Annotated in this window: 111 protein-coding genes and 1 riboswitch (1 of these 112 only partly in view); of the genes, 95 read left to right on the top strand and 16 right to left on the bottom strand. The window is 50.3% G+C overall.

Annotation, left to right across the window (positions count from 1 at the left end; genetic code table 11):
* The first annotated feature begins 11 nt into the window (after positions 1–11).
* Genes rnc through ilvA form a run of 4 tightly spaced genes read left to right on the top strand, consistent with a single transcriptional unit; the run spans position 12 to position 6,478 of the window.
* Entirely contained in the window at positions 12–716 is a 705-nt protein-coding gene (rnc, locus tag DFR60_RS13450; protein ID WP_002604199.1) for a ribonuclease III, read from the top strand.
* Between the two features lie 19 nt (positions 717–735).
* Positions 736–4,296: a chromosome segregation protein SMC gene (gene smc, locus DFR60_RS13445; protein WP_110323338.1), complete on the top strand. Its 3,561-nt coding sequence runs from the start codon at positions 736–738 to the stop codon at positions 4,294–4,296.
* A 13-nt stretch (positions 4,297–4,309) separates the two neighbouring features.
* Positions 4,310–5,251, top strand: coding sequence for a signal recognition particle-docking protein FtsY (gene ftsY / locus DFR60_RS30675; protein ID WP_207659532.1), 942 nt, complete (start codon positions 4,310–4,312; stop codon positions 5,249–5,251).
* A 3-nt stretch (positions 5,252–5,254) separates the two neighbouring features.
* Positions 5,255–6,478, top strand: coding sequence for a threonine ammonia-lyase (gene ilvA, locus DFR60_RS30670; RefSeq protein ID WP_207659531.1), 1,224 nt, complete (start codon positions 5,255–5,257; stop codon positions 6,476–6,478).
* A gap of 122 nt (positions 6,479–6,600) precedes the next feature.
* On the opposite strand, the gene DFR60_RS13435 is transcribed toward ilvA, so the two are convergent.
* Positions 6,601–7,500, bottom strand: coding sequence for a PfkB family carbohydrate kinase (locus DFR60_RS13435; RefSeq protein WP_110323458.1), 900 nt, complete (start codon positions 7,498–7,500; stop codon positions 6,601–6,603).
* A 173-nt stretch (positions 7,501–7,673) separates the two neighbouring features.
* On the opposite strand from DFR60_RS13435, the gene DFR60_RS30900 reads away from it, so the two are divergent.
* From DFR60_RS30900 to DFR60_RS13400, 8 genes are all read left to right on the top strand, one after another.
* A complete protein-coding gene (locus DFR60_RS30900) occupies positions 7,674–7,949 on the top strand; it encodes a helix-turn-helix domain-containing protein (protein ID WP_243005068.1) in 276 nt (91 codons plus the stop codon).
* On the top strand, positions 7,946–8,782 hold the full coding sequence (locus DFR60_RS13430; protein WP_243005067.1) for an RNA-guided endonuclease TnpB family protein: 837 nt from the start codon (positions 7,946–7,948) through the stop codon (positions 8,780–8,782). Before DFR60_RS30900 ends, DFR60_RS13430 begins: the two co-directional genes overlap by 4 nt.
* Before the next feature lie 302 nt (positions 8,783–9,084).
* A complete protein-coding gene (locus DFR60_RS13425; protein ID WP_110323337.1) occupies positions 9,085–10,416 on the top strand; it encodes an amidohydrolase in 1,332 nt (443 codons plus the stop codon).
* 32 nt (positions 10,417–10,448) lie between these two features.
* Entirely contained in the window at positions 10,449–11,198 is a 750-nt protein-coding gene (gene yaaA, locus DFR60_RS13420; protein WP_110323336.1) for a peroxide stress protein YaaA, read from the top strand.
* A gap of 2 nt (positions 11,199–11,200) precedes the next feature.
* Positions 11,201–12,634: a serine hydrolase gene (locus DFR60_RS13415; RefSeq protein WP_110323335.1), complete on the top strand. Its 1,434-nt coding sequence runs from the start codon at positions 11,201–11,203 to the stop codon at positions 12,632–12,634.
* 62 nt (positions 12,635–12,696) lie between these two features.
* Entirely contained in the window at positions 12,697–13,554 is an 858-nt protein-coding gene (locus DFR60_RS13410; RefSeq protein ID WP_110323334.1) for a nitroreductase family protein, read from the top strand.
* 155 nt (positions 13,555–13,709) lie between these two features.
* Positions 13,710–14,096, top strand: coding sequence for a BlaI/MecI/CopY family transcriptional regulator (locus DFR60_RS13405; protein WP_002604190.1), 387 nt, complete (start codon positions 13,710–13,712; stop codon positions 14,094–14,096).
* A complete protein-coding gene (locus DFR60_RS13400; RefSeq protein ID WP_110323333.1) occupies positions 14,096–16,093 on the top strand; it encodes a M56 family metallopeptidase in 1,998 nt (665 codons plus the stop codon). The genes DFR60_RS13405 and DFR60_RS13400 overlap by 1 nt, the downstream gene beginning before the upstream one ends.
* A gap of 128 nt (positions 16,094–16,221) precedes the next feature.
* Here the strand turns inward: DFR60_RS13400 and DFR60_RS13395 are convergent, their stop codons facing one another.
* On the bottom strand, positions 16,222–17,826 hold the full coding sequence (locus DFR60_RS13395) for a response regulator transcription factor (protein WP_110323332.1): 1,605 nt from the start codon (positions 17,824–17,826) through the stop codon (positions 16,222–16,224).
* Between the two features lie 28 nt (positions 17,827–17,854).
* Positions 17,855–19,660 carry a sensor histidine kinase gene (locus tag DFR60_RS13390; RefSeq protein ID WP_110323331.1) on the bottom strand — a complete coding sequence of 602 codons (1,806 nt, stop codon included), beginning with the start codon at positions 19,658–19,660 and terminating at the stop codon, positions 17,855–17,857.
* 256 nt (positions 19,661–19,916) lie between these two features.
* Here DFR60_RS13390 and DFR60_RS13385 point away from each other — a divergent pair, with 256 nt between their 5' ends.
* The 5 genes from DFR60_RS13385 (at position 19,917) to DFR60_RS13365 (ending at position 25,787) form a co-directional block, all read left to right on the top strand.
* Positions 19,917–21,284 carry an ABC transporter substrate-binding protein gene (locus DFR60_RS13385; RefSeq protein WP_110323330.1) on the top strand — a complete coding sequence of 456 codons (1,368 nt, stop codon included), beginning with the start codon at positions 19,917–19,919 and terminating at the stop codon, positions 21,282–21,284.
* 101 nt (positions 21,285–21,385) lie between these two features.
* Positions 21,386–22,306 carry a carbohydrate ABC transporter permease gene (locus tag DFR60_RS13380; protein ID WP_055652704.1) on the top strand — a complete coding sequence of 307 codons (921 nt, stop codon included), beginning with the start codon at positions 21,386–21,388 and terminating at the stop codon, positions 22,304–22,306.
* 14 nt (positions 22,307–22,320) lie between these two features.
* On the top strand, positions 22,321–23,148 hold the full coding sequence (locus tag DFR60_RS13375; protein ID WP_110323329.1) for a carbohydrate ABC transporter permease: 828 nt from the start codon (positions 22,321–22,323) through the stop codon (positions 23,146–23,148).
* A gap of 31 nt (positions 23,149–23,179) precedes the next feature.
* Positions 23,180–24,358 carry a glycoside hydrolase family 88 protein gene (locus DFR60_RS13370; protein WP_110323328.1) on the top strand — a complete coding sequence of 393 codons (1,179 nt, stop codon included), beginning with the start codon at positions 23,180–23,182 and terminating at the stop codon, positions 24,356–24,358.
* Between the two features lie 16 nt (positions 24,359–24,374).
* Positions 24,375–25,787, top strand: a complete 1,413-nt coding sequence (locus DFR60_RS13365; protein WP_110323327.1) for a sulfatase family protein — start codon at positions 24,375–24,377, stop codon at positions 25,785–25,787.
* A gap of 89 nt (positions 25,788–25,876) precedes the next feature.
* Here the strand turns inward: DFR60_RS13365 and DFR60_RS13360 are convergent, their stop codons facing one another.
* From DFR60_RS13360 to DFR60_RS13340, 5 genes are all read right to left on the bottom strand, one after another.
* Positions 25,877–26,755 (bottom strand): MBL fold metallo-hydrolase, encoded by an 879-nt coding sequence (locus tag DFR60_RS13360; protein ID WP_110323326.1) that lies wholly within the window; start codon positions 26,753–26,755, stop codon positions 25,877–25,879.
* Entirely contained in the window at positions 26,743–27,591 is an 849-nt protein-coding gene (locus tag DFR60_RS13355; RefSeq protein WP_110323325.1) for a prenyltransferase/squalene oxidase repeat-containing protein, read from the bottom strand. Before DFR60_RS13355 ends, DFR60_RS13360 begins: the two co-directional genes overlap by 13 nt.
* A gap of 113 nt (positions 27,592–27,704) precedes the next feature.
* Positions 27,705–28,619, bottom strand: a complete 915-nt coding sequence (locus DFR60_RS13350) for a helix-turn-helix transcriptional regulator (protein ID WP_243005073.1) — start codon at positions 28,617–28,619, stop codon at positions 27,705–27,707.
* Between the two features lie 208 nt (positions 28,620–28,827).
* Entirely contained in the window at positions 28,828–30,585 is a 1,758-nt protein-coding gene (locus tag DFR60_RS13345; protein WP_110323323.1) for an Rqc2 family fibronectin-binding protein, read from the bottom strand.
* Positions 30,586–30,652: 67 nt separating this feature from the next.
* Entirely contained in the window at positions 30,653–31,066 is a 414-nt protein-coding gene (locus DFR60_RS13340; RefSeq protein ID WP_055652710.1) for a PH domain-containing protein, read from the bottom strand.
* A 207-nt stretch (positions 31,067–31,273) separates the two neighbouring features.
* Between DFR60_RS13340 and DFR60_RS13335 the strand changes: the two genes are divergently transcribed.
* The 11 genes from DFR60_RS13335 to DFR60_RS30405 all read left to right on the top strand — a co-directional run bounded on the left by DFR60_RS13335 (position 31,274) and on the right by DFR60_RS30405 (position 39,840).
* A complete protein-coding gene (locus tag DFR60_RS13335) occupies positions 31,274–32,152 on the top strand; it encodes a YicC/YloC family endoribonuclease (RefSeq protein WP_055652711.1) in 879 nt (292 codons plus the stop codon).
* Between the two features lie 51 nt (positions 32,153–32,203).
* Entirely contained in the window at positions 32,204–32,824 is a 621-nt protein-coding gene (gene gmk, locus DFR60_RS13330) for a guanylate kinase (RefSeq protein WP_029466287.1), read from the top strand.
* Between the two features lie 23 nt (positions 32,825–32,847).
* Positions 32,848–33,099, top strand: coding sequence for a DNA-directed RNA polymerase subunit omega (rpoZ, locus tag DFR60_RS13325; RefSeq protein ID WP_110323322.1), 252 nt, complete (start codon positions 32,848–32,850; stop codon positions 33,097–33,099).
* 292 nt (positions 33,100–33,391) lie between these two features.
* Positions 33,392–34,732, top strand: coding sequence for a 30S ribosomal protein S12 methylthiotransferase RimO (gene rimO / locus DFR60_RS13320; protein ID WP_110323321.1), 1,341 nt, complete (start codon positions 33,392–33,394; stop codon positions 34,730–34,732).
* Positions 34,716–35,258, top strand: a complete 543-nt coding sequence (gene pgsA / locus DFR60_RS13315; protein ID WP_002604172.1) for a CDP-diacylglycerol--glycerol-3-phosphate 3-phosphatidyltransferase — start codon at positions 34,716–34,718, stop codon at positions 35,256–35,258. Before rimO ends, pgsA begins: the two co-directional genes overlap by 17 nt.
* Before the next feature lie 6 nt (positions 35,259–35,264).
* Entirely contained in the window at positions 35,265–36,512 is a 1,248-nt protein-coding gene (locus DFR60_RS13310) for a competence/damage-inducible protein A (protein WP_110323320.1), read from the top strand.
* A gap of 20 nt (positions 36,513–36,532) precedes the next feature.
* A complete protein-coding gene (locus DFR60_RS13305; RefSeq protein ID WP_243005066.1) occupies positions 36,533–37,873 on the top strand; it encodes a hypothetical protein in 1,341 nt (446 codons plus the stop codon).
* Positions 37,854–38,249: a hypothetical protein gene (locus DFR60_RS13300; protein WP_110323319.1), complete on the top strand. Its 396-nt coding sequence runs from the start codon at positions 37,854–37,856 to the stop codon at positions 38,247–38,249. Before DFR60_RS13305 ends, DFR60_RS13300 begins: the two co-directional genes overlap by 20 nt.
* 7 nt (positions 38,250–38,256) lie before the next feature.
* Positions 38,257–39,225 carry a DUF2953 domain-containing protein gene (locus DFR60_RS13295; RefSeq protein ID WP_110323318.1) on the top strand — a complete coding sequence of 323 codons (969 nt, stop codon included), beginning with the start codon at positions 38,257–38,259 and terminating at the stop codon, positions 39,223–39,225.
* 16 nt (positions 39,226–39,241) lie between these two features.
* Positions 39,242–39,646, top strand: coding sequence for a GerW family sporulation protein (locus DFR60_RS13290; RefSeq protein ID WP_110323317.1), 405 nt, complete (start codon positions 39,242–39,244; stop codon positions 39,644–39,646).
* Positions 39,647–39,702: 56 nt separating this feature from the next.
* Positions 39,703–39,840 carry a hypothetical protein gene (locus tag DFR60_RS30405; RefSeq protein ID WP_002604166.1) on the top strand — a complete coding sequence of 46 codons (138 nt, stop codon included), beginning with the start codon at positions 39,703–39,705 and terminating at the stop codon, positions 39,838–39,840.
* Positions 39,841–39,983: 143 nt separating this feature from the next.
* Here the strand turns inward: DFR60_RS30405 and rpmB are convergent, their stop codons facing one another.
* Positions 39,984–40,169 (bottom strand): 50S ribosomal protein L28, encoded by a 186-nt coding sequence (gene rpmB / locus DFR60_RS13285; RefSeq protein WP_002604165.1) that lies wholly within the window; start codon positions 40,167–40,169, stop codon positions 39,984–39,986.
* Positions 40,170–40,335: 166 nt separating this feature from the next.
* On the opposite strand from rpmB, the gene DFR60_RS13280 reads away from it, so the two are divergent.
* The 14 genes from DFR60_RS13280 to DFR60_RS13215 all read left to right on the top strand — a co-directional run bounded on the left by DFR60_RS13280 (position 40,336) and on the right by DFR60_RS13215 (position 52,046).
* Complete coding sequence (locus DFR60_RS13280) at positions 40,336–40,692, top strand: Asp23/Gls24 family envelope stress response protein (protein WP_002604164.1); 357 nt, start codon at positions 40,336–40,338, stop codon at positions 40,690–40,692.
* A gap of 14 nt (positions 40,693–40,706) precedes the next feature.
* A complete protein-coding gene (locus DFR60_RS13275) occupies positions 40,707–42,377 on the top strand; it encodes a DAK2 domain-containing protein (RefSeq protein WP_002604163.1) in 1,671 nt (556 codons plus the stop codon).
* A gap of 72 nt (positions 42,378–42,449) precedes the next feature.
* The gene (gene recG, locus DFR60_RS13270; protein WP_110323316.1) at positions 42,450–44,501 is read left to right on the top strand and encodes an ATP-dependent DNA helicase RecG; all 2,052 of its coding nucleotides are present in this window, start codon (positions 42,450–42,452) and stop codon (positions 44,499–44,501) included.
* Positions 44,502–44,617: 116 nt separating this feature from the next.
* On the top strand, positions 44,618–45,310 hold the full coding sequence (locus DFR60_RS13265) for a DUF975 family protein (RefSeq protein WP_110323315.1): 693 nt from the start codon (positions 44,618–44,620) through the stop codon (positions 45,308–45,310).
* Between the two features lie 127 nt (positions 45,311–45,437).
* Positions 45,438–46,376 (top strand): AAA family ATPase, encoded by a 939-nt coding sequence (locus DFR60_RS13260; RefSeq protein WP_110323314.1) that lies wholly within the window; start codon positions 45,438–45,440, stop codon positions 46,374–46,376.
* Positions 46,377–47,510, top strand: a complete 1,134-nt coding sequence (locus tag DFR60_RS13255) for a DUF58 domain-containing protein (protein WP_110323313.1) — start codon at positions 46,377–46,379, stop codon at positions 47,508–47,510.
* Entirely contained in the window at positions 47,497–48,441 is a 945-nt protein-coding gene (locus DFR60_RS13250; RefSeq protein WP_110323312.1) for a sodium:solute symporter, read from the top strand. Before DFR60_RS13255 ends, DFR60_RS13250 begins: the two co-directional genes overlap by 14 nt.
* A 33-nt stretch (positions 48,442–48,474) precedes the next feature.
* Positions 48,475–49,098 (top strand): uridine kinase, encoded by a 624-nt coding sequence (udk, locus tag DFR60_RS13245; RefSeq protein ID WP_110323311.1) that lies wholly within the window; start codon positions 48,475–48,477, stop codon positions 49,096–49,098.
* 13 nt (positions 49,099–49,111) lie between these two features.
* Positions 49,112–49,372 (top strand): hypothetical protein, encoded by a 261-nt coding sequence (locus DFR60_RS13240; protein ID WP_110323310.1) that lies wholly within the window; start codon positions 49,112–49,114, stop codon positions 49,370–49,372.
* A gap of 39 nt (positions 49,373–49,411) precedes the next feature.
* Complete coding sequence (locus DFR60_RS13235) at positions 49,412–49,903, top strand: GNAT family N-acetyltransferase (protein WP_110323309.1); 492 nt, start codon at positions 49,412–49,414, stop codon at positions 49,901–49,903.
* Positions 49,904–50,050: 147 nt separating this feature from the next.
* Positions 50,051–50,257, top strand: a complete 207-nt coding sequence (locus tag DFR60_RS13230) for an alpha/beta-type small acid-soluble spore protein (protein WP_002604153.1) — start codon at positions 50,051–50,053, stop codon at positions 50,255–50,257.
* 130 nt (positions 50,258–50,387) lie between these two features.
* Positions 50,388–50,951, top strand: a complete 564-nt coding sequence (rsmD, locus tag DFR60_RS13225) for a 16S rRNA (guanine(966)-N(2))-methyltransferase RsmD (RefSeq protein ID WP_110323308.1) — start codon at positions 50,388–50,390, stop codon at positions 50,949–50,951.
* A complete protein-coding gene (gene coaD, locus DFR60_RS13220) occupies positions 50,948–51,433 on the top strand; it encodes a pantetheine-phosphate adenylyltransferase (protein WP_002604151.1) in 486 nt (161 codons plus the stop codon). Before rsmD ends, coaD begins: the two co-directional genes overlap by 4 nt.
* Before the next feature lie 31 nt (positions 51,434–51,464).
* A complete protein-coding gene (locus tag DFR60_RS13215; RefSeq protein WP_002604150.1) occupies positions 51,465–52,046 on the top strand; it encodes a hypothetical protein in 582 nt (193 codons plus the stop codon).
* Here DFR60_RS13215 and DFR60_RS13210 read toward each other — a convergent pair.
* Positions 52,003–52,929: a nucleoside recognition protein gene (locus DFR60_RS13210; protein ID WP_110323307.1), complete on the bottom strand. Its 927-nt coding sequence runs from the start codon at positions 52,927–52,929 to the stop codon at positions 52,003–52,005. The two genes, DFR60_RS13215 and DFR60_RS13210, sit on opposite strands and share 44 nt — an antisense overlap.
* Positions 52,930–52,986: 57 nt before the next feature.
* Here DFR60_RS13210 and DFR60_RS13205 point away from each other — a divergent pair, with 57 nt between their 5' ends.
* The 19 genes from DFR60_RS13205 to DFR60_RS13115 all read left to right on the top strand — a co-directional run bounded on the left by DFR60_RS13205 (position 52,987) and on the right by DFR60_RS13115 (position 73,677).
* The gene (locus DFR60_RS13205; RefSeq protein WP_490393316.1) at positions 52,987–53,790 is read left to right on the top strand and encodes a M23 family metallopeptidase; all 804 of its coding nucleotides are present in this window, start codon (positions 52,987–52,989) and stop codon (positions 53,788–53,790) included.
* 79 nt (positions 53,791–53,869) lie between these two features.
* Entirely contained in the window at positions 53,870–55,216 is a 1,347-nt protein-coding gene (locus tag DFR60_RS13200) for an RsmF rRNA methyltransferase first C-terminal domain-containing protein (RefSeq protein WP_432764115.1), read from the top strand.
* Complete coding sequence (locus DFR60_RS13195; protein ID WP_110323304.1) at positions 55,216–55,953, top strand: pseudouridine synthase; 738 nt, start codon at positions 55,216–55,218, stop codon at positions 55,951–55,953. Before DFR60_RS13200 ends, DFR60_RS13195 begins: the two co-directional genes overlap by 1 nt.
* A gap of 2 nt (positions 55,954–55,955) precedes the next feature.
* Positions 55,956–56,624, top strand: a complete 669-nt coding sequence (locus DFR60_RS13190; protein ID WP_207659530.1) for an HAD family hydrolase — start codon at positions 55,956–55,958, stop codon at positions 56,622–56,624.
* Positions 56,621–58,594: a YgiQ family radical SAM protein gene (locus DFR60_RS13185; protein ID WP_110323303.1), complete on the top strand. Its 1,974-nt coding sequence runs from the start codon at positions 56,621–56,623 to the stop codon at positions 58,592–58,594. Before DFR60_RS13190 ends, DFR60_RS13185 begins: the two co-directional genes overlap by 4 nt.
* Positions 58,595–58,615: 21 nt before the next feature.
* Positions 58,616–59,374: an SDR family NAD(P)-dependent oxidoreductase gene (locus tag DFR60_RS13180; protein WP_110323302.1), complete on the top strand. Its 759-nt coding sequence runs from the start codon at positions 58,616–58,618 to the stop codon at positions 59,372–59,374.
* Between the two features lie 40 nt (positions 59,375–59,414).
* Positions 59,415–59,993, top strand: a complete 579-nt coding sequence (locus DFR60_RS13175; RefSeq protein ID WP_341457952.1) for an O-linked GlcNAc transferase-like protein — start codon at positions 59,415–59,417, stop codon at positions 59,991–59,993.
* Positions 59,994–60,006: 13 nt separating this feature from the next.
* Entirely contained in the window at positions 60,007–60,969 is a 963-nt protein-coding gene (locus DFR60_RS13170; protein ID WP_110323300.1) for an RluA family pseudouridine synthase, read from the top strand.
* A 3-nt stretch (positions 60,970–60,972) separates the two neighbouring features.
* On the top strand, positions 60,973–61,506 hold the full coding sequence (locus DFR60_RS13165) for a Holliday junction resolvase RecU (RefSeq protein ID WP_110323299.1): 534 nt from the start codon (positions 60,973–60,975) through the stop codon (positions 61,504–61,506).
* A 93-nt stretch (positions 61,507–61,599) separates the two neighbouring features.
* A complete protein-coding gene (gene hisZ / locus DFR60_RS13160; protein WP_110323298.1) occupies positions 61,600–62,862 on the top strand; it encodes an ATP phosphoribosyltransferase regulatory subunit in 1,263 nt (420 codons plus the stop codon).
* An 8-nt stretch (positions 62,863–62,870) separates the two neighbouring features.
* Positions 62,871–63,518, top strand: a complete 648-nt coding sequence (gene hisG, locus DFR60_RS13155) for an ATP phosphoribosyltransferase (protein WP_110323297.1) — start codon at positions 62,871–62,873, stop codon at positions 63,516–63,518.
* A 34-nt stretch (positions 63,519–63,552) separates the two neighbouring features.
* On the top strand, positions 63,553–64,845 hold the full coding sequence (hisD, locus tag DFR60_RS13150; RefSeq protein WP_110323296.1) for a histidinol dehydrogenase: 1,293 nt from the start codon (positions 63,553–63,555) through the stop codon (positions 64,843–64,845).
* Positions 64,846–64,879: 34 nt separating this feature from the next.
* Positions 64,880–65,467, top strand: a complete 588-nt coding sequence (gene hisB, locus DFR60_RS13145; RefSeq protein ID WP_110323295.1) for an imidazoleglycerol-phosphate dehydratase HisB — start codon at positions 64,880–64,882, stop codon at positions 65,465–65,467.
* 21 nt (positions 65,468–65,488) lie between these two features.
* Positions 65,489–66,205, top strand: coding sequence for a 1-(5-phosphoribosyl)-5-[(5-phosphoribosylamino)methylideneamino]imidazole-4-carboxamide isomerase (gene hisA / locus DFR60_RS13140; RefSeq protein WP_110323294.1), 717 nt, complete (start codon positions 65,489–65,491; stop codon positions 66,203–66,205).
* Positions 66,206–66,231: 26 nt separating this feature from the next.
* Complete coding sequence (hisIE, locus tag DFR60_RS13135; protein ID WP_110323455.1) at positions 66,232–67,521, top strand: bifunctional phosphoribosyl-AMP cyclohydrolase/phosphoribosyl-ATP diphosphatase HisIE; 1,290 nt, start codon at positions 66,232–66,234, stop codon at positions 67,519–67,521.
* Positions 67,522–67,834: 313 nt separating this feature from the next.
* The gene (locus tag DFR60_RS13130) at positions 67,835–69,133 is read left to right on the top strand and encodes a hypothetical protein (protein ID WP_110323293.1); all 1,299 of its coding nucleotides are present in this window, start codon (positions 67,835–67,837) and stop codon (positions 69,131–69,133) included.
* Between the two features lie 151 nt (positions 69,134–69,284).
* A complete protein-coding gene (gene pepT / locus DFR60_RS13125) occupies positions 69,285–70,511 on the top strand; it encodes a peptidase T (protein ID WP_110323292.1) in 1,227 nt (408 codons plus the stop codon).
* A 13-nt stretch (positions 70,512–70,524) separates the two neighbouring features.
* Positions 70,525–70,779: a TfoX/Sxy family protein gene (locus DFR60_RS13120; RefSeq protein ID WP_110323291.1), complete on the top strand. Its 255-nt coding sequence runs from the start codon at positions 70,525–70,527 to the stop codon at positions 70,777–70,779.
* Between the two features lie 200 nt (positions 70,780–70,979).
* A riboswitch (NiCo riboswitch) is annotated at positions 70,980–71,074 on the top strand.
* Between the two features lie 53 nt (positions 71,075–71,127).
* Complete coding sequence (locus tag DFR60_RS13115) at positions 71,128–73,677, top strand: cation-translocating P-type ATPase (RefSeq protein ID WP_110323290.1); 2,550 nt, start codon at positions 71,128–71,130, stop codon at positions 73,675–73,677.
* Between the two features lie 133 nt (positions 73,678–73,810).
* Here DFR60_RS13115 and DFR60_RS13110 read toward each other — a convergent pair whose 3' ends face one another.
* A complete protein-coding gene (locus DFR60_RS13110; protein WP_110323454.1) occupies positions 73,811–75,142 on the bottom strand; it encodes an MATE family efflux transporter in 1,332 nt (443 codons plus the stop codon).
* Positions 75,143–75,328: 186 nt separating this feature from the next.
* Here DFR60_RS13110 and DFR60_RS13105 point away from each other — a divergent pair, with 186 nt between their 5' ends.
* The 13 genes from DFR60_RS13105 to DFR60_RS13045 all read left to right on the top strand — a co-directional run bounded on the left by DFR60_RS13105 (position 75,329) and on the right by DFR60_RS13045 (position 86,805).
* Positions 75,329–75,787 carry an Lrp/AsnC family transcriptional regulator gene (locus DFR60_RS13105; protein ID WP_110323289.1) on the top strand — a complete coding sequence of 153 codons (459 nt, stop codon included), beginning with the start codon at positions 75,329–75,331 and terminating at the stop codon, positions 75,785–75,787.
* Between the two features lie 111 nt (positions 75,788–75,898).
* Entirely contained in the window at positions 75,899–76,498 is a 600-nt protein-coding gene (locus DFR60_RS13100) for a biotin transporter BioY (protein WP_002604127.1), read from the top strand.
* Positions 76,499–76,754: 256 nt separating this feature from the next.
* Positions 76,755–77,066: an AraC family transcriptional regulator gene (locus DFR60_RS13095; RefSeq protein ID WP_110323288.1), complete on the top strand. Its 312-nt coding sequence runs from the start codon at positions 76,755–76,757 to the stop codon at positions 77,064–77,066.
* Positions 77,067–77,216: 150 nt separating this feature from the next.
* Positions 77,217–78,200 carry a metal ABC transporter substrate-binding protein gene (locus DFR60_RS13090; protein ID WP_110323287.1) on the top strand — a complete coding sequence of 328 codons (984 nt, stop codon included), beginning with the start codon at positions 77,217–77,219 and terminating at the stop codon, positions 78,198–78,200.
* 47 nt (positions 78,201–78,247) lie between these two features.
* A complete protein-coding gene (locus DFR60_RS13085) occupies positions 78,248–78,955 on the top strand; it encodes a metal ABC transporter ATP-binding protein (RefSeq protein WP_110323286.1) in 708 nt (235 codons plus the stop codon).
* Complete coding sequence (locus DFR60_RS13080; protein WP_110323285.1) at positions 78,942–79,760, top strand: metal ABC transporter permease; 819 nt, start codon at positions 78,942–78,944, stop codon at positions 79,758–79,760. The genes DFR60_RS13085 and DFR60_RS13080 overlap by 14 nt, the downstream gene beginning before the upstream one ends.
* Positions 79,761–79,806: 46 nt before the next feature.
* Positions 79,807–80,784 carry a CobW family GTP-binding protein gene (locus DFR60_RS13075; RefSeq protein WP_110323284.1) on the top strand — a complete coding sequence of 326 codons (978 nt, stop codon included), beginning with the start codon at positions 79,807–79,809 and terminating at the stop codon, positions 80,782–80,784.
* A gap of 1 nt (position 80,785) precedes the next feature.
* Entirely contained in the window at positions 80,786–82,354 is a 1,569-nt protein-coding gene (locus DFR60_RS13070) for a permease (RefSeq protein WP_110323283.1), read from the top strand.
* Entirely contained in the window at positions 82,351–83,292 is a 942-nt protein-coding gene (locus tag DFR60_RS13065) for a TIGR03943 family putative permease subunit (RefSeq protein ID WP_110323282.1), read from the top strand. The genes DFR60_RS13070 and DFR60_RS13065 overlap by 4 nt, the downstream gene beginning before the upstream one ends.
* On the top strand, positions 83,273–83,779 hold the full coding sequence (locus DFR60_RS13060) for a hypothetical protein (RefSeq protein ID WP_110323281.1): 507 nt from the start codon (positions 83,273–83,275) through the stop codon (positions 83,777–83,779). Before DFR60_RS13065 ends, DFR60_RS13060 begins: the two co-directional genes overlap by 20 nt.
* Before the next feature lie 33 nt (positions 83,780–83,812).
* Positions 83,813–84,478, top strand: a complete 666-nt coding sequence (locus tag DFR60_RS13055; RefSeq protein WP_110323280.1) for a TetR/AcrR family transcriptional regulator — start codon at positions 83,813–83,815, stop codon at positions 84,476–84,478.
* 83 nt (positions 84,479–84,561) lie between these two features.
* Positions 84,562–85,467, top strand: a complete 906-nt coding sequence (locus DFR60_RS13050) for a DUF4097 family beta strand repeat-containing protein (RefSeq protein WP_167437591.1) — start codon at positions 84,562–84,564, stop codon at positions 85,465–85,467.
* Positions 85,468–85,506: 39 nt separating this feature from the next.
* Positions 85,507–86,805: a hypothetical protein gene (locus DFR60_RS13045; RefSeq protein WP_110323278.1), complete on the top strand. Its 1,299-nt coding sequence runs from the start codon at positions 85,507–85,509 to the stop codon at positions 86,803–86,805.
* 24 nt (positions 86,806–86,829) lie between these two features.
* Here the strand turns inward: DFR60_RS13045 and DFR60_RS13040 are convergent, their stop codons facing one another.
* Positions 86,830–88,230, bottom strand: a complete 1,401-nt coding sequence (locus DFR60_RS13040; RefSeq protein ID WP_243005065.1) for a hypothetical protein — start codon at positions 88,228–88,230, stop codon at positions 86,830–86,832.
* Positions 88,231–88,692: 462 nt separating this feature from the next.
* Here DFR60_RS13040 and DFR60_RS13035 point away from each other — a divergent pair, with 462 nt between their 5' ends.
* The 6 genes from DFR60_RS13035 (at position 88,693) to DFR60_RS13010 (ending at position 96,921) form a co-directional block, all read left to right on the top strand.
* Positions 88,693–89,874: an alpha/beta hydrolase family protein gene (locus DFR60_RS13035; RefSeq protein ID WP_146218599.1), complete on the top strand. Its 1,182-nt coding sequence runs from the start codon at positions 88,693–88,695 to the stop codon at positions 89,872–89,874.
* Between the two features lie 485 nt (positions 89,875–90,359).
* Complete coding sequence (locus tag DFR60_RS13030) at positions 90,360–92,225, top strand: TIGR03960 family B12-binding radical SAM protein (RefSeq protein ID WP_110323276.1); 1,866 nt, start codon at positions 90,360–90,362, stop codon at positions 92,223–92,225.
* Positions 92,209–92,919 (top strand): TIGR03936 family radical SAM-associated protein, encoded by a 711-nt coding sequence (locus DFR60_RS13025; protein WP_110323275.1) that lies wholly within the window; start codon positions 92,209–92,211, stop codon positions 92,917–92,919. The genes DFR60_RS13030 and DFR60_RS13025 overlap by 17 nt, the downstream gene beginning before the upstream one ends.
* Complete coding sequence (locus tag DFR60_RS13020) at positions 92,912–94,114, top strand: ribonuclease E/G (RefSeq protein ID WP_432764114.1); 1,203 nt, start codon at positions 92,912–92,914, stop codon at positions 94,112–94,114. Before DFR60_RS13025 ends, DFR60_RS13020 begins: the two co-directional genes overlap by 8 nt.
* On the top strand, positions 94,111–95,466 hold the full coding sequence (gene trkA / locus DFR60_RS13015) for a Trk system potassium transporter TrkA (protein WP_110323274.1): 1,356 nt from the start codon (positions 94,111–94,113) through the stop codon (positions 95,464–95,466). Before DFR60_RS13020 ends, trkA begins: the two co-directional genes overlap by 4 nt.
* 15 nt (positions 95,467–95,481) lie before the next feature.
* Positions 95,482–96,921, top strand: coding sequence for a TrkH family potassium uptake protein (locus DFR60_RS13010; protein WP_110323273.1), 1,440 nt, complete (start codon positions 95,482–95,484; stop codon positions 96,919–96,921).
* Positions 96,922–97,015: 94 nt separating this feature from the next.
* Here DFR60_RS13010 and DFR60_RS13005 read toward each other — a convergent pair whose 3' ends face one another.
* On the bottom strand, positions 97,016–98,188 hold the full coding sequence (locus DFR60_RS13005; protein ID WP_110323272.1) for an MFS transporter: 1,173 nt from the start codon (positions 98,186–98,188) through the stop codon (positions 97,016–97,018).
* Positions 98,189–98,415: 227 nt separating this feature from the next.
* Here DFR60_RS13005 and rplU point away from each other — a divergent pair, with 227 nt between their 5' ends.
* From rplU to rsfS, 8 genes are all read left to right on the top strand, one after another.
* Entirely contained in the window at positions 98,416–98,724 is a 309-nt protein-coding gene (rplU, locus tag DFR60_RS13000) for a 50S ribosomal protein L21 (RefSeq protein ID WP_002604079.1), read from the top strand.
* A gap of 14 nt (positions 98,725–98,738) precedes the next feature.
* Positions 98,739–99,068, top strand: coding sequence for a ribosomal-processing cysteine protease Prp (locus DFR60_RS12995; RefSeq protein ID WP_002604078.1), 330 nt, complete (start codon positions 98,739–98,741; stop codon positions 99,066–99,068).
* 3 nt (positions 99,069–99,071) lie between these two features.
* A complete protein-coding gene (gene rpmA, locus DFR60_RS12990) occupies positions 99,072–99,362 on the top strand; it encodes a 50S ribosomal protein L27 (protein WP_002604077.1) in 291 nt (96 codons plus the stop codon).
* A 74-nt stretch (positions 99,363–99,436) separates the two neighbouring features.
* On the top strand, positions 99,437–100,720 hold the full coding sequence (gene obgE / locus DFR60_RS12985; RefSeq protein WP_110323271.1) for a GTPase ObgE: 1,284 nt from the start codon (positions 99,437–99,439) through the stop codon (positions 100,718–100,720).
* Positions 100,721–100,759: 39 nt separating this feature from the next.
* Entirely contained in the window at positions 100,760–101,053 is a 294-nt protein-coding gene (yhbY, locus tag DFR60_RS12980) for a ribosome assembly RNA-binding protein YhbY (RefSeq protein ID WP_110323270.1), read from the top strand.
* Positions 101,054–101,086: 33 nt separating this feature from the next.
* The gene (gene nadD / locus DFR60_RS12975) at positions 101,087–101,725 is read left to right on the top strand and encodes a nicotinate-nucleotide adenylyltransferase (RefSeq protein WP_110323269.1); all 639 of its coding nucleotides are present in this window, start codon (positions 101,087–101,089) and stop codon (positions 101,723–101,725) included.
* Complete coding sequence (gene yqeK / locus DFR60_RS12970) at positions 101,701–102,291, top strand: bis(5'-nucleosyl)-tetraphosphatase (symmetrical) YqeK (RefSeq protein ID WP_110323268.1); 591 nt, start codon at positions 101,701–101,703, stop codon at positions 102,289–102,291. The genes nadD and yqeK overlap by 25 nt, the downstream gene beginning before the upstream one ends.
* Before the next feature lie 3 nt (positions 102,292–102,294).
* Positions 102,295–102,648 (top strand): ribosome silencing factor, encoded by a 354-nt coding sequence (gene rsfS / locus DFR60_RS12965; protein ID WP_002604072.1) that lies wholly within the window; start codon positions 102,295–102,297, stop codon positions 102,646–102,648.
* Positions 102,649–102,963: 315 nt separating this feature from the next.
* Here rsfS and lexA read toward each other — a convergent pair whose 3' ends face one another.
* Positions 102,964–103,584: a transcriptional repressor LexA gene (gene lexA, locus DFR60_RS12960; RefSeq protein ID WP_110323267.1), complete on the bottom strand. Its 621-nt coding sequence runs from the start codon at positions 103,582–103,584 to the stop codon at positions 102,964–102,966.
* Positions 103,585–103,767: 183 nt separating this feature from the next.
* On the opposite strand from lexA, the gene yneA reads away from it, so the two are divergent.
* The 7 genes from yneA to DFR60_RS12925 all read left to right on the top strand — a co-directional run bounded on the left by yneA (position 103,768) and on the right by DFR60_RS12925 (position 112,270).
* The gene (gene yneA / locus DFR60_RS12955) at positions 103,768–104,085 is read left to right on the top strand and encodes a cell division suppressor protein YneA (protein ID WP_002604070.1); all 318 of its coding nucleotides are present in this window, start codon (positions 103,768–103,770) and stop codon (positions 104,083–104,085) included.
* Between the two features lie 299 nt (positions 104,086–104,384).
* Positions 104,385–104,705 (top strand): PadR family transcriptional regulator, encoded by a 321-nt coding sequence (locus DFR60_RS12950; protein ID WP_110323266.1) that lies wholly within the window; start codon positions 104,385–104,387, stop codon positions 104,703–104,705.
* Positions 104,698–105,564 (top strand): DUF1700 domain-containing protein, encoded by an 867-nt coding sequence (locus DFR60_RS12945; RefSeq protein ID WP_110323265.1) that lies wholly within the window; start codon positions 104,698–104,700, stop codon positions 105,562–105,564. Before DFR60_RS12950 ends, DFR60_RS12945 begins: the two co-directional genes overlap by 8 nt.
* A complete protein-coding gene (locus DFR60_RS12940) occupies positions 105,557–106,084 on the top strand; it encodes a hypothetical protein (protein WP_110323264.1) in 528 nt (175 codons plus the stop codon). Before DFR60_RS12945 ends, DFR60_RS12940 begins: the two co-directional genes overlap by 8 nt.
* 65 nt (positions 106,085–106,149) lie before the next feature.
* A complete protein-coding gene (locus tag DFR60_RS12935) occupies positions 106,150–107,112 on the top strand; it encodes a tRNA dihydrouridine synthase (RefSeq protein ID WP_110323263.1) in 963 nt (320 codons plus the stop codon).
* Positions 107,109–111,200, top strand: a complete 4,092-nt coding sequence (locus tag DFR60_RS12930; RefSeq protein WP_110323262.1) for a leucine-rich repeat domain-containing protein — start codon at positions 107,109–107,111, stop codon at positions 111,198–111,200. Before DFR60_RS12935 ends, DFR60_RS12930 begins: the two co-directional genes overlap by 4 nt.
* Positions 111,197–112,270: an aldo/keto reductase gene (locus DFR60_RS12925; protein ID WP_110323261.1), complete on the top strand. Its 1,074-nt coding sequence runs from the start codon at positions 111,197–111,199 to the stop codon at positions 112,268–112,270. The genes DFR60_RS12930 and DFR60_RS12925 overlap by 4 nt, the downstream gene beginning before the upstream one ends.
* A 102-nt stretch (positions 112,271–112,372) precedes the next feature.
* Here the strand turns inward: DFR60_RS12925 and hflX are convergent, their stop codons facing one another.
* Together hflX and DFR60_RS12915 are read right to left on the bottom strand one after the other, a co-directional pair.
* The gene (gene hflX / locus DFR60_RS12920; protein WP_110323260.1) at positions 112,373–113,656 is read right to left on the bottom strand and encodes a GTPase HflX; all 1,284 of its coding nucleotides are present in this window, start codon (positions 113,654–113,656) and stop codon (positions 112,373–112,375) included.
* Positions 113,657–114,339: 683 nt separating this feature from the next.
* On the bottom strand, positions 114,340–115,343 hold the 3' portion of the coding sequence (locus tag DFR60_RS12915; protein ID WP_110323259.1) for a tyrosine-type recombinase/integrase. It continues 49 nt past the right edge of the window; 1,004 of the gene's 1,053 nt are visible here — the last part of the coding sequence; its start codon lies off the right edge, out of view; it ends in the stop codon at positions 114,340–114,342.

The following is a 115,343-nucleotide window of genomic DNA, read 5'->3' as shown; positions in this document are numbered from 1 at the left end:
AGAGGACCGCAATGAACAAAAAACTGAATGAGCTGGAAGGGCGGATTGGCTACCGTTTTTCGGACAGGCAGCTGCTGACAAGGGCCATGACCCACAGCTCCTACGCCAACGAACACCGTTTAAACAAGCTGGAATGCAATGAGCGGCTGGAATTTTTAGGTGATTCCGTGCTGGAGGTCGTTTCCAGCGATTTTTTATATCACAAATATCCGGATAAGCCGGAAGGGGATTTGACGAAGATCCGCGCCAGCATCGTATGCGAACCGACGCTCGCCTACTGCGCCGAGGACATTGAATTAGGAAATTACTTACTGCTGGGAAAGGGAGAAGAGGCGACCGGCGGACGCGGAAGGGCTTCAGTCGTATCGGACGCCATGGAAGCGCTTATCGGCGCCATATATCTGGACGGTGGTTTTGCTAATGCAAAAGAGTTTATCCTTCGATTTATCATGAACGACATCGAGCATAAACAGCTCTTTTTTGATAGCAAGACTATCTTGCAGGAGATCGTACAGAGTCAGACGGAAAAACCGCTTGCCTATGAACTGCTGCGGGAAGAAGGACCCGATCACAATAAGATCTTTGAGTCACGGGCTCTCATTGGAGAAGAAGAGATCGGGCGGGGGACCGGAAGGACGAAAAAGGCTGCGGAAGCAGTAGCCGCCTATCACGGAATTTTAAAGCTTAAGAAAATGGAAAAGGAAAGGCAGGCATAGACGCCTGCCAACATAAAGTATGTATTTAAAAAGCATTGAGATACAGGGCTTTAAATCATTTGCCAATAAGATCGTGTTCGAATTTCATAACGGAATTACCGGCATCGTGGGACCTAACGGCAGCGGAAAGAGCAATGTCGCCGACGCGGTTCGCTGGGTGCTGGGAGAGCAGAAGGTCAAACAGCTTCGAAGCTCCAGCATGCAGGACGTCATCTTCTCCGGCACGGAGACAAGGAAGCCTCAGGGCTTTGCCAGCGTAGCCATCACCCTGGACAACTCCGACCACCAGCTGGCCATCGATTACGATCAGGTGACGGTCACGAGACGTGTCTACCGTTCCGGTGAAAGCGAGTATATGATCAACGGCAGCACCTGCCGTCTGAAGGATATCAACGAGTTGTTCTACGATACCGGTATCGGCAAGGAAGGCTACTCCATCATTGGACAGGGCCAGATCGACAAGATATTAAGCGGTAAACCGGAGGAACGGCGGGAGCTCTTCGACGAGGCGGCCGGAATCGTAAAATTCAAGCGGAGAAAAGCCATCGCCCAGAAGAAGCTGGAGGATGAGAAACAGAATCTGGTCCGTGTAACCGATATTCTAACGGAGCTGGAGAAACAGGTCGGCCCTCTGGCAAAACAGTCCGAGGCTGCGAAGGAGTATCTGCGTTTAAAGGAAGACTTAAAGAAATACGATGTGAACCAGTTCCTGCTGGAAACCGCCGGAACGCGCAGCCAGTTAAAGGAGACGGAGGAAAAAGCAGCCATCGTATCGAAGGATTTGGAAGATACGAGGCAGGCTTCTGAACATATCCGTGTGGAATATGAGACCCTGGACGCCCTTTTATCCGGGCTGGAGGCAGCCGCAGGCGAGGCCAGAACGGCTCTTGGCGAGACCAACATGGAAAAGGGCACCCTCGAAGGCCGTGTAGGCGTGCTGAATGAGCAGATCAACACGGAAAAGATGAACGCGGAACACATTGGGAAGCGAATGACAGCGATCCATGGGGAAATCGCGGATAAGAAGACGAAGGTCTCCGCCTATGAAGAAGAACGAAGCGGCATTGCCGCCCAGGTTAAGGAATCCTTAGAGCGTCTGGCCGCGGCCGAAGAGGCGCTTAAGGAGAAGGATGAGGAGATCCGGGCGCTGGAAGAAGAGATTGAATCCGGCAAGGGCAGCATCATCGACACCTTAAACGAGAAGGCATCCATTAACGCCAGACAGCAGCGGTATGAAACCATGCTGGAACAGGTAAATGTCCGGCGTTCCGAGGTGTGTCAGAAGCTTTTAAAGTACAAAAGCGACGAATCGGAGCAGGATGGCCAGTTAGATGAATTAAACCGTCAGCTGGAAGAGATCGAGGCAGAGATCGCCAGTCTTGGAGACGCCCAGGCGGCGGCTGAGACGAGGACGGAGGAGCTGGAACACGAGGTCCGCCGTCTGAACAAGAATTTAAACGACAGGCAGCAGGAATACCACACCAGCTATACGAAGCTGGAATCACTGAAGAATATAGCGGAACGGTATGAGGGCTACGGCGGAAGCATCCGCCGCGTCATGGAGGTCAGAGACCGCATTCACGGCATCCACGGCGTTGTAGCCGATTTAATCACCGTTCCGAAGAAGTATGAGATCGCGGTGGAGACGGCGCTGGGCGGAAGCATCCAGAACATTGTGACGGATTCCGAGCAGACGGCAAAGCAGCTGATCGAATATCTGAAGAAAAACCGGTACGGAAGGGCGACCTTCTTACCGCTTACGAGTATCGGCAACAAAAACACCTTTAATCAGGACAAGGCGTTAAAGGAACCCGGTGTCTTAGGACTAGCCAACAGTCTGGTGGAGACAGACGGCCAGTATGAAGGGCTGATCCGGTATCTGCTGGGGCGGGTCGTGGTGGTGGATACCATCGACAACGCCATTGCACTGGCCAGGAAATTCCAGTATTCTCTGCGGATCGTTACCCTGGAAGGCGAGCTTTTAAGCGCGGGCGGTTCCATGACCGGCGGTGCGTTTAAGAACACCAGCAACCTGCTGGGCAGAAAGCGCGAGATTGAGGAGCTGGAAGGAGCCTGTACCAAGGCGCTGACCGATGTGGACCGGATCGAACAGGATCTGGTGATGAACGAAGCGCTCCTGGCCGAAAGCCGGGAAGAGCTGGAATCTTTGAAATCCAGGAAGCAGGAGAGCTATCTGCGCCAGAATACGGTTCGCATGAGCATTTCCAGGACCGAGGATAAAAAGGAAGAGATCCGGGAATCCTATGGCGATCTGGAACGCGAGAACAGCCAGCTGGAGGATCAGATCCGGGAGATCGGCAAGAGCCGGAACGAGCTGGCTGGCGAGGTCATCCGGCTGGAGAGTCAGAATCAGGATATCAACAGCCGTCTGGATTCCTGCCACGAGCGTCTTGACGCGGCCAAGGCAGAACGGGAGGACGCTTCCAAAGCGCTCTCCACCGTCCAGCTGGAGGCGTCCGGACTCAAGCAGAAGGATGACTTCGAACTGGAGAATATCCGGCGGGTCAGGGAAGACGTCCGCCGCCTGGAGGAAGAGCTTTCCGGTCTCTCCGGGGGCACCGATGACTCCAACCTGGTTATCGAAGAAAAACAGGCGGAAATCGCCGGATTAAAGGCACAGATTGAGAATACCGTTATACGTGCCGCCGGCCTTGAGGCCGTGATCGCGGAGAAGACGGCAGAGAGAGAGGAAAAGTCGAGACAGCAGAAGGAGCTTTTCCAGAAGCGAGAAGAACTTTCCGACCGAATGAGCCGTCTGGATAAGGATTTATTCCGTTTGCAGAGTCAGAAGGAGAAGCTGGAGGAGCGCCTGGAAACTTTAGCAAACTACATGTGGGATGAGTACGAGCTGACCTATTCCGCCGCACTGGAGCTTAAGGGCGGGGAGGAGGAATCTCTGCCGGAGATCCGAAAGCATATCGCCTCCTTGAAAGAAGAGATCAAAAAGCTTGGCAATGTCAATGTCAACGCCATCGAGGATTATAAGGAAGTATCGGAGCGGTATGTGTTCATGAAGACCCAGCACGACGATCTGGTCACGGCGGAAGAGACGCTGCTTAAGATCATCGAGGAGCTGGACACCGGCATGAGAAGGCAGTTTGAGGAGAAATTCAGGGAGATTCGCACCGAGTTCGACAAGGTGTTTAAGGAGCTCTTCGGCGGCGGCCGCGGCACTCTGGAGCTGGTGGAAGATGAGGATATCCTGGAAGCGGGCATTCAGATTATCTCCCAGCCGCCGGGCAAAAAACTGCAGAACATGATGCAGCTTTCCGGTGGAGAGAAGGCCCTGACAGCCATTGCGCTGCTGTTTGCAATTCAGAACTTAAAACCGTCTCCGTTCTGCCTGTTGGATGAGATCGAAGCGGCGTTAGATGACTCGAATGTGGACAGATACGCAAAATATTTACATAAACTGACGAAATATACACAGTTTATCGTTATCACCCACCGTCACGGAACGATGGTGGCTGCAGACCGTTTATACGGTATTACCATGCAGGAGAAAGGCGTTTCAACGCTTGTTTCGGTAAATCTGATAGAAGAAGATTTAGATAAGTAAAAGGAGGCCGTCTATGAGTGAGAAAAAGGGATTCTTTGGGAAACTGGTAGCAGGACTGCAAAAGACAAGGGACAATATTATATCGGGGATGGATTCCATTTTCAGCGGCTTTTCGGCCATCGATGATGAGTTTTATGAGGAGATCGAAGAGACTTTGATTATGGGAGATCTTGGAATTCAGACCACCATGTCGATTGTGGAGGATTTGAGAAAAAAGGTAAAGGAACAGGGAATAAAGGACCCGGCCGAATGCAAGGATCTTCTGATGGAAAGCATCCGGGATCAGATGGATTTAGGGGAAAATGCGTATGAATACGAAAACCGCCAGTCCGTTCTGCTGATCATCGGTGTCAACGGAGTGGGAAAGACCACCTCCGTCGGCAAGCTGGCCGGCCAGTTAAAGGACGACGGGAAAAAGGTGATTCTCGCGGCGGCAGACACCTTCCGCGCGGCGGCGATTGAGCAGCTGACGGAGTGGGCCAACCGGGCGGGTGTGGACATCATCGCCCAGCAGGAAGGCTCCGATCCGGCCGCTGTCGTCTATGATGCCGTGGCCGCAGCCAAATCACGCCATGCGGATATTCTGATCTGCGATACGGCGGGGCGGCTTCACAATAAGAAAAATCTGATGGAAGAGCTTAAGAAGATTAACCGGATCATCGACAAGGAGTTCCCGGAGGCATACCGGGAAACGCTGGTGGTGCTGGACGGAACGACCGGGCAGAATGCGCTTTCACAGGCCAGACAGTTTATGGAAGTGGCGGATATCACGGGAATCATCTTAACGAAGCTGGACGGAACCGCCAAGGGCGGAATCGCCGTGGCAATCCAGTCGGAACTGGGAATTCCAGTCAAATACGTGGGGGTTGGAGAGAAGATCGACGATCTGCAGAAATTTAACGCAGGGGAGTTTGTGAATGCATTATTCCATGTGGAAGAGAAAGAAGAGGCGTAAGTTATGTTGACATTGGAGAAATTTGAAGAGGCAACAGAGGTTGTAAGCAAGGTAACGCAGGAGACAAAGCTGGTGTACAGTGAGTATTTTTCCTCCCAGACCGGCAACAGGGTCTGGTTCAAGCCGGAAAACATGCAGTATACAGGCGCTTATAAGGTAAGAGGCGCTTACTATAAGATCAGCACCTTGAGCGAGGAAGAGAAGGCGAAGGGCTTAATTACCGCTTCCGCCGGCAATCACGCTCAGGGTGTGGCCTACGCCGCGAAGCTGGCCGGAATCTCCGCGACCATCGTGATGCCGACGACAACGCCTCTCATGAAGGTAAACCGGACGAAGGGATACGGAGCAGAAGTCGTTCTGGAAGGCGATGTATTCGATGAAGCCTGCAGTTACGCCTACCGGCTGGCAGAGGAAAAAGGCCTTACCTTTATCCATCCGTTTAACGATTTGGATGTAGCTACGGGCCAGGGAACCATTGCCATGGAGATCATCAAGGAACTCCCGACCGTGGATTACATACTCGTTCCCATCGGCGGAGGCGGACTCTGTACCGGCGTTGCCACACTGGCGAAGATGCTCAATCCGAAGATCAGGGTGATCGGTGTGGAACCGGCGGGCGCCAACTGTATGCAGGAATCCCTGCGCCAGGGCAAGGTAGTCTCCTTAAACGGTGTCAACACCATCGCGGACGGCACGGCGGTACAGTGCCCCGGCGATCTGCTTTTCCCCTACATCCAGGAGAATGTGGATGACATCATCACCATCGAAGATTCGGAACTGATCGTTTCTTTCCTCGACATGGTAGAGAATCACAAGATGATCGTGGAAAACTCCGGCCTTCTGACTGTAGCGGCCTTAAAGCATATGAAGGTGGAAAACAAGAAGATCGTCTCTATCTTAAGCGGCGGCAACATGGATGTCATCACCATGGCCTCCATCGTACAGCACGGCCTGATCCAGAGAGACAGAGTCTTCACCGTATCCGTCCTGCTTCCGGATAAGCCAGGCGAGCTGGCCAAGGTTTCCACACTTCTCGCCAAAGAGCAGGGCAACGTAATCCGTCTGGAACACAACCAGTTCATCAGCATTAACCGAAACTCGGCTGTGGAACTGCGCATCACACTGGAGGCTTACGGCACCGACCACAAGAACACCATCATGGCCGCGCTCACCGAGGCGGGATACCGTCCGAAGCTGGTGAAGTCCAAAGGAACTTACGCGGATTAAACCTATACGGATTAGAATTATGCAGATTAGAAGATTATAAAAAGGCATCAGAACTGCGGGGAATGACGATACCGCGGCTCTGATGTCTTTTTTTAGCGTCATGGAAAAGTCGGTCTTTTCTTTCAGCCTTCTCTAAACAAAAACGAATCCTCTGGAAGGATCGCCCCCTCCTGGCTCACCACGGCCGCCGCCACCCGATTGGCTGCCGCGATGGAATCGTACAGGCTTTTTCCTTTCTGCAGGCTGGCAAGGACCGCCCCGATATGGGCGTCGCCTGCTCCGATCGTGTCCACGACCTGTGAAGGGATACCCGGAACCAAATAGGAAACTTCTGCGCTTTCACGGCAGTAAGCGCCGCGTTCACCCAGGGTTACGATTACCGGACTTCCCGTGATCTGAAAGAGGGCGGCCGCAGAGTCTGCCACACTGTCCCGGCCTCCCAGTTCCAGCGCTTCCTGCTCATTGATATGGAGCACGGGCGAGAGTGCGAGGATTCGGTTCAACCGGTTTCCGGAAAGTCTGATTCCACGCGGGCCAGGCGCAAAAAAGAGCTGCGGGCCTGGCTCTTTCTCGAAATATTCCACCAGCGCCTCCCCCGTAGGTTCTTCCACCTCCAGTCCGCAGAGATAGGCCATGGCGTAATCTTCCATGCGGTAAGGCTCCATCCACTCTTTCTGAAAGGTGTATTCGACCCCGTGCAGAGAGAGAAACGTCCGCTCCCCGGAAGCCTCCACGAGGCAGTAACAGCAGCCATTTTCTTTTTCGGGGAGATAAACCGGGATGGGAAAACCATGAGCAGTCAGCGCATCCTTGACGAAGCTGCCGTATATTCCGCCGCCTACTGGAGAGATGAAGGTGAATTGTGAGCCGGAGTACAGCAGCACGTGCGCCACGTTGCAGGCACAGCCCCCAAGTGCCATAGTCTGACTTTTTGGATGGAGATCTTCTCCGGTTACGGGAAGATGATCCAGCTTCAGGATGATGTCCACGCAGGTGGAACCGACAACCAGTATTTTTTTCATAAACTGCACATGGAGACTCGTGCCTTTAGACATGAGAGGAATTGTGCCCCTCCTGACTCTTTCGCAAGCTCCTTCTCCTTTTTGTTTTTTATTTTTCGAACTTTCGTTTGCTCTTTACTTCTGATTGTGGTAAAATATACTCAGCCCATAATCTATTATGAGGTATAAAATCTATGAAATCTATTACTATTACTGCTAAAGTCAAACTATACCCTACATCAGAACAGATGATTATTTTGAATAAGACACTGTCCGTTATCCGGGATGTGCTGAACTTTGTCTCCGCCTTCGTTTTTGGACAGGAAGGCATCCGCTATCTCGAATTAAACCATGCCTTATACTACCCGGTCAGGCAGCAGTTTGGACTCCGCTCTCAGATGACACAGAGTGTATTTAAGACCGTCCTTGCAAAATATAAATCCATGAAAAGCAATGGACACCCCTTTTGAAAGCATCTTTTCGAAACTTCGAGTATGATCTGGTCTGGAACCGGGATTACTCCATATCGGATCAGTACGTCAGCTTAAATACCCTTTCCGGCAGGTTACATATCCCCTTTGAACCGAAAGGGATGGAACACTGGCTGCGTGCCGGCGGACGCTTTGGCACTGCCAGGTTGATTCGGAAAAACAGGAAATATTATCTGCATATTCCGGTCACCCTGGAAGTTGAGAACAGGAATATCTTAAACCATATCGTTGGAATTGATCTGGGTGTGAACCATTTGGCTGTTTCCTTTGACGATGAAGGGAACACCCGGTTCTTTTCCGGCCGCGCAGTCAAGGAAAAGCGCGCAAAATCCCTTGCCCTGCGGAAGCGCCTGCAAGCATGTGGAACAAAATCAGCAAAGCGTAAGCTGAAAAAGCTCCGTGAGAAAGAAACCCGTTACGTAACCGCGGTAAATCACGCGGTTACGAAGGCACTTATCTCACAGTATGGAGCAGGGACGCTTTTTATTATAGAGGATTTAACAGGGATACGCACAACCACGGAACACGTCCGTTTAAAATCCCGGTATGTAATGGTCTCCTGGGCATTCTATCAGTTCCGTGAGATGCTGGAATACAAAGCCGCGCTGTCACAGTCAGAAGTACTTGCGGCAGACCCGAAGTATACCAGCCAGAGTTGTCCAGTCTGTGGGAATACGACAAAGGCTAACCGCAACAGAAAGAGGCATGAATTTTGCTGTACGGTATGCGGTTACCGAAGTAATGACGACCGAACCGGAGCCATAAACATCTACCGTAAAGGATGTAATACTCTGTTCGCAGAGGCCTGTTAGGCAGAACCGAAGCAGGCGGGCTGCCGTCAATCAGCCTATTGTAGCCGACGTTTGAGGTAGGAGACATGAATCACATGTCGTACTACGTGTAGTTGAGTTACAAGCCCGTGCCTGGGTCTGCCCCACTTCATCGGGCATTAGACATGGGTAATTGACAAGCGCCTCCGGTATCCTAATTTTTTCGTTATAAAAACTTAAGATTATTATACGCGGAACTGGAAGTTCCTTCAATTGCTTTTCCATGTTTCCTATGTTAAACTTTTAGGGAACTGCTAAATACGAAAGAAGAGAGATGAAGATAGATGTACGATCAGATAACAGTTATGGCAAAAGAACTTTATGAGAAAAGCGTGGCGCTAAGAAGAGACCTGCACCGGCACCCGGAGACGGGCTGGCTGGAGATGCGCACCTCTGCCGTCATCGCCGGGATTTTAACGAATCTGGGCTATGAAGTGCTGACTGGCCGCCAGGTGGTGGATGACAGAGCCAGAATGGGCCTTCCATCCGAAGAGGCACGGCGGGAGCACACAAAGCTGGTCAGGGAAAGCTGGGATACGCCCCTTACATACCTGACAGAGGAGATGGAGGCAGGATATACAGGGGTAATCGGAATCCTGCGCTGTGGGCAGGGCCCCGTATGCGCCCTCCGGTTTGATATCGACGCCCTCGGCGTCCTGGAGGATGAGAACGCCTGCCACAGACCGGCGCGGGAGGACTTTGCATCACGGTGTTCCGGCGTCATGCACGCCTGCGGCCACGACGGCCATACCGCCATCGGCCTCGGCGTGGCAGAAGTTCTCATGAATTTACGGGAACATCTGCACGGAACGGTAAAACTGATCTTTCAGCCCGCTGAAGAAGGCGTGCGGGGAGCCAGAGCCATCGTTTCCAAAGGCCATTTGGACGATGTGGATTATTTCGTCGGAACGCATCTTGCGCCTTTGGATGGCCCCGATGACGGAGCGGTGACTCCGGCGACCTATGGCTCCCTTGCGACCACCAAGTACGACGTCATCTACCGCGGTGCACCGGCTCATGCGGGCGGCTTCCCTGAAAAGGGACGAAACGCCCTTCTGGCGGCGGCCTGCGCGGCGATGGGGTTAGCGGCTATTCCGCGTCACAGCGAAGGCGCCAGCAGGGTCAATGTGGGGACGCTTCACGCAGGCACCGGAAGAAATGTTATCCCCGATTACGCAAAAATGGAGATAGAACTGCGGGGGGAGACGACTGAGATCAACGAGTATATGGCAGAGAACGCCAGACGCGTCTGTGAGGCGGCTGCGGCCATGTACGGCTGTACCTGTGAGATGATCTGCATGGGCGCCGCCGATTCCCACCACAGCGATTTGACGCTGGCAGACAGGGCCGCTGCGGTTATTGAGCGGGAGCTTCCCGATATCCGGGTCAGCAGTGTGCGCTGCGCCAGAAACTGGGGCAGTGAGGACATATCCCTGATGATGAACCGTGTTCAATCTCATGGCGGCCAGGCCATCTGCATGCGGAATATAACGGCCATGGAAGCACCGCAGCACACGGCGGATTTCGATTTCGACGAAAAAGTGCTGGAAGAAGGAATACGGGTATTTTCTGCCATTGCTTACGATTTACTGCGGGATGAGCCGCTGCACGGCTGAATAGTTACGACTATACAACAAGGAGAATACGAATGAAAATTATCATATCCCCGGCCAAGAAGATGCGGGTACAGACAGACATCATGGAAGAGACGGGCATGCCTGTTTTTTTAGAGGATGCAAAACGGCTTCACGATATTTTAAAGGCGTATTCCATGGAGCAGCTGAAGAAGCTGTTCGGCGCCAATGACGCGATCACAAGGCAGAACTACGAGCGTTACCAGACAATGGATTTAGAGAGGAGCCTGACACCGGCCATACTGGCTTATGTCGGCCTCCAGTACCAGTCCATGGCTCCCGATATTTTCACCGGTTCCCAGTGGGACTATGTGAAGGAACATTTACGGATACTCAGCGGATTTTACGGCGTTTTAAAGGCATGTGACGGTGTTGTTCCATACAGGCTGGAGATGCAGGCCAGACTTCCGGTCGATGGAAAGAAAGATTTGTATGGTTTCTGGGGAAACCGGATCTATGAGGAGCTGACGGCAGATGAGGATGGTGTGATTGTCAATCTTGCATCGAAAGAGTACAGCCGCGCGGTGGAACCCTGGCTTACAGCTTCCGACACCTTCATCACCTGTGTCTTCGGCACAGAGCAGGAGGGAAAGGTCCGTGTGAGAGCGACCGCCGCGAAGATGGCGAGGGGCGAGATGGTGCGGTTCATGGCCGCAAACGGCGTAAGGACCGCCGAAGAGCTAAAGAAATTTCATGCATTAGGATACCGTTACCGGGAAGAATATTCCTTGGAAAATGAATATGTTTATGTTCAGGAGACTTGATTATGCGGCCTAAAAAGAACATTTGGAGTTATTTAGTACTCTGTCTGGCAGTGGTATTTGCGAGCCTCATGCCCATGACAGCGTACGGGGCGGCAGACTGGCCGTCCGAGGTGGCCATCGAGGCGGATGGCGGAATCCTGATGGACGCGGAGACCGGAACGATCCTTTATGGAAAGAATATCAACGAGGCGTATTATCCGGCCAGCATCACGAAGCTTCTGACGGCCCAGGTAGTGCTGGACCGCTGTAAACTGGATGAAACGGTGGAATTCTCACAGAATGCGGTCTACAACGTGGAACAGGGGAGCAAGAGCCTGAGCATGGATACAGGCGACCGGATGTCGGTGAAGGACAGCCTGTACGGCCTGATCCTGCATTCTGCCAATGAGGTGGCCAATGCGCTGGCTGAGCATGCGGCCGGAAGCACGGAAGAATTTGCAAAGCTGATGAATCAAAAGGCAGAGGCACTTGGCTGTACCGGGTCTAATTTCGTTAATCCCAGCGGTTTGAATGATCCGGAGCATTACACGACGGCCTACGATATGGCCTTGATCGCCCGGGCGGCGCTGAATTATCCCGAGATCGTTGAAATCATGGGAACGAGAGTCTATAAGATTCCGCCCTCCCAGAAGGCTCCCGAGGGACAGACGATCTCACCGGGTCACAAGATGCTTAAGAAGAACGATGCCGCCTATGATTCCAGGGTTTTCGGCGGGAAAACCGGATTTACTTCGCTGGCCGGCAATACGCTGGTGACCTATGCAAAGAAAGACGATATGACGCTGATCGCTGTCATTTTAAACGGCCATCAGACACATTATACCGATACGAAAAAGCTGCTGGATTTCGGTTTCAGCCGCTTTCAGTCCATGAAGCTTACCGACTATGAAGGCAGTCTCGTACCGGAGAATCATCTGACCTACTCGGATTCCAATACGGATCAGTCGCTTCTTCTGCTGAACCAGAACAGCCGGATCGTGCTGCCGAAGGAGGCGGATCTGTCTGCCGTCGTTCCCATTGTGAGCTATGATGAGACGTCCCTGACTCCGTCGGGAACCGTGGTCACGGTCAATTACTTATACGGAGAGCGGACGGTCGGCCACGCCTGGATCACCCCAAATCCCGCGGTCAGGAGCCGTCTCACCAGATCCGCCGTTCCGGAAGGCCTGTCAGACCAGGCCGCCCCCAGCGGGCGTTTCCTGATGAATCTGTCCCGCGGCTGGCTCCTGGCTGCCGGAGCTGCCGCTGCACTGGCCGCCGTCGCATGTGGTATTCTGTTCTTCTTAAAGAGGCAGAAAATCAGGGAGGCGAGAGTCGCTGCCGTGAGAAAACACCGCAGAGAGCAGTGGATGCAGGAATCCGGCTGTTCGGCGGAAGAATTCGAGGCCCTGCTTGCCAAACGTAAGGGCTCTTCCGGAAAGAAGCGCAGGCATTAGTCTTGCCCGACAGGAAGGGCAGTGTTATAATAAAAAAAGAATGACAAAACAAGGAGGGCAATATGGATTACAGAAAAGCGGCGGAAGCCAGAAAATCAATCAGAGAATTTACGGACAAACCAGTATCCGGGGAACTGAAAGCAGCACTCACAAAATGTTTCGCAGAATGCAGGCGTCTTGTACCAGATATCAGCACAGACATGATTATACTCGATGGATCAGAATGCGCCCAGCTTCAGGGGAATGCCGGATACGAAGGCCTTACGTTCGAGGCGCCGGCCTACCTGCTTCTCCTGTCGGAAGTGAAGCCGGGATATCTTGAAAACGCCGGCTATATGAATGAAGATATGATTCTTCACATGACCGACATGGGACTCGACAGCTGCTGGCTGACGGTTGACGACGATCCGGCGCTCCGGGCGGCGTTAAAGATCGGGGACGGCAAAAAGGTGGCGGCCGTCACAGCCTTTGGTTATGGAAAAAAAGAGAGAAGCTTAACGAGACTGCATATCAGAAGTATTTCCGATGTGGATGTCATCACGAGAGAGGGCCATCTTGCCCCGAAGATTTCACTTGCACAGATGGTATACGGCGATGTATGGGGAAAAGAAGCCGATTTAGATGAGATGTATATCGACGACGGTCTCAGAGAGGCATTATATGCGGCAAGCTACGCGCCTACCTTTTTAAACCGCCAGTCCTTCCGCCTCCTTCTGGCAGACGGAAAAGCAATCCTGGTGAAGATGATGGACTCCATGACCGGAGAACTCGACGCCAGATTAAACTGTGGAGCTGTCATGCTGAATTTTGCGGCGGTTCTCGACGAGCGCCGTCCATTCCCGACAGAGTGGGCCATCGGCAGTCTGAACGGGTATGAACTGCCGGCAGACTGTGAGATCGTCGGATACTGCAGTCTGTAACAGATATCAATGATTTCAGCAGGCCGGGACGCTTATTGTGCGTCCCGGCCTTTTATGCATCCGGCCGTTATTTTCCACAATGGTGTTGACATTAATGACTACATGATGTAATATCAAGATATGACTACATCATGTAATAAAAAAGAGGTGCCATTATGGAAGAGATACAGGGAATGTCCGATGCGGAAAAAGAAATTATGGAAATTATCTGGAATAGCGGCGGATCCATTTATATCGCCGAGCTGTTAGAAAAAGCAGAAGAGAACGGGCGGGGCTGGAAGCGGACCACGATTCGCACCTTTATCACCCGTCTAATTGAAAAGGGATTTATCATTTCCACCCGCCGCGGCAGAATGAGCGAATATACGGCCGCGGTGACGAGAGAAGAGTATCTGTCAGGGCAGGCCCACACGTTTGTACGGGAATATTTCGACGGCAGCGTCAAGCATCTGCTCACCTCCCTGTTTGGTCAGGAGCAGCTGGACTCCGAAGCGGCGGATGAACTGCAGCGGTTCTGGGAGAAGTGTAAGGAGGAATCCTGATGCAGAAGCTTTTTTACCTCTACTTATCCGTTTCTTTATCAGCCTCTGTCATTATCGCCGTACTGCTCCTGTGCCGGCCGCTGTGGAAACGCCGGTTCAGCAAGACATGGCAGTACTATATCTGGCTGCTGGCCGTGGTGAGACTGCTGATTCCATTATCCCCGGCTCCCGGCATGATCGGCCGCGCCGCCGAGTGGGGTTCGGAGTGTCTGGCTGCAGGCATCTCTGCCATCATGGCTCCGGAAGATCAGATTTCTCCGGTTCCGGTTTCTACGTTTCCCATTTCTCCGATGGATGATGGCTACGCACAGCCCGATGACGAGATGTCTGATCCGGAAGAACCGTTCATGGCAGACGATCCCGGGCCGGAGAAGCCTTCCAGTAATCCTGTTACAATGGCCGCCGTCGGCTCACGGGCGTTTTCCTTCCTGTGGGTCATCTGGTCTATCCCCGCGCTGCTGATTTTCTGCCGCCAGATCTTCGCGTACCGCAGATGCTTAAAGCTTCTCCGGTCGGTCTCTGTGTCTGCAGAAGACACTGCGGCCGCCGGAATCTGCCGCAGTGTGGCGCTGGAATTGAAGATTCGGCGCAGGATCCCGGTGTATTACTGCAAAGAAACGTTTTCTCCCATGCTGGCGGGGATTTTAAAGCCCTGCATTCTGCTTCCGGAGATCGACCTTATGCCGTCTGAGCTATACGATATCTTCCGCCACGAGCTGATTCACTACAGGCGGAAGGATATTCTCTATAAATGGATGATCCAGCTTGCTGTCTCCATCCACTGGTTTAACCCGCTCGTCTATTTTATGCGCCGGGAATGTGATCACGCGTGTGAGCTTTCCTGCGACGAGAAAGCGATTTCCGGCCTGTCCGCGGAACAGCGGATGGCCTACGGCGATACGCTCCTTTTCTCTTTGAAGGGAACCGGAACGGCCGGACACGCGGTTTCCATGCCGCTCTGTGAAAATACCCATATGCTTAAAGAAAGACTGGAGGCTGTTATGAAGACAAGAAAGACCACAAGAATTCAAAAGATGGCATCGCTCATGATAACCGCACTTTTAACCGGTTCACTTCTGGCCCTCGGCGGTTTTTCAGCAGGAGCGCAGGAGACGACGGGCCTGCAGGTGCAAAAAAGTTCAGAGAGAACGGATGCCTGGCTCAACGATTCGGCGAATCCCGAAAGCAAAAAATGGCGGCACAGCTTTAAAGTCACAGGCTTTTTCGTAAACAAGTACGGAATCCGTCTGGCGTGGAACAACGATTCCTCCCTGTATCAGACAACCCGCCAGGTCACGGCTGGAGACGTATATACGGTGTCCTTTATCGAAGAGATGAAACAGTATGCGGATGATCCGGAGGTTCTGGAAGCCATTCGTCTGGCCATTCTGGAGGAACGCAGGACAGAAGAGATTTCCACCAATCAGTGGGTCACAAACTTCATCATGACGAATCCGGTCGTGGTGGGAGTGGACGGTCCCTACCAGGAGACATACGATGAGCTGGCCGTTAAATTTTATGAGGGAAATAAGATAGACTACTATTCTGCTGTGCTGGAAAAAGCATCGAAGAAGACGCAGAACACGATGATCGACCGGGCTTATCGGGAGAAGAATATCCCCTGTTTCAGCCTGTCAGATGAATTTCTGACGACAGAGGAGAGGCGCCAGTATCTGAAAAAAGCCTATCAGGATGACCAGATCGCATTTTTCAGCATTCTCGTTAATGAGGCAGACGGGGATCTCTTAAAAGAGACAGGAGAGCAGGCGTATCAAGATGAAAAAATCGCTTTCTTTTCCATCCTGTTTTCAGATCTCCCCGGGGAAAACCAGATAAAATACGCATACAGAGCCTACGAAGACGGACGGGAGCAGGTTTTCGCGATCGCCGTAAAAGCCTTAAACTCCTATCAGTGTGAGGAATTGGCCCAACGGGCCTACAAGGAAGGGAAGAAGAGTTTCCTGTTCCTGATCCCAGGCGCTGACGACGACCTCTAGTGCAGAATTCACCGGAACTTATGCAACGCTGTGCTAGAAAAAGCGGGGGCGTCTCCAGTCCATACTGCAAACGTATGGTACCGGAGACGCCCCCGCCGTTTTATGAGACAGGTTTTATGAGCCGGTTTTTACGAGGCAGGCGTCCTGTTTTCATGTTCTCTGGGCGAGATTCCCGTCACCTTCTTAAATACCTTGCTGAAATAATAGGGGTTGTCGAACCCCAGCATATCTGAAATCTCGTACATCAGATACTGGTGGGTATCGATCAGTTCCTTGGCATGTTCGATTTTCACCGTGGCGATATAATCGGACAGGGTGCTGCCGGTCAGCTTTTTGAAGGTATTGCTCAAATGGCCGGCGCTGATATTCAGACTGTCCGCGATATCGGCCAGGGTCAGCTTTTCCATATAATGCTCGTCCACATAGGCCCTGGCCTGCTCCACCAGCTTGTCGGAACGGGTGGATTTGCGGTCATTCAACAGGCGGCAGAGCTTGCTGCAAAAGCTTTGAAGCCATGTCAGTATATCGGCCAGGCTGTTAAACTGATAGAGCCGGCCCGCCACATTGATGGCGTAAGGAAAGATATCGCCGTAGCTGTTGTCCGCGCTCTCAAAATAGGAATACAGATACGTATAGAGGTTGATGCATGCGCTGGCCGCCTGCTCCTTGCCCGGCTGGTTTTCCTTAAACAGGGTGATGATCTGTTCAAAGACGGCCGCCAGCTTATCGCTGTCATTCTGCGCGATCGCGGCGGATAAATCTTTTTTGAAAATATTGATATTGAAATCCTTTGCCCGGCTCATGTGATACCTCTGCCCCTGGTAGAAGACCACCGGAGAGCTGGACTCGAAATAGTAGACTTCCAGCGCGGTCTGCGCCTCCGCCAGCGCCTCCGTGAGAAGCGGAATCTCCGTTTTCCTTGTACTCACACCGAATACGGCGCTGAACTCGAAATACGTCTTTAGAGCCACCGCCATCTTCTGACAGAACTCCGATACAACCGTCTCAAATACATCGCCATCCTTTAAGGAAGCGGCCAGTAAGTACGTATCCGTCCGGAACTCCAGAAGCGTGTGGCGCAGGAAGGTTCTGGTGGCGATTCCGCCCAGGATGTCCATCAGCTGTTTGCTGATCTGATGGAAATCGTAAGGATCGTCATCCGTCTCAAACGCGATATTGATAGGGCTTATGGAGAAGAGGAGAAGAAATGGTTCCGGATACTCCTCCTTCACCTTATCCGGCACTTCCGGGGCGTTCCCGGACAGCAGAAGCTGGCTTAAATAGTTCTTTGACAAATTCTCCTGATTGTCTTTTATCAGATCATTCAGCAGCTGATGCTGCTTCTGGCTTACAAGCAGTTCGCAGGCGTCTTTGGCCCGCGCCAGGGAGGCGGCAAGCGCTTCCTCATTCAAATCCAGCTTGACGAGATAGTCGGAGGCCCCCAGAGAGAGCGCCTTCCGAACGAGATGAAACTCCTCTAAATTCGTCAGCACGATGAAGGAGAAGGTACAGCCTTCGTCCTTGCATTTCTCCACCAGCTCCAGTCCGTTTAACACTGGCATCCGGATATCGGTGATGACAATATCCGGCTTCAGTTCCATGATCATATCGAAAGCGGACGGGCCGTTGGTGGCCTTGCCGATGATGGTACAGTCATACTCCTCCCAGGTGATAAGAGATGCAATACCAGCCAGGATGAGCGGTTCATCGTCCACGATAATAACTCTGTACATATTTTACTTTCCTCCCTGCGGCCAGCCTCTAAAATTCCAGCGGCAGCGTTATGGTAATAGTGGTATACTGATCAACTACACTTTCAATCGTAAGGCCGTAATCCTCGCCATAGACCAGTTTAAACCTGCGGTCTACATTGGGAAGACCGATGCCGCTCATGTTGCTGCGGGTAATTCTGGATGTATCGGTCAGCAGTTTTTCAATGTTTTCCGGAGAAATACCGATGCCGTTGTCCGTGACGGATATGTGCAGGACGCCGGCCTTGACCCATACGCGGATCGTGATGAGACCGGTGCGCCCGCTGGGCTCAATACCGCTGAAGATGGCGTTTTCCACAATGGGCTGCAGCGTCAGCTTGATGATCCTCGCGTCGTAGAGTTCCTCCTGATCGACAATAATGTCGATATCAAACAGTTCAATATACCGAATCTTCTCAATAATAACATAATTTTGAAGAAAATCCAACTCCTGACGAAGCGTGACCTTCTCGTTGAAGCCCTTCGCCATGTTCTTTAACAGCGAGGAGAGGGCCGTGACTACGGACACGATTCCGCTGTTTTTCTGCATGGTGGCGATCCATTTGATGGAATCCAGTGTATTATAGAGGAAATGGGGATTGATCTGCGCCTGCAGCATCTTGATTTCCAGATCCTTTTTTTCTTTTTCACTTTCCACCCTGGTCTCTAAAAGGTTGGAGATGCGTCCCGACATCTGATTGATCTGCCGCCCGATCATACCGATCTCATCGTCCGTCTCAATGGAGTGATCCGGTTCGAAATCTCCCTTTGATATCAGCTCCAGGCGCTTCGTCAGACGGCTGATGGGCGCGCCTAACTGGCGGGAGATCAGAAGTGAGAGAGTGAGCCCGATGGCGATGCAGAAGAAAAATATGATCAGAACGGTTCTCCTGATGACGCCGTGATCCAGCTGCATCCGGCTCTCTGGCCGGATTTCAAAGAAAAGCAGGCCGCTGACCGGCTGCTTCGTATAGGTAATCACACAGTTTTCGTGATGGAGCTTCATCTGGTAATTGCCTTCCTGCTCTTTGGAAGCCAGGAGGCTGGAAATAATAGGGGAAGTATCAAATTCCTGTTCTCTGTCGGTGGAGGCGATGATATCCCCGCCCTCGGTGACCGCGTATACGAGGACATCCGAAGGCAGACTTTTTAACGTGTCGGAGAACAGGGTGGGCGCGATCCCTAAAAAGACCCAGGATTCTTCCGGCTTGTTGCGTGCGCTGTACTGGAGGGGCCGGAGAAGCGGAAGAAGCTTCGATACTGTGGACCGGCCTTTGCCGGACTTGAACGGATTGTCCTCCAGCGAGAGGGTATATTGAGCGTTCTCTCTGTATAAAAGGGAGGAAAACCATGGGGCTTTCATGATGTTTTCCACATCCATGGACGCGCCGAAGGAATTCCCGGCCTGAAGGACGAGACCGTTATGGTAGAGAACGATTTTATTGATGTACCTGCTGTAACCGGAGATGGCACAGAAATCCCGGAGCACATCGGAGGCGTAGACGGCCATGGAGGTATTATAAGGCTTGTTTGGGCTGTCCAGCGTGGTGGCGAAGAACAGCGACTTGCGCTCCGCGCAGTTTAATACGATATTCACCATCTCATCGTATGCAACCTGCAGGCGTTCAGACAGGGTGCGGACACGGTTTGCGGAGTTATTAGTCTCGCTGATGATGACATCCTGGCAATAGGAGCGATAGTTATAGAAGCTTACCGCGCTCGCGATACAGATGATGACCAGCATATTATATAAGATCAGTTTTTTCTGAAATGTCTTCTGCATTTTCCCGTTTTTCTGTCTCTCTTCTTTATTCATATTCCATCCCTTTCTCCACATTCTTATGGATATCATACTAATAAAACAGCAGGATTTCAATTGCCAGAAAGGCCTGATATGAAAAAAATACAAGAATCTGTAAATAATATATTTTTTCTCTTTTCCATTTTCCCAAATCAGAAAAATAGTAACAGAATTATAAAAATCGTTAATTTAACGGAAGGGGAAAATCTGGTATTCTTATGTCATCAAAGGAACACAAACAATTGTGATTCAAGAATAGGGAGGTTTTAACATGAAGTTAAAGAGAGTTGCAGCACTGACACTTGCAGCCGGTATGGTATGCACATCACTCGCAGCATGCGGAAGCAAGGACACAGCAACAAAGGCACCTGAGACGACAGCGAAGGAAGAGACCACAACAGCGGCAGGAGCTGAGAGCAAGGAAGAGACCACAGCGGCCGCAAGCGGTGAGAAGCAGGTTCTTTCTGTAACCACATGGGATTACGACACAACCCCGCAGTTCTCCGCAGTAGTAAAAGCATATGAAGCAAAGAATCCAAACGTAGAGATCAAGGTAATCGACACTTCCGCAGACGAGTACAACAACTCCCTGGGAATCAGCTTATCCGCTGCTCAGGCCGATCCGGACGTTATCTGGGTAAAGGACATGGGCTCCATGCTTCAGATGGCAGACAAGGGCCAGCTGCTTCCGTTAGATGAGATGATCAAGGCGGACAACCTGGACTTATCCGTATACAGCGGTGCGGCAGAGCAGTTAATGTACAACGACACTACCTACGGACTTCCATACCGTTCAGACTGGTACGTATTATATTATAACAAAGATTTATTCGACGCAGCAGGCGTTGAATATCCTTCTAATGATATGACATGGAGCGAATACGATGAACTGGCAGCAAAGATGACCTCCGGCGAGGGCAGCGCCAAAGTATACGGAACACATGATCATACATGGCAGGCACTCGTTACCAACTGGGCTGTTCAGGACGGAAAGCACACCGTTGTTGAGAAAGATTACTCCTTCTTAAAGCCATATTATGAGGAAGCACTTGCATTACAGGAAAATGGTTATATGCAGGACTACTCCACATTAAAGACAGCCAACATTCATTACTCATCTGTATTTAAAAATCAGCAGTGTGCCATGATGCCGATGGGCAGCTGGTTCATCGCAACCATGATGCAGGCTCAGGCAGAAGGCGAGACAGACTTTAACTGGGGCGTAGCAAGAATTCCTCATCCGGAAGATACAGAATCCGGCTACACCGTAGGTGCTTTAACACCAATCGGAATCAGCGCTTACACAGATCAGAAAGATTTAGCATGGGATTTCGTAAAGTTTGCATCCTCTGAAGAAGCAGCCAACATTCTTGCTGAGCAGGGCGTATTCACAGGTATCCAGACAGACGAATCCATCAACACCATCGCATCCGCAGAGTATTTCCCGGAAGGCGACAGCAACAAGGAAGCTTTAACTTATACACATTACGCATTTGACCGTCCTCTTGATCCTCAGATCGAAGAGATCCGTAAGCCATTAGACGAAGTACATGAGATGATCATGATCAAGGCTTACTCCATCGATGATGGTATTGCAGAACTGAACAAACGTGTAGCAGAAATAAAGGGCTGGAACTAATTATTAACAGGTTCCCATGACAGAAAGAGCGCCTCTGTAAACTTATTATAGTGAGCGCTCTTTCTTATGGGAAAAAGTGCAGAAGCCAGGAGGTATAATAAATGGAAGAGAAAAAAAAGAAAGGTTTTTCCTCGCGTCAGAAACGAGTGATCCGCGACAATATGGTCGGTTACGCGTTCATACTGCCGAATCTGATCGGTTACGCGATTTTCATCTTCATTCCCGTATGTTTTTCTTTTGTATTAAGTGTTATGAAATGGGATGCCTCCCAGGCTCCCATGGAGTTTGTCGGGCTTGCCAATTTCGCTCAGATCTTTAAAGACGAAATATTCATGAAGTCCTTCTGGAACACCATCGAGTATGCACTCATGACGGTCCTTCCGACCCTGGTGCTTTCTCTGCTTTTGGCCGTTCTTTTAAACAATAAGCTGAAAGGAATCGCCATTTTCCGTACGGCAATCTATTTCCCATATATCGCCTCCATCGTGGCGGTGGGAGCAGTCTGGAACATGCTGTTTCAGCCGGATTTCGGACCGGTCAATGAATTCCTGAAATTCATAGGAATTGCCAATCCGCCCCGCTGGGTGGTCGATGTGAACTGGGCCATGGTGGCCATTTCCATCGTCAGTATCTGGAAATACATGGGGTATTATATGATCGTTTACTTAGCAGCCCTTCAGGGAATCTCAAGCTCCCTCTACGAAGCGGCCAGCATCGATGGAGCCAACGGCTGGCAGAAGCTTCGCTACATTACGATTCCGATGCTGACACCTACCACATTCTTCGTCCTGATCATGCTGACGATCCAGTGCTTCAAGGTATTCGACTTAGTATACGTTATGACCGGCGGCGGCCCTGGCAATGCGACCAAGACCCTGGTCAACTACATCTATGAAAAAGCATTTACCAGCTGGCAGCTGGGGCCGGCAAGCGCAGGCGCGATCATTCTCTTCGCCGTTGTACTTGTCATCACGCTCGTACAGTTCGCCGGTGAGAAAAAATGGTCTCAGGACTTAATGTAAAGGAGGGAAACGGTATGCAGACAAAACAGAAATCATACAAAGGTTTGATCTATATTTTATTAGTTTTACTGTCCTTATTCATGCTGGTTCCTTTCTACTGGATGGTGATTTCCTCCTTAAAGCTTAACAAGGACGTATTCTCCATTCCCATGAAATGGTGGCCGGATACCATACACTGGAACAATTACCAGATTATCTGGAAAAAGCTTCCGCTTACGACCTTCTTCTTAAATACTGCGAAGCTGACAATCTGTACCACTGTAATCCAGCTGTTCACCAGCTGTCTTGCGGCTTACGGCTTCACAAAGACGAAATTCAAGGGAAGAGACTTGATTTTCCTGATGTATGTTACCACCATTGCAGTTCCGTGGCAGGTATACATGATTCCTCAGTTCATTCTGATCTCCAAGATGGGCTTAAATGATACTCATATCGGACTGATCCTGATGCAGGCATTCTCCGCCTTCGGCGTATTCTTAATCCGTCAGTTCTATATCAGTATCCCGGATGAGCTCTGCGAGGCCGCCAGAATCGATGGTTTAAATGAATTCGGCATCTTCTCAAGAATCGTTCTTCCGCTGGGAAAACCGGCGATGGCGACCTTGACGATCTTCACCTTCACCAATGTGTGGAACGACTTTATGGGTCCCCTCATTTACTTAAAGACAAAGGAATTAAAGACGATTCAGTTAGGTATCCGTATGTTTATTTCCCAGTATGGCGCTGACTATGCATGGATCATGGCGGCTTCCGTCTGTTCCCTGATCCCGGTTGTCATCGTATTCTTAAGCTGTCAGAAGTTCTTCGTGGAAGGCGTTGCAGCCAGCGGAATTAAGGGGTAAAATGAAAGGAAAAGAATAAGGAGAATTGATTATGGCACAGACCCTTAACACAATCCGGAATTATCCGGGCATGGAAGAGGGGATGACAACTACGGCGCTTAACGGCGCCGTAGCTGTTATCCGGGAAAACCTTCCGGTATTTACAGAAAAATTTCAGTCCTCCAACAGCTTCGGCGGCTTCTATGAGCCGACGGAAAATGTGGAATGGACCACCGGATTCTGGACCGGCTCGATCTGGCTGGCCTATGAGCATACCGGGGACGAGGCATTTAAAAAAGCGGCCGACGTTCAGGTGGAAAGCTTTTTAGAGCGAATCGAAAAGAAAATCGACGTAAACCACCACGACATGGGCTTCTTATACAGCCTGTCCTGTGTGGCGGCTTACAAGCTGACCGGCAATGAGCACGCAAAAAAGGCGGCGCTTCTGGCGGCCGATCATCTGGCGGAGCGCTACAGGGAGAAAGGGAACTTCCTTCAGGCCTGGGGAAATCCGGGAGAGCCTAAGGAGTACCGGCTGATCATCGACTGTCTGTTAAACCTTCCTATCCTTTACTGGGCGACGGAGGTTACCGGAGATGAGTCCTATGCACAGAAGGCGGAGCATCACATCAAAACCGCCATGAAATGCATCCTGAGACCCGATAATTCCACCTACCATACCCATTTCTTCGATGTGGAGACGGGAGAGCCCACTTACGGCGTAACCCATCAGGGCAACCGGAACGGTTCCGCATGGGCGAGAGGCCAGGCATGGGGCGTCTACGGGATCGCCCTCAGCTACCGCTATTTAAAGAACCCGGAATACATCGATTTATTCTGCCGTGTTACAGACTACTTCATCGAACATCTGCCGGAAGATCTCGTTCCCTACTGGGATTTTGATTTCGACACGGGAAGCACAGAACCGAGGGATTCCTCCGCGTCGGCCATCGCTGTCTGCGGAATTCTGGAGATGGCGAAGTATTTAGATCAGGAGAAGGCCGACCGCTATTTAACGGCCGCGGACCGTATGCTTAAGGCCCTCGTGGATCACTGCGCCAATACGGACATCACGAAATCCAACGGACTGCTGCTCCACGGTACGTATGCACGGGATTCCAAGGAGAATACCTGCACGAACCGCGGTGTGGATGAATGCAATACATGGGGAGATTATTTCTATATGGAAGCCCTGACCCGGCTTTCGAGGGATTGGAAGTTATACTGGTAAAGGAGATGAGACATCGATGAAAACCAATCTTTTGTATGTCTTCGCGGACCAATGGCGCGCCGAGGCCATAGGCGCTCTCGGAAGCGATCAGGCAGTAACGCCGAATATCGACCGTTTTTCAGAGGAAAGTGTCTGCTGTACCAATGCGTACAGCACCTTTCCCTTATGTTCCCCGCACCGGGCTTCTCTCATGACGGGCAAATACCCGTTCCGCGTGGGAATGTGGACGAACTGCAAGATCGGCCTGGAAGAGAAGATCATGCTGAAGCCCCAGGAGACCTGTATCGCCAATGTTTTAAAAGACGCGGGCTTCGCGACAGGTTATATCGGCAAATGGCATCTGGATGCGTCGGAGCTCAATTTTAATCCGCATCCGAAGTCCGGCGCCAGGGAGTGGGACGCGTATACGCCGCCGGGAGAGAGAAGACAGGGCTTCGATTATTTCCTGTCCTACGGAGCGTGCGACGATCATCTCGATCCCCACTACTGGCTGAATGATGAGACTCAGATCAGGCCCGGCAAATGGTCCGCAGAATACGAGACCGACAAAGCCATCGAATATATGGATCAGAAGAAGGATGAAGACGAACCGTTCGCACTGTTTGTATCCTATAATCCGCCGCACCTGCCTTATGAGCTGGTGCCGGAGCGCTATTATGAAAAGTTTAAGGATTTAAAGGTTCACTACCGTCCCAATGTGCCGGAATCCATGCGGGAAGAGGGCGGTCTCTTAGAGACGCAGACACGCCAGTATTTTGCCGCGGTTCATGGAATCGATGAGCAGTTTGGCAGAATCCTGACCTGGCTTAAGGAAAACGGCATGGAGGAAAACACTCTGGTGGTGCTGTCCGCCGATCACGGGGAGATGCTGGGGTCTCACGGACTTATGAGCAAGAACATCTGGTACGATGAGGCGCTTCACATTCCGCTCATTTTCCGGCAGAAGGGAAGACTGGAGCCCGGAAAGAATGAGGCGATCTTCGCAAGTCCCGACCACATGCCAACGCTTCTGGAGCTTCTGGATCTGGAGGTGCCGGAGACGTGCGAGGGTTACAGCCACGCAGGAAGCTTGACCACGACTCCGGCAGAGACCGGCAGTGCAGTATCCGGTGAACCGGAAGATATGCTGATCTGTTCCTATCCCGGAGGCGCGGACATGGTTGCTGCATTTTCGAAGCGCGGTCTGACGCACAAAGCCTATGGCTGGCGCGGAATCAGGAACAAACGGTATACCTACGTCATCACCAATGGCTACACCCCCGATGAGCCGCAGAGAGAGCTTCTCTATGACAGAGAGCTTGACCCGTATGAAATGAATCCGCTGGAAGTGGAAAAGGACTGTGCAGATGCGCGGATCCTGGCATTTCGGGAACGGCTGAAGCATTATCTGGAGTTGACAGAGGACCCGTTTCTGTGGGACAGATTCTGAGACGATACAGTGCAGGAAAAGAAAAATAAATAAAAATATCCCCGCCCTTTCGGCCAGCTGTAAAGCAAATCGAAAGGGCGGGGATATTTTTAGATGGTTGTCCAACGCATCCTGTTCTGATCGAATGAGACCGTGATTCTGCCCGTATCCTTTAACCACGCAAGATAGGAGCGGACAGTGCTGCCTACGAGAACGTACTGCTCGAAATTCATAGCCAGACCGTATTCTGTAAACAGCTTCTGCATCAGATCCTCGAAGCCGAGCGCCTCTCTGCAGAGAAACGTGATTTTTTCTGCTGTTTCCCATACTTTATCGATGTTGTACTGTGCAAGGGGCGCTATGTCTTCCACGGCCTCCGCGTGGGCGGGAACAAACATTTTCCCGCTTAAGGACTTCACCATCTCCAGCGTCTTTAAGTACGCAGCCACATCGTAAATGAAGCTGATCTGGTATTTGTCCAGTGTCTGCCGGCTGGATAAGCAGTCGGCCAGAAAGACCACGTCGTCCGGAGTGCGAAATCCCACCATGTCGAAGTAATGTCCCGGCAGAGGAATGATCTCAAAGCCCTCGGGCAGCGTGTCCTCAGTCAGAAGCGACGCGTCGCTTTCCTGTGCCATAAGGAACTTGTGACGCAGGTCTTCCGGCGGAAATCCTCCATAAAGGAACGCCGGCTCTAACACCGGATGCTTTGTAAATTCACGGTTGATCTCCGGAACGTAGACGCTGCATCCGGTCTGCCCCTGAAGATATTTGTTTCCGCCAATATGATCGGCGTTCGCATGCGTATTGTAAATGGCAGTCAGACGCCAGCAATGGGCTTCCAGAATCTGACGCACTTTACGCCCGGCGTCTTTATCGTTACCGCTGTCTATCAGACACACGTCGGTATCATTTAACCTGACCAGTCCGATTTTTGAGGGATTTTGAATATAGTAGCTCTGTTCTGTAACCGGAATCAATTCGTACATGGCATCTTCCTCCAATGATCTTTTATTTCCAAAAAACGCTTTGTCCCAAGTTCGCTTGGCTCCCCCTTTTTACAGAAGGTGAGCTTAGCCAGTTTCGGCACGACCCGTTCCACCACGATCTGCCCGTTTACCGTTCTCGCCTCCAGCTCGTAAAATGCCTCCAGGAAACGGGGATCCTTTCTGGCGCGGTCATAGAAGGAGAGGATATAGACGTATTCAAAAAGATTATAGTTCCGGAACGGATACTCCACCTGCATGAACAGCGTTCCGATTCCATAGTGGCATGGGCCGATGGGCTTCTTGATCGTCCAGTGTTCCAGTAAAAACTCCACCGCCCGGTCCAGTGCAGGTTCCCGGTTTAAATAATCGCTGAAGCGGAAGGCATCGAGCGCCAGAAGCGTCGGATGCGGATTGGAGTATTCCGTCTCAGGACCGTGTCCGAAGGAGAATTTCCTGCATCGCCAGCCGCCGTCGGAATACTGGGTATCCAGAAAATAACGGAATGTTGTCTGCAGCCGCTCGTCATTTGCATATCCCAGATGGCAGAGCACCTGCGCCGCACAGGCCGTATGACAGGGATAAATACTTCCCTTCGGGTAAAGCCTGATACGGCCATCCTCCTGCCATGCGCTGAGTATCAGATCTGCGGCCTCCTTTAATATGGGTTCTTCCGGGTCCATACCAAGTTCCAGAAGATAGCTCACACAGTCCAGAGTGGAAAACGGCGCCCCTTTCTGCAGGCGGTGATCCGGTGTGTCCCACAGCGTGCCTCCCTGGTCGTAGCGGTGGGAGAGGATCGCGGCCACGTCCGCCTCATATTTTTTATCAACTGCCATACGGTACCTCCAATCGATTTCATTCTGTAAATGTCTGAGAACATTCAGATATTTCTGATACGAGTATAACCGTTTAAATATGACAGCGTCCTGTCATATTTCACGTTATCCATCTAATATAATGCTGCCATCTGCTCCAGATAATGTATCATTTCCTGCCGGAGACTGTCCGGCGCCAGAATCTCGGCTTTGTTTCCAAATCCGGAAAAAGTGCTCAGAACCCATTCCGGCCTCCCGGTGAGAAATGTAACAACAATATCGTTCTCCCGGTAAACCAGATTTTCGCGGCCAAAGAAATCAATCGCCAGAAATTCAAGAGAATGGTCCATTTTTACGGTGACCGCCTGGCCTCCACCGTTGACAAAATGGCTTTCCATTGAAGGAATCTCATAATCTCTCCGTTCATCAAAAACGGAATCACTGACCTCTAAATCCGTAATCCGGCTCAGGCGGAACATGCGAAATTCCTGTCTCAGTAGACAGAAGGCCAGCAGGTACCACGTCTCTTGTTTGAAAATCAGCTTATACGGCTCGACGCGTCTCGTCACCGTGCCGCTGGGGCTGCAGTAACCCATTTCCACGATAAAATGCCCGGCGATCGCTCTCCGCAGCATCCCGATCCTGGATAGGAATGAGCTGTTCTGATTCCAGGAAGTAAAATCCAGAATGATGTCATTTTCCAGCAGCAGCCGATTGCCGTCGCTGAAGCGGAGCTTCGCCAGCAGCGTCTTCATCCGCGCGCTGTCATCGATGGTGGCCAGCCCCTCGATGCCGGCCAGTATCACTTTCATATCATCTTCGCTGAGCGCCGATTTATTATAGCGGAAATTCGGCAGGAGGGAGACACCGCCGCCGACTCCCTGTCTCGTCACCACAGGAAATCCGGAAGCGGATAAATCCAGCAAATCCCTGTGAATCGTGCGTGTGGACACCTCAAAATATCCGGCCAGCTCTCTTACGGTCACATTCTCCCGTTCCAGAAGAATACACAGAATTCCAAACATGCGGTCACTCTTCAAACGGTTCACCTCCAGTGGCTTTATCATACGAAATACGACATTCCATGTCAAGTTTATTCTTTCACAAAGAGACCGGTAAGCCGGACTCGCGCGCCGGAGCGCAACCGCTTCAGCGTATTACACGAAAAAACGCCCATCTCCTCCAGGACGGCCTGATTCTATGCTGCCGCCTGTGTGAAATGGGCAAATTCTTATCTGTATAAAATTATCTCCCGGATCAGGAATTCTTTTTTTCGCTGATTTCCTCGAGGAGTAGCTTCGGCTCGGCCACCAGCGAGTAATTCGTGTGGTAAATGACGAATCCCGGCGCAGCACCGGCCACTTTCCGGATATGCTTTCTCTGAATGTAGTCGATCTCCACCTTCTCGTTCTCCCGGCCCTTGGAGTAGTAAGCGGCCAGGGCGCCGGCCTCCTCAAATACGTGGTCGGGCAGCTCTTTTCCCTCCGTCTTTACTATGACGTGGGAGCCGGGAATGCCTTTTGCGTGGAACCACCAGTCGCCGCCATTCGCCAGCTTGAAGGTGAGTTCGTCGTTCTGATAGTTGTTCTTGCCGACGTAGACGTGGAATCCGTCTGAGGTAATATAATGAAACGGACGGCTGGTGATTTTCGGTTTTTTGTCTCCGGCGCGCCTGTGCTTGATGTAACCGTACTCCATCAGTTCTTCTTTGATCTGAACGAGATCTTCTTCCTTCAGCGCGATATCGAGCGCGGCACTGACCGATTCCAGGTGATCGATTTCCCGTTTTGTTTCCAGGGTCTGTTCTGACAGGGCCTCGTACGTCCGCTTCAGTTTGTTGTATTTATCAAAGAACTTCTGAGAATTTTCCCGGGCCGACAGCTGGTCATCCAGCGGGATAGTGATTTCCTCGTTCGTATAATAGTTTAAGCAGGTGAGCTTTTTCTCGCCGCCCTCCAGCTCATAGCCGTAAGTGTTGAGCAGTTCACCGTAGACCTTGTATTTATCGCGTTTTTCCGTATCTTTTAGCTGCTTCATCTGAAGATCATACTTTTTATAGTTTCGCTCCAGAGCAGTCTGGACGATTTTCCGCAGGTCTACGGACTTCTGGCGGATTCTCGTTAAGATGTTCCGGGACGCATAGTATTCCTCCAGCAGCGTGCTGATGGAATCGTAGGTTACGGCCTGGTACTTTTCTCCTTCAAAACAGGTAAGCGGAAGAGCGGAAAATTCCACCGGCTCGTTCTGGTAATAAATAATGTTCGGGGTGAAGCTGCGGCTTTTCACGTCGTCCATCATCAGGGAAAACATATGGCAGAGATGGATGAGCTCCGCTTCCGACAGTTCATTGGCTGACACATCGCCGTCGATGGATGCCAGATGGCAGAGCTCCGTACCGACGATCGGGCTGATGCCTGTCAGCTTCATATAAAGCGCTTTCTGTATCGGCGCGGCCGTGTGGCCGATCAGTTCCATAAATTCAGCCTCCGATATGGTGAGCGGGTCTTTTTTCTCCACGGTCTGCGGGATAAAATAGGGCCGTCCGGGCAGAACCTCACGAACGGAGCTGACCTGGGCCGAAATATGCTTGATGCTGTCGAGAATCATGTCTTCGTCATTGCAGAAGATAATGTTGCTGTGCTTGCCCATGATCTCGATGTAGAGTTTCTTGATCCGCTTGTCCCCCAATTCGTCGAGATGCTCGATCTCCAGGCAGATGATTCGCTCCAGCCCCGGCTGGCTGACCCTCATGATACGGCCGTTTCCAATATGCTTTCTTAAAAGCATACAGAAATTGGGCGCTGTCATAGGGCTCTGCTTGTTCTGCTCCGTAAAGTAGAGAAGCGGAAGACTGGCGCTTGCCGATATGAGCAGGCGCCATGTGTTTTTTTGATTTTTGACTGTAAACAGCAGTTCATCCTTTTCCGGCTGGGCGATCTTCGCAATCTTTCCGCCCTCCAGCCGATTACCGATTTCTGCTGTGAGACTGGCCATTACAGTTCCGTCTAATGCCATTGCTGTACCTCGATCCTTCCATGTTCATGTCTTCTAATATCCATCTCTGTCTAATATCCATGTCCGTCTAATGTTCATGTCCTTCGAACGAGTCTAAGTCTGCCTCTGTATCGTCGCCGTCCTCGCCGTGATTCATGAATTCCCTGGCGCTGACACGGTTCCTTAAGCGTTCTTCCTCCACCTTCTCAGAGAGCATCTCCTTTACGTGGTCGCTGTCTTTAATATTGGTAATTCTTAAACACTTTAAATCCAGATCCGTGCTGTCAATGTGAATCGTACCCAGTCCGAAAATCCTCTGGATGATATTTTTGCTCAGACTGATATTTAAAATACGGTAGAGGCGAACCTCCTCTTCCTTCGTATTTAAGAAGCCGGTCTCTACAAAAAGGCGGCCCTCGTCCATTCCATATTTCGTAAAGGTCCATGGGAGTCCGCACCAGAGGCGCTTTCTATCGTACCAGATCATACTTTCCTTCTTCATATCTGTTCTCCTTTTTAACTGACTGAATGAAACTGGCTATATTATACTATGGAATACACCTTTCGTCCAGTTGTAACAGTTCACTCCCCGCCTGTGGCCAACCGGACTGCGGAGCCACAGGCGGCGAGCGGTCCAGAAAACTATTTGACTTGTTTTTTATTATGACTTATAATGGATGGTATCTATGGCGAAAGGAAGGCACAAGGAATGATAAAAAGCATGACAGGTTTTGGAAGATTCGAAACCGTCACGGATGAATATAAGATTTCCGTCGAGATGAAGGCGGTCAATCACAGATACCTGGATTTAAGCATCAAGATGCCAAAGAAGTTCAATTTTTTTGAAGCCGGAATCCGGAATCTGCTGAAGAATTATATCCAGCGCGGAAAAGTCGACGTATTTATTACTTATGAAGACTACACGGAGAACAAGCTGTGCTTGAAGTATAACAGCGCGCTTGCCGCCGAATATATGGATTATTTTGCCAGGATGGAGACTCAGTTTGGTATACGAAATGATGTGACAGTATCCACACTTTCCAGATGTCCGGAAGTTCTCTCGATGGAGGAGGTTCCGGAAGATGAGGAACACATGTGGAAGCTTCTGTCCGAGACAGTTGAAGAGGCCGCCAGACGGTTTGTTGAGACCAGAGTCACGGAGGGTGAGAATCTAAAGGCTGATTTACAGGGCAAGTTAAACTTCATGACCAGTCTTGTGGATTTTATCGAGGAGCGCTCCCCGCGGATTATGGAGGAGTACCGCACCAAGCTGGAAGACAAGGTAAAAGAACTGCTTTCCAATACGACCATTGATGAAGGAAGAATCGCCACAGAGGTGACGATCTTTGCCGATAAGATCTGTGTGGATGAAGAGACCGTACGTCTGAGAAGCCACATTGAGAATACGAAGGCGGAGCTGGAAGCCGGCGGCAGCGTGGGAAGAAAACTGGATTTCATTGCCCAGGAGATGAACCGGGAGGCCAACACCATTTTATCGAAGGCCAATGATTTGGAGATTTCGGATAAGGCCATTGCGCTGAAGACCGAGATCGAGAAGGTAAGGGAGCAGATTCAGAACATAGAATAGAGTACAGACGCTAAGTACAGGCGCTAAGTGCTCATAACGAGGTGGAAACTTATGAACGAACATGGTGTGCTGGCAGTCATATCGGGATTTTCAGGCGCCGGAAAAGGCACCCTTATGAAGGCTCTGCTAGAGAAGTATGACAATTATGCGTTATCCATATCCGCTACCACCAGGAATCCCAGAGAGGGAGAAGTGGATGGACGGGAATATTTTTTTGTGACGGAAGACCGCTTTAAAGAGATGATGGAACAGGATGCGCTGATCGAATACGCGCAGTATGTCAACCATTACTACGGAACTCCGAAGGAGTATGTATTAAGCCAGATGGAACAGGGAAAAGACGTGCTTTTAGAGATCGAGATTCAGGGCGCTTTGAAAGTAAAGGAGCGTTTCCCGGAAGCCATCCTGATCTTTGTCATGCCGCCGAATGCGGAAGAATTAAAGAGACGCCTGATCGGCAGAGGCACGGAAAGCATGGATGTGATCAATGCAAGACTTCGCCGGGCAGTGGAAGAGGCGGAGGGCATGGATTCCTACGATTATATCTTAATCAATGATGAAATCAGCTCCTGTACAGAGCAGCTTCATAAGATGATTGCGGTACAGCACAGCAGAGTTTCAAATAATTTGGCATTTTTATCCCAGATCAGGGAAGAATTAAAGAATATATAGCTATCAGGAAAGGGGAATGAAAGATGTTACATCCATCTTATTCAGATTTAATTAAAGTAGTAAACAGTGAGGTAGAGCCAGGAGAACAGCCGGTTGTTCAGAGCCGCTATTCCATCGTGATCGCCGCTGCAAAGAGAGCGAGACAGATCATCGGAGGAGCCGAGTCTGATCTTCCAATTGCCGGAAAGAAGCCGCTTTCCGTTGCCGTAGAAGAATTATATGACGGCGATGTAAAGATATTAAGCGAAGCGGACGCAACGGAAGAAGACGATTGATAAGGCTCTGTTAAGAAACAACTTGGACAGATGATGCAGGATAAAGCTTCATGCGCAAGGCGGAGGAATGAGGCGTACGGAGTACGCCGATTGACGACAACGCGGCGTATGGAGCTTTAGACAAATCAGATGGCTGCGCTATTTCTTAACAGTGCCCTGGGTTGAAGGCCGTCTCCACATTGGCAGAGATGGCCTTTCCGTTTTCCATTCACCCGTAATGAATAATACCAATACATGATACGAAATAAAGATGCAAAAAAGACATACGAAAAGACAGGAGTTATAATATTTTATGAAATTACTATGCATTTCGCTGGGCTGTGATAAGAACCTGGTGGATACGGAGATGATGCTGGGGCTTTTAAACAAGGACGGCTATACCTTTACGGATGACGAGTACGATGCGGATGTCATTGTCATCAACACATGCTGCTTCATCGGTGACGCCAAGGAGGAGAGCGTTAACACAATCCTCGAGATGGCGCAGATGAAGGAAGTGGGTAAGTGTAAGGCGCTGATCGTTACCGGCTGCCTGGCTCAGCGCTACAAACAGGAGATCATCGATGAGATTCCGGAAGTCGATGGAATTCTCGGTACCACCACCTATGACGAGATATCCCATGTGCTGGCCGAGGCGCTTGGCGGCAGGGAGCACGTCCAGTGCTTCCACGATCTGGATCTCATTCCTGAGGTAAAGACAGACCGGGTGATCACCACCGGAGGCCACTACGCATTCTTAAAGATTGCTGAAGGCTGTGACAAGCACTGTACCTACTGTATTATTCCCAGCCTGCGCGGCAATTTCCGCAGTGTTCCCATGGAACGGCTGGTATCGGAGGCACAGTCACTGGCCGATCAGGGAGTGAAGGAACTGATTCTGGTGGCCCAGGAGACGACGCTGTACGGCGTGGATCTCTATGGAAAGAAGTCGCTTCCGGAGCTTTTAAAGAGACTCTGCCGCATTTCCGGCCTTCAGTGGATCCGGATTCAGTACTGCTATCCGGAGGAGATCACCGATGAGCTGATCGAAACCATAAAAACAGAGGAAAAGGTCTGCCATTATCTTGACATGCCGATTCAACATGCCAGCGATACCATCCTGCGCCGCATGGGACGGAGAACTTCCAGGGAGCAGTTAAAGGAGATCGTCGGTAAACTCCGCAGTGAGATTCCCGATATCGCAATCCGTACGACCCTCATTTCCGGATTTCCGGGAGAGACGGAAGAGGATCATGAGACGCTGATGGAATTCGTGGATGAGATGGAGTTCGAGCGCCTAGGCGTATTCGCTTATTCCGCGGAGGAAGACACTCCGGCGGCCGGATTCCCGGATCAGATTCCACAGGAAGTGAAGGAAGAACGGCGCGATGCCATCATGGAGCTTCAGCAGGAAATCTCCTTTGACCATTCTCAGTCCATGGTTGGAAAATCCCTGGATGTCATGATCGAAGGCAAGGTTGCCGATGAAAACGCCTATGTGGGACGAACCTATATGGACGGCCCTGGCGTGGACGGCATGATTTTCATCCAGACCGGCGAGGAGCTGATGTCCGGAGCCTTTGTAAGGGCCAGAGTGACAGGCGCGCTGGAATACGATTTAATAGGAGAGATAGAAGATGAATTTACCGAATAAACTGACGATTCTTCGAATCATCATGATTCCGTTTTTTGTACTCTTTATGCTGCTTGACGGCGGTGTGAGCCAGACGTACCGCTATATCGCCGCGGTCATTTTCATCGTAGCCAGCTTTACCGACTTACTGGATGGAAAGATCGCCAGGAAATACAATCTGGTAACCAACTTTGGAAAATTCATGGACCCGCTGGCAGACAAGCTTCTGGTCTGTTCCGGCTTAATCTGTTTCGTCGGCCTTGGCCAGCTTCCGGCCTGGTTCGTGATTATCATCATCAGCCGCGAGTTCATCATCAGCGGCTTCCGTCTGGTAGCGTCTGACAACGGTGTCGTGATTGCCGCCAGCTACTGGGGAAAATTTAAGACCGTCTCTCAGATGATTATGTCTGTGCTGCTGATTGTAAATATCCCGGCACTGTCCATTCTGACCACCATTTTCAGCGTCATCGCGCTGGTTCTGACGGTGGTTTCACTGATCGATTACATTGCGAAAAATTATCGCGTTCTTACGGAAGGGAGTCTGTAAATCATTATGGTTGTTGAATTAATTTCAGTCGGAACAGAACTTTTACTTGGAAATATCGTGAATACCAACGCCCAGTTCCTCGCGGAGAAATGCGCGTCACTCGGCCTCTCCATGTACCATCAGGTAACGGTGGGAGACAACCGGGAACGGCTGGCGGAAGATATTAACACGGCTCTGCAAAGGGCGGATATCATCATCCTGACCGGCGGCCTTGGACCTACGGAGGACGACATCACAAAGGAAGTCTGCGCCGAGGTTATGGGCTTTAAGCTGGTGGAAGACCCGCATACAAGAGAGCGGATCGAGACGTATTTCAAGGATGGCATCTATCCGGTTATCACGGAAAACAACTGGAAACAGGCGCTCATTCCGGAAGGCTGCAAAGTTCTTGACAATCATAACGGCACAGCCCCCGGACTCATTCTGGAAAAGGCAGGAAAAGCAGCGATTCTCCTTCCCGGCCCCTTTAACGAGTTAAAGCCGCTTTTCCTGGACGCGGTATCCCCTTATCTTCAGGAATTACAGCCTGAGGTGATCCGTTCCCAGATGATTAAGATCTGCGGCCACGGGGAGAGCCAGGTGGCAGACCAGATCAAGGATTTGATCGCCGCACAGACGAATCCAACCATAGCCCCTTACGCAAAGACGGCGGAGGTACATCTGCGTGTAACGGCACGCGCGGCCGATGACGAGACTGCCAAGAGCCTGATTAAGCCTGTCGTAAAGGAGATCAAGAACCGTTTTGGTGATGATATCTATACCACAAAGGAAGAGGAGACCCTGGAGATGGCGGTCGTGCGTCTTCTCAAAAAGTATGAGCTCACGGTTACCACCGCGGAGTCCTGTACCGGCGGCCTGATCGCCGGGCGCCTGGTTAATGTGTCGGGAGCCTCCGAAGTATTCCGTGAAGGCTTCGTCACCTACTCCAATAAGGCAAAGAGGAAAATTCTCGATGTCAGCAAGGGAACCCTCAAGAAATACGGTGCCGTCAGCGAACAGACTGCGAAGGAGATGGCCACAGGCGGTGTATTTGCAACCGACGCCGATGTCTGTATCGCCGTCACCGGAATCGCCGGACCTTCGACCGAGGGAGACAAGCCTGTGGGGCTCGTTTATATTGCCTGCTATATGAAAGATAAGGTAAAAGTGGAAGAGTACCACTTCAAGGGCAACCGGGATAAGATCAGAGAGCAGGCCGTCGTAAAGTCTCTCGATCTTCTGCGCAGGTCCATACTCACAAATTATCGGGGATAAGTCTTCAGGAGGATAATACATTGGAAACCCGTTTCATAAAAAAACAGATGACAGCGGCGTATCAATATTCTTATACGAGGCTGGCACTCAATTACTATACTTTATACGAAACCCTGACAGAGGAACCGGAGCTTCCCGGAAAAGGCGGCGCGTTTCTTCTGACACTCAATGAGCTCATCGGAGCGTATCTGGAAGGGGAAGAGATCCTTAACCGTCTGGACCAGCTCCGGGAAGAGGTTACCCGTGAGGTGGAGATTCTGACGGCTTACACAGACTGCTTTCAGATCTACGAATACGTGTTAAACCGGCTGGAGAGGTCCTATAAGACTCTGCCGGAAACCGGCTACAACGACGAGACCTTTACGGATATGCTGATGGCATTTATCACGAATACCAAGGAATCAGCCGTTATGAACGGGCGCATCCGCCAGATCATCGGCCAGCTCCCTGTTCGTCTGACAAAGCAGAAATTCTACAGCCTCGTGCTGGAGGGGCTCTCGGTTTATACCGGTTCTCCTGTGGACAGCTTAAATGACATGATGTATACGCTTAAGACCGAATCCATGGCATCCCTTCCGGAAGGGATGGCGGAGGGACGCAGATCCTTATATGAGACGCTTAAGCAATTCGGCCATATGGATTACCGCAGCCTTTCACCGGAGGCATTTTCAGAAGCCCAGGCGAAGCTTATGGGTGTGAGTGCAGAGCTGAATGAAGAAGCAGAATGCTTCGTAAGCCTGCAGGAAATTATCAACGACTTATACGTCCTTTCTCTCGCTAAAATCGACGCAGTAATCGACGTCAACGAGGAGAAGCTCTATCGTTCCATCATCACCGGAGTTTTGAATGACTTAACGAAAAATGGAGACAGAGAGGCAGAAGAGTCAGACGCGGCGCTTCTCACACAGCTGGAAGGACGTCAGGAAGCCTATTATGAGAGATATCTCCGTTCGGAATTTCCGCCGGAGACACCGGAGCTGCTCGCCGATCCCGATTATGTGAGAGCCGGCAATGTTGATCTTCTTCTTTCCGGAAGTTCCTTTATGGATTTAAAGAAGGTCACCGCAGAAAGCGGCGAAGAAGAGGACGGCACGCAGGAGCTGGTAGACAGGGCGTACCTGGAAAAAACCGCAGAAGCGTATTTTGGTCAGCTGGAAACCGTATTTTCCGGCACCTCCAGACCAGTCATGCGCGCCATTATGGCGAAAGTGCTCTCGGACCTTCCGGTGTACTTTCATTCTATTGATGAAATCAAATCCTACATCAGAGGGAGCCTGGAAAGCTGCGGGGACGAGGCGGAAAAAGAAACCTGCAAGGAATTATTGGAAGAGCTGATGGATTATGAAGATAAGCTGGTATGACCACTTATATGTGGGTGACAAAGCGAAAAAGAAACGGTATCAAATCATTCAGGCAATCAGAAATTCCCGCCTGATTTCAGGGGCCTATGTGATTACACCCTCATTAAGTGGGAATAATGTACTTGATATCTATCCGGCCATGGAGCTTTCGGCCCCGTGGTACCGGGAGGAGGAGTTCTTCATCATCGGAATTGCCGCCGACTACTGGGAGGCCCTGGAGGTGACAAGGCAGATTATAGATGAACTGTACCGGAATACCGGCGGCTTCGATTTGACCGGTTATTTAAACGATCACTCGCACGCTCCGTGTATGAGCGGCCGCGACAATCAGGCCCGAAACATGTCTGAACATGTTCCAGAAGCCGGCGAGATGTGAGGTGTCCATGCTTCCTATCATATTATTTATTTTAAAACTGCTGGGAATTCTGGTCCTGATTCTGCTGGGACTCGTTCTCGGCGTGCTTCTTCTGATTCTCTTCGTACCGGTCAGATACCGGATTGAAGGCTCTTATTACGAACGGCTGAAAGGGAAAGTCCGTGTCACATGGCTGCTACATATTATCTCTGTAACGGCAGCTTATGAGGACGAGTTCTCCATTCTCATCCGGCTGTTCGGCTTCCGGCTCTTCAAACCCGTGGAAGAGAGCAGAGAGGATGCGGAAGAGATGCTGGTCCACGCCATGGAAGTGACTGACGAGGATGCGGAAGAATTCTCCGGCGATATCCTGAAGGATGTGGAACACTCCGGGAAGAAACGGCTCACGGAAGAAGGAAAACTCCCCGAAAACACTGCTTCTGGCAGCGAGCGCACAAATTCAGAAGAAAAGCGCAAAGAGCCGCAGAAAATAGAGCCGCAGAAATCGTCACGGCTGAATGAAGAGCCAGGTCAGGGTAGCGGCGGAAAGGCCCAGGCGGCAGCCGACAGGCTTTCGTCAATTTTCGCAAAACTTAAGTATTCTTTCGAGGGTATCTGTGATAAACTAAAAACCATAAAAGAGAAAAAAGAAGAGATTCAAGCCTGGATTTCCAATGAAAATAACCGGAAGACAATCCGTCTTCTTCTGAGGCAGCTAAAGAAGCTGATCCGCCACCTCCTTCCAAAAAAAGGAAAGGGTGAAGTGGTATTCGGCTTCGACGATCCCTATACGACCGGTCAGGTTTTAACTGCGGTCAGCGCGGTTTACCCGTTCTGCCATAAGCAGCTTGACATTTACCCGGTATTTGACAGACAGGTATTTACGGCGGAGGGACATTTTAAAGGAAGAATCCGGGCCGGCACACTGCTTCTCATTGCGGGGAGGATGCTGCTCGATAAGAATTTCAGAGGCCTGTTAAGAAAATGGCTTCGATAAAGGAGGAACAGTTCAGATGGCAGATAATTATTTTACATCTACAGTGGAGGCTCTGTTCAAGGGTATGGATACCTTTGTAACGACAAAAACCGTAGTGGGAGAGGCAGTAAAGGTGGACGATACCATCATTCTTCCTCTGGTTGATGTGACCTGCGGCATGGCTGCCGGTTCATTTGCTGAAAGCGCAAAGCAGAAGGGCGCAGGCGGTATGAATGCCAAGATGAGCCCCAGCGCCATTTTAATCATTCAGAACGGCGTGACGAAGCTGGTCAACATCAAACAGCAGGATGCCATGACGAAGATCCTGGACATGGTGCCTGATTTTGTCAATAAGTTTACAGGGGGCTCCCAAGATGTTTCCCCTGAGGCATTAAAGGTAGCGGAAGAGATGGCTGCTGCAGACGAGGAAAAAGCTGAATAAGAAGAGGATAAGCCGCATACTATATCATATAGCATGTAAATGGATTGAGGGATTATATGAAGAGAGTATGTGGTCTGATGCTGTTCTGCTTTGGCGCAGGAATGGCAATTCTGCTTTTTATCCCGGCAACAATCATGACGATATTGTTCATCATCGCCTGTATGGTACTGGGATACAACTTATTCTGTTGGTAAAGAGTGTTTGTTGGAAACGGGAGAGATGTGCTGATACCCGTTTCCAGTTAAAATAAAGAGTTCGAAAACTGCTTTGGCAGCTATTTTCTGTAAAACAAAAAAAGCTCCAGGCTGTTTTATCAGCCTGGAGTTTTCCTAAATGATTAAGCTCTCTCAACTAAACCAGATCTTAAGCAGGAAGTACATACGTACATCTTCTTATTGCCTCCGTTAACTTTAACTTTAACGGACTTTACGTTTGCTTTCCACATCTTGTTAGATCTTCTATGGGAATGGCTCACCGCATTACCAAAGTGAGCAGCTTTTTCACAGATTGCACATTTAGCCATGATTGCACCTCCTTAAACGCTACTTGGATTTTCTGTTATAAAAATCCACAACAAATGTATGATAACAGAAATTGCATACTTTTGCAAGTGAAATTTAAAAATTTGTTTCTTTTTTTGGGAAAATAATGTATAATCAAATCAGTCAGAATGATAGGAGGTAAAAATTATGAAGGGTTACATCAATAATAAACTGGGTGAAATCCAGATTGGCCCTGATGTTATCGCTATGTACGCGGGCACTACTGCAGTAGAATGTTTCGGTATTGTCGGCATGGCGGCTGTCAGCATGAAGGACGGCCTTGTTAAGCTTTTAAAACGCGAAAGTCTGACGCACGGAATTAACGTGAATATACAGGACAACCATATCACCATCGACTTCCATGTCATCGTAGCATATGGAATCAGCATTTCGGCGGTAGCTGACAATCTGATCGAAAATGTGAAGTACAAAGTAGAAGAGTTCACCGGCATGACGGTAGATAAGATCAACATCTTCGTTGAAGGTGTAAGAGTGATAGATTAAGGAGGAAACTACCTGTGGGTATGAAGTATATAGACGGAGAGATGCTGAAGAAAGCATTTCTGGCCGGTGCAAAAGGATTGGAAGCTAAGAAGGAATGGATCAATGAACTCAACGTGTTCCCGGTTCCGGACGGGGATACGGGTACGAATATGACGATGACCATCATGTCAGCGGCAAGGGAAGTGGCGGCCATCGAGCATCCGGACATGGAATCTCTGGCAAAGGCCATTTCTTCCGGCTCGTTAAGAGGCGCCCGCGGCAACTCCGGCGTTATTCTTTCCCAGCTTTTCAGAGGCTTTACAAAAGAAATAAAGACGGTGGATAAGATCACGACGACGACTCTTGCGAATTCCTTCGTCAGAGCAACAGAGACGGCTTACAAGGCCGTTATGAAGCCGAAAGAGGGAACGATCCTGACGGTTGCCAAGGGAATGGCGGACAAGGCTGTGGAACTGGTGACAGAGACGGAAGATATCATCGAATTTTGTCAGAAGGTCATCGAACACGGCGATTACGTGCTGAGCCAGACTCCGGAGATGCTTCCCGTGCTGAAACAGGCCGGTGTCGTCGATTCCGGCGGACAGGGCCTTATGCAGGTCGTAAAGAGCGCTCTCGACTGCCTGATGGGCAAGGAACTGGATTTATCCGTGGAAGGCGCAGCGAGCGCCGGAAGCGTATCAGGCGGTGCTGCGGTAACCGATGATTTCGATATCAAGTTCGGTTACTGTACGGAATTTATCGTGAATCTGGAGAAGCCTTACGATGAGAAGAACGAACATGAATTTAAGGGATATTTAGAATCCATCGGCGATTCCATCGTTGTCGTTTCAGATGACGATATCGTCAAGGTTCACGTCCATACCAACGATCCGGGACTCGCGATTCAGAAGGCACTGACCTTCGGCTCCCTGTCACGTATGAAGATCGACAACATGAGGGAAGAGCATCAGGAAAAACTGATTAAGGATTCGGAAAAGCTGGCCGCTCAGCAGAAAGCGGACGAAGAGAAGAACGCAGGACCGAGAAAGCCTTACGGCTTCATCTCCGTATCCGTCGGCGAGGGGCTCGACGAGATCTTTAAGGGAATTGGAGCCGATTACCTGATTCAGGGCGGCCAGACCATGAACCCAAGCACCGAAGATATGTTAAACGCCATCGACCGTGTCAATGCCGATACGGTTTATATTCTTCCGAACAACAAGAACATCATACTTGCGGCAGAACAGGCCAAGAAGCTTACAAAGAATAAGCATGTCATCGTAATTCCGTCCAGAACGATCCCGCAGGGAATTACCGCTCTGATCAATTTCGCACCAGATTTATCAGCGGAAGAGAATGAGAAAGTAATGACCGAGGAGATGCAGCGAGTCAAGACCGGACAGATTACTTATGCGGTGCGCAACACCATGATTGACAACATCGAGATCACCGAGGGTGACATCATGGCTCTCGGAGACCACGGAATCCTGGCGGTGGGGAAAGCCATCGAGCACACGGCGCTGGAATCCCTCAAATCCATGGTGGATGACGAATCTGAGCTGATTACCATCTATTACGGCGCGGACGTGTCGGAGGAAGACGCGGAGACGCTTCGTGAGAAGGCAGAGGAGTCGTTCGGCGACTGTGAAGTAGAGCTCCATCCGGGCGGTCAGCCAATCTACTATTATCTGATATCCGTAGAGTAGAACAGAAGAAACAGGAACAGCTCCCGGGCAGGCAATCTGCCCGGGAACTTTTTTGAGAAAGGTGAAAGAAACATGAATCAACAACCTTTGGATACCTTAAAAGGCATTGGTGAGAAGACCGGAAAACTGTTTGGGAAGCTGGGTATCGGAACCGTGGATGAACTGCTGGAATACTATCCGCGGGCCTATGATGCCTACGAGGAACCGGTCTCTGTCGGAGAACTGAAGCCGGATACCGTGATGGCAGTCTCCGGAGTGCTGTTTAAAAGCGCGGAAGTGAAGCGTTACAGCCATATTCAGGTGATTACCACCATGATCAGGGACATTACGGGTTCCCTGACCCTTACCTGGTACAACATGCCTTATCTGCACGCCACTTTAAAGGCCGGTATGCGCGCCGTGTTCCGCGGACGGGTGGTTAAGAAAAACGGACGCCTTACGATGGAACAGCCGGAGATCTTTCTGGGCGATGCCTACGGGGAGGTTATCCACTCCATGCAGCCCATCTACGGACAGACAAAGGGGCTTCCCAACAAGACCATTGTGCGGGCAGTGAAGCAGGCCCTGTCGGTGAGACAGATGGTCCGCGATTACATGCCCTTAGATCTGCGGATCCGCCATGAACTGGCGGAATATAATTTTGCCATCGAACATATTCATTTCCCCACAGACCGGACGGAACTGCTCTTCGCCAGGAAACGGCTCGTTTTCGACGAATTCTTCCTGTTTCTTATGGCTGTTCGCCGTCTAAAGGACAGGCGTGTGGACCGGGAAAGCCACTTTCGGATGACGCCCTCCGATGAAGTGATCAGCCTCGTGAAAAAGCTTCCCTATGCGCTGACCGGCGCGCAGAACAAGGTGCTTACGGAGGTTTTCCGTGATATGACAGGCGGAAAGGTGATGAACCGGTTAATTCAGGGTGATGTCGGCTCCGGAAAGACCATTATCGCTGTCCTCGCTCTGTTGGAGGCGGCTTACAACGGGTATCAGGGCGCTCTCATGGTGCCGACAGAGGTGCTTGCCAGACAGCACTACGAGTCCATGCTCTCCCTGTTTGAGGAAAATGGCATTGACAAACAGGTGGTGCTGGTAACCGGTTCCATGACGGCAAAGGAGAAGCGGACCGCCTACGAAAAAATCGCCTCCCACGAAGCCGATATCATTGTCGGAACCCATGCGCTCATACAGGAGAAAGTGGTCTACGACAAGCTGGCCCTCGTCATCACCGACGAGCAGCACCGGTTCGGTGTCAGCCAGCGCGAGATGCTGGGCGGAAAAGGGGACGAGCCTCACGTTCTTGTCATGAGTGCGACGCCGATCCCCAGAACGCTGGCCATAATCATTTACGGCGACCTCGATATTTCCATCATCGATGAACTGCCGGCCAACCGGCTTCCCATCAAGAACTGTGTCGTGGACACCAGCTACCGGAACACGGCGTATTCCTTTATCAAAGGGGAGGTGGCCGCCGGGCGTCAGGCGTACGTGATCTGCCCCATGGTGGAGGCCAGTGAGATGATCGAGGCGGAGAATGTTCTGGATTATGCAAAGAAACTCCAGAGCGCGCTGCCGGGGATCCCGGTAGAATATCTTCACGGTAAGATGAAGGCGAAAGAGAAAAATGCAATCATGGAACGGTTTGCCGCCGGGGAGATCAAGGTTCTCGTCTCCACCACCGTCGTGGAAGTAGGCGTCAACGTTCCCAATGCCACCGTCATGATGATTGAAAATGCGGAGCGCTTCGGACTGGCCCAGCTTCATCAGCTGCGGGGCCGTGTCGGCCGCGGAAAGCACCAGTCCTACTGCATCCTGGTGGACGGCTCCGGCCAGGATGGAACCAGGGAACGACTGACGATCCTGAGCAAATCCAACGATGGCTTCTTCATTGCCTCCGAGGATTTAAAGCTGCGCGGCCCGGGAGACATCTTCGGGCTCAGACAGAGCGGTGATCTGGAATTTAAGCTGGCCGACATCTTTACCGATGCCAATATCTTAAAGACGGTGTCTGAGGAGGTCAACCGGCTGTTGGATGAGGATCCGGAGCTCAGCTCAGAGGATCACGCCGAGCTTGGCAAAAAACTCAATCTGTATTTGGAAAAAAGTTATGACAAGCTAAATCTGTAAGTGTATTATTTTCATATTAAGTACATTTTCAGAAAATGGTTGAAAATAATAAGTCGGCGTGATAGACTTATGCTGTTAAAAATATAACAGTTCAGCGACATATAAGGAGGGCATGTATGAACAGGCAGGAATTAAAATTCGATGCAAAAAATAAGATGAGGGAGGCGGCTGTAAACCCCTATGTGGTTACACTCATCATGGGAGTAGTCATTATGGTTCTGTCCGGTGTTCAGTTTATTCTCGATTTCTGGGGCGGCATCATCAACACGGGATCTTCCGTCAGTACTGGAGAAGCCGGCACGTATATGATTTCTTCTCTCATATTTTTTGTTATTTACATAGTGATCAGCACAATTTTACAGTTTGGATACAGCAGCTACTGCCTGAAGGTGGCAAACCGGGATGGGTCCATGTCTTATGGAGATTTGTTTTCATCGGTTCGTTATCTGTTAAAAGCCATAGGACTGACGATTATGATATCTGTTTTTGTCCTGCTCTGGTGTATACTGCTTGTAATACCGGGTATCATTGCCGCTTACCGTTATTCCCAGGCCATCTTCATCATGGTTGAGAATCCCAATAAGGGAATTATGCAGTGTATCCGCGAGAGCAAGGAGATGATGGTCGGTCACAAGATGGAATACTTTATCCTGGAGTTCTCTTTCTTCTTCTGGATGCTGCTCGGCGGCGTTACCTGCGGTCTGGCATATATCTATGTATATCCGTATATGACGGTTACATTTGCCAATTACTACAACCAATTGAAGCCGGTTTCCGTGGTCTATGAGCATGCAGATACCATAATTTAACTGAATAATCAGGAAAAACGACCGCCTCTTTATCCAGAAAGAGGCGGTTCTTCTTGTATGCCTGCGGTTAATTTGATAAAATAGCATGAAAGGTTATAATTTCCAAATTATGGCAGGAGGCACTGGAATGAAAGAAGCGATCGAAGCAATCAAGGCAAATATAGGACAGGTACTGGTGGGAAAAGAAGAGGTAACGGACTTACTTCTCTCTGCGATTCTTGCAGGAGGCCACGTACTTTTGGAGGATGTTCCCGGAACCGGCAAGACCATGCTGGCAAAGTCTCTGGCAAAGAGCATGGAGCTGTCCTTTTCGAGGGTTCAGTTCACGCCGGACCTGCTGCCGTCTGACATAACCGGTCTCAATTATTACAATCAGAAGGCCGGAGAGTTCGTCTTTCGCGGAGGTCCGGTGTTTACCAATCTGCTTCTTGCGGATGAGATCAACCGGGCCACGCCCAGGACGCAGTCCAGCCTGCTGGAGTGTATGGAAGAGCATCAGGTGACCATCGACGGGGAGACGAAGAAACTGGAAGAACCGTTTTTTGTTATTGCAACCCAGAATCCCATCGAGACGGCGGGGACGTATCCGCTCCCCGAGGCCCAGCTGGACCGTTTTCTGATGCAGATCCCCATGGGACTTCCGGACGCGGGGGAGGAGCGGCAGATCCTTGAACGCTTCGGCAAAGAGAATCCCTATGACAGCCTGACCGCCGTATGTGGCCGGGAGGCGCTTTTAAACCTGATGAAGGAAGCGGAGGCGGTATACGTCCATCCCCATCTGATGGATTATCTCGTCGAACTGGTTATCGCCACCAGGAAACACAGCGAAGTGGAAGGGGGCATCAGTCCCCGCGGCAGCCTGGCCTTTTACCGGGCAGCCCGGGCCTATGCCCTGGTGAAGGGGCGGGACTACGTGGTTCCCGAGGATATCAAGGCGCTGGCCGTTCCCGTTCTGGCTCACAGGCTGGTTCTCGCCAGAACGCTGACTGGAAGAAGTACGGGCCGCCAGATTATCGAACAGCTCTTAAATACCGTCTTTGTACCTACAGAGGAGTGGAATACATAAATGGAACTGATCCTGATGGCCCTTGGGGCCTGCTTTCTCTATGTCCTTCAGCGCGTCTTATACGAACGGTTCTGGAAGAAGGGGCTGACTGCGGACGCTGCGTTTCAGGGAAATCCCGCGGTCTGCGGCGGCGAGGCGTATCTACTGGAGACCGTTGTCAATGCAAAGTTTCTTCCGCTCTCGATTCTGCGGGTCAAATTCCGCATCGGCAGAGAACTGGAATTCGTCACGGGGGAGAACTCCGCTGTCTCCGACTATACGTACCGCAACGACGTCTTCTCCGTCTTTCCTTATCAGAAGATCACGAGAAAGCTGCGGTTCCACTGCCGCAAACGCGGATATTACGAAATAAAGAGTCTGGATCTGGTCAGCCATGATCTGTTCTTTTCCGGCCATTTCATCGAGACTCTGTCCCTGGATTCTCATTTATACGTCTATCCGGCGGCTGCGGACTGCGGCCGTCTGAATGTTCCGTTTCAGAAGATGATGGGCACCTGCTTATCGAGAAGCAGACTGGTTACCGATCCCTTTGAACTGAAGGGAATCCGGGAGTATCAGACCTACGATTCCATGCGCAGTGTCAACTGGAAGGCCACAGCCCGAACCGGCGCCTTGAAGGTCAACGTTCATGAGTCCACGGCCTCCCAGAATATCTTCCTCTTTCTGAATATGGATTCGGACTATCCGTGGGCGTCGGAGGCGCTCCGGGAGGAGGCTATCTCGATCTGCGGTTCCTTCATCGACGCCTTTGTCTCCGCGGGAATTCCAACCGGATTCTTCAGCAACGGCATCGATGCGGCGGCCGAAGAGCCTTCCTTCGTCCCCGCCGGGGCGGGAGCGAGCCACGTCACCCGGTGCATGGAGGCGCTCAGCCGTCTCCGCTATGACATTTCCCAGACTCCCTTCGAGACACTGATGAGGGAAGGCAGTCTGGAAAAGAAGGCGGAAGACTGTCTATACATCATGATCTCATCCTGCAAACGGCCGGAGCTTCAGACGGCATACCAGGAATTCTGCCGCTATAGTCCGGGATCCTTATGGATCGCACCGCTACGGCCGGAAGACGAGGCAGTATTTTCCCTCTGTCCGGCTGCTCTGACGATGAAGTGGGAGGTGCCTTATGACAAGATTTAAATGGATCAACCGCTGGATTACCGCCGATTTAAGCGGAATCCATATAATATTGGCCAGCGTGTCTGTTTTCCTCTACATTGCCGGATACTTCATTCCCAGTTCGCGGCTCATGACAGCAGGGTATGCGGGATTATTTCTGGTAATCCTTTTCTATCTGCTTCATCTGCAGCTCCATTCCTGCGACAGTTTTCTGAGCATGCATCCGGCGACGGATCAGATTCCGAAATCGCAGATGAAGCTGGTAAATGGCGTCTACATGGCCGTGTTTCTGGCTGTAACGGGGGCTTTCATGGCCGTGTTCTCCCTTCTTCACCTGGAGTGGCTGGTGAACGGGTTTAAATCTGTCCTGACCGCCATTCTTCGCTTTCTGGCCCGTTTTCTTCCGGAAGCCGTAAATGAGCCGGTGGAATCCATGCCTTCCGGGAGCTTTATCCCTCCGGAGCTGGGAGAAGAGGCGGCGGCGCCTTCGCTTCTTGCAAAAATCCTGGATGCGGCTCTCACAGCCGCTGCCGTCGTTTTCATAGTACTTCTCGCTGTATATTTGCTCAGACAGCTGTTCTTCCTGCTGATCCGTCTATTGAAGCCGAGAGAAGACGGAGATGAAAAGGAATTTATGAAACCGGCCGTTGTTTTTAACAGGATCCATACCGGACAGGCGAAGGGAACGCCTCTGTGGAGAGATTTTACCATTGAGGGAAGAATCCGCAGGGCGTATAAAAAAGAAATTTTAAGACGGCTTAAGGTTAGAGGCCGGATTTCCCGGACGGAAACGCCGGAGGAGCTGGAACAGAAAAGCGGATTTCCGGAGGAGCCTTCCCTCTGCGGAATCTACCATCAGGTATACGAGAAGGCGCGTTACGGAAAGGAATGCACCAAAGAGGATTTGGAGCGTTTGAATGAGATTCGCAGATCGAATCAAAAGAATACATAGAGTAAATACCAAAAACACGGGAGGAATAAATCTATGAAGAGCATATTAATTGGAATCGCAGGGGGAACCGGATCAGGAAAATCCACATTTACCAACCGGTTAAAGGATGCGTTTCACGATGATATCGCCGTCCTTTATCACGATAATTACTATAAAAAGCAGGATGGCATTCCCTTTGAGGAGCGGAAAAAAATGAATTACGATCATCCGGAGGCGTTTGAGACGGAGCTTCTCCTGGATCAGCTGTCCAGACTGCAGCGCGGCGAGTCCGCCCAATGTCCCGTATACGATTATTCCCAGCACAACCGGTCGGATCAGTTCCTCACAGTCCTTCCAAAAAGGGTAATCCTGGTGGAGGGAATTCTGGTATTTGCCGACCAGCGGCTCCGTGATATGTTTGACATCAAGATATTTGTGGAGGCGGACGCGGATGAACGGATTCTGCGGCGGGTGATCCGGGATGTCAAGGAGCGCGGACGGGATATCGAGGGCGTCGTGGAGCAGTATCTGACGACCGTCAAGCCCATGCATTACTTATATGTAGAACCTACAAAACCCTTGGCTGACATCATCATCAACAGCGGAATGAACGAAGTGGCCTTCCATCTGGTAAAGACCTCGATCGAAAAAATACTGGGAGAACCATCGGATCAATAGGAGGACACAAACCATGTTTTTCTGGCAGAAAAAAGAAGTTCTGGTTACATTTTCACTGAACGATTTTAACCGTGTTAAGGATACTCTGGCTGCGAATCAGATCCCGTATGACTGGAAAACCGTGCCTGACTGCGGAAGACGGGGACGCCGGACGCTGGGAACAGCATTTATGGATGAATCCGTCTTAAGACAGTATTACCTTTATGTTGAAAAAAAAGAATATGAGAGGGCAGAATATCTCGTAAAGACAGTATTGACCGGTGGGAAACGGTAAACGCGGCCGGATCTTCTGCGAAAAAAGAAGGAGGCAGTCATGAGTCAAGAGCAGTCTCAACCGTTTCATATAGAAAGAGCAGTTTCCAGCGATTACTCTGTGATATGCCGTCTGATCACCGAGGAACATGCGATGCACGTTACGGCCCGTCCTGATATTTTTCAGCCGTGTGGGACACTTTTAACAAAAGAAGAGTATGAGGCCATGCAAAAAGATGATACATACTTCTTGTATATGGCCAGGACCAGCGGAGGTGAAACGGCCGGGCTCTGTTTTGCGAAGCTGACGGAAACCGCTTCCCCACTGCTCTGCAAAAAGAAATTTCTTTATATTGAAGATTTTATTGTATCGGAACCGTTTCGGCGGCGGGGCATTGGCCGTATGCTGTATGCAAAAATCAAAGAGGCTGCGGTTCTGTCTGGTGCAGAAGGTGCAGAACTGACCGTCTGGAATTTTAACGAAAGCGCGGCCGCCTTTTACCGGGCGCTGGGTATGAAGGTGCAGTTTGTTCATATGGAAGAAAACTTTTAAAAAGTCTCTGTTCCATGACATAAAATTTTGGAAAAACCTTCTAGTGTATTATTCTCCCTCAGAGCCATAATAGGAGTGTAGCACAAAACACACCATGAAAAACACAAAACAAAAGCATGGTGATAGACGAAAAGGAGGCATATCAATATGTCAGGAAAATCTTCTAACACAACAAACGTACCAGAAGCAAGAGAAGCAATGGACAGATTCAAAATGGAAGTTGCAAACGAGATCGGTGTTCCGTTAACTAACGGTTACAACGGAAACTTAACCTCTGCACAGAACGGTTCTGTTGGTGGCTATATGGTTAAGAAAATGATCGAAGCTCAGGAAAGACAGATGGCTGGTAAATAAGCCAAGAAACAATAAAGAAGAGCCTTCAGTTTAAAACTGAAGGTTCTTTTTTTACTGTAATTGGGTTGTATATCTTTCGTTTTCATACTATAATGGTACATAACACCAAAAGAATGAGGGATACCATTTCATGAGAGTAATAGCAGGAAAAGCCAGAAGGCTTCTTTTAAAAACCATAGAGGGTCAGGATACAAGACCCACCACAGACCGCATCAAAGAGACTTTATTCAACATTTTAAATCCGGATCTGCCGGGCAGCACCTTTCTCGATCTCTTCTCCGGAAGCGGCGGCATCGGCATCGAGGCCTTAAGCCGCGGAGCCGACAGGGCAGTCTTTATCGAGATGAACCCAAAGGCCGCGGAATGCATCAGGGGGAACTTACAGACCACGAAGTTTACGGAAGAGTCCGTTGTCATGAACTGTGACGTTCTCACCGGCCTGCGCCGCCTGGAGGGTAAGGATTACGTCTTTGATTTCGTCTTCATGGATCCGCCCTACGGGAAGGAATCCGAGCGCCAGGTTCTGGAGTATCTGGCATCTTCCCCGCTTATTTCAGAGGACACGCTCATAATTGTGGAAGCGGATTTAAACACCGGCTTCGATTATCTGGAATCCATGGGGTTCGAATGCCGCAGAGAAAAGATCTATAAGACGAATAAACATGTTTTTATAGCAAAAGGAGTGGTTTTATGAAAACGGCCGTATATCCGGGAAGCTTCGATCCGGTGACGCTGGGCCATCTCGATATCATCGAGCGTTCGGCCCGGATGTCCGATCAGTTAATTATCGGAGTTTTGAATAATAATTCAAAAACTCCGTTGTTTTCTGTTCAAGAACGTGTTAATATGTTAAAGGAAATAACGAAAGATTTAGGCAATGTGGAAGTGAAAGCTTTTGCAGGGCTTTTGATCGATTTTGTGCGTGCGAATCAGGCTGATGTCGTAGTCCGTGGACTCCGTGCCGTCACTGATTTTGAGTACGAGCTTCAGCTGGCACAGACCAACCGGGTTATCGCACCGGAAGTGGATACCATATTTTTGACAACGAATTTAAAATACTCCTATTTGAGCTCCAGTATCGTCAAGGAAATCGCGTTCTATGACGGAGACATCAGTGCATTCGTTCCTGCCAGCGTGGCAGAATGCATCAGGAGGAAGATGGCAGATAGAAAATAGATAGAAAAACGGGTAAGGAGAGAGACGCATTATGATGAGTAGAATTGAACAGTTAATTGGTGAAATTGAAGAATATATCGATGGTTGTAAGTACCAGCCGCTTTCCAACAGTAAGATCGTCGTAAACCGTGACGAACTGGAAGAGCTTCTTGTGGAGCTGCGCCTTCGGATTCCGGATGAGATCAAACAGTATCAGAAGATCATCAGCAACCGCGACGTGATCTTAAACGAGGCTCATCAGCAGGCAGATTCCATACTCGCCCAGGCATCCGCCCATACGGATGAACTGGTTAATGAGCATGAGATCATGCAGAAGGCATACGCCCAGGCCAATGAGATCATCAATCAGGCGAATTTACAGGCCCAGGACATCGTTGAGAAGGCCGTCTCCGACGCCAATGATATCCGCCAGAGCGCCGTTCAGTACACGGACGATATGTTAAAGAGTCTTCAGACCATCATCAGCCACTCCATGGAAGGAGCACAGGGCAGGTTTGATGCCTTTATGACTTCCATGCAGTCCAGCTATGATATTGTCTCCTCCAACCGTCAGGAGCTGACCGGCGCGGTCATGCCGCCCACGGAAGCTGACGGCAGCATGCCAATAGAATAAAGATTGCCGCAGAAAGCAGACTGTGAACCGCTTTCCATGCTACATAGTGCCGGATGGATAATCCGGCATTTTTTATGACACTCTTTGTCTGAAAAATTCCGGACATCCCGCCGAAGGCGGTAGCGGCGGCGATCCACATGCCCCCCGCCATGGACGGAATCGAACCGGAGATGGCGCGGATTCCCGTTGTGATCTCCACAAAACCAAGCAGTGCCGCTTTTCCGGCCGGATTATGTAACGGAAGTCCCGTAATATAAAAGACAAGAATAGAAAACAGCATGATATAGCCGCCGATTTTCACCATGACCTCGCAGGAATCCATCAGACTTTCATCGAAGGTCAGCTGTGCTTCCCTGGAATATGGAAGCGACGGAGAGACCGTCTGGATTCCATAGAGCTTCCGGGACAGCCAGGCGATTAAGACCACCGGTAAATAAACAGCGGCCATAAGCATCCACACCGGTACGGCACCCGGCAGCTCTGTGGCCGCGTAGCCCAGCAGGAACATGGGACTGGGATGGTTGCAGATGCTTAATAAGTATCTGGCTTCCGCCTTCGTGATCCGTTCCCCATCGAGAAAATCGCTGCAGTTTCTGGCTCCCATGGGATAGCCGCAGAGGAGACCGGAGACGAGAATGTAGCTTCCTGCGTCCGAAAGCTTTAAAAAATTACGAAGAAACCCGCGGAAGGGAAATGTAAGAATATGGATCGCGTCCAGTGCGACGATGACGTTGGAGCAGATCATGAACGGCAGGAGTGTGGGGAGAACTACCGTGGCCCACAGAACCAGTCCGTTTTTTGCCCCCTGAGTCGCGGCCGCCGGACTTAACAGAAGAACGCAGAGCACCGCAACGGAACAGAAGCGGAAGAAGGATTTTTTCATGAGCACCTGAATAGATTGTTTTATACAAATATATGATGAGGCCGTATCGATATGATGATGATTCTTCTTTTAATCCTGCTTCTTTCCTTCTTTCATGTGACCATGATCGATTACCTTTACAACAATCCTACCTATTACCAGCTGGACGCCTATACATATGAGAGTGATGATTTCCGCAGTATGAGGTTGGGTAACCTGATCGCAGAATCCGGCCCCCTCGATTACGATCTGCTCACTTCCCTGATGATTGAGCACAATTACGATCTGACCGATGTCAAGGATACTGCCTGCCATACAGACCGCCTGCTGGCCGTGAAGCCGGCGGAATACCGGAAGCTGAAACAGGCGTATGAGACGGTCCTCGGCGATTTAAAGTTCTTTCCCATCCCGGATAATACGAACGCCGCATCTCCACCCGTCACCTTTGAGAACGGCTGGATGGATAAGCGCACGTACGGTGGGGAGCGCGGCCACGAGGGCTGTGACATCATGGGGACAGAGCGGCCCCGGGGATATTATCCCGTTGTCTCCATGTCGGATGGGATTGTGGAAAAGGTGGGTTGGCTGGAGAAAGGCGGATGGAGGATCGGAATCCGCGCTCCCGGCGGCGCCTATCTCTATTACGCCCATTTGTACGGCTACAGCCGGCAGTGGCAGGAGGGCGATGCCGTAAAGGCCGGAGAGCTGCTGGGCTTCATGGGTGACACCGGGTACAGCACAGTAGAAGGGACCACCGGTAATTTTGAAGTCCATCTTCATGTCGGGATCTATATGAAGACGGACCATGAAGACGAAATGAGCTTAAATCCCTACTGGGTATTAAAATATCTGCAGAAATACCGGTTGAAATATTCCTATTAGTATATTAAGATTGCCATAGAGAAAGGCAGGAGTTACACACGTGAGCGAATTGAAACTTTCCGAAGAGTATTTAAACAGAATGAGAGACTTACTGGGGGAAGAGGAATTTTCCGCCTATTTAAAAAGCTTCGACGAGGAACGGCTGTATGGACTGCGGGTCAATGCGGCAAAGGTCACGCCGGAAGCATTTCCGGAACTGGTTTCCTGGGATTTAAAGCCGGTACCCTGGATTCCAAACGGATTTTATTACGAGGGGACGGAACGTCCGGCCAAGGATCCCTATTATTACGCCGGACTCTATTACCTGCAGGAGCCCAGCGCCATGACCCCGGCCATGCTTCTTCCGGTGGAGCCGGGAGACCGGGTTCTGGATTTGTGCGCGGCGCCCGGTGGGAAGAGCACGGAGCTGGGTGTTAAGCTGGCTGGAAAAGGCGTCCTCATCTCCAACGACATCAGCAATTCGAGGGCGAAAGCGCTTCTTAAAAACCTGGAGCTCTGGGGGATTTCCAACATCTGTGTTACCAGCGAGACTCCCGATAAGCTGGCCGATGTATTCGGCCCGTGGTTCGATAAGATTCTGATCGACGCGCCGTGTTCCGGGGAAGGGATGTTCCGCAAGGACGATGATATGGTGAAAAGCTATGAGGAGCGCGGACCGGAGTACTACAGTGAAATTCAGAAGGAGATCACGGACCAGGCGGTCCGCATGCTGGCTCCAGGCGGCCTGCTGCTTTACTCTACCTGCACCTTTTCACGCTGCGAGGATGAGGAGATTATCTGCCATATTCTGGGGAACCACCAGGAGATGGAACTGATCAGGCTCCCTCTGTTTGAAGGCGCATCAGGCGGAATCGGCCTCGACGGCTGTGTCCGTCTGTTTCCTCATAAGATAAAGGGCGAGGGGCATTTTATATCCCTGCTGCGGAAAAACGGCGGTGGAGCGGAGAGGACGGCTGCGGGCAGCCGGGAACGTTCCAGGATGGAGCCGCAGGGGAAAAGGGCCTCAGCCCTTCCAACGGAGCTTACGGATTTTCTCGCCCTCATGAACCGGGAATTTGATAATTCCAGAATCATGATTAAAAATGATTCTGTCTATTATCTGCCGGAAAACTTTGTTCCGGCAAAGGAACTCCGTTATCTGAGAACGGGGCTTCTTCTGGGCGAACTGAAGAACAAACGCTTTGAGCCTGGACAGGCTCTTGCCATGACCCTTCATGCAGAAGAATTTAAGCAGACTATCTCCTGGAAAAAGGAGGATGACCGCGTCATCCGGTATTTAAAGGGAGAAACGATCTCCCTGACGCCGGAGGAAGGGCCGGTCAAGGGCTGGTGTCTCGTCTGCGTGGACGGCCATCCCCTGGGGTTTGCCAAGGGAACGGGTATGGCGCTCAAGAACAAATACTATCCGGGATGGCGGTGGCTGTGATGAAGGATACCATTAGGCTGGACAAATACTTAACGGAGATGGGCGAGGGAACGAGAAGCCAGATCAAAGAAATGGCCCGAAAGGGACGCATATCTGTAAACGGTGTGACGGAGAAGAAGAGTGAGCGTAAGATTTCTCCCTCCTCCGACACGGTCGCCGTAGATGGACGGAACGTGTCCTATGTGGAATATGAATACTATATGCTCCATAAACCGCAGGGCGTCGTCTCTGCGACGGAAGACAGGCTGCATGAGACGGTGGTGGATTTAATCACCGACAGGAAACGGGATGATTTATTTCCTGTGGGCCGCCTCGATATCGACACAGAGGGTCTGCTCCTCTTGACCAATGACGGAGATTTAACCCATCGCCTGCTCTCGCCGAAAAAGCATGTGGACAAGGTCTACTACGCCAAAATAGAGGGAATGCTTCCAGAAGACGCGAAAGACCGTATGGCGGAGGGTCTGGTTCTCTCAGACGGAACGGAAACGCTTCCTGCTGATTTGGAAGTCGTTCGTCGCGGGGACTTAAGTGAGCTGTCTGAGATCCGCCTTACGATTCATGAAGGAAAATTCCATCAGGTGAAACGGATGTTTGAAACACTGGGGTGTCGTGTGGTATACTTAAAGAGGTTATCCATGGGGACGCTTGTGCTCGATGAGGCACTGAAGCCGGGAGAGTACCGGCCGCTGACCCATAAGGAACTGGAACTGCTAAAAAAGACAAATCAGGAGTAATTATGATGATAGAAGAGACAAAAGCGGTCATATTCGACCTGGATGGAACACTTGTGGACTCCATGTGGATGTGGAAGGATATCGACATCGAGTTCCTTAAAAATTACGGGCACGACTGTCCTCCGGAGCTGCAGAAGGAGATTGAGGGAATGAGTTTTTCCGAGACTGCCGTCTATTTCAAGGACAGGTTCGGACTGAGGGAATCCATCGAAGACATCAAAGCCATCTGGCGGGAGATGTCCATCGAGAAATACCGCCATCAGGTGCCGTTAAAGGCCGGCGCCCGTGAATTTCTCATCCACTTAAAGTCCCGCGGCATCGCGGCCGGCATTGCCACCAGCAACGGAAGAGAGATGGTGGACGCAGTCATCGAAGCTTTGAAGATCGGAGACTATTTTCATGTGATCGCTACCGCCTGCGAGGTGGCAGCCGGAAAACCGGCGCCCGACATCTATCTGAATGTAGCTGGCCGTCTGGGCGTAGCCCCCGGTAAATGCCTTGTCTTCGAAGACGTACCCGCCGGAATACTGGCCGGGAAACGGGCTGGCATGACGGTCTGTGCTGTGGATGATGAGTTTTCCAGGCATATGGAAGCGGAGAAGAAGAGTCTGGCCGACTACTTTATCCGCGATTATTACGATATTATAAACAGAAATGGAGCAGCAATATGATACACGATTACCTGCCAATGAACCGCGCCGATATGAATATCCGCGGCTGGAAGCAATGTGACTTTGTCTATGTGAGCGGTGACGCCTATGTGGACCACCCCTCCTTCGGACACGCCATCATAACCCGGCTTCTGGAGGCGCACGGCTACAAAGTGGGGATAATCGCCCAGCCGGACTGGAAAGATCCGGAGAGCATCCGGGTGCTGGGAGAGCCCCGGTTGGGCTTCTTCGTATCCGGCGGAAATATGGACTCCATGGTAAACCACTATTCCGTTTCCAAAAAACGGAGACAGCAGGATTCCTACACGCCGGGCGGCGTTATGGGAAGGCGGCCCGATTACGCGACGGTCGTCTACTGCAACCTGATCCGCAGCGTCTACAAACGGGTTCCCATTATCATCGGAGGCATCGAAGCCAGTTTAAGGCGGCTGGCCCACTACGATTACTGGTCAGACCGGTTAAAGCACTCGATCCTGATCGACTCCCAGGCTGATTTAATCTCCTACGGAATGGGAGAGCGGTCCGTCGTCGAGATTGCAGACGCATTAAACAGCGGAATCGATATCAAAGACATTACCTTCATAGACGGAACGGTATACAAAACCAGCAGCCTGGACAGCGTTTACGACGCACTGACTCTGCCATCCTACGGCGCCATGAAAGAAAATAAGCTGGAATACGCCAGGAGCTATTATATCCAGTACAGCAACACGGATCCATTTACAGGGAAGCGTCTGGTGGAACCGTATCAGGATAATCTGTACGTCGTTCAGAATCCGCCTTCCAAGCCATTAACCACCGGGGAGATGGATGAGGTTTACGACCTTCCGTATATGAGGAACTATCACCCGTCCTATGAAGAGGAGGGCGGTGTTCCGGCCATTCGGGAGATCAAATTCAGCCTGATCAGTAACCGCGGCTGTTTCGGTGCATGCAGCTTCTGCGCACTGACCTTCCATCAAGGTCGGATCATTCAGGTGAGAAGCCATGATTCGCTGGTGGCAGAAGCAAAGCTCCTGACGGAAGAGCCGGACTTTAAGGGCTATATCCACGATGTGGGCGGCCCCACCGCTGATTTCCGCTCGCCTGCCTGTGAGAAACAGCTGACCAAAGGCGCATGTCCGAACCGCCAGTGCCTGTTCCCGGAACCGTGCAGGAATTTAAAGGCAGATCACTCGGATTATATTGAACTGCTCCGGAAGCTTCGCTCTCTGCCAAAGGTGAAAAAGGTCTTCATCCGTTCCGGAATCCGATTCGACTACGTGCTGGCAGACCCCAGCCGGAAGTTTTTAAAGGAACTGTGCCAGTACCATGTCAGCGGCCAGTTAAAGGTGGCCCCGGAGCACGTGGCGGACAAGGTGCTGAGCCGCATGGGCAAGCCGCAGAATAAGGTGTACCGGCAGTTTGTCAAAGAATATAAGGATATGAACGCGCAGCTTGGCATGAAGCAGTATCTCGTGCCGTATCTGATGTCCTCCCATCCGGGCTCCGGTCTGCCCGAGGCCATCGAACTGGCCGAGTACTTGCGGGACCTGGGATATATGCCGGAACAGGTGCAGGATTTCTATCCGACGCCGTCCACCATCTCCACCTGCATGTACTATACCGGATACGATCCGCGCACCATGGAAAAGGTCTACGTCCCCACGAACCCGCATGAAAAGGCCATGCAGAGAGCACTCATCCAGTACCGCAATCCAAAGAATTACGAACTGGTGGAGGAAGCGCTGAAGAAGGCCGGCCGCACCGACTTAATCGGATACGACAAAAAATGTCTGATCCGTCCCAGATTTTCCGGAGGCGGACAGTCTGCCGGCGGGAAAAGGCCGGGGAATGGGCAGCCAGCAAGTGGCAAAAGGCCAGGAAATGGGCAGCCAGCAGGCGGTTATCCGGCTGCAAGGCAGCGTGACGATAAACCGGCGGGAAAGAAAAAGACAATAAGAAACGTTCATAAAAAGGTTAAAAAATAAAAGAGAAAAGAAGGGATTCAAATGAAGATTGCAGTTGTAACAGGGGCCTCCTCAGGAATGGGCAGAGAATTTGTCAGGCAGCTGGCGGACCGTTTTAACGGAATCGATGAAATCTGGGTTATCGCCAGACGCGAAGACCGGCTGAAGGAGCTGGTCTCCACGGTTCCAGTGCGTTTGCGCATCTTCGCCGTGGATTTAACAGACCATAAGGAACTGATGGATTTTCAGTGCACACTGGAGGAAGAGCACCCCGATGTCAAATGGCTGATCAACTCGGCGGGCTTCGGAAAGATCGGACCGGTAGGTTCTTTAAATCTTGCCGATGAAGCCGGTATGGTGGATTTAAACTGCAAAGCGCTCTGTGTGGTTACGCATATGGTGCTTCCCTACCTTTCCGGGAACAGCCGCATCATTCAGCTGGCTTCCTCGGCGGCATTTCTCCCGCAGCCGGATTTCGCCATCTACGCGGCCACGAAGTCCTTCGTACTCAGCTACAGCCGGGCGCTTAACGAGGAGTTAAAACCGCGCGGCATCTATGTGACCGCAGTATGCCCTGGACCAGTCAAGACGGAATTCTTTGATATTGCGGAGACCACGGGCGAGATTCCGGTCTATAAGCGGATCGTCATGGCGGATCCGAAGCGCGTAGTAAAGAAAGCGATCCGCGACAGTATGATGGGACGGACCGTGTCGGTCTACGGCATTACCATGAAGGCATTTCATCTGCTCTGTAAGGTTCTGCCTCACGGCATTATCTTAAGAATCATGAAGGCGCTTTAACAAACGGGGATTGAAAAAACACTATACCGATAAAAAAGGAATGACAACTGTGAAAAAATACAACAAGGGGCAGTACGGATACCGGAACCATCATAAGAAAGTGGAGACAGGCAAAGTCGCCTTTGGCGCAGCCATGATTATCGCCCAGCTGATCGCAAGATATTTTGTGGACAGCACGGCCTGGAAGAACATTCTGACTGTCATGGCCATCCTTTCCGTTCTTCCCACGGCCAACGTGGCCTCACCGCTTCTCGCGGCCTGGCGTTTTAAGACGCCTTCCAAGGACTTTTACCGGAGAGCGGCGGGGTATGAGGGACGTTTTTCCATTCTGTACGACTTAATCATCACCACCAGAGACGCTATCATCCCCGCGGATGCAGCCATTGTCCAGCCCAGCGGCGTATTCCTATACTGTACCTCGCCAAAGCTTGATACTGCAAAAGCGGAGAAATTCTTAAAAGAGATGTTTGCGGGACACAAGCTGGATCTTGGCGTGAAGATCATTCTCGATGAAAAGGCATTTTTCCACCGGCTGGAGAGCCTGAAGCCGGCGGAAGAATACGAGGATGACGGCAGTGTGGACTACACACTCCAGCTGCTTAAAAATCTATCCATGTAAGGGGAATTGAAAGATGCGTTCTCTCATTGTTTCTGAAAATGAATCGGGTCAGCGGCTGGACAAGCTGCTGGCCAAATACTTAAATCTGGCCGGTAAGGGATTTCTCTATAAGATGATGCGCAAGAAAAACATCACGCTGAATGGAAAAAAATGTGATGGCTCGGAGAAGCTCGTCCAGGGAGACGAGGTCAAGCTGTTCTTCTCCGATGAAACCATCGAGAAGTTTTCCTCCCATACGCTCCAGGAGGTTAAAAAGGTGAATCTGCATATCATTTATGAGGATGACCATATTCTTCTGGTCAACAAGCCTTCGGGAATGCTTTCCCAAAAAGCGAAGGACACCGATGAATCCCTGGTGGAATACATCATCGATTATCTCATATCCAGCGGACAGTTATCCACAGAACAGCTCCAAAGCTTCCGCCCATCCGTCTGCAACCGTCTGGACAGAAACACCAGCGGCCTCGTCGTCGCCGGCAAGTCTCTGCCGGGCCTTCAGATTATGTCCGCGGTCTTTAAAGACAGAAGCCTGCATAAATACTACCGGTGCGTGGTAAAGGGCCGTGTGACGGAAAAACAGGTCATTACCGGATTTCTAAAAAAGGACGAGGCCACGAACCAGGTGACTGTCACCACAACGGAAACGGCGGGAAGCGTTCCCATTATGACGGAATATGAACCGCTCGGCTGGGCGGAGGACTGCACTCTGCTAAGCGTCAAGCTGATTACAGGGCGAACCCATCAGATCCGGGCGCATTTAGCTTCCATCGGTCACCCCATTCTCGGAGATTACAAATACGGTGAAAGCGCGGTCAATGAATACGCGAAAAAGCGCTGGAATATTCGTTCGCAGATGCTGCATTCCTGTACCGTTACCTTTCCTGAACTGCCGGAACCGCTTGCTTACCTTTCCGGTAAAACCTTTTCTGCGCCGCTCCCGCAGAACTTCCGGAAAATCTGCCGGGATTGGAGTTAGGCTATGGGAACATGGAATACGAGGGGCTTAAGAGGCTCCACGCTGGAAGACTTAATCAACCGCAGCAACGACAGCTACCGTGAGAAGAAGCTGGCCCTGATTCAGAAGGTGCCGACGCCGATCACACCCATCTCCATCGACAAGGAGAGCCGCCACATCACGCTGGCCTACTTCGACCAGAAGAGTACGGTAGACTACATCGGAGCCGTACAGGGAATTCCCATCTGCTTCGACGCCAAGGAGTGCGCCGTGGAGACGTTTCCCCTGCACAATGTTCATCCTCATCAGATTGCGTTCATGAGGGAGTTTGAGGAGCAGGGCGGCATTTCCTTCATCATTCTGTCCTATACAATGAAAAATGAGCTCTACTACCTCCCCTTTGATGAAATAAACCGTTTCTGGACCAGAATGGAGGAGGGCGGGCGCAAAAGCTTCACCTATGAGGAAGTGGATAAGTCCTGGCAGATACGCAGCTGCCGGGATATCTTTGTCCACTATCTGGAGATGATTCAGAAAGATTTGGACAGAAGAGATTGACAAGTCGGGCAGTGTCCCTTATAATAAACTACACGTTATCATGGTAGCACTTTACCATATGAAAGCAGTATGCAGCAACGTTCGGAGGAAGCTATGGCAAACAAATTATTACATACACCGGATGGCGTCCGGGACATCTACGGAGTGGAATGCACCCGAAAGGCAGCCATTCAGAACAGGATCTTAGAGATATTCCATCTGTACGGATATCAGGATATTGAAACGCCGACCTTTGAATTCTTTGATATCTTTCATGAATCCCGGGGTAGCGTAAAAGCAAAAGAGATGTTTAAGTTTTTCGACAGGGATAACCATACCCTGGTGCTCCGGCCCGATGAGACGCCGGCGATCGCCAGATGTGTGACGAAGTATTTTACAGAAGAGGATATGCCTTTGCGGCTCTGCTATTTGGAGCGGACCTTTATCAATAACACCAGCTACCAGGGACGGCTCAAGGAAGCGGCCCAGACCGGTGTGGAACTGATCGGTGACGACTCGTCCGACGCGGATGCGGAGATTCTCGCTATGGTCATCCGGGCCCTGAAGGCAGCTGGCCTCACGGAATTCCAGGTGGAGCTGGGAGAAGTTGATTTCTTCCGCGGCCTTCTAGAGGAAGCCGGCATGGACGAGGAGATGGAGGAGAAGCTTCGTGAGCTGATCGAGAACAAGAATTACTTCGGCGTGGAGGAGCTGGTGATGGAACAGCCCATTCCGCAGGAATTAAAGGATGCATTTCTAAAGCTTCCTGAACTGTTCGGTTCTCTGGAAGAGATCCAGGCCGCCAGAGAGTTTACGAAAAACCCGCGGGCCTTACGGGCGATCGACCGTCTGGAAGAGGTGAACCGGATTCTGGAATATTACGATTTGTCGGAATACGTTTCGTATGACCTTGGAATGCTGAGCCAGTACCAGTATTACACCGGAATCATTTTCAAGGCCTATACTTACGGAACCGGAGATTACATCGTAAACGGCGGGCGGTACGACAAGCTTCTAGTCCAGTTCGGAAAGGATGCGCCGGCCGTAGGCTTCGGAATCTCCGTCGATGATCTGATGCTGGCTTTATCCAGACAGAAGATCGATACACCGGTCCGGGTGGTCAATACCATGATTCTCTTCGAGCCGGAATCCAGAGAGCAGGCGATCCAGCTTGCGAAGCATTTCCGCGATACCTCCATGCCAGTGCAGCTTCAGCTTAAGAAGGCGGACAAGACGCTGGAGGCGTATAAAGCCTATGCGGGGCGCACCACCATTACGAACCTGCTGTACTTAGATGAGAAGGGCTTTTCCGTAAAGATTGTGAACTTGAACTTAGACCGGATGGATGAGATACCGCTGTCCGAATACTTAAAATGAGGGATGACATGAGATATTTGACATTTGCTCTGGCAAAGGGCCGTCTGGCAGAACAGTCGCTGGATCTGCTGGAAAAAATCGGAATTACGTGTGAAGAGATGCGGGATAAGAGTTCCCGGAAGCTGATCTTTACAAACGAGGAGCTGGGGATGCGTTTCTTCCTGGCCAAGGCAAGCGATGTGCCGACCTACGTGGAGTACGGCGCCGCCGATATCGGCGTGGTCGGAAAGGACACCATCCTGGAAGAGGGCCGGAAGCTCTATGAGGTGATGAACTTAGGGCTGGGTAACTGCCGTATGTGTGTCTGCGGACCGAAAGAGGCGGACGAGCTGTTAAAGCATCACGAGAGAATCCGTGTGGCCACCAAATATCCGGCCATTGCAAAGGATTACTTTTACAATAAAAAGCACCAGACCGTGGAGATTATCAAGCTGAACGGCTCCATTGAGCTTGCCCCCATCGTTGGCCTCTCCGAGGTCATCGTGGACATTGTGGAGACGGGCACGACGCTTAAGGAAAACGGCCTGACTGTGCTGGAAGAGATCTGTCCGCTGTCTGCCCGCATGGTAGTCAACCAGGTCAGCATGAAGCGGGAAAACGACCGGATTACCCGTCTGATCCATGATTTGAGAAATTTAATGCAGTCGATGGGCTGATGTTTTAAAACGCTCACTACAAGGAGGAAAACAAATGAGAATTGTTGCATTAGACGAAAATTCCAAAAAGGATATTCTCGCAGACTTATTAAAGCGTGATCCGAACAATTATACCGCTTATTCAGATACGGTCCAGGAGATCGTGGACACGGTAAAACGTGACCGCGACGCGGCCGTATTTTCCTATACAGAGCAGTTTGACCATGCCGTGATAGATGCCTCCACCATCCGGGTGACAAAAGAGGAGATTGAAGAGGCCATGAGAGAGGTGGAACCGGGACTTTTGGAGGTCATGAAGCGCTCCATGAAGAATATCCGGGCTTTCCACGAGAAGCAGAAGACGTACAGCTGGTTTGACAGCAAGCCGGATGGAACGATACTGGGCCAGAAGATCACAGCGCTTTCCAGTGTCGGCGTCTATGTTCCCGGCGGCAAGGCTGCTTATCCGTCCTCCGTTCTCATGAACATCATTCCCGCCGAAGTGGCCGGAGTCGAGAAGATCGTCATGGTAACCCCTCCGGGCAGAGACGGAAAGGTCAATCCCGTGACCCTCACCGCGGCGCATCTTGCAGGGGCGACCGAGGTCTATAAAGTGGGCGGCGCCCAGGCCATCGCGGCACTGGCGTTTGGTACCGAATCCATCCCGCGCGTCAATAAGATCGTAGGCCCGGGCAATATCTTCGTGGCGCTGGCCAAGAAGGCGGTATACGGCCATGTCAGCATCGACAGCATCGCCGGTCCCAGCGAAATTCTGGTCCTGGCCGATGAAAGTGCCAATCCCCGTTTTGTAGCGGCGGATCTCTTATCTCAGGCGGAACACGATGAACTGGCCTCTGCCATTCTGGTTACCACCAGCATGGATCTGGCAAAGAAGGTATCGGAAGAGGCGAAGCAGTTCACAAAGGAGCTTTCCCGCTCAGAGATCATTCAGAAATCGCTGGATAATTATGGCTACATCCTGGTAGCAGACTCCATGGCGGACGCCCTGGAAACGGTCAATGAGATCGCTCCGGAGCATTTGGAGATCGTGACGAAGAATCCATTTGAAGACATGACTCGTGTGAAAAATGCGGGAGCCATCTTCATAGGGGAATACAGTTCTGAGCCTCTTGGCGACTACTTCGCAGGCCCGAACCACGTGCTTCCGACTAACGGAACGGCAAAGTTCTTCTCCCCGCTGAACGTAGATGACTTCGTGAAGAAATCCAGCATCATTTACTATTCCAAAGATGCTCTGGAGGCCATTCATGAGGATATCGAGGCGTTTGCGGAGGCGGAGCAGCTGACCGCACACGCCAATTCTGTCAGGGTCAGATTTGAAAAGTAATCATACAGGATATTGAGACAAGGGAGGACTGGATATGGGAAGAACAGCGGAAATAGCGAGAGTGACAAACGAGACGGATATCCGCCTGAAGCTGAACCTGGATGGAACGGGCAAAGCCGCAGTCCGGACAGGGATCGGTTTCTTTGATCATATGCTGAACAGCTTCGCACGCCACGGCCTGTTTGATCTGGAAGTGGAAGTGAAGGGAGATTTAGAGGTAGATACCCACCATACGATCGAGGATACCGGAATCGTGCTGGGCGCCGCCATTAAGGAGGCAGTTGGAGACAAAAAATCGTTAAAACGGTACGGAAACATGATTCTTCCCATGGATGAGTCCCTGATTCTCTGTGCCATCGATTTATCGGGCCGCCCCTACTTCGTTTTCGACGCGGCCTTTACAGCCGAGAGAGTCGGGCAGCTTGAGACCGAGATGGTAAAGGAGTTCTTCTACGCCGTTTCCTATGCGGCGGAAATGAATCTTCATATCAGAAAGCTGTCCGGGGAGAATAACCATCATATCATTGAGGGCATCTTCAAGGCATTTGCCAAGGCTCTCGACGAGGCCACACAGACGGACCCGAGAATCATGGATGTGTTGTCGACAAAAGGGACACTGTAAACCGGGAAGAAGGAGAATATTATGCAGTTATATCCGGCTATTGACATGAAAAACGGACAGTGTGTCCGCTTAAGACAGGGAAAATTCAAAGAGATCACCGTTTATTCCGATTCTCCGGAGAAGGTGGCGGCATACTGGGAATCACAGGGGGCCACATTCCTGCATCTGGTGGATTTAGATGGCGCGCTGGCAGGCTATTCGGTCAATGAAGACGCCATCAGACGGATCGTCGCAGCCTTCTCCAAGCCGATTGAGATCGGCGGCGGAATCCGGACGGAGGAGGCCATCGAGCGTATGCTGAATTTGGGCGTCAGCCGCGTAATCATCGGGACAAAGGCGGTCCAAAATCCCCTTTTCCTTCGCGACGCGGTTACCCATTTCGGCGCAGACCGGATCGTTGCGGGTGTGGACGCGAAAAATGGGCTGGTAGCCATTGAAGGCTGGGAGAAGGTCAGTGAAATATCGGCGTCGGATCTATGCGGTCAGATGAAGGAATACGGCGTCCGCCATGTGGTTTATACCGATATTTCCAGAGACGGCATGCTCACAGGCCCCAATGTGGAGGCCACAAAGGCCCTGACAGAGGCAACCGGCATGGACATCATCGCTTCCGGAGGAATGTCTTCCATGGACGATTTGAGACGCCTTCATGAGGCTGGTGTAAAGGGAGCAATTATTGGAAAAGCTCTGTATGAAAACAGAATCAATCTAAAAAAAGCGGTGGAAACATTCGAATGACAGCGGTGCGGAAGGAGAATGATGTTATGAACGAATATAAAAAGGTGATTCCGGGATTCGGTATCCGCGAGGGAAAGGCGGCCGCACTGTGGGGTGCAGACTGCTGTGAGAATGATGTCCTCGCGCTTTCCCGGTATTACGGTGACAGCGGCGCCGATGAACTGTTCCTCTATGATCTGTCCGAAACGGATGAGGATCACGAGCGTTCCATCGGATTAATCAAGGAAATCGCCAGAACGGCCGATGTCCCCATTATAACCGGAGGCCGCGTCAGACGTCTGGAGGATGTGAAGAAATACCTCTACGCAGGCGCAAAGGCCGTATTTCTCAATGTAGATGTAGATGAAAATGTAGACTTGATGAAGGAGGCCTCCGACCGTTTCGGTGATGATAAGATCTACGCCTGGCTGCCGGATTTCACCTGGCTGGAACGGACTGCGGAATACAGCCAGCTTGGCGCTTCCGTCATGATTCTCGGATGTGCCTGTCCGTCGGAAGCGGAGACCGCGCGGCTGGAGGAGAAGGAAGAGACGTTTATCCTCTCATCTGATTGTCCTGATGCGGCTGTATTTTCCTCTATGTTGGCTTCTGGCCGTGTATCTGGTGTCATCGGTTCCATGACCGGAAAATCACCTTCCTGCATGGAGTTAAAGCAGCAGTTAAAGAAGAACGGCATTGCAGTTGATACCTTTCAAAGCGCGGTGGCGTGGGAAGACTTTAAGCTGAACTCCGACGGACTGATCCCCGTGATCGTCCAGGATTACCGGACCTCCGAGGTTCTTATGATGGCCTATATGAATCAGGAAGCCTTTGAGGCGACGCTTCACAGCGGCCTCATGACGTATTTCAGCAGAAGCCGCCAGAGTCTCTGGCTGAAGGGTGAGACCTCCGGCCATTACCAGTATGTGAAGTCTCTCTCCTTAGACTGCGACAACGATACCCTGTTGGCAAAGGTCAATCAGATCGGCGCGGCCTGCCATACGGGAGCGCGCAGCTGCTTCTTCCAGACGTTGGTAAAGAAGGAGTATCAGGAGACGAATCCTTTAAAGGTATTTGAAGACGTTTTCGCCATTATTCTCGACCGCAAGGAGAATCCGAAGGAGGGTTCCTATACCAATTATCTGTTTGACAAGGGAATCGATAAGATCCTGAAGAAGCTGGGCGAGGAAGCGACAGAGATTGTGATTGCGGCTAAAAATCCTGATCCGGAGGAAGTGAAGTATGAGATTTCCGACTTCCTGTACCACATGATGGTATTGATGGCGGATAAGGGTGTAACCTGGGAAGATATTACGCGGGAACTGGCAAACAGGTAAGTAAGAAATAAGATAGAGGCGATGAGTTGACATAATAATTTTATGTTAATCTGTATAGAAAAATCCTTTGAGAGAAGATAAATGCTATTTTCTTTTAAAGGATTTTTTGTGGTGAAAAATGAGGGCTGCAAAGATAAAATCTGTTCATGTAAACAGTGACTTTTTATGTGGGGTATGATACTGTTACTGTATATGATACTGTTGCTGTATATGATATTGTTTCGCTATATCATATCGTATCAATATACAAAGTCAGCTCTATTCCCTATAAATGCAGAAAAAGCAAAATGCAGAAAGAGCAGGTGAGAATAAAATGTCACGAAGAAGAAAGTATGCACTGGCCTGTTTTCTGTTTCCGTTGATCTCCATCTTACTTATATCGTGCAGACAGGCTCCGGGCATGGGAGAGGAAACTTTACAGACAGAAAGCATGTCTGCCACCATGCCCGTGACCACAAACGATTCAGCGACATCGGAACCATCTGAAACATTTGAGCCATCAGAGTCGTCATCAGCCAACCAGCCCTCCATTCCCGATACCTGCGGCAAGATTGCCGCACAGATCAGCACCTTTATGAGCCAATACCGATCCAGCGTCTATTACGATGAGCCAACCGATTCGTTTGTCATCAATATCAAAGGCAGTACAAGAGATTTAGTAGGTCTCAGCACAGAGGGCGGAACCATTACCCGTTATACGGATAAAGGGGGGAAAATATGCCGGTACCGACTGGTTCTTTATGGTGAGACCGGTCGCATGGAGAGCAATTATTTTTTCACCAGTCACTTTATTTATTATACCAGCTTGGAGGAAGATTACTGCGTTCCTCCCATCATCATAGGAGAGACTGACATACTGGAGCAGACGCTGACGGAAGGTATTCTTATAGATGGAGTCTGCTATCGCTACGACCGTCTCAGGGATCAAATCCTTATGACAGATGTGATCGAATTCGTCTATACGCCGGAGGAGCTGGCTGACTTATATGAAAAGGCAGTAGTAAGCCCTGAGACAGCGGCAGCCAGCGAAGACGAAATCAATTCCCAGCAGACTTCTCCTGAGACCGCAGTCAGCCTGTACCGCGAACTTTTAAGGGATGATACCATGTATTCCCTTACGGCTACGGCCGACTATCCAATGGGAGATGGGAATGCCGTTTATGCCTTCGGAGACTGCAATGGAGACGGGGTCCCGGAGCTGCATATCGTGGGCGGTTATTTCTATAATATCTATACGTGCCGCAGCGGAAAGCTCGCCCTGCTCCGAAGTTCTGACAGATATGCCATGCCTTTGACCCCATTGAAGGACGGCGGAATGATCGGTTATAAGGCAACCGGTCTCAGCTACGACTGCTATTACTATCGAAGACTGGATTTTGATGGTTTCCTTATCGATTCCGAATCCCGTGATTTCCTCGTGGAATTTGCGGTGGACGGCGACCCTGACAAGAATACCTATACGATGGACGGTGGTCCCTGTACGAAGGAACAGTGGGAAAATGAAATTGCCCCCTATCGCGACATGCTGGATAACCCTGCTTTGCAGCTTTCATGGGACTACGTATTTCCGGAAGCTGTGAGGGCAGAATTAGCGGACAGCAGGCGGGATTAGTCAGGCCAGGAAACACATAATAGGGGCTTTCACCCTGTTCGTGTTTATGTTATAATTAGAAAATTGAGAGAAGAAGGTCTGAAGGAACAGAAACCGTCAGATACTTATCACAACGATACAGAGATCTATAGCTCAAAGGAGGACATGAATCATGTCAGAAGTTTTAAATCACTTTTTAAAATATGTTTCCTACGATACCGAATCGAAGGAAGATGTGGAAGAATTTCCGAGCACGGAAAGCCAGCGTGTCTTAGCGGAGGTTCTGGCGGAAGAACTGCGCGCCATGCATGCACAGGACGTGCGCGTGGATCAGAACTCATACGTATATGCCACCATACCGGCCACCATGGACAAGAAGGTTCCGGTAATCGGCTTTATCGCTCATATGGATACGGCTCCGGCTTACTCCGGCGCCAATGTACACCCGCAGATTGTAAAACAGTATGACGGCGGAGACATCCTGATGAATCAGGAGACCGGTCTCACCATGAAGGCAGCCGATTTCCCGGATCTGTTAAAGTATAAGGGACAGGATATTGTCACCACGGACGGCACCACACTGCTTGGCGCGGATGACAAGGCCGGTGTCGCAGAGATCATGACCATGGCAGAATATCTTTTGGCTCACCCGGAGATTCCCCACGGAACGATCCGCATTGGCTTCACACCGGATGAGGAAGTGGGACACGGAGCAGATTTATTCGATGTGGCAGGATTCGCCGCAGACGCCGCCTATACCGTGGATGGCGGAGGATTAGGCGAATTGGAATATGAGAACTTCAATGCAGCCTCCGCAAAGGTGGATATCCACGGTTCCAGCATTCATCCAGGTTCCTCCAAAGGAAAGATGAGGAATGCGATACTCATGTCCATGGAGTTCCACAACATGCTTCCGGTCTTTGAAAATCCCATGTATACAGAAGGCTATGAAGGATTTTTCCATCTGGACTCCATGCGCGGAAGTGTGGAAGAGGCTCATTTAGACTACATCATCCGCGATTTTGACGAGAAAAAGTTTGCGGAGAAGAAAGAGTTTATCACACGTGTTGCCGCCTACTTAAATGACAGGTACGGAAAAGGCACTGTGAATCTGGAACTCAAGGAAAGCTACCGCAACATGAAAGAAATCATCGAGCCGAATATCTATCTGATCGACATTGCCAAAGCGGCGATGGAAGAGATCGGCATCGAACCGATCGTAACTCCGATTCGCGGAGGCACCGACGGCGCCCGTCTTTCCTACATGGGTCTTCCATGTCCGAATCTCTGCACCGGAGGCTATAATTTCCACGGTAAGTATGAGTTTATTCCGGTACAGTCCATGGAAAAAGTGGTTGAGCTTCTGTTAAAGATTGTAGAAAAATTCGCAGAACGCTAAAGGAGGAATCTTTATGGGAGAACTGGCGAAACTGCCGAATATCGGCAAAGTAGTGGAGGAACAGTTAAATCAGGTCGGTATCACGACTTATGAAGAACTTAAGGAGCTTGGAAGCCGTCAGGCCTGGCTGCGTATCAAGGCCATCGATGACTCCGCCTGCATTCATCGTCTCTATTCGCTGGAGGGTGCCATACTCGGCATAAAGAAAACGGAGCTTGATCCGGAAACAAAGGCAGATTTGAAAGACTTTTATAATTCGTTTCGTTAGAATCGGGCTGCCTGGTTTTTCTGAAATTTATAAAGAACGACAGAGTGTACCGCGTTGTGCGGTATCCTCTGTCGTTTTTTATTGTAATCCTGCATTCGATCCTCTTGACAAATCCTTTGTCACATCTTTCTCACCTCCATCATAAGATAACATCAGATAATCTCTTTGCACTGCATTCCATCTGAAAGGATGCGGGATCAACAGTACAAACTGAGCAGGCAATGTCTGTAAATGACATGAAGCCGGGCCGTCGAGACGGCAGCAGATGGGTATCAGGCGCATCTGTGGGACAGTAGTATGTTCCACAGGTGCGCTTTTTTTGTCGTAATCTATCATGGGAGGTTCCTTATGGAGACTTGGAACAATGGGATGCCGGAAGGTCTGACAACCGCCGGGGCACAAAAGCTTCTCGAAAAGTACGGAAGAAATGAACTGACTCCACAAAAGAAAGTAAGTTTTTTTAAGAAAGCACTCCACGTCATGGCAGAGCCCATGTTTCTCCTTCTGATGATCGCCTCGGTGATCTACTTCATCTTAGGAGAGCCACGGGATGGAGCAGTGATGCTCCTGTTTGTCACCTGTATGATCACCATCGATGTGGCCCAGGAATGGAAGACCGACCGCACGCTGCGTGCGCTCAAGGATTTGTCGGCTCCGCGTGTAACGGTGATCCGCGACGGTATCAGACAGGAGATTGCCAGCGCGGAGCTGGTACCCGGGGATATCATGGCGCTCTGCGAGGGCATCAAGATTCCTGCCGACGGCTCCATCATATCCAGCAGCGATTTCTGTGTCGATGAATCAACGCTTACCGGTGAACCGATCCGTGTCTGGAAGCATGCCCGGTCGTCGGATCCCGATCCGTCCCCGGAACCGGAGAGCAGCGAAGGCTACTGGAAACACGATTTCTGCTACGCGGGCACCCTGGCCGTGCAGGGAAATGCTTATGTTCTGGTGGAAAAGACAGGCGCCGCCACGGAATACGGAAAGGCGGGAAGTCACGTTCTGGAAGCGGAAAAGGTGATGACTCCGCTTCAGAAGCAGACGAAGAACCTGGTCACCGTCTGCGCGGGAATCGCAGCGCTGTTGTTTCTCCTCGTCAGCGTCTTCACTTACATCAATCTGGCCGGTTATCCCTTCCAGGAACGCCTGATCAAGAGCATTTTGTCGGGAGTCACCCTGGCCATGGCCATGATACCGGAGGAATTTCCTGTAGTTCTCACCGTCTTTCTCTCCATGGGGGCATGGCGGCTGGCTAAGAAGCACTCTCTGGTGCGTCATCTGCCGTCAGTCGAGACACTGGGAGCCGTCTCTGTCCTCTGTGTGGATAAGACCGGAACCATCACGAAGAACCATATGGAAGTGAAAACGTTGTGGCCCGAGGCCGCCAAAGACAGCGGGCTGGTATTCCTTATGGGGCTGGCCTGTGAGACCGAGGCCTATGATCCCATGGAGAAAGCCATGCTGGAATACTGTGAAAAATCTGGAGTTACAAAGGATGATCTCTTTCGCGGCACGCTTATTCAGGAGTATGCATTTACCAATGAATCCAGGCGAATGGGGCATGTCTGGGAGCTGGATGGGGAACGCCTCGTGGCTGCCAAGGGGTCTCCGGAAGCCATTCTCGAACTCTGTTCCCTCTCTGAAGATGAGCGGAAGGCAGTGGAAGAGAAGGTCGCGGAGCTGTCCGGAGAAGGACTCCGCGTCATCGCCATGGCGTCTGCCGCCCTGCCGCAGGATGAAAAGGTCCCCGACTCTCTGGCCGGGTGCGGCCTCCTGTTTTCCGGGCTTGCAGGTCTTTATGATCCCCCAAGGGAAGGCATAAGGGAAGATATTGCCCTCTGCCGTAGGGCAGGTATCCGTATCGTCATGATCACCGGAGACAGCGGCTTAACTGCGGCGGCCATCGCCGCACAGACCGGCATCGACTGGGAGAGCGGCAGTGTCACCGGTGAGATGCTGGACCGCATGACGGAGGAAGAGCTGCTGCAGACCGTAAAGTCGGTATCGATCTTCGCGCGGGTCATTCCCGAGCACAAAATGCGGATTGTCAAGGCTCTGAAGGATAGCGGGGAGATCGTCGCCATGACCGGGGACGGAGTCAATGATGCGCCTGCGCTGAAATATGCGGACATTGGAATCGCTATGGGAAAACGGGGAAGTGAGGTATCCAGGGAGGCCGCAGACTTAATCCTGATGGATGATAACTTTCACACCATTGTCGAGACCGTGCGGGATGGGAGGCGGATCTACGACAATATCCGAAAAGCGGTAGGATATATCTTCACCATCCATATCCCCATTGCCCTGGCCTCCCTGTCGGCCTCCATGCTGGGGATCGCACCTTCTGCGCTCATGTTTCTGCCTGTACACATCGTATTAATGGAACTGATGATTGATCCGACCTGCTCCGTGATCCTGGAGCGGCAGCCCGCAGAATCGTGCGTCATGTGCAGACCGCCGCGGAAACGATCGGAAAAGCTGCTGCGCCTTTCCTCTCTGACGAAAAGTATTGTGCAGGGGCTCGTCCTTTTCGGCACCTCCTTCGGAAGCTATTACCTGACGCTCAGTCAGAGGGAATCTGCCCCGCAGGCGCGCTCCATGGGGCTTTCCATCGTGATCCTGGGCAATCTGTTCCTTGTGCTGGTCAATGCTTCCGAGTGCGACTGCGCCTGGTGCTCCGCGAAGAAACTGGCGCGGGACCGCGTCATGCGTCTGGCCGCATTTATGACGTTGCTTCTTCTGGGAGTCAGCCTTTACAGCCCGTTCCATTCATTTTTGAAGCTGGCGCCCTTATCCCTGTTTCAATTCTTTACAGCACTCTGTATTGCTGCGGTTTCTGTACTCTGGTATGAGCCTGTAAAAGCAGTAAGGAATCGAAAATACAAAGAAATGTGAACGTCCAAAGCATAAAATAAAAAGATGAAGTCCGGACCCTGTGATCCATACTTCATCTTTTTATAATGCCCATAATACCCGTAATGCACGTAATACCTATAATGCCCTTTCTATAACGTCCTGGCCGGCACTTTTATAGGAGCCGCCGTCTGTACCGGATAAAGTATCCCAACCCAACCGCGTCCGCCAGAAACCACCCAATGGGCACCGACCACCAGATTCCAACCACACCGACTGCCGGAATGGAAGACAGAACATAGGCAAGCAGGACGCGGGTTCCCAGCGAGATGCCCGTGAGCACCACGGACATGCCTGGCTTTCCCAGCGCACGGTAAAGTCCATAGAGCAGAAACAGACAGCCAATTCCGCAGTAAAAAGCCCCCTCAATATGAAGATAACGCATTCCTTCCGCAATAATAGCCGTCTCCCGTTCACTGACAAACAGAAGCATCAGCGGACGCGCAAAGATCCAGATAATCGCGGAAATCGCAAGGCAGAACAGAAAGGAGACGAGGACCGCTCCCTTAAATCCGGTCTGAATCCGGTCCTTCCTTCCTGCGCCAAAATTCTGGGCAATAAAGGAGGAGAAGGCGTTGCCAAAGTCCTGTACCGGCATATAGGCAAAGGAATCTATCTTCACGGCGACTGCAAATGCCGCCATCACCGTTGTACCAAAGCTGTTGACAAGACCCTGTACCATCAGGATGCCGAGATTCATGACGGACTGCTGGACACACGTCAGTACGGAAAATCCGGCAATCTCTTTTAAACAGGAGCGGCGGACTCTCATGTGTTCTTTCCCGATACGCAGCCATGGACAGGAAAACCAGGAATAGACGGCAATTCCAATTCCCGAAACGTACTGGGAGATTACGGTGGCTTCGGCGGCACCGGCGACACCGCGGTGAAGTCCCAGCACAAACCAGAGGTCCAGAGCGATATTCAGCACAGCGGAAACAGCTAAAAACAGCAAAGGCGTGACGGAATTACCAATGGCTCGCAGGAGACAGGAAAAATAGTTATAGAGAAACACAGCCATGATACCGCAGAAAATGACGATCAGGTACTCCCGCATCATCCCCCGTATTTCCTCCGGCACTCTTAAAAACACAAGGATCAGGTCCGTACTCCAAAAGGCCAGCAGATTCAGGAGGATACTGATTACCGCAATGAGAAGGAAGGAGGTAAAGATACTTTCTTTCAGCCCATCAAAATCCTTCTGCCCAAACCGGATCGAAAAGACGGCGCTGCTTCCCATACAGAGCCCCAGCAGAATAGAGGTCAGAAAAGTCATCAGGGTAAATGCGGATCCCACCGCAGCCAGTGCGTCCGGCCCGAGGAAACGGCCCACAATGAGAGTATCCGCCACATTATAGCACTGCTGTAAAAGATTGCCTAAAATCATGGGAACCGCAAAGAGAAGCATGGTTTTCATCACCGGCCCCTGTGTTAAATCGCCTTTCATCATCGCACAATACCTTTCTATATGTAATTTAAAACTTACGTTTCGTAATTATTATATCGGTTAAAAGAGCGCGTGTCAATTAATAGATTGCCTTTTGCAGCAAATGATTTTATAATATCAGGAGAGTAACTGGTGAAATGATTGTATCTATGATTGTGAAAAACGATCATAAAAGAAGGAGATAACATGTTTCTTGAAGGCCTGGATGAATTGGATCAGAAGATTGTACAGTTGTTGATTAAAAATGCCCGCATGTCCTATTCGGAAATAGGCAGTCTGGTCGGTATCTCACGGGTGGCCGTCAAGATGCGGGTCCAGTCGCTGGAAAAACGGGGCGTCATCGAAGAGTATACCACCATTATCAATCCCCAGAAGATCAGCGGAGCCGTATCCTGCTACTTTGAGATTGAGACAAGCCCGGACACACTGGCCCAGGTAACAGAGACACTGCGCCGGAACGAGACCATCACCCAGATCTACCGTGTCACCGGAAAGAACAAGCTGCATGTCCACGCGGTCGCCGCGTCGGGAGAGGAGATGGAACAGCTGATCGATGAAGTGATAGACCCGCTTCCCGGAGTGCTCAGCAGCAGCTGCAACATGATTCTGTCCCGGATCAAGGATATCAAGGGGCTGCGGCTGTGACACTACGCTTCACACCGCGGGCCGTCTAAAAAAAGATTGTAAAAATTATAAAATAAGTGTACAATCATCATGAGCACTTGCGAAAGTTGAGACAGAAAGGTGAGGATACAGATGAGAGAGAAAAATGGAGTGATAGCTCAAAGAAGAGAACTGACAAAGGATATGGCGATTTGTGGCCTTTTTGCCTCGTTAATCGCGGTAGGCGCCTTTTTAAAGATTGTAATTCCGGTTGGCGTGGATACGATGAATTTCACACTTCAATGGCTTTTCGTGCTTCTGGCAGGACTTCTGCTGGGATCGAAGCGGGCATTTTACAGTGTCACAACATATCTGGTCATTGGATTGGTAGGATTTCCGGTTTTTGCGCGCGGCGGCGGCCCTGCCTATTTAATTCGGCCGACCTTCGGCTTTCTGCTGGGCTTTGCCTTTGCGGCCTATGCGATGGGAAAGGTATGTGAGATCCTGCATTCGTCGAAGATCAGGACCTGGATCCTTGCGGCGGCGATCGGTTATGTCATTTATTATGGAACGGGAATCTTATATTTTTACTTTATTACGCATTTTATAGTCGTTACACCGAACACCGTAGGCTGGGCGGCGATTTTCGCAGTCTATTGTCTGCCTACCATGTTTCCGGATGGCCTGCTGTGCATTCTTGCCATTATGCTGGCTGCAAGGCTGCGTCCGGTGGTGTCGCAGATGCTGTCATAGAATCAGGATTACAAACAGCGGACTCTTCGGAGTCCGTTTTTCTATTTCATGCGTTTAAATCCCGCCTGCTGCCGGTTTCACCCGCCGTTTAATTCGCGGCCGCCCGCCTTACCATGACCTGCTGTGTGGCTGATTATGTGTATCCCTATTAGCAGCGGAAGCGAAAATGATTCCTTGACAATGTCATAACTGTTGTTATAATATAATGTAAAAATGCTGGATTGAAATACCAGTATGACGGAAAGGAGGAGAGGAAGTGAACTATTTTAAGAAAAACAAACGACTCTATGCATTTCTTGCTGCGTTTCTTGTGACCATAGTGCTGCTTCTCTCCGGTCTTTTTATCGTCACACATGCTGAGCATGACTGTACGGGTGAAGACTGCCTTGTCTGCGCGGAGATCGAAGCCTGCGTATGTACAATACAGCTGTTGTCAAAAGCAGTTGGAACAGGAGCAGTTGTCATCTTTGCATATCTTGTCATTTCAAAAATCTTATCATTCTGTCAGACCGGACTCTTTCTGTGCCCGGTTTCTTTGGTCAGCTTAAAAATCCGTTTAGATAATTGAATCATCCTCGCACAAGGCAGTTAGCCGTTCACTTTTTGTGTATGGCTTGGCAGGATACGTCTGTCATGAAATCTGCCTTGTTTTTGTGTACCCTTTTTCTCTGCCCGAAGGGCTGAATGACTAAAAAACACAATCTGGAGGATTTATTTTATGAAATTTTATTCTATTAAGACTCTGAGTGCGCTGGCTATGACAGCGCTTGTTTCCGCTGCCATGCTTTCCGGCTGCACAAGAGCCGCTGCGCCGAACCCGGCAGCCAAAGCAGATGCCATGGAGAGCAAAAAAATGCTGAAGGTCATGGCCAGCTTTTATCCCATGTACGACTTTGCAGCTAAAATCGGCGGCGACAAGGCGGAAGTGATTACCCTGGTTCCATCCGGCACAGAACCCCATGACTGGGAACCGGCTGCTGCCGATATCCGGAATCTGGAAGAAGCCGATCTGTTCATATACAGTGGAGCCGGAATGGAGCACTGGGTGGACGATGTGCTGGCCAGCTTAGATAACAAAGACCTGATATCGGTGGAGGCCTCCAAGGGGGTGGCGCTTAGAGACGGCCACAGCCACAGCCATGAGGAGGAGGAAGGCGCCGGGGAACCGGAAGAAGAGGGGCAGTATGATCCCCATGTATGGCTCAGCCCTCTGAATGCGGAAAAAGAGATGGAAAATATCAAGAATGCCTACATAAAAGCAGATCCTGACAACAGGGATTACTATGAAGCCAACTACGAATTGTACGCCTCCAGGTTCGCTGACTTAAATCAGAAATTTAAAGATACCCTGTCTTCCCTGCCGAACAAGGATATTGTGGTTTCCCATGAAGCCTTCGGCTATCTCTGTGACGCCTACGGTCTCAATCAGGTGGGAATCGAGGGACTGTCCCCGGATTCTGAGCCCTCCCCTGCAAGAATGGCGGAGATTATCGATTTTGTAAGAGCCAATCATGTCAGGGTTATCTTTTTCGAAGAGCTGGTAAGCCCAAAGGTTGCCGAAACCATCGCAAAGGAAACCGGTTCGTCAGTACAGGTGTTAAATCCGCTGGAAGGTTTAAGCGATGAGGAACTGGAAAGCGGCGCCGACTACTTCTCGGTGATGGAGGAGAACTTAAAACAGCTGGAGGCAGCGCTGAAATAAGAGAGGCTGAATAAAAATGACAAAAGACAGACAAGGAGTATAACGGGATGGAGGCCATTGCAGTCAGAGGACTGAACTTCTCTTATGGAAGCACTCAGATCCTGAAACAAATTGATTTTACGGTTCCCGAGAGCCGCTTTGCGGTTCTGCTGGGGCAAAACGGAGCGGGTAAAAGCACTCTGTTAAAGCTTTTGCTGGGGGAACTATCCCCCAGTGAAAAAAATGGGAGAATCTCTATTTTCGAACGCGATATCCGGCAGTTTAAAAACTGGAAGAGCTTAAGCTATGTCCCCCAGAGCGGCATGGCGTCCTGTCAGAATTTCCCGGCCTCTGTGGAGGAGATCGTCCAGGCAAACCTATATGCCCAGATCGGACTCTTTCGTTTTGCCGGAAAAAGAGAAAAAGGCCAGGTCCGCCAGGCACTGCTCCAGGTTGGGATGAAAGATTATGCAAAGCAGTTGATTGGACGGCTGTCCGGCGGCCAGCAGCAGAAAGTCCTTCTGGCAAGGGCGCTGGTGAGTCAACCCAGGCTGTTGATTTTGGATGAGCCGGCAACGGGGATGGATGAACAGAGCACGGAGGATTTTTACCGGCTGGTAAAGAGGATTAACCTGGAACAGGGGGTAACGGTGCTGATGGTTACCCATGACCGGAAACGGTTGGAAGCCTTTGCGGATGATATCTGGCTTTTGAAGGATGGGGACTTGGAACTGATTCGGGCCGGAGAGGGGGAATGCGCTCATGGAGATCTTTAATTACGGTTTTATGCAGCGTGCCTTTGTTGTCGGAATCCTTCTTGCGGCCGTTATTCCCTGTATTGGAATTGTCATTGTGTTTAAACGCCTGTCCATGATTGGTGATGCGTTGTCCCATACTTCTCTGGCCGGAGTTGCAGCCGGGCTGATTCTGGGCATAAATCCGGTGGCGGCTGCAGCGATTGCCTGTATCACCGCCTCCCTTGGAATTGAACTGATCCGCAGGAAGCTGCCGCGTTATTCCGAGATGTCCATTGCCATCATCATGTCCGCAGGAGTGGGGCTGGCTGGCGTCCTGTCCGGATTTGTAAAGAATGCGGCAAACTTCAACAGCTTTCTGTTTGGCAGCATCGTGGCAATCAGTGATATGGAGCTGCATCTCGTGGTGGCAGTCAGCGCCGTAGTGCTTCTGATGTTCCTGCTGCTGTATAAAGAATTATTCTACGTGTCCCTGGATGAACAGAGTGCCAGGCTGGCCGGCGTGCCGGTGCGGACGGTAAATTTTCTGTTCACCTTCCTGATCGCAGTGACGGTTTCCGTCGCAGCCAGAACCGTGGGGGCATTGATTGTGTCCTCCATGATGGTAGTTCCAGTGGCCTGCGCCATGCAGTTCGGTAAAAATTATCGGCAGACCGTTTTATGGGCGGTGGGACTCGATGTGATCTTTATGGTTACCGGACTGTTTGCCGCTTACTATCTGGGATTAAAACCGGGAGGAACCATTGTCTTAGTTGGTGTCATATTCCTGCTTCTGGTATTTGCAGGAAAAAGGCTGTTCAGGAGAATTGGATGTCAGCTGAAATAGAAAGCCGGCCTGCCGCGATAGGAAGGCTGGCGGAAAAGGAGAGTAAATGACAGATATTTATATTATATCCGGCTTTTTAGGCGCGGGTAAGACAACATTAATTAAAACCATGGTACGTTCTGTATTCTGGGATAAGAAGATCGTTGTCATTGAAAATGATTTCGGAGAGGCGGGGATTGACGCGGGGCTGCTCAGGGAATGCAGCCTGACTGTCACCAGCTTGAACGCAGGCTGTATCTGCTGCAGCCTGACCGGCGACTTTGAAAAAGCCTTGGAACGGATTCAGAAGGATTATGCGCCGGACGCCATTGTGGTGGAACCTTCCGGCGTGGGGAAGCTTTCTGACATCGCCAGACTATGCTTAAAGCAGGAGGATAAGGGGAATCTTCACCTTCAACGAACGATTACCGTAGTGGATATCCGTTTCTTTGATAAGTATTTAAAAAACTATGGAGAGTTTTTTAAGGACCAGATATCCTATGCAGATCTAATCCTGCTGAGTCACCAGGAGGAGTGTCAGAAAGAAATCGGACGGGTAAAAAAAAGTATTTTGGATATCAATCCACAAGCCAGAATTGAAGCGGACTTCTGGGATTCCATTCCCCGCCCTGTCTTCCAGTATGGACCACGAAATATTGCCCTGTTTAAGCTGGGTATGGAGCAGACGGTATCCATGAAGCCGGTTCGGATCAGAACGGGATACCGGAAGGACAGTATAAAGAAAAAAGGGATTCTTTACCGTCATTTTGCCAGAGAGGTCTTTTCGGCAGTAACGCTGGAGTGTGCGGAGCCGCTTTCAGAAGAACAGCTTCGAAAAAAGGTGCTGCATGTCGTAAAGCAGGCGGATGGAGAGATTCTGAGGGGAAAGGGAATTGTAAAAAGTTATCCTCATAGTCTGATCTTTCATTTTATGCCGGGCAGTCTGGAGATAGTGCCTGCAAATATAGAAGGAAACCAGCTTTGTTTTATTGGAACAGGGCTTGACGAGCAGCAGATCAGGACATTATTCAGCGAGGAATTGTGATATGAGGACACCCGCATGGGTCATAACCGGATTATTGGATTCGGGAAAAACAACACTGATTAACAAGTTGATGGAAGAGGAGCTGCAGGAACTGAACGTACTGGTTATCCAGTTCGAGTCCGGGGAAGAGGCGCTCCGAAACGACAGACAGATTCAAAAACTGGTGTTCTCCAAGAGCCGGCTGGAGCAGTTACCCATGAGTATTACCGACCGGATTCTGGAGTATTTAGAACAGCACAATCCGGATTTGATGCTGGTAGAATGGAACGGGATGGAGCACTTCCACAAACTGGAGGAAATGCTGCTCCAGTTTTCAGCCGCACCGATGGTGAGCGTGGAAAAAGTAATCTATATGGCGGATGAGACCGGACTGCAGTACAGGATTCCCGATGCCGGAGCCGCGGCATTCTCGCAGATTGCAGGAAGTGACTGCGCTTACATCAGAGCCACAAAACACTTACATGGCAAAACAGACGCCAGACTCCTTTATAACTGCAATCCGGATATCCGGGTGTTTTCCGAGCGGAAATGGGAGAGATTTATCCGTGAAATGTTTCACTTCAACGCACAGCCAGGACACTGGTTCCTGATTGTTCTGACTGCTGCATTGGCTTATCTGTTTGCGTTTAACCTGCTCGGAGATTTCGGGGTTCCTGTTGGGCGTTATGCCAGCATATTTCTCGGAGTATTTTTACAGGCAGCCCCGTTTCTGGCAATCGGAGTCCTGCTTTCCTCCGCCATCCAGGTTTATATACCACCGGACTGGATTCAGAGAAGGTTCCCTGAAAAAGTTCTGACAGGCCAGTTGTTTGCGATTCTGGCTGGCTTCTGCCTGCCAGTCTGCGACTGCGCCTCCATCCCGGTCTTTAAAAGTCTGGTTAAGAAAGGCGTCCCTCTGCCTGCTGCGGTAACCTTTATGCTGGTATCCCCGGTTATTAATCCTGTGGTAATTCTCTCCACCTGGTATGCCTTTAACGGCAATTACCGGATGATTGCGGTCCGCTGCGGTCTGGGGATTCTGTGCGCGGTGATCTGCGGACTGACCTATCTGATCCGGACACCGGGGGATTATCTGCTGGAGGAAGCCGTGCCGGTACAATCCGGCTGTGGAGATTACAGTCTTCCCACCGGTAATGAAAACACCCGGGCGGCCCGTTTTTCCATGATGATCCGCCATGCGCAGAACGAGTTCTTTGCCGTGGGAAAATATCTTCTCACCGGTATTTTTGTATCAACGCTGTTTCAGGACCTCATTCCTTCTGCCGTATTGGCCGGAAGCGGGTCTGCCCCGTGGAAAGCCCTTCTTCTGATGATGGGGCTGGCCTTTATTCTGTCCCTCTGCTCATCCTCCGACGCGGTGGTGGCGAGAAGTATGGCAGGAAGCCTCCCCGCCGGGCCACTGATCGGATTCCTGGTATTCGGACCGATGATGGATATTAAGAATGCTGCCATGCTGCTGTCAGGCTTTCGGTCAAAGTTTGTGGTCCGGCTGGCCGTGACCGTGTTTCTTGTCTGTTTCATTGTAGTCGCACTGTTTATGCTGTGTGGAAGCGGAGGTATATGGATATGATGCTGAAAGGAAAAGGCTGGAATCTCCAGGTGCTGACGGAATGCTGCTGCTATCTGATTTTTGGATATCTGCTTTTTCGTTTGACATACTCGGGCGAGTATCTGAACTATGTGACGCCGAGAATGAAGCCGTACCTCTACGGAATGTCGGCTCTGATGCTTCTCTGGACTGTATTGGAGGGAAGGAACCTGCTGACACCGCAGTACAAGGCAAACCTGTCACGCTCCTTCGTTTTTATTATACCGATTCTGCTGCTCGCCGTCCGTCCTGCTGCACCAGGAGGAAGCAGTATGATTCAAAATTACGACGGTTCCGGGATCTCGCTGGCAGCAGGAAATGGCAGCGGGATTCTGTCTGCCAGAGGAAATAAGACGACGCCAAGTGAAAAAAAGGATTTCATGGCAGACAGCCAGGAAGCTTTAGAAACCGATACACCGTCTGAAAACAGAACAGCCACAAAAAACACAGGATCCCCGGAGGGAATCACGGAAGGAATCGCTGATGAAGCAGCCGATGAAATAACCGCCAGCGAAGACGAAAGTCCCTGGTACGACTTAAACGGTTTGGACGAGGATACAAAAACCATCACAATCGCAGACGAAGATTACTATACCTGGATGTATGAGCTGAGTTCCTTCTACGAAAAGTATGAGGGCTACACCGTTGTGATGAAAGGATTTATATATAAAGACCCTGAGATAGAAAAAATCAGTGATTTCGCTTTGGTTCGCCTGTCTATGTGGTGCTGCGCGGCAGATTTATCACCGATCGGCTTCCTGGTAGACTGCAGCGGAATTTTGGATTTTAAGGAGGACGACTGGGTGGTCGTAAAAGGAACGCTCGAAGCCAGCGCGGACGGCCAGACCCTGATGCTGAAAGCACAGAGTATTGACAAAGCGGAGAAGCCGGCAACAGAGTATGTCTATCCATACTTTTAGCCCTCAGAACCGCGGCTGGATTTCGGGGCGCCCACCGGGGCAGCGGCGCGCTGTTCAGAATCGGCGGATCACCGAGCTTCAGAAGCTGATCGGAGAGGTGCCGGTAGCTCAGCCGTCTGACCGCCAGTTCATAGATACCCGTTCGCGAAAAGCAGAAGCAGAAAGCAGAAGAATGGCTATGAACTGCGAACTCATGGTGATTGAACGTAATATTAAGCTTTTCCATACGACACTTTCCAGCCTTGACAAACCAGTCCGTCCCATATCCGATCAGTTGGTTTGCTCGACAGACAAAACGGATGCCCGTGAGGAGGTGTCCGCTGCTCTACAGAATAACCATCTCCTGCGCTGTTCCCTGAAAGAAAGAATAGAAAGCCAGAATACGATCATACAGGAATGCATTGCGGAAGAGCAGAACAACAAAAGGAAATTTTCGCGATTGACATCTGGTACACTTGACATTTCTAATGAGCAGTGTATACTGTAATTGAATGAACAGTTCAATAAAAGGAGGGCACCCGTGGAGAACAGACTGCAGACAATCTATGAAGCCGCAAGTTCTTTGTTTATCAACAAGGGATATATGAGAACTCAAATGAAAGATATCGCTAAGGAGATCGGTTTATCAACAGGTATGCTGTATGTATATTTTAAGGGGAAAAAGGACATCTTGGACTTTATTTTGAAATGTACCATTGACCCTGATTTTATACAGCAGGAATTTCAATATCCGATTGATGAACGGTTTTTTGAGAGGCTGTCCGAAGAAATTATTACGGTCCTGAATGAAAGCCACGCAAAATTCAGCGAACCGTTATCAAGAGAAGCCGACGGATATTTATTTGAACAAATGATTTCTGACGCTTTTGATACAATAGCGCGATATGGAACCGACTGTCTCGTGTTAGAAAAAAACATAAACGATATGGGCGTATTGGGAGACTACTATCAAAGATACCGTAAAAGTTTTTTTGATAATATTTTAAGCTACGTCAAGATCTATATTCACATCGGAGAAATGCGGGCGGTTAAATACCCGGAGCTGACTGCGCAACAAATTGTCGAAACCTTGGCCTGGTGGGGCATGCACGTCCAGAACGATGCATTTGAAACGCAAAAGAACATTCCTGTTTCTGTGGCAAAAGAGATTTGTATGGATAATCTTTTATATGCCTACAAGAAATAAATCATTTATACGGGGCGCAGAGAGACCCCGTATAAAAATACCCATATTATTAAATGAACCATTCAATTATAGGAGGAATTAATATGTTTTCAAAAACGCAAATCGCTGCCGCACTGGCAAGTCTTCTGTGTCTTACTGCATTATCCGGCGGCTGTTCCAGCTCGCAGGGTCCCACCCAAACGAAAGAGTTTTCACTTACCGATGTGAAGTCAATTATGGTCGATTATGATGGGGAAAGCGTGACCATGAAAGAGTGTAATTCTGACAAAATTGTTGTTGTGGAGTATATGGATAAAACCCAAAAATCGTATTTCGCCAAAATAGATTTAGTGGGAGGCGTACTAACCATATCCGAGGGCGCGCGTCCCATCGGGAACGGCGTGCATTCCTATATGGAGCTTTATTTGCCGGAGGCCTATCAGGACAGCCTTTCCATTCATACAACGAACGGAAACATTTTATCCGGTGTTGCCCTGACATTAGACAGTTTCCACGCCGATACGACCAACGGCGAACTTGAAGTTTCCAACCTTACCGCTGACAAAATTGTTTTTAAAAGCACCGGAGGAAAGCTGACGGCAAAAAATATTTCCGCGCAAGTTTGTACAATTGATACTACCAATGCAGATACACGGCTGGATTCCATAACCGGCATGATTGAATACAAATCGAAAGGCGGAGATTTGACAGTGGACGAAGGCGTTGGCTCTGGAAACTTTAAAGTAACAGGAGATGGGAGCTTAAAGCTTACTTTTGCGGAAGTAACCGGCGACCTATCCGCATACACCAAAAACGGCAGCATTACGCTGGTAATTCCAGATAGCCTGCATTTTGCGTTTACCGCCAAAACCCAAAACGGCACTACCCAAACGTCCTTTCCGGAACTGTTATCCATTACTGAAAAAACAGCTGGGGGAACGATTGGCAATGATGCTGACGTAAAAATAGGATTGGAAACAAAGAATGGGGACATCAATGTGACAAAATAAAAAGACAGAGATCATGCGAAGAAAACGGAGATCAAACGAATGGATAAGCAAACTCAAAATCAAAAAAAGATCGTCATCGGCTTTTGCCGCAGGAAGACAGGGAAAGGAAGTAACAACATCACAAAATGTGAATGTATGGATTTCGTAGAAGCCACCCATAGGAACCAGGTATATCCCTTGCTGTATTGCCGCATGGAAACAATGGGAAATCTCGATACAGCCCGCCTAAAAAACGCGATACACTTATCCAGCAAAATCGTACCGGAGGTTCTATATTCTTACGATTTCAGGCGCGGGTGCTTTGTCAATCAAGGTTTTACTGCGGATCATACAGTTATCATCAAACAATACGATCTGGTGGAAGCCGATCTGGTGGAAGCTCTGCGATGGGATTTAAGTCAGCGCCCCCAGCTTCGAATTACCATTTATAGAGAAGAGCGAAAAGATACGGTTCTGATTGGAATGAGCCACATACTAACGGATGGCAATGGATTTTTACAATATCTGTACCTTTTGGCCTTTTTATATAACGGCAAGTCTCCAGCTGTTCATTTACAAAACAAGAGAGAGATTGCCCCTCTCTTGAAAAATATTCATGTTCAGCCGCCAACCGTGCAGACCAGGAGAGGGCGCTATAACGCCGTTCCGCCATTGCGGCCTGTTTCAAATGGGAAGAACTATTTCTGGTTAAACTGCAGCATTACGTCCGATGATCTGACAGCACTTCAGGCGAAAGCAAAAAAATGCGGTGTAAGCCTCAACGATGTTTTTATGACGGCCTATGTTCGCGTGATTGCCCGTCTCCAACATATCAATAAGGTTGTCATTCCTTGTCCGGCTGATCTGCGCAGGTTTCAATCAGAGCCTGACCATTTAACCATAGCTAATATGACTGGAATCTACAAGAGATTAACCGTTGAATTTATGCCTCAGCACACATTTTATACGACGTTAGTGCAGGTTCATCTTGAAATGACACTTCAAAAGGCAGGGTACCGCTGCTTTGCGGGAATAAGACCACTGCATTGTGTATTTAACAAGGTTTTTCGCCCTGTACTGTCTTGCACAGTCAAAGCAGCTTACCGCGTACTTCCTGTTTCATACACGAATATGGGCATTGTAGATCACAACAGACTTTATTTTGAAAACAGCGATGTTGTAAGCTGCTCTTTAGCAGGTACATTTCGGCTTCCACCAGATTTTCAATTGACAATTAGTACATTTCGGGATGTATGCACATTCAACTGTACCTTAACAGGAAGTGCAGGAGACGATATCATTGGACAACAGATTTTGGAACAGGTGAAATCAGAGTTATTGGCATGGTTGGCAGAATAACGAAATAGACAGCATAATCATGTTCTATTCCTCCAGCCGTTTCACCATCGCCTCATCAAAGATGGCTGCCAAATCGGCCTGCCTGCCGTATTCGAAGCTGATCCGGCCCTCATAGGCCATGGAATCACAGGAATCTGTGGCAACGAATATACGCAGTGTCTCGCCGTCCTCCCGGACAAAATCAATAGGGGCAACGTAAGGGCAGGCGGAAAATCCGTAGACTTCTCCGTTGTTCAGCGCCTGATCCATAAGCTTTTCAAGGGCCTCCAGCTTAGTCCTGTCTTCTATAGTCTGTGTTCTCAGCTGGGCCTCTTCGGCGCCGCTTATCCCCATATATTCCGGAAATGCAATGGAAGCGCTCTTGAGCGGCGTCTTAAACCAGCCGGAATCCACATATCCATAATCCAAACCGATGGCCGCCTTCACTTTTTCCCTGAGGAACTGGCAGATATCCTCGTTATATTCGAGAGAGAGAAGATCACCCGTTTCCTCATCTAAAATCATCAGATATCCTGGAAACTCAGAATTACCGAAGCTCTTATAGCGGCGGCCGTCGAGCAGCAGGGAGGCACCTGTGGAGTAGATTCCGTCTTTTGTACCGCCCTTTTTACGCATAAAAGTCATGGCTTCCTGGAAACTCCTGATGCCTTCTTCGGTCTTAGAAGTCTCCAGTTTTTGGCGGAGTTCTTCCTGCTCCGCGCCGGTAAGGGCGATGCTGCAGGTATATGGCTCAGAATAAAATTTTATCGTGCTCTCATCCTGATAATAAAACTGGATATAAGACTGTCCTTCCTGGTAAAAGGACAGTTCCGGCCTGCTCTTCATGAAATCAAGCATATCTCTGCCGGAATGGCTGAATGCATAGAGAAAGGATGGGTTCTCTGTCAAGGCATCAGCATCGTATTTTCCAAAACAGAAGCTGTCCAGTCCGGTGTCATAACCAAAAGGCATGTCCAGCAGGGAGTAGCCTCCCAGCTCATAGAGGACGACAGGATCGGAATTTTGGTCATAATAACCTACATAAAGCTGGGCATCGAGCTCACCCACATTCAGTGAATCGTAGTCGTCATATACCGGAGCATCCTCGCGTCTGACAGCCACATAATATTCCAGTCCGCCGCCGTCTGTCCGCCCGGTGATCTCATAATGCCCTTGAAGCTTGTCCGATAGTTGTTTTACATCTTCTTCGTCTGCTGTCCGGAATATGACATCGTCAATATAGCTTTCAACGAGGGAAAGGTATTCCTCCAGCGGACTGAGATTCTGGACAGGTTCCGTTCCAAGGGGCATGTCAGGAACGGCAGCAGGAGGAGAAGAAGAGGCGGATTCACTGCCGATGGAAAGCGGCGCTTTTGCACAGGAAACAGTTGACAGCATGACGGCCGCCAGGGCAGCAGGAACGAAAAGGTTCAGTGGTTTTATCATAATGGAATCCCCTTGCTTTCTTTTCATGATAGGATTTTGATTCTTTGGAATCGGCTGTAAAGTTCAATATTACCCTATCATACCAGAGGGGGATTTTCAATTAATAATCTCTTAAGAACATTGTCAAATAACGACGCTTCTTTATGCTCTGGATTTAGACCGGTATGTCAACAGCGTGAATATTGGATTCCTTCCGTCTTTTGACGTTTGACGGGTCTTATTACCGGGCAAAGGCACTGGCAGAAAAACAGCTGCAGGATAATAAAATCAGGAGGCAGCTGACCGAGAACAGATTGCAATGTATGGTGTTCTTGGCCAGCCAGTTTTACAAAATTACACTATAATTATATGTAGAAATGAAGTATAATGAATCCAGCGATAAATTAGCATTTGTAGAGATAAAAAACAGAGAAGGGCGAAATGTTTATGAAAATTGCGATAAAAAGGACGATTACAGTCCTGTTGACGTGTAGTATTTGCGCGGTGCTGTCTGCCTGCGCTCCATCCGAAGACAAGGAGGAACACACAGGCTCCCAGCCCTCCTCTGCAGTTGATACTGGCGAGGAGCCGTCCTCCCAGGCTCGGTCAGAAACACAGGAGGAAATCATTACGATCACTGCCCATGACGGGCTGAAGTTTGAGGGCAAGCTGCGCCTACCTGAGGGAGAGACCGCGGATAAACTGGTAATCTATATCAATGGTTCCGGTCCAAACACCTATGACAACAAGCGCCAGACGGGTGACATCACGTTCAATTACCATGACCTGTTTGCAGAGCAGTTTACGCAGGAAGGCATAGCCTATTTCAGCTATAACACCCGCGGTGTGACGGTTGGAAACGAGGCTCCCTATTTTGCGGAAATTGACGAAGCTGCCTACCAGTCTTATCTTCCACTTAATCAAGTTAAGGACGTGGAAGCGATCATCCGCGATCTGAAAACAGACAGCCGCCTGCAGAACGCAAAAGTGATCCTGCTCGGGTGGAGCGAGGGTACTATGATCGCGCCGTTGGTGGCGCTCAGTGGCGAGGTTCAGGTGGACGCACTTTTTCTTGCGGGCTATTGCAACGAAACGATGGCGGACATTTTAGAGTGGCAGTTGACAGGAGGATCCAGCATGGTGAACGTCGGGGCATATCTGGACAGCGATGGAGATGATACGGTCACGAAGGCAGAGTACGATGCCGACCCATTTCAGGTAACAGCACAGTTCGGTGCCTTTGAAGAAATGGATGTCAACAGCGACGGTGAGATTAATCAGAAGGATTTTGAACAAATGCTGAAAGATACTCATGACGAGACTTTCCGGGCTTTCGATGGGGGAGATGATGCGTGGCTGAAGGAGAATTATGGCGTCCGTCTGACATCGGCATGGTTCCAGGCACACAGAGAAATCCCGCCAAACCGGGAGACCATGCCACAGCTCACCCTGCCTATTTATATTTTTCAAGGAACCATCGACGCAAACGTGCCAGTGGAGCAATCCCGGGAAATCGCGGAAGCGTTCCGGACAGCCGGGAAAACCAACCTGCACTTTCTTGAATTTGAGATGCATGACCATGACTTGAATTATATACTCTACCCAATCTCCGGTACAATCTCTGAGGGCCTTCAGGCCATCTTTGATACGGCAAAAGAGTTATAAAGGATCTGAAAAATAAGGAAGTAAAAAATTCTTTTTGATATATTGGACATGAATGTAAATCCTTTATCAAACCGGAGGTAACCCCCTATGACCTGCGCCATTCCTAAGCTGCCATCATGGGGAGAATAAGGCAAACTTAAAAGAGCTTTATTGACGAGATCCTTCCGTCAGATGAGCCTCAGGTCATTGATTGTGCATTTTCACAGTCCTTTCTTGATTATGTTCTGCCGAATGGTGTTGCTTAATACCGTGAAATGCCTTATAATTATGCATTGTGGCGTATTGTTTTATCCCATGTTACGTAGTTGAGGTGAAAAAAAATTGTCGTAATTTAAAAAAAAGGCCTGATTTTCTTCGAAAAAGGGGTGAAAAAAAGAGTGAAAAAGTGAAAATAAGGACGCAAATCCAAGTCCTTTTCGACTCAAACAGGTCTTTACTATAAATCAAAAATACTGTGCAAACAGCACAATAAACAAGGAAAAATTATGAGAAAACTAGCTTTAAATGATGAAATATTACTAAGTATTCAACAACCAGCCCGCTATATCGGGGGCGAGGTAAATACGGTAAATAAGGACCCGAAAAAAGTGGATATCCGCTTTGCCATGTGTTTCCCGGACGTGTACGAAATCGGTATGTCGCATCTCGGCATGCAGATCCTCTACGATATGTTCAACCGCCGGGAAGACATCTACTGCGAACGTGTCTATTCCCCATGGACCGATTTAGACAAGATCATGCGGGAAAAGAAGATTCCCCTGTTCGCCCTGGAATCGCAGGACCCGGTCAGAGATTTTGATTTCTTTGGAATCACGCTTCAGTATGAGATGTCATACACGAACATTCTGCAGGTTCTGGATCTGGCACAGATTCCGCTTCACGCGGCGGACCGGACGGAGAGCGATCCCATCGTCATCGGAGGCGGCCCCTGCGCCTATAATCCGGAGCCCCTGGCCGATTTCTTCGACATGTTCTATATCGGTGAGGGAGAGACGGTTTATTTCGAGCTGATGGACCGCTATAAAGAAAATAAGAAACAGGGCAGGAGCCGCCGTGAATTTCTGGAACAGGCAGCCGAGATTGAAGGCATCTATGTTCCGGCCTTTTACGATGTGGAATACCATGAGGACGGAACCATAAAAAGCTTCCGCCCCAATAACAGCCATGCGAAGGAGACCATCACCAAGCAGCTGGTGGTGAACATGGACGACGCATACTATATCGAGACTCCCGTGGTTCCTTTTATCAAAGCGACTCAGGACCGCGTGGTTTTAGAGATCCAGAGGGGCTGCATCCGCGGATGCCGTTTTTGCCAGGCCGGCAACGTATACCGTCCGCTGCGCGAACACAGCCTCGAATATTTAAAAGATTACGCCTATAAGATGCTGAAAAGCACGGGACACGAGGAGATTTCCCTGAGTTCCTTAAGCTCCAGCGATTATACGTACCTGGAAGGGCTTGTAAATTTCCTGATCGAGGAGTTCAAGGGACAGGGCGTGAACATTTCCCTGCCCTCCCTAAGAATCGACGCGTTTTCCTTAGATGTCATGAGCAAGGTACAGGATGTGAAGAAGAGCAGCCTGACCTTTGCCCCGGAAGCCGGCTCTCAGAGACTTCGCGACGTAATCAACAAGGGACTGACGGAAGAAGTGATCTTACAGGGCGCGAACGACGCCTTTCACGGCGGCTGGAACCGTGTGAAGCTTTACTTCATGCTGGGTCTTCCGACGGAGACGAAAGAGGACATGGAAGGCATTGCCGAACTCTCTGAGAAGGTGGCGGAAACCTACTATGAGATTCCGAAGGAACAGAGAAACGGTAAGGTCAACGTAGTGGCCAGTTCTTCGTTCTTCGTACCAAAGCCGTTTACTCCATTCCAGTGGGCCCGTATGTGTACGAAAGAAGAGTTTATCGAAAGGGCTTACATCGTCAAGGACAAGTTCCGGCAGATGAAGAACCAGAAGAGCCTTAAGTACAATTACCACGAGGCGGATTTAACCGTATTGGAAGGAGTTCTGGCACGCGGCGACAGAAAGACCGGAGCGCTGATCGAGGAAGCCTACAAAAACGGTGCCATCTACGACTCCTGGTCCGAATACTTCGACAACAGAATCTGGATGAAAGCCTTTGAGACCTGTGGCCTTTCCGTGGATTTCTATACGACGAGAGAGCGAAGCCTGGACGAAGTATTCCCATGGGATTTCATCGATGCGGGTGTTTCCAAAGAGTTCTTAAAGAGAGAGTGGCTGAATGCCATTGATGAAAAATTAACGCCGAACTGCCGGCAGAGATGTTCTGCCTGCGGCGGGATGCGTTTTGGAGGAGGTGTCTGCTATGAAAGTAAGAATTAAGTTCTCGAAGCAGGGCCCCGTCAAATTTATCGGTCATCTCGATGTCATGCGGTATTTTCAGAAGGCCATGCGGCGCGCCGGTATCGATATCAAATACAGCGAGGGCTTCAGCCCCCACCAGATCATGTCCTTTGCGGCTCCCCTTGGACTCGGCCTTACGAGCAACGGAGAGTACATGGACATTGAGGTAAATTCCATGAGCGACTGCGAATCCATGGTGAAACAGCTGAATGCGGTTATGGTGGAAGGAATTAAAGTTCTTGAGTGCCATAAACTGGAGGACAAGGCGAAAAATGCCATGTCCATCGTGGCCGCCGCGGACTATACGCTTACGTTCCGCGAGGGAAAAGCTCCGGAGGATCTGGAGGCCTTTTTTGCAGGCCTGAAGGAATTTTATCAGCAGGATCAGATTCTCGCAGTGAAAAAGACAAAAAAGGGTGAACGGGAAATGGATTTAAAGCCGGCCATCTACGAGCTTACCACAGAAGGAGACCGTATCTTCATGAAGGTTTCCGCCGGAAGCCAGGACAACCTAAAGCCGGAACTGATCATGGAGACGTATGACAGGTGGCGGGGCGAATCCTGCCCTGAATTTGCCTTTTTAATCCAGCGGGAAGAGGTATACGGCAATACAGGTGATGAAGAACACAGAAATCTGGTGCCTTTGGGATTTATAGGTGAAGAAGTTGAATAAGCTCATCATTACGAGATGGAACGGAGCAATCCTTACGATGGTGCAGTCAGACGGTGACAGCGTCTCCTTAAACCTCGAGCCGGAGGAAGATCGTTCCATTCTCGGTAACATTTATATTGGCAAAGTAAAGAACATCGTTAAAAACATAGGGGCGGCCTTCGTCGAGATCGGAGACGGCTGTATGGGATATTTAAGTCTTGCGGACGGCTATATTCATCATGCCTCCGCCGCCAGTCCGGATGGCAAGCTGAGGGCCGGCGATGAGATCGTCGTACAGGTTGACCGTGATGCAGTTAAGACAAAAGCGCCCGTCCTTACCGGCAATTTAAACTTCACAGGGCGTTACATCGTCCTGACGGCCGGTAAACGGCAGCTGGGGTTCTCCTCAAAGCTGTCGGATCTGGAGTGGAAGAAACGGATCAAGCCCATTCTGGAAGCAGAAAAGGAAGAGGATTTCGGTATAATTGTGAGAACAAATGCACCGGAAGCCTCTTTTGATACGATTCTGGAAGAACTTAAGAGCTTAAAGGCAATATACCGCAGAGTCATGGAGGACGCCGTTCACCGGACATGCTGCAGTCTCTTATACCGGACCCCTCCGTCGTATCTGACGGATATCCGCGACAGCTTTCACGGTTCTCTGGGAGCGATCGTGACGGATGAAACCGATATTTACGAGGCCATTCAGGCTTATCTCAAAAGCTTTCAGCCGGGAGACTTACAGAAGCTGACATTTTATGACGACGCCCTGCTGCCGCTGTCCAAGCTTTATAAAGTGGAAAAATCCATGAATGAAGCGCTGGGCAAACGGGTATGGCTGAAATCAGGCGGCTATCTCGTCATCGAGCCTACGGAGGCGCTCTGCGTGATCGACGTCAACACGGGGAAGTACTCCGGCAAAAAGAATCTTCATGACACGATTATGAAGATCAACACGGAGGCGGCCGTGGAAATCGCCCGCCAGCTGCGGCTGCGCAACTTATCCGGAATCATCATCATCGATTTTATCGATATGGAGGCAGAAGAGGACCAGCAGGAACTCTTATCCGTATTGTCCCGGGTTCTGGCAAAGGATCCGGTTAAGACATCCGTTGTGGAAATTACAAAACTGAATCTGGTAGAAGTTACCAGGAAAAAAATACGCAGACCGTTCCATGAACAGGCCGCGCTTATAAAGGGAAAGGCAGACACATGAAAATCATAATTGTCGGGTGTGGGAAGGTAGGAACTACCCTGGCCGAACAGTTGAACAACGAACATCATGACATCACGATCATCGATAAGAACACAGCAGTTCTAAACGCTATCACAGAGCGGATCGACGTCATGGGTGTCGTGGGAAATGGTGCGGTTTACAAGGTTCAGATGGAGGCGGGAATCCAGGAGACAGATTTACTGATTGCCACCACCAATTCAGACGAGTTAAATATGCTCTGCTGTCTGATTGCAAAAAAAGCAGGTAACTGTCATACGATCGCGAGAATCCGGAATCCGGAATACAACTCGGAGGCGCGTTATATTCGGGAGGAGCTGGGGCTTTCCATGGCCATTAATCCAGAGATGGCTGCAGCCATGGAGATCTCCAGGCTGCTTCGTTTTCCGTCAGCCATTAAGATCGATACCTTCGCCAAAGGCCGTATCGAGATTTTAAAATTCCTCGTCCCTGACCACTCGAAGCTTCACGCCATGAAGGTCCGCGACGTTCTGGACAAGCTTCGCTGTACTGTCCTGATTTGTGCAGTGGAGAGGGGGGAGGAGGTCATCATCCCCAGCGGCGATTTTGAGATGCAGGCGGGAGACAAAATCTCCATCATCGCACCGCCCGCAGAATCCACGGAATTCTTCAAACAGGCCGGAATTATCAATAATACCATTAAAACAGCCATATTTGTAGGGGGCGGCAAGATCACATATTACGTGGCAAAGCTTCTGGAAAATACGAAGATTCAGATCAAAATCATTGAACAGAACGCCGAGCGCTGCAATGAACTCAGCGAACTGCTGCCAAAGGCCATGATTATCCACGGCGACGGTTCTGATCAGGAGCTGCTTTTACAGGAGGGCATCCGCCAGACAGAGGCATTTGCATCCCTGACCGGATTCGACGAGGAAAACATCATGCTGTCGCTGTATGCGGCCAGCCAGTCGAAGGCGAAGCTGATCACAAAGGTCAATAAGATAGCCTTTGAAAATGTAATTAACTCCATGAATTTAGGCAGTGTAATCTATCCCAAGTTAATTACCTCTGATTCTATCTTACAGTACGTACGCGCCATGCAGAATTCCATGGGCAGCAATGTGGAGACACTCTATAAAATCGTGGCTAACCGCGCCGAGGCGCTGGAATTCCGCGTGATGAACGATCCCGCGATCGTTGGTATTCCGTTGGAGAAGCTTCGCTTAAAGGACAATCTTCTGGTTGCCTGTATTAACCGCAATGGAAAGATCCGAAGCCCCCGCGGAAAAGATGTCATCGAAACCGGCGACCGTGTAATCATCGTCACCACGAATACCGGATTAAATGATTTAAAGGATATACTAAAGTAGGAAAAGGCGAAGGAAATGAATAAGAAAATTATCGTCTATCTTCTGGGATGGATTATGAATATGGAAGCCATCTTTATGCTGCTTCCATGTGTGGTTGCTGTCATTTACCGGGAAAGCAGCGGAATCTGGTTCCTGGCCGTCATGGCGGTATGCGGAACGACCGGTCTTCTTCTGACACGCAGGAAACCGGATAATATGGTATTCTTCGCCAAAGAGGGCTTTGTCTCTGTTGCATTAAGCTGGATTGTGCTCAGTTTTTTCGGGTCCCTGCCTTTTTACCTAAGCAGGGAGATTCCCCGGTTTGAGGATGCCATGTTCGAGGTAATCTCCGGTTTTACGACGACGGGAGCCAGTATTTTAACGGATGTGGAAGGTCTGTCCCACTGTATGCTGATCTGGAGGAGTTTTACACACTGGATCGGAGGCATGGGCGTTCTCGTGTTTATTCTCGCCATCCTTCCGCTTGCAGGCGGTTATAACATGTACCTCATGAAAGCGGAGAGCCCGGGGCCATCTGTAGGCAAGCTGGTTCCAAAGGTAAAATCCACCGCCAAGATTCTCTACGGAATCTATTTCTTCATGACAGTAGTGGAGGTCATCCTCCTGCTTGTCGGCGGCATGCCGCTGTTCGATTCGCTGGCAACCAGCTTCGGTACGGCCGGTACCGGTGGTTTCGGCATCAAAAACAACAGTATTGCCTTCTATGACAGCTATTATCTCCAGGGAGTCATCACCGTGTTCATGATACTCTTTGGTATTAACTTTAACGTGTATTACTTATTCCTGATTCACCATCCGAAGGACGCGCTTCGCTGCGAGGAGGCGAGGGCTTATCTGGGAATTATCGGCGTGACCGTTCTTTTCATCACCCTCAATATCCGAGGAAGCTTTACCAGCATCTTTGCGGCCTTCCACCATGCGGCCTTCCAGGTAGCATCCATCATCACGACCACCGGCTTTTCCACGGTAGATTTTGACAAATGGCCGGAATTCTCCAAGGGCCTGCTCGTCGTATTGATGTTCATAGGCGCCTGCGCCGGAAGTACGGGCGGCGGCCTCAAGGTATCCAGGGTCATTATTCTGCTTAAGTCGGTGAAAAAGGAGTTATTTTCCCTGCTTCATCCGAGGAGTGTCAAGATCATAAAGATCGAAAGCAAACCGGTCGAGCATCAGGTCATCCGGTCCATCAATACATTTCTGGTGGCTTACTTAGTGATTTTCGTTCTCTCGACCGTGATCGTCAGCCTCGATAACTTTGATTTTACAACGAATTTCACCGCTGTGGCGGCGACCTTCAACAACATTGGTCCGGGACTCGGCGCAGTCGGTCCCACCGGCAATTTCTCCGGCTTCTCGGCCATGTCGAAATGGGTGATGATGTTCGACATGCTGGCCGGACGTCTGGAGGTTTTCCCGATGCTTCTGCTGTTTGCACCGTCCACATGGAAAAAGTAAATATTTTTGTCAAAAAAAGCACAGAGGGCTGAATGGATATTCTTTCCCCCTGTGCTCTTTGCATCCTGTTCGCAGCCGCGATACTTCCTTCTATTCATCGCAATCTCTTCCTATTAATCGCAGCAAGCAGAATCACCAGAATTACATTCACCACCAGAATCCCGATCGCAGCCACAATCCCGACATGATCCGCCGCGCCGCCCACTATCTGGGGTGTAAGAATGCCGCCCATGGCGGAGATCGCCGTAAGCACCGACATGCCGAAGGTTGAGCCCTGGATCAGCGGTCCCGCGTCGGCGATGCAGGTGGGATAGATGCCCGCCAGGAAAAAGCCGAAGCCGATCAGCGCGAGTGTTATGAGCGGAAGGCTCTTTGTAGAGACCAGCAGGAAAAAACAGATACCGCTTCCCAGCGCGTTCATCAGGATGAGGGAACTGCGCCTCATCTTTCCGGACAGTGAGGCGCAGACCAGCCTGCCTGCCATGATGACCAGCCAGGTCACCGACACCAGCGTGGTGGCATACGTCTCGCTCATGACCCCGGTATTCTGCAAATACGTGACAAACCAGCCGTTGATACAGTTTTCCACCCCCAGGTAGAAGAAGAGGATCAGGGCGATGCAGTAGAACTGAAAGGACTTTAAGAATTCCCGTCCCTCCCGTTTTCCGGAATGTTTTAAAGGCGCCGCATCTCTGGCCCGTTCATTTAACAGACTGTAATCCATGGTTCCGTAAGTGACCGCAGAGGTGGCGGTGATGAAGATCAGAAGATAGACAACCGACCGCCAGCCAAATCCCAGCTTCAGCAGGACTGCGGTGAGAAATGGCGCCAGGAACGCCCCGACCGCGAAACTGCAGTGCAGAAGGTTCAGCTTCCCGGCCGCGCCTCCATCGTAAATATCGTTGACGGCGGCGTTATTTATAATTGTAACAGAACCTCTCACAAGGCCGTAGACCAGCATAATGCCGTACATGACAGGAAGCGGCGGCAGAAGAGTGAGTCCCAGCAGACAGAGCGGCGCCATGGCGGTCATCACTGTGATGGAGAACCGTCTTCCCATGGCGGGAACCATGATGGGGAAGAGGAAGCTGGCCAGAAGATTCCCCACCGCCATCACGGAGAGCAGTCCGCCCGCAGCCAGAAAGCTGATTCCGGCCTCTGCAATCACCGACGGCAGAATCGCTCCGATCACCAGCACCGCCATCCCGCTAACCGAATAGCCGTAGCAGCAGCGGATAAAAATTTGTTTCCTTCTATCTGTTTTCATGGGTATTACCCCTCCTTGTCAAACCAAACTTTTTTCATTATACTAAGAAGAAAGTGGAAATACAAGGCAAAAACGGCCAGAAAAACTTTATAATTTTGTTTTATTTATGTTGACTTTACAAAAGACAAATGGTATTATGTTACAGTATGCCGCACAATGAGGTCTAAAAGTTTTCGTGTAAAAGCGAAGCACCACAGTTGGCGAGTAATGATAATAGGAGGTGCCATATGTACGCGATTATTGCAACAGGTGGTAAGCAGTACAAAGTAGCTGAAGGCGATATCATTAAAGTAGAAAAGCTTGGTGTTGACGCTGGTGAAGCAGTCACATTTGATCAGGTACTGGTAGTAAACAACGGCGAATTAGCAGTCGGCTGCCCGACAGTAGCAGGCGCTACCGTAACAGGTACGGTTGTGAAAGAAGGCAAGGCGAAAAAAGTCATCGTTTACAAGTATAAGAGAAAATCCGGATACCATAAGAAAAATGGTCACAGACAGGCTTATACCCAGGTGAAGATTGAAAAGATCAACGCTTAATTCAGGCAGAGACTATGATTAAAGTAACAGTTTTGGAAGATTCAGACAGAGTGGTCCGCGAACTTAAGCTTACAGGACATGCCGGGTACGGTGAGGAAGGACAGGACATCGTCTGTGCCGCCGTTTCAGCCCTGGTATTCTCCGCTTATAACTCGATCGAGACCTTCACGGAAGACGATTTTGAGGGAAGTGCCGATGAACGTTCGGGAGACTTTCAGCTGCGTTTTTCAGGAGAGATCAGTCCGGAATCAAAACTCCTTATGAATTCTCTGGTGCTCGGGCTTACGAATATCATGGAATCATATGGGAAACAATATATAAAAATTCGATTTGAGGAGGTGTAAGTGATGTTAAAGATGAACCTTCAATTCTTCGCTCATAAAAAAGGTGTTGGATCTACAAAGAACGGCAGAGACTCCGAGTCTAAGAGGTTAGGTGCTAAGAGAGCCGATGGTCAGTTCGTATTAGCCGGCAACATTCTCTACAGACAGCGTGGTACTCATATCCATCCAGGTCTTAATGTAGGCCGCGGCGGAGACGATACACTGTTCGCTACGGTGGACGGCGTTGTCAGATTTGAAAGAAAAGGCAGAGACAAAAAGCAGGTTTCTGTTTATCCAAGAGTAATAAGCGAATAATTAGACCGGCTTCATACCTCACCGTATGAAGCCGTTTCTTTTAAAATGCCAATGGAAAGGAAACAGGTGAATTCATGTTTGCCGATAGAGCAAAAATATTTATTAAATCAGGAAAAGGCGGCGACGGTCACGTCAGCTTCCGCAGGGAACTCTATGTTCCCTGCGGCGGTCCCGACGGCGGTGACGGAGGCGACGGCGGCGATATTATCTTTGAAGTGGATGACGGTTTAAATACCTTAAGCGATTTCCGCCAGGTGCGCAAATACGCTGCCCAGGACGGAGAACAGGGAGGCAAGAAGCGCTGCCACGGGAAAAATGGCGGCGATCTCATCGTCAAGGTTCCGGAAGGAACGGTCATCAAAGAGTTTGAATCCGGAAAAGTCATCGCCGATATGTCCGGTGAAAACCGCAGAGAAGTCATCTTAAAAGGCGGCCGCGGCGGTCAGGGCAACATGCATTACGCCACTCCAACCATGCAGGCACCGAAATACGCCCAGCCTGGACAGTCCGGCCAGGAGCTCTGGGTTCAGCTGGAACTCAAGGTCATCGCGGATGTCGGTCTCGTAGGATTTCCAAACGTGGGTAAGTCCACGCTGCTTTCCCGCGTCAGCAACGCCCGCCCCAAGATCGCCAATTACCATTTCACCACTCTGAATCCTCATCTGGGAGTTGTGGATATCGACGGCGGCAAGGGCTTTGTCATGGCGGATATCCCGGGTCTGATCGAAGGAGCCTCCGAGGGAATCGGCCTCGGTCATGATTTCCTCCGTCACATCGAGCGCACCCGTGTACTGGTTCACGTCGTGGATGCCGCATCTACAGAAGGCCGCGATCCGCTCGAGGACATCCGGGCCATTAATAAAGAGCTGGAGGCCTACAACCCGGATCTTATGAAAAGGCCGCAGATCATCGCAGCTAACAAGACCGACGTCATTTACGCCGAGGACGAGGATCCGGTTGCAAAGCTGAAAGCAGAATTTGAACCGAAGGGAATCAAGGTTTATCCGATCTCCGCGGTCAGCGGCCAGGGAGTCAAGGAACTTTTATACGCTGTTTACGATTTGCTGCAGACGGTAGATTCTACACCGGTTATCTTCGAGAAGGAATTCGATCCGTCGATGATGATCGACGAGACGCTGCCTTATACGGTGGAGAGGAACGAGGAAGGCATCTACGTTGTAGAGGGTCCGCGTATCGAAAAAATGCTGGGATATACCAATTTAGAGTCAGAAAAGGGCTTTTTATTCTTCCAGAGATTCTTAAAAGGAAACGGAATTCTCGAAGAGCTGGAAAAAGCAGGAATCGAAGAAGGCGATACCGTCCGTATGTACGGTCTGGAATTCGACTATTACAAATAGACTAATGATAAAATTGAAAAGTAATATGATGGAGGAAATATGACAAGCAAGCAGCGTTCTTATTTAAAGGGCTTAGCAATGACCATGGAGCCTATTTTCCAGATCGGTAAATCCAGCATCACGCCGGAGATTACCGCCGCCATTGCGGAAGCGCTGGAAGCAAGGGAACTGATTAAGATTACAGTATTAAAAAACTGTCTCGATGACGGCAGCGCAATCGCCTCGACACTGGCTGAGCGCACCCATTCTGAGGTGGTTCAGGTTATTGGAAGAAAAATTGTCCTTTATAAACCGGCGAAAGAAGAGAAGAAGAGAAAGATCATCCTTCCATAGGTTCAGCCGGCGTAACGTAAGGAGTTACTGAATATGGGGAAAATCGGAATCATGGGCGGTACATTCGACCCGATCCATAACGGTCACCTTCTCCTCGGAGAACAGGCCTATTGCGAATACGGACTGTACCAGATCTGGTACATGCCTTCGGGACAGCCGCCGCACAAAAAGGACCACCGTGTAACAGACAGCCATATACGTCTGGAGATGACCCGGCTCGCCATGGAGGGCCGCGAGGGATTTTCCTGTTCGGATTTTGAAGTCATGCGCAGCGGCAACACCTATACGTCGCAGACGCTAGAAATTCTTCATGAGAAATATCCCGGCCATACGTTTTATTTCATCATCGGCGCAGACTCCCTCTATGAGATCGAGCACTGGCATGAACCGGCAAAGGTACTGGAACAGGCCGTAATCCTGGCGGCAGTGCGGGAATATGAGTCGGCAGGCCGTTCCATGGAAACACAGATTGCCTATTTGAAAGAGAAATATCAGGCTGACGTCCGCATGCTGCACTGCAGGGAGATCGATATCTCCTCGGCTGAGTTGCGGCGGATGACCGCGCTTGGAGAGTCCATTGAACCATTCGTCCCGGAGCCGGTAGCCAGGTATATTAAAGAGCATCATCTATATCAGGAGGTGGCGGAATGCAGGAAATCATCGCACAGCTGAGAAACGAATTGAGCGGAAAACTGACGCCTTCCAGATACGAACACACCATAAGCGTGTCATTTACCGCAGCGGCACTGGCCATGCGCTACGGCTGTGATTTGGACAGGGCGGAACTGGCCGGTCTTCTGCATGACTGCGCAAAGCACTACAGCAATGAGACCATCATCAAAAAATGCGGGAAGCAGAAGATCGCGCTGACCGAAGATGAGAAGAAGGCCCCGGCTGTCCTTCATGCGAAATACGGCGCCTGGCTGGCCGAGACGAAATATCAGATATCGGATCCGGAGGTGCTTTCGGCAATCCGGTGGCACACCACCGGACGGCCCGATATGACACTGTTGGAGGAGATTATCTTCACGGCGGATTATATCGAACCGCGCCGGTATGAGGCCCCGGATTTACCTTTGGTGCGCCCGCTGGCATTTACGGATCTGAAGGAATGCATCTATCAGATTTTAAAGGATACCCTGGATTATCTGAATGGGAAAGGCTGTTATGTGGATTCCATGACGAATCTGGCATATGATTATTACAAACAGCTTCACGAGGAAAAGAAAGGAAATTAAACTATGAATCACTCTAGCGAGATGGTAAAAGCAGCTTACGCGGCTTTATCCGACAAAAAGGGCGAAGATATCCGCATCATCGATATCCGCAACGTTTCCGTTATGGCGGATTACTTTATTATAGCAAGCGGTTCTAATTCCAACCAGGTTCAGGCCATGGTAGATAACGTGGAAGAGGAACTTGGCAAAATGGGCTGCACCTGCCGTCAGGTGGAAGGTTATCAGTCAGCCAACTGGATCCTTATGGATTACGGCGACATCATCGTACACGTCTTTGACCGTGACAACAGACTCTTCTATGATCTAGAGCGCATCTGGCGCGATGGGAAGACACTGGATGTCAGTGAACTGAAATAGCAGAACGAAACTGACTGGATTCAGAAGCAGGTGGAAACAGATAGAAACCGGAAAGCAAAAGCGGGAAGAGGTTGACATAAATCAATTATGTCAACCTCTTCCCGCTTTACTTTCTATTTTCCTAAAATTCCGTGTTTCTGGCCGTCAGCAATCTAGTACAGCATTGCGTAAATTCCTATGATTAAATTACCCGCTATCCGCGCCATGTGCACGTCTGCGAAGCTAGCCGTAGGGTCCACTACACCGTCGCTCCGCAGACACACACCTGACACGAATATCAGGCAATTTAATCACAGTTATTTACGCAATGCTGTACTAGTTAATTCCCAAACGGAACAGTCCAATCACCTTTCCAAGTATCTCCAGGTGATCCACTATAATCGGATCCATCTCATCATTCTCAGGCTGAAGTCTGTAATAGCCGTCTTCTTTGTAAAAACGCTTTACTGTAGCCGAATCATCAACCAGCGCTACGACGATCTCTCCGTCGTAAGCGGTGGAGCACCGTTCCACAATCAACTGATCTCCATCGAAGATACCGGCATTAATCATACTGTTTCCCTTTACATTCAGCATAAAGGTCTCCGCATTCGGAAGAAGCTCCACGGGGATGGGATAGTAATTCTCAATGTTCTCTTCAGCCAGAAGCGGAACACCGGCGGCCACAGTACCAACGAGCGGCACGTTCACGACCTCGCGTCTCGTCAAGTTAAAGCAGTCGTCGATAATCTCAATCGTTCTCGGCTTGGTGGGGTCCCTTCTTATGTATCCCTTCTCCTCCAGTGTCTCTAAATGGGAATGGACGGAAGAGGTTGACTTTAAATGTACCGCTTCACAGATCTCCCGGACAGCCGGCGGATACCCCTTTTTCAAGATCGTTTCTTTAATATATTCTAAAATTTCCTGCTGTTTCGCTGTTATCTTCTCCTGAGCCATATAACACAGCCTCCTCAATCCTTTTTCTTTCTTTTATAGTAACATATGTTCGATAAAAATGCAAACCTTTGTTCGAAAAAAGTGGTTTTCTTTCTTGACAAACATTTGTTCGAGTGGTATGATATATCCATACAGAACAAATGTTCTTTTTGTCATAAAAGAGTTACAGGGGGTAAAATACAGATGAAAAAATTAATGATTACGATGGCACTTGTTGTTTTGATTCTGTCGAACGTCTGCGGTCATTCTCTGATGAATGCACTGGCCGATGAAACAGAACTTCCGGAGTCTCAAAAGTATTATACCAGCATCGAGATTCAGAAAGGCGATACACTCTGGGGAATCGCCGATGAATATGCCGAGAGCTGCCGCATGTCCACCACCGATTACGTCGCTGAGTTGAAGAGTATGAACGGGCTGAAAGAGGATGTGATCCACAGCGGCCAGCATCTGACCATTATGTATTGTGTGCCTGTTACTGAGGTTCTGGCAGAGAAGTAGGGACAGAGAATCATTGAGAAAAAAGAGAGCAGAACAGAGACAAAAACAGCGAAGAGAAGAAGAGGGCAGATGGCAGGGAGCTGTATCTTTCTGGCCATATCCTCCATTTCTCTATCAATATAGGCAGCACCGGCTTCCATGATCTGTAATCGGGTCAAGTGAGGCCGGTATTTTTTTGCACGAGACCGGATCGGATTCAGAATTATAAATACATTTCGTGCACTTTCAGTATTTTATTTTAATTAGTACTTGACATTACATAGTAGTATGTATAATATAGTATTAAAGGAGGACTTAAAATGAATGCACAGTTTAAAAAAGGAGTCCTTGAACTGGTGGTGCTGGAGTCCGTGAGGAAGAAGGATATGTATGGATACGAGCTGGTGGAAGAGGTATCCAAGGTCATCGATGTGAATGAGGGAACCATTTATCCGTTGCTGAAGCGGCTGACCAATGAGCACTATTTTGAGACATATCTGCGGGAATCCACAGAGGGGCCGCCGCGAAAGTATTACCACTTGACTGCTGCCGGAGTTCTCTACCGGGAGACACAGGAGCAGGAGTGGAACGAATTTCAACAGCGGGTATGTACATTTTTGAAGGAGCAGAAGGATGAATAAGAATGAATTTTTGGAAGAGTTAAACCGGCATCTCCTTATCCTTGAAGATGAGGAACAGCAGGATATTCTGGAGGAGTACTCCCAGCATATTGATATGAAGGTGGAGAGCGGATTAAGTGAGGACGAGGCCATCCGCGATTTTGGAAGTGTTAAGGAGCTGGCCGCCCAGATTCTGGAGGCTTACCACGTCAAAGCGGAATTTTCCGGTGATGCGGCGAAGGACGGCCGGAAGCTCCCGGTAAAGCCGATCACGGTTCACGGGGCCGATCTGCGTGATAAGTTTGCCCGCTTTTTTAAGAAGCTGTCTGCCGCAGCACGCCATGGGGCTGTCTGCTGCTATGAAGCGGGAAAGGCCATAGGAAGGAAGGCGGCTTATCTGATCCTCTGTCCCATACGAAAGATTCGCTCGCTGCTGCACAGAGAGGAAAAGACCGTGACCATTGATACTGAAAGAAAAAAGAGAGAACACAGGAGAACATCCGCCGGCGTCTCTGGAAGGGCAGTCCCCGTCATGCACACGCTGGGCCATTCCATCGCCTTCGCCATTGGAAGCTGCTTTCACGGAATCATTCGCCTCTGCCTGTGGGGCCTTAAGTGGTGCTGGAATCTGTTTATGATGTTTCTGGCCCTGTTTGGCGGCCTGTTCGTGCTGGGATCACTGTTCTGTTTCGGCATTCTGATCGTATGGCTGTTTAAGGGATATCCCCTGAAAGGGCTTACCCTGGTTATGTTCGGTACCGTGCTTTGCAGCGGTGCATTTACCTGTTTCTGCGTAAGCCTGCTTCGCATGAACAAAACAAATCGTTTTCAGGCGGAAGAAACCGCCGTTTCACTCACAGAGGAGGTACAGGATGCGTAACTTACATAAAGCCCTGATTGCAGTTTTTTGCAGCGGAGTATTCATTACGGGAATCGGCACCGGATTTTCCTTCTCCGAATTTTCATCTTTCGCCTATTCCGGCAGGACCATGATTGGCGATGTGAAGATGACAACTGAGAATCTCGACTACTCCTTTCAGCTTCAGGAAGAGCAGAAGCTGAGAATATACGGTAATTACTATTTTCACAGACACTCGGCTGATTCCACAGAGATCTTACCGGATGAGACCGTTCCGGAGAACACCATTCGTTTTCAGATCACCTATAATGTAAAAGCGGTTGCCCCTTATCTGCGATACTCGGATAAGGAATCGGATGACCCGTATGTAGGAATCGAGTTCGATTATCTTCTTGATGATATGGAGCTCTTTATGGCAGGTAAGGATCAGCTTCTGGAAGATATAAAGAATCGGCAGATCGGCTCTTACGACACAGTTTCCGTGGAGCGCATACGCATATTCGTCAATCCGGCGTCCATCGATCTCGTCACCATGGATTAATTCTGCGGTGGATAATGAGAGGAGAAGAACAGAGTTCTCCTGACAACACCTATGGAGTAATTAATATGAACACAAATCCTTTAAGGCTTAACCATCTGCTTCTTTCTTCCAATGTGCTGATGGCGCCCCTGGCCGGCTACACCTCCTGGCCCTTTCGAATGCTGTGTCAGGAGCTGGGAGCCGGCCTCTGTTTTACGGAAATGGTCAGCGCCAACGCGCTGAAATATAAAGATAAAGCCACAGAAAAGCTCTTGTACACCACCAGAGAAGAGCGGATCCGGGCCGTACAGCTTCTTGGCTCCGATCCGGCAGTGATGGAACGGGCCGCCTGCAGCGAGGCTCTGTCCGGCTTCGATATCATCGATATCAATATGGGCTGCCCGGTACCGAATATCTTTAAGAGCGGCGAGGGCAGCGCGCTTCTGGCCGATCCCAGACGGGCGGCCGCTATCATCCGCGGCTGTAAAAAAAGCGGAAAGCCAGTAACCGTAAAAACGCGCGTCGGCATCCGACAGGACGAGCTGATTGCCGCGGAATTCACGAAGATGTGTGAGGAAGCCGGCGCTGACATGGTCTCTATCCACGGGAGGAGCCGCAGCATGATGTATGACGGCACTCCGTATTACGATCAGATCGAACAGGCAAAATCCGCCGTATCCATCCCTGTTATCGCCAACGGCGGAATATTTTCCGACAGCGAAGCGCAGCACATGCTGGAGGCCACCGGCGCAGACGGAGTGATGATCGGCCGTTACGCCCTCCAGGACCCGTACATTTTCAGCCGTCTTACCGGCCGCAGTGTTACCGAAGACAAATACAGCCTTTTAATGGGCCAGTTGGAACTGACCTCCCGCCATTATGATGAGACCTACACGCTGACCTATATGAAGAAGCTGGCTTCCTACTGCATGAAGAAGAGGAGCGGAACGAAAAAATACAAGCAGCTTCTCTATCACTGCGGCAATGTGAAAGAAATGAAACAGATATTAAAAGCAATATTCTATGAGGAGGAGGCGGACCGGAGATGAATGGAACAGATACAAATATCCCAAACAGCAGCAGCGCAGGCTCAGAAATGAATAACAATGACGGCCTGGTCATAAAAAACGGAATTCTGGAACAATGTGAGACACGGAACCGTTCCGTTGCCGTCCCCAGTGGCGTTCACACCATTGGAAAAGGGGCGTTTAAGGGCTGTACCTCCCTGGAGCAGATTCTTCTTCCGGATACGGTCACAGTCATCTCTGATGACGCCTTTAAGGGCTGCCGGAAGCTGGCGGAGATCACGCTGCCGGACAGGCTGGACACCATAGGCAATTACGCATTTCACCGCTGCCACAGCCTTACGGCCATCACGATCCCCGCCTCCGTCAAGGCGCTTGGCAACTGCGTCTTTCTTTACTGTGACAGCTTGGAGACCGTAAATATGCCCGGGGTTCAGTCTCTGGGCCTTCAGACATTTTTAAATGATATCAGGCTCCGACGCATCCTGATCTCTCCGGAGCTTGATATTCAACATATCTGTGACTGTTTTACCGGATGCAGCGGTCTTCTGGATATCGCGTTTTCCGACGGGACCTCCTATCACATGGCCAATGCCGTCGCCGCCATGGCACCCGGTTCCGACGCTCCCGAGACTGTCCGCGCCATTGCCGCCGATATCTGCCGGATGATGGAGATACAGGATGGCGTCATCACCCGTTTTCTCACAAATTTAAAACACGTGGAACTGGCCGAGGGAATTACCGCGATCGGGAAAAGCTGCTTCTTTGATAAAAAAGGAATCATTTCCGTAAGGCTTCCCGCCAGTCTCACGGAAATCGGGAGCCGCGCCTTCCGAAACTGTATCAATCTGGAACGGGTGGAATTTGCCAGCGACCGGGTGGCCATCCACAAAGACGCGTTTAAGAACTGCACCACGCTTCATACCATCCGCCTGGCGGACGGAAGTGAATACGAGCTTACCGGCTTAAGCAGCCAGGATGAAACGAGCGCTCCGTTCATAGTCCGGGAAATCCACGCCCAGGTTCTGGGGAATTTCTCCATCAGCGGGACCACGCTGCTTCGGTATCGCGGAAGCGAGGAACGGGTTGTCGTTCCCGATGGAATTACCGTGATCGGCGAGCGGGCCTTTGCAGGCAATGAAGCCATCGACCGGGTCATCCTTCCGGATTCGGTGGAGATGATCGGGGAGGAGGCATTCGCAGACTGTCTCGTCCTGCAGACCATCCAGTTTCCAGAAGGAGTCAGACATATTGGAAAATCCGCCTTTGAAAACTGCGTAAAACTGATTCGGGCCATCCTTCCGGATTCTCTTAAAAGCATCTGTCCATCCGTATTTAACCGGTGCCGTGTATTAAACGAAGTGCGTTTCTCTGACAGGCTCAAAGAGATCGGAGAGCTGGCCTTCTACGGATGTGAGAAATTAAAAGACATTGTGCTGCCGGAGACAGTGACCGTTCTGGGTGACATGGCCTTTTACCGTTGCCTCTCCCTGCGGGATATCGTGCTGCCGCCTTCCCTGAAGGTGATCGGGCGCAACGTATTTACTCATTCCGGGATTCGAAATGCCCAGGTATTCTGCAATCCGGTTTCCTGCGGAACCGACGTATTTTCCCAGTGCGGGAAGATGAGACGGCTCACATTTGAAGACGGGGTACGGTATGTCGGAGATAAATTTGCATTCCAGTGTGAGGAGCTCGCCGCCGTCATAATGCCGGATTCGATTGAAGCCATTGGAAAACACGCATTCGAAGGCAGCCGCTTTCTAAAGGAGCTTCCAGCCGATAAAACGGTCCGTCATATATTGTTGGACGGCAGCGGATTCTCCGGCAGTGTCGTTCTGGGAGATGAGGTTCGGGCCATTGCGGGAGGCGCTTTTTACGGGAACACGGAGCTCACCTCCATCACCCTGCCGAAGGCTCTGTCACAGATTGGACCATATGCGTTTTGCGGCTGTACCGGGCTCACAGAGGTCCTTCTCCCTCCTGGCGTTAAAATCCTCGAGGAAGGCGTTTTCGCCCGCTGCACGGCCTTACAGACGGTTTCAGCAGCACAGCCTGGCGGTCAGCTGACTTCAGTGTTGGCCCGCGCATTTTTAAACTGCCGGGAACTGACAGAGGTTCCTTCTCTGGAACGCTGTACTGTAGTGGAAAACAGTGCGTTTTCCGGATGTGAAAAGTTAAGAAGAATTGAGGGGGTATTTCTTCAGATCGGCGACTCAGCATTTTCCGGTACACCGTTTCTGGAGGAGCAGAAGCGGCTGGGAAACGGTCCGCTTCCCGGAGCCGCCATCGTCTCCGGTATTCTGATTGACGGCTCAGGCTTAAGCGGTGACGTGACCATTCCGGAAGGCGTTGCCGGGATCGCGGACTACGCCTTTGCCGGAAATGACCTCCTCCGGTCGCTCCATTTTCCAGTAAGCTTAAAAAGAATTGGCAGCTCTTCCTTTGCAGGATGCCGGAATTTAAAGTCGGTTCATGTCTCAGCCCCGCTTGAGGAGATGGGCAGTTCCGCCTTCGAAAAATGTATCTCCCTGTCCGCTTTCTCCTGCCGGATTACAGAAATCGGTGCCCGAGCATTTGCCTGGTGTCAAAGCCTGGAATCGGTCACGTTAGAGGAGACGGTTCTCCTGGGAGACGGCGCGTTCTGCGGCTGTTCGGCTTTAAAAATATGCCGTATGGAAAACCTCCGCCGCATGGGGAGAGAAGCCTTCAGCAGCTGCGAGAGTCTGGAGGCGGTTCACTTCCCTCTGGCCGAACAGATCGGAACACGGGCATTTGAGCGCTGTGACGCATTAAAAAGCATGCTGCTTCCCACGTTGTCCGCCTTGTCCAATCACAGCTTTGAGGACTGTGGACATCTGGAGGAAATCCTGCTGCGTGACGGCCAGAACATCGATTTTCCGGCCAGCTATGCATTTTCCGGTTGCACCGCCATACGCAGGGTTATTCTGGAGAACACAGTGTATGAGCTTACGGCATATGAGGCTCTGTTTGACCGGAATCTGCCGGAGGCCGTAAGGCGCATCTATGGAAGTGCCTTGAGCTGTTTTACCATCGATGAGGAGCTCGCATTAACCGAATACCGGAATTGCGGCCGGTTTGTGGCCATACCCGAGGGCGTGAAAACCATCGGGGAAGAGGTGTTTAAGGATCAGACACGGCTTGAGGCAGTCTCAATCCCCGATTCCGTGGAGTATATCGGCCCGCGGGCATTCGACAAGACCCCCTGGCTGGAACAGCAGCGCGCCGTCAGCGGAACAGATCCTGTCACCGTTAAAAATATAATCATTGACGCGGCTGCCTGCTCCGGCGACGTGTTAATCAGCCCTTTCATCAAACGGATTTCGGGGTGGGCCTTTGCTAACTGCATCGATTTAACCGGAATCAGATTTTCTTCCTCCCGAACAGCGGTGGAGATACATGCGTTTCGAAACTGTATCCGGCTGAAACGCATTGTTACGGCCGATGGGAGAGAGTACTGCCTGGAGGGCCTTCATTCTCTGAGGCAGGAGCTTCCGCCCATGGTAAAACAGATCTTCGAGGACTGCTGTAACTGCTTCAAGACAGACGGCACAGGACTGCTGCTGGAATGTACGGGGAATATAAGCCGCTTAATTCTGCCGGAGGGAATCACGGAGATCGGGCGCGGTGCGTTAAAGGACAGCAACCTTCTCACCAGCATCACTCTGCCGGACTCTGTCGCATCAGTGGGAGAGTGCGCATTTGAACAGTGTAAATGGCTGGAAACGGTGAGCGGCACCTCCCGCCTCACCCGTATCGGCCGCATGGCCTTTTCCGGCTGCGTCCGTTTAAAACGGATCGAAGAGCTGCCCATGCTCCAGTCTCTGGGAGAGCGCGCATTTGAAAACTGCACCTCACTGGAGGAAATCATTTTGCCGGAGGGCATTGTGGAGATTCTTCCCGGAACCTTTTACCGGTGCCATGAGCTGAAACGAGTGGTGCTCCCGTCTACACTGAAGAGAATCGGGAAAGAGGCATTCGCATTCTGCTATAACCTGACGGATATCACGCTGCCGGAGGGAATCGAACAGATTGGGGAAAGGGCGTTTGCCTGGTGCCGTAATCATGAGGCAGAAAGGGAGATGCCATGAAATACAGAGATCTCGGAACTACCGGTCTTCGTGTATCGGAGATCGGATTTGGAACCATTCCCATATTAAGCGGCAATGTTCCGGTTCTTCCAGGCTATTACAGCCCTGATACAGAAGGGGCTGTCGCCGTCATGGAGCACGCCTGGAGACTCGGATGCAATTTGTACGATACGGCCATTGTCCCGGAGTACGGGGACGCCGAACTGAAACTGGGAGCATTTGCGAAAAAAATCGGCCGCGATAAGATCGTCATCTCTGATAAAGCCCGGTTCTATACCGGCAATGAGATGTATCAGGCTGTTCTTGAATCGACAAAGAACCTGGGAACCGCACCGGACATCTACTTTTCCCATCAGGTGGATCCGGATCACGAAGACCAGGTCTTTGGCCGGTACGGCGCCGCCGATGCTCTGGCGGAACTGAAGGCCGAGAGGAAAATTCGCTTCACAGGCATTGCCTCCCATTACTACGACATCCTTTTGAGAGCGGCAAAGGATAAACGGATCGATGTGCTGCAGGGAAGCGGCAACATTCTGGAACGCGGCATGCTGGACTGCATCGAAAGAGAGCCGCTTTTCAGGCAAAAGGGATTTCTGGTTAATAAGGTTTACGCCGCCGGGATTCTGCCTTCCTTTTTCCCTGTAAAGACGCTGATTGAAGGGGTTCTTACATATCCGGTTTCCTGTGCCCTGATCGGACTCGGGACAGTGGAAGAGGTAAACGCAGCCGCAGCCGGGGATACGGTCCCGGAACGCCCCGATTTTCAAAGGGTGCTCACCGTCCTGGGGAAGCGTTACGAGCCGATTTCCTGCGACAGGTGCCAGCGGTGTACCTGCCCGCATGGAACGGAAATTCATACGGTTTTCCGGCAGTATCACTACTTTTTTCTGGGAAAGGATTACTGGGCCCTCAGAAAGCTCGATCTGGGAATAGAAGAGAGCGCGGCAGCCTGCAGAAGCTGCACCAGTCTGTCCTGCATGAAGCAGTGTCCCCACAAGCTTCGAATTCCGGAGATTATGCAGCAGATCGAGAGGCTGACAAAAATACATATCAGAAACTCCGTGATTTAGTGAAAGAAAACAGATTGAACTATGTGAAAAAAGTACCTGATGCAGCAGACCGGTTACACGTTTTCTGCACATCAGGTACTTTTATTCATTGGTAGTCTTATCTTATCTCGTCAGATACTGCTTATATTTCTCCCTGTCGCCCTCCCGGCAGCTGACTGTCAGGCAGACTCCATTTTCCTGAAACTCCCGGCTGTGAACTATGGCGCGGCTGTTCAAGTAGTAGACCACATTACCGTTCTCATAAGGGATCAGGAACTGGGCCTCCTGATAATCAGAAAAGAGAATCTTCTCCATCATACGCAGCAGCTCCGGGATTCCGATGCCGTATTTCGCCGACATATAGATCCGGTTATCCGAAATTTTAGGGAGCGTTTCCTCCTCCATAACGGAATCGGCCTTGTTCATAATATAGATCCTTGGAATATCACCGGCCCCCAGTTCTTTCAGCGTTTCCTCCGTTACCTCTATCTGTTCTTTGTAATGCTCATCCGAAAAATCCACTACATGAAGCAGAAGATCCGCATAACGTATCTCATCCAGCGTGGAGCGGAACGCCTTGACCAGGCTGTGGGGAAGACGGCTGATAAAGCCTACTGTATCGGAGAGCAGGAAATCCTGGCTGCCGCTCAGGGATATCTTTCGAACGGTGGTGTCCAGCGTAGCAAACAGCATATCCTTCGCCATAACCATCTTTTCCTCTTTTCCGCTGGACAGTTCCACCAGTTTGTTCAGCAGTGTGGATTTGCCTGCGTTGGTATATCCGACCAGCGCGGCCTGCGGATACGTTCCCTGGGTCCGTTTTCTTCTCTGGACTTCGCGTTCCTGCTCCATCCGTTCCAGTTCGCGCCTCAGTTCACTGATCCGCCCCTCTATTTTTCGCCGGTCCAGCTCAATCTGCTTTTCACCGGATCCCTTGTTGCTCAAGGAACCGCTGGCTCCGCCCTGGCGCCCCAGAGAGTCTCTGAGTCCCATAAGTCTCGGCAGCATATACTGAAGTCTGGCCGATTCCACCTGCATTTTAGCCTCTTTGGTCCGGGCTCTCCGTGAAAATATCTCCAGAATCAGGTAGGTCCGGTCCCACACCGGCACATCGATCTCCCTCTGCAGATTTTTAAGCTGGGAGGGAGATAAGGTATCGTTGAAAATGACATAGTCCACGTAAAGCGTCTCCACGGCTTCCCTAATCTCGCCAACCTTTCCCGAGCCAATATAGTAAGCGGCGTTAATACAGGAGAGATTTTGATCGACTCTGGCCACCGGATCCATATCGCAGGCCTTCACCAGATTGTGCAGTTCTTTCATGGATACTTCAAAATCATTGTTTTCATTTAAATGTACCCCAGCCAGCAGAGCGCGGGGTCTTATGGTTTCATTCTGTTGTTTCATATATTGTTCAGCCTCCTTGCTGCCGTACCCATTTCTCACTGTCCTGGGAAGGGAAGGAGAGGGGCGCGGCGCAGCTTCAGGCGGCAATTTTATTTCCGCGGGCAGCGAGCCGTATCGATTTGGCTCTGCGCAGTACGCGGCTGTAACCGCCTGATTATAAACGTGTTATCATCCTGTTATTCACACATTTGAATCGTAACCGAATATAAAAGCATATCATTCCTGACATCATCGCGTACCTCCTAATCGTGATATTGGTAATTTCAGGTACAAAAAAAGAGATTGTATCCATGCCGGATCGGCAGACTAAGACACAAAAAAACTGTTCCGGTTATAAACATATATAAATAAACCATGCAAAATAAGCGTACCTGCGAATGGATACGGTACCGTGCCGCCATGGAATTTATACATGATCTCTTATAACGAACAGTCTTTACTATCTTAATCTAATAAACAATCTCTCAGACCTCTGATTTCTATAATTTTCTTTCTGTTGTTCCTGAAATTACCTAGTTTGATCATAATGGCTTCGCATCATTCTGTCAAGTGTTTTTTGGTTCTTTCCAAAGTTAGTTATGACTGATTTATGATAATGTCCTTATATACCACACGTAGGAGACTTGCTATGAGGCTAGTATTGTTAATCTATCCGAGGCATTGTCTTTTAAATGAAGGACATCTCAGTCCTCACGAAGCCGTACTTTATTCCGCGCACTGCGCCGGCGTTCATCTTCAAGAGCCGCGTAATGCTTTTTCGTCGTATTGACGTCGGCGTGTCCCAGCACATCTGCGACCAGATAGATGTCGTTTGTCTCTTTATACAGATTGGTTCCATAGGTGCTGCGCAGCTTATGCGGCGTAATTTTCTTTAAAGGGGTCACGATCCGTGCGTATTTTTTCACCAGATTTTCCACACTGCGCACGGCGAGTCTCTTTCTCTGGAGAGAGAGGAACAGGGCTGATTCGTGGCCTTCCTCGGCAATGATCATTTTCCGTTCTTCCAGATAATCGTTAAGGGCGTCTTCAACCTCAGAGCCGAAATAAACGGTTACTTCCTTTCCGCCTTTTCTGTGAATGCGGATTCCGCCATTTTTAAAGTCTATATCATCAATATCCAGGCCAACGCACTCCGACACACGAATACCAGTCCCCAGCATCAGCGTCAGCAGAGCCAGGTCGCGCAGCTTCGTCTTATCGTGATAGCTTTTCTGCTTCTCCGTGAGCGCATCCCCATTTTCCACCTCGTCCAGCAGAAGAGCGACTTCGTCCACGTCGAGACGAATAATCTCTTTTTCGTGAAGCTTGGGAAGCTGTACCAGAGCCGCAGGATTGTTTACAAGGCGTTCATTCCGGTAATAATAATTATAGAAGCTCTTCAGTGAAGAAATTTTTCGCATGATTCCGCGTTCTTTATTAGTGACTTCCTGATTTTTATCGTTAAAACGGTATTTCAAATACTCCATATATTCTTCCATGTCCACAAGCTTTAAATTGTCGAGATGGGCCAGACTGATGTCTTTCATATCCATTTTCGCAATCACAGGGTTTTCCTTTAAAAGGAAATCGAAGAATACTTTTAAATCATATGCATAGGCAATTCTGGTCCTGGAGGAGGTGCGCGGCTCGATTCCACGAAAGAAATCGGCGCAGAAGGGCGGAAGTTCCCGGATCAGTTCCCTTAAAT

This window comes from Hungatella effluvii (assembly GCF_003201875.1).
GTDB lineage: Bacteria > Bacillota > Clostridia > Lachnospirales > Lachnospiraceae > Hungatella > Hungatella effluvii.
The sequence above is the reverse complement of the archived record's forward strand: the minus strand, read 5'-3'. Positions and strand labels throughout refer to the sequence as shown.

What these genes read in the sequence shown, in the direction of transcription:
- rpoZ (WP_110323322.1), top strand. Translation starts at nt 32,848, where the DNA reads ATGTTACATCCATCTTATTCAGATTTAATTAAAGTAGTAAACAGTGAG.
- DFR60_RS12950 (WP_110323266.1), top strand. Translation starts at nt 104,385, where the DNA reads ATGAATGCACAGTTTAAAAAAGGAGTCCTTGAACTGGTGGTGCTGGAG.
- DFR60_RS13190 (WP_207659530.1), top strand. Translation starts at nt 55,956, where the DNA reads ATGATGATAGAAGAGACAAAAGCGGTCATATTCGACCTGGATGGAACA.
- DFR60_RS13340 (WP_055652710.1), bottom strand. Translation starts at nt 31,066, where the DNA reads ATGAAGAAGGAAAGTATGATCTGGTACGATAGAAAGCGCCTCTGGTGC.
- rimO (WP_110323321.1), top strand. Translation starts at nt 33,392, where the DNA reads ATGAAATTACTATGCATTTCGCTGGGCTGTGATAAGAACCTGGTGGAT.
- nadD (WP_110323269.1), top strand. Translation starts at nt 101,087, where the DNA reads ATGGGGAAAATCGGAATCATGGGCGGTACATTCGACCCGATCCATAAC.
- DFR60_RS13375 (WP_110323329.1), top strand. Translation starts at nt 22,321, where the DNA reads ATGCAGACAAAACAGAAATCATACAAAGGTTTGATCTATATTTTATTA.
- DFR60_RS13240 (WP_110323310.1), top strand. Translation starts at nt 49,112, where the DNA reads ATGTTTTTCTGGCAGAAAAAAGAAGTTCTGGTTACATTTTCACTGAAC.
- DFR60_RS13215 (WP_002604150.1), top strand. Translation starts at nt 51,465, where the DNA reads ATGATGAGTAGAATTGAACAGTTAATTGGTGAAATTGAAGAATATATC.
- pepT (WP_110323292.1), top strand. Translation starts at nt 69,285, where the DNA reads ATGTCAGAAGTTTTAAATCACTTTTTAAAATATGTTTCCTACGATACC.
- DFR60_RS13250 (WP_110323312.1), top strand. Translation starts at nt 47,497, where the DNA reads ATGACAAGATTTAAATGGATCAACCGCTGGATTACCGCCGATTTAAGC.
- DFR60_RS13175 (WP_341457952.1), top strand. Translation starts at nt 59,415, where the DNA reads ATGACAACTGTGAAAAAATACAACAAGGGGCAGTACGGATACCGGAAC.
- DFR60_RS13310 (WP_110323320.1), top strand. Translation starts at nt 35,265, where the DNA reads ATGGTTGTTGAATTAATTTCAGTCGGAACAGAACTTTTACTTGGAAAT.
- DFR60_RS13295 (WP_110323318.1), top strand. Translation starts at nt 38,257, where the DNA reads ATGCTTCCTATCATATTATTTATTTTAAAACTGCTGGGAATTCTGGTC.
- DFR60_RS12945 (WP_110323265.1), top strand. Translation starts at nt 104,698, where the DNA reads ATGAATAAGAATGAATTTTTGGAAGAGTTAAACCGGCATCTCCTTATC.
- DFR60_RS13010 (WP_110323273.1), top strand. Translation starts at nt 95,482, where the DNA reads ATGAATAAGAAAATTATCGTCTATCTTCTGGGATGGATTATGAATATG.
- yhbY (WP_110323270.1), top strand. Translation starts at nt 100,760, where the DNA reads ATGACAAGCAAGCAGCGTTCTTATTTAAAGGGCTTAGCAATGACCATG.
- DFR60_RS13390 (WP_110323331.1), bottom strand. Translation starts at nt 19,660, where the DNA reads ATGAATAAAGAAGAGAGACAGAAAAACGGGAAAATGCAGAAGACATTT.
- rpmB (WP_002604165.1), bottom strand. Translation starts at nt 40,169, where the DNA reads ATGGCTAAATGTGCAATCTGTGAAAAAGCTGCTCACTTTGGTAATGCG.
- rsfS (WP_002604072.1), top strand. Translation starts at nt 102,295, where the DNA reads ATGAATCACTCTAGCGAGATGGTAAAAGCAGCTTACGCGGCTTTATCC.
- DFR60_RS13385 (WP_110323330.1), top strand. Translation starts at nt 19,917, where the DNA reads ATGAAGTTAAAGAGAGTTGCAGCACTGACACTTGCAGCCGGTATGGTA.
- DFR60_RS13265 (WP_110323315.1), top strand. Translation starts at nt 44,618, where the DNA reads ATGAACAGGCAGGAATTAAAATTCGATGCAAAAAATAAGATGAGGGAG.
- DFR60_RS13355 (WP_110323325.1), bottom strand. Translation starts at nt 27,591, where the DNA reads ATGGCAGTTGATAAAAAATATGAGGCGGACGTGGCCGCGATCCTCTCC.
- DFR60_RS12930 (WP_110323262.1), top strand. Translation starts at nt 107,109, where the DNA reads ATGAATGGAACAGATACAAATATCCCAAACAGCAGCAGCGCAGGCTCA.
- DFR60_RS13370 (WP_110323328.1), top strand. Translation starts at nt 23,180, where the DNA reads ATGGCACAGACCCTTAACACAATCCGGAATTATCCGGGCATGGAAGAG.
- DFR60_RS13335 (WP_055652711.1), top strand. Translation starts at nt 31,274, where the DNA reads ATGATAAAAAGCATGACAGGTTTTGGAAGATTCGAAACCGTCACGGAT.
- DFR60_RS13395 (WP_110323332.1), bottom strand. Translation starts at nt 17,826, where the DNA reads ATGTACAGAGTTATTATCGTGGACGATGAACCGCTCATCCTGGCTGGT.
- rpmA (WP_002604077.1), top strand. Translation starts at nt 99,072, where the DNA reads ATGTTAAAGATGAACCTTCAATTCTTCGCTCATAAAAAAGGTGTTGGA.
- DFR60_RS13180 (WP_110323302.1), top strand. Translation starts at nt 58,616, where the DNA reads ATGAAGATTGCAGTTGTAACAGGGGCCTCCTCAGGAATGGGCAGAGAA.
- gmk (WP_029466287.1), top strand. Translation starts at nt 32,204, where the DNA reads ATGAACGAACATGGTGTGCTGGCAGTCATATCGGGATTTTCAGGCGCC.
- lexA (WP_110323267.1), bottom strand. Translation starts at nt 103,584, where the DNA reads ATGGCTCAGGAGAAGATAACAGCGAAACAGCAGGAAATTTTAGAATAT.
- DFR60_RS13185 (WP_110323303.1), top strand. Translation starts at nt 56,621, where the DNA reads ATGATACACGATTACCTGCCAATGAACCGCGCCGATATGAATATCCGC.
- DFR60_RS13235 (WP_110323309.1), top strand. Translation starts at nt 49,412, where the DNA reads ATGAGTCAAGAGCAGTCTCAACCGTTTCATATAGAAAGAGCAGTTTCC.
- DFR60_RS13425 (WP_110323337.1), top strand. Translation starts at nt 9,085, where the DNA reads ATGTACGATCAGATAACAGTTATGGCAAAAGAACTTTATGAGAAAAGC.
- hisA (WP_110323294.1), top strand. Translation starts at nt 65,489, where the DNA reads ATGCAGTTATATCCGGCTATTGACATGAAAAACGGACAGTGTGTCCGC.
- DFR60_RS13080 (WP_110323285.1), top strand. Translation starts at nt 78,942, where the DNA reads ATGGAGATCTTTAATTACGGTTTTATGCAGCGTGCCTTTGTTGTCGGA.
- smc (WP_110323338.1), top strand. Translation starts at nt 736, where the DNA reads ATGTATTTAAAAAGCATTGAGATACAGGGCTTTAAATCATTTGCCAAT.
- DFR60_RS13405 (WP_002604190.1), top strand. Translation starts at nt 13,710, where the DNA reads ATGGAAGAGATACAGGGAATGTCCGATGCGGAAAAAGAAATTATGGAA.
- DFR60_RS13100 (WP_002604127.1), top strand. Translation starts at nt 75,899, where the DNA reads ATGAGAGAGAAAAATGGAGTGATAGCTCAAAGAAGAGAACTGACAAAG.
- hisD (WP_110323296.1), top strand. Translation starts at nt 63,553, where the DNA reads ATGAGAATTGTTGCATTAGACGAAAATTCCAAAAAGGATATTCTCGCA.
- rsmD (WP_110323308.1), top strand. Translation starts at nt 50,388, where the DNA reads ATGAGAGTAATAGCAGGAAAAGCCAGAAGGCTTCTTTTAAAAACCATA.
- pgsA (WP_002604172.1), top strand. Translation starts at nt 34,716, where the DNA reads ATGAATTTACCGAATAAACTGACGATTCTTCGAATCATCATGATTCCG.
- yaaA (WP_110323336.1), top strand. Translation starts at nt 10,449, where the DNA reads ATGAAAATTATCATATCCCCGGCCAAGAAGATGCGGGTACAGACAGAC.
- DFR60_RS30405 (WP_002604166.1), top strand. Translation starts at nt 39,703, where the DNA reads ATGAAGAGAGTATGTGGTCTGATGCTGTTCTGCTTTGGCGCAGGAATG.
- DFR60_RS13040 (WP_243005065.1), bottom strand. Translation starts at nt 88,230, where the DNA reads ATGATAAAACCACTGAACCTTTTCGTTCCTGCTGCCCTGGCGGCCGTC.
- DFR60_RS13025 (WP_110323275.1), top strand. Translation starts at nt 92,209, where the DNA reads ATGAAAGTAAGAATTAAGTTCTCGAAGCAGGGCCCCGTCAAATTTATC.
- DFR60_RS12925 (WP_110323261.1), top strand. Translation starts at nt 111,197, where the DNA reads ATGAAATACAGAGATCTCGGAACTACCGGTCTTCGTGTATCGGAGATC.
- DFR60_RS13165 (WP_110323299.1), top strand. Translation starts at nt 60,973, where the DNA reads ATGGGAACATGGAATACGAGGGGCTTAAGAGGCTCCACGCTGGAAGAC.
- DFR60_RS12940 (WP_110323264.1), top strand. Translation starts at nt 105,557, where the DNA reads ATGCGTAACTTACATAAAGCCCTGATTGCAGTTTTTTGCAGCGGAGTA.
- trkA (WP_110323274.1), top strand. Translation starts at nt 94,111, where the DNA reads ATGAAAATCATAATTGTCGGGTGTGGGAAGGTAGGAACTACCCTGGCC.
- hisG (WP_110323297.1), top strand. Translation starts at nt 62,871, where the DNA reads ATGAGATATTTGACATTTGCTCTGGCAAAGGGCCGTCTGGCAGAACAG.
- DFR60_RS13050 (WP_167437591.1), top strand. Translation starts at nt 84,562, where the DNA reads ATGTTTTCAAAAACGCAAATCGCTGCCGCACTGGCAAGTCTTCTGTGT.
- DFR60_RS13075 (WP_110323284.1), top strand. Translation starts at nt 79,807, where the DNA reads ATGACAGATATTTATATTATATCCGGCTTTTTAGGCGCGGGTAAGACA.
- rplU (WP_002604079.1), top strand. Translation starts at nt 98,416, where the DNA reads ATGTACGCGATTATTGCAACAGGTGGTAAGCAGTACAAAGTAGCTGAA.
- hisB (WP_110323295.1), top strand. Translation starts at nt 64,880, where the DNA reads ATGGGAAGAACAGCGGAAATAGCGAGAGTGACAAACGAGACGGATATC.
- DFR60_RS12935 (WP_110323263.1), top strand. Translation starts at nt 106,150, where the DNA reads ATGAACACAAATCCTTTAAGGCTTAACCATCTGCTTCTTTCTTCCAAT.
- DFR60_RS13280 (WP_002604164.1), top strand. Translation starts at nt 40,336, where the DNA reads ATGAAGGGTTACATCAATAATAAACTGGGTGAAATCCAGATTGGCCCT.
- DFR60_RS13435 (WP_110323458.1), bottom strand. Translation starts at nt 7,500, where the DNA reads ATGAAAAAAATACTGGTTGTCGGTTCCACCTGCGTGGACATCATCCTG.
- DFR60_RS13130 (WP_110323293.1), top strand. Translation starts at nt 67,835, where the DNA reads ATGTCACGAAGAAGAAAGTATGCACTGGCCTGTTTTCTGTTTCCGTTG.
- DFR60_RS13115 (WP_110323290.1), top strand. Translation starts at nt 71,128, where the DNA reads ATGGAGACTTGGAACAATGGGATGCCGGAAGGTCTGACAACCGCCGGG.
- ftsY (WP_207659532.1), top strand. Translation starts at nt 4,310, where the DNA reads ATGAGTGAGAAAAAGGGATTCTTTGGGAAACTGGTAGCAGGACTGCAA.
- DFR60_RS13200 (WP_432764115.1), top strand. Translation starts at nt 53,870, where the DNA reads ATGAGAGACTTACTGGGGGAAGAGGAATTTTCCGCCTATTTAAAAAGC.
- udk (WP_110323311.1), top strand. Translation starts at nt 48,475, where the DNA reads ATGAAGAGCATATTAATTGGAATCGCAGGGGGAACCGGATCAGGAAAA.
- DFR60_RS13110 (WP_110323454.1), bottom strand. Translation starts at nt 75,142, where the DNA reads ATGAAAGGCGATTTAACACAGGGGCCGGTGATGAAAACCATGCTTCTC.
- DFR60_RS13120 (WP_110323291.1), top strand. Translation starts at nt 70,525, where the DNA reads ATGGGAGAACTGGCGAAACTGCCGAATATCGGCAAAGTAGTGGAGGAA.
- DFR60_RS13030 (WP_110323276.1), top strand. Translation starts at nt 90,360, where the DNA reads ATGAGAAAACTAGCTTTAAATGATGAAATATTACTAAGTATTCAACAA.
- DFR60_RS13045 (WP_110323278.1), top strand. Translation starts at nt 85,507, where the DNA reads ATGGATAAGCAAACTCAAAATCAAAAAAAGATCGTCATCGGCTTTTGC.
- DFR60_RS13085 (WP_110323286.1), top strand. Translation starts at nt 78,248, where the DNA reads ATGGAGGCCATTGCAGTCAGAGGACTGAACTTCTCTTATGGAAGCACT.
- DFR60_RS13290 (WP_110323317.1), top strand. Translation starts at nt 39,242, where the DNA reads ATGGCAGATAATTATTTTACATCTACAGTGGAGGCTCTGTTCAAGGGT.
- coaD (WP_002604151.1), top strand. Translation starts at nt 50,948, where the DNA reads ATGAAAACGGCCGTATATCCGGGAAGCTTCGATCCGGTGACGCTGGGC.
- DFR60_RS13260 (WP_110323314.1), top strand. Translation starts at nt 45,438, where the DNA reads ATGAAAGAAGCGATCGAAGCAATCAAGGCAAATATAGGACAGGTACTG.
- DFR60_RS13070 (WP_110323283.1), top strand. Translation starts at nt 80,786, where the DNA reads ATGAGGACACCCGCATGGGTCATAACCGGATTATTGGATTCGGGAAAA.
- DFR60_RS13170 (WP_110323300.1), top strand. Translation starts at nt 60,007, where the DNA reads ATGCGTTCTCTCATTGTTTCTGAAAATGAATCGGGTCAGCGGCTGGAC.
- DFR60_RS30900 (WP_243005068.1), top strand. Translation starts at nt 7,674, where the DNA reads ATGAAATCTATTACTATTACTGCTAAAGTCAAACTATACCCTACATCA.
- rnc (WP_002604199.1), top strand. Translation starts at nt 12, where the DNA reads ATGAACAAAAAACTGAATGAGCTGGAAGGGCGGATTGGCTACCGTTTT.
- DFR60_RS13210 (WP_110323307.1), bottom strand. Translation starts at nt 52,929, where the DNA reads ATGAAAAAATCCTTCTTCCGCTTCTGTTCCGTTGCGGTGCTCTGCGTT.
- DFR60_RS13360 (WP_110323326.1), bottom strand. Translation starts at nt 26,755, where the DNA reads ATGTACGAATTGATTCCGGTTACAGAACAGAGCTACTATATTCAAAAT.
- DFR60_RS13400 (WP_110323333.1), top strand. Translation starts at nt 14,096, where the DNA reads ATGCAGAAGCTTTTTTACCTCTACTTATCCGTTTCTTTATCAGCCTCT.
- hflX (WP_110323260.1), bottom strand. Translation starts at nt 113,656, where the DNA reads ATGAAACAACAGAATGAAACCATAAGACCCCGCGCTCTGCTGGCTGGG.
- DFR60_RS13060 (WP_110323281.1), top strand. Translation starts at nt 83,273, where the DNA reads ATGTCTATCCATACTTTTAGCCCTCAGAACCGCGGCTGGATTTCGGGG.
- obgE (WP_110323271.1), top strand. Translation starts at nt 99,437, where the DNA reads ATGTTTGCCGATAGAGCAAAAATATTTATTAAATCAGGAAAAGGCGGC.
- DFR60_RS13410 (WP_110323334.1), top strand. Translation starts at nt 12,697, where the DNA reads ATGGATTACAGAAAAGCGGCGGAAGCCAGAAAATCAATCAGAGAATTT.
- ilvA (WP_207659531.1), top strand. Translation starts at nt 5,255, where the DNA reads ATGTTGACATTGGAGAAATTTGAAGAGGCAACAGAGGTTGTAAGCAAG.
- DFR60_RS13090 (WP_110323287.1), top strand. Translation starts at nt 77,217, where the DNA reads ATGAAATTTTATTCTATTAAGACTCTGAGTGCGCTGGCTATGACAGCG.
- yqeK (WP_110323268.1), top strand. Translation starts at nt 101,701, where the DNA reads ATGCAGGAAATCATCGCACAGCTGAGAAACGAATTGAGCGGAAAACTG.
- recG (WP_110323316.1), top strand. Translation starts at nt 42,450, where the DNA reads ATGAATCAACAACCTTTGGATACCTTAAAAGGCATTGGTGAGAAGACC.
- DFR60_RS13195 (WP_110323304.1), top strand. Translation starts at nt 55,216, where the DNA reads ATGAAGGATACCATTAGGCTGGACAAATACTTAACGGAGATGGGCGAG.
- DFR60_RS13230 (WP_002604153.1), top strand. Translation starts at nt 50,051, where the DNA reads ATGTCAGGAAAATCTTCTAACACAACAAACGTACCAGAAGCAAGAGAA.
- hisIE (WP_110323455.1), top strand. Translation starts at nt 66,232, where the DNA reads ATGAACGAATATAAAAAGGTGATTCCGGGATTCGGTATCCGCGAGGGA.
- hisZ (WP_110323298.1), top strand. Translation starts at nt 61,600, where the DNA reads ATGGCAAACAAATTATTACATACACCGGATGGCGTCCGGGACATCTAC.
- DFR60_RS13065 (WP_110323282.1), top strand. Translation starts at nt 82,351, where the DNA reads ATGATGCTGAAAGGAAAAGGCTGGAATCTCCAGGTGCTGACGGAATGC.
- DFR60_RS13300 (WP_110323319.1), top strand. Translation starts at nt 37,854, where the DNA reads ATGAAGATAAGCTGGTATGACCACTTATATGTGGGTGACAAAGCGAAA.
- DFR60_RS13205 (WP_490393316.1), top strand. Translation starts at nt 52,987, where the DNA reads ATGATTCTTCTTTTAATCCTGCTTCTTTCCTTCTTTCATGTGACCATG.
- DFR60_RS13005 (WP_110323272.1), bottom strand. Translation starts at nt 98,188, where the DNA reads ATGAAAACAGATAGAAGGAAACAAATTTTTATCCGCTGCTGCTACGGC.
- DFR60_RS13255 (WP_110323313.1), top strand. Translation starts at nt 46,377, where the DNA reads ATGGAACTGATCCTGATGGCCCTTGGGGCCTGCTTTCTCTATGTCCTT.
- yneA (WP_002604070.1), top strand. Translation starts at nt 103,768, where the DNA reads ATGAAAAAATTAATGATTACGATGGCACTTGTTGTTTTGATTCTGTCG.
- DFR60_RS13380 (WP_055652704.1), top strand. Translation starts at nt 21,386, where the DNA reads ATGGAAGAGAAAAAAAAGAAAGGTTTTTCCTCGCGTCAGAAACGAGTG.
- DFR60_RS13345 (WP_110323323.1), bottom strand. Translation starts at nt 30,585, where the DNA reads ATGGCATTAGACGGAACTGTAATGGCCAGTCTCACAGCAGAAATCGGT.
- DFR60_RS13105 (WP_110323289.1), top strand. Translation starts at nt 75,329, where the DNA reads ATGTTTCTTGAAGGCCTGGATGAATTGGATCAGAAGATTGTACAGTTG.
- DFR60_RS13365 (WP_110323327.1), top strand. Translation starts at nt 24,375, where the DNA reads ATGAAAACCAATCTTTTGTATGTCTTCGCGGACCAATGGCGCGCCGAG.
- DFR60_RS12995 (WP_002604078.1), top strand. Translation starts at nt 98,739, where the DNA reads ATGATTAAAGTAACAGTTTTGGAAGATTCAGACAGAGTGGTCCGCGAA.
- DFR60_RS13415 (WP_110323335.1), top strand. Translation starts at nt 11,201, where the DNA reads ATGCGGCCTAAAAAGAACATTTGGAGTTATTTAGTACTCTGTCTGGCA.